This is a genomic window from Ruegeria sp. HKCCD6647-2, from assembly GCF_057221075.1.
Genome location: NZ_JBWVBD010000003.1, coordinates 345,695 through 457,749 on the forward strand (window position 1 = coordinate 345,695; position 112,055 = coordinate 457,749).

Annotated in this window: 108 protein-coding genes and 3 pseudogenes (2 of these 111 running past the window's edge); 72 read left to right on the forward strand and 39 right to left on the reverse strand. The window is 56.5% G+C overall.

Going from position 1 to position 112,055, the window contains the following annotated elements; all coding sequences use genetic code 11:
- The 3 genes in view from AC2TDJ_RS10655 to AC2TDJ_RS10665 are tightly spaced (at most 5 nt apart) and all read left to right on the forward strand, a layout consistent with a single transcriptional unit that may run on beyond the window.
- On the forward strand, positions 1-284 hold the 3' end of the coding sequence (locus AC2TDJ_RS10655; protein ID WP_480841971.1) for an ABC transporter ATP-binding protein. The gene continues 532 nt to the left of window position 1, outside the view; 284 of the gene's 816 nt are visible here — the last part of the coding sequence; the start codon falls outside the window, past its left edge; its stop codon occupies positions 282-284.
- A gap of 5 nt (positions 285-289) precedes the next feature.
- Entirely contained in the window at positions 290-1,606 is a 1,317-nt protein-coding gene (locus AC2TDJ_RS10660) for an MlaD family protein (RefSeq protein ID WP_480841973.1), read from the forward strand.
- The gene (locus AC2TDJ_RS10665) at positions 1,603-2,259 is read left to right on the forward strand and encodes an ABC-type transport auxiliary lipoprotein family protein (RefSeq protein ID WP_480841974.1); all 657 of its coding nucleotides are present in this window, start codon (positions 1,603-1,605) and stop codon (positions 2,257-2,259) included. The genes AC2TDJ_RS10660 and AC2TDJ_RS10665 overlap by 4 nt, the downstream gene beginning before the upstream one ends.
- A 50-nt stretch (positions 2,260-2,309) precedes the next feature.
- On the opposite strand, the gene AC2TDJ_RS10670 is transcribed toward AC2TDJ_RS10665, so the two are convergent.
- Entirely contained in the window at positions 2,310-3,890 is a 1,581-nt protein-coding gene (locus AC2TDJ_RS10670; protein WP_480841975.1) for an FMN-binding glutamate synthase family protein, read from the reverse strand.
- A 246-nt stretch (positions 3,891-4,136) separates the two neighbouring features.
- On the opposite strand from AC2TDJ_RS10670, the gene AC2TDJ_RS10675 reads away from it, so the two are divergent.
- Positions 4,137-4,520, forward strand: coding sequence for a fluoride efflux transporter FluC (locus AC2TDJ_RS10675; RefSeq protein ID WP_480841976.1), 384 nt, complete (start codon positions 4,137-4,139; stop codon positions 4,518-4,520).
- Complete coding sequence (gene crcB, locus AC2TDJ_RS10680; RefSeq protein ID WP_480841977.1) at positions 4,517-4,888, forward strand: fluoride efflux transporter CrcB; 372 nt, start codon at positions 4,517-4,519, stop codon at positions 4,886-4,888. Before AC2TDJ_RS10675 ends, crcB begins: the two co-directional genes overlap by 4 nt.
- Here the strand turns inward: crcB and AC2TDJ_RS10685 are convergent.
- The 4 genes from AC2TDJ_RS10685 to AC2TDJ_RS10700 are packed head-to-tail and all read right to left on the reverse strand — an operon-like array spanning position 4,881 to position 8,878.
- Positions 4,881-5,207, reverse strand: coding sequence for a cytochrome o ubiquinol oxidase subunit IV (locus tag AC2TDJ_RS10685; RefSeq protein WP_480841979.1), 327 nt, complete (start codon positions 5,205-5,207; stop codon positions 4,881-4,883). The two genes, crcB and AC2TDJ_RS10685, sit on opposite strands and share 8 nt — an antisense overlap.
- A complete protein-coding gene (locus tag AC2TDJ_RS10690) occupies positions 5,200-5,832 on the reverse strand; it encodes a cytochrome c oxidase subunit 3 (protein ID WP_480841980.1) in 633 nt (210 codons plus the stop codon). Before AC2TDJ_RS10690 ends, AC2TDJ_RS10685 begins: the two co-directional genes overlap by 8 nt.
- Complete coding sequence (locus AC2TDJ_RS10695) at positions 5,829-7,919, reverse strand: cbb3-type cytochrome c oxidase subunit I (protein WP_480841982.1); 2,091 nt, start codon at positions 7,917-7,919, stop codon at positions 5,829-5,831. Before AC2TDJ_RS10695 ends, AC2TDJ_RS10690 begins: the two co-directional genes overlap by 4 nt.
- The gene (locus AC2TDJ_RS10700) at positions 7,916-8,878 is read right to left on the reverse strand and encodes a cytochrome ubiquinol oxidase subunit II (protein WP_480841984.1); all 963 of its coding nucleotides are present in this window, start codon (positions 8,876-8,878) and stop codon (positions 7,916-7,918) included. Before AC2TDJ_RS10700 ends, AC2TDJ_RS10695 begins: the two co-directional genes overlap by 4 nt.
- A gap of 162 nt (positions 8,879-9,040) precedes the next feature.
- Between AC2TDJ_RS10700 and AC2TDJ_RS10705 the strand changes: the two genes are divergently transcribed.
- The 8 genes from AC2TDJ_RS10705 to AC2TDJ_RS10740 all read left to right on the forward strand — a co-directional run bounded on the left by AC2TDJ_RS10705 (position 9,041) and on the right by AC2TDJ_RS10740 (position 20,058).
- Positions 9,041-10,276 (forward strand): lytic murein transglycosylase, encoded by a 1,236-nt coding sequence (locus tag AC2TDJ_RS10705; RefSeq protein ID WP_480841986.1) that lies wholly within the window; start codon positions 9,041-9,043, stop codon positions 10,274-10,276.
- 394 nt (positions 10,277-10,670) lie between these two features.
- Positions 10,671-12,299: a peptide ABC transporter substrate-binding protein gene (locus AC2TDJ_RS10710; RefSeq protein WP_480841988.1), complete on the forward strand. Its 1,629-nt coding sequence runs from the start codon at positions 10,671-10,673 to the stop codon at positions 12,297-12,299.
- A 66-nt stretch (positions 12,300-12,365) separates the two neighbouring features.
- Positions 12,366-13,289, forward strand: coding sequence for an oligopeptide ABC transporter permease OppB (gene oppB, locus AC2TDJ_RS10715; RefSeq protein ID WP_480841990.1), 924 nt, complete (start codon positions 12,366-12,368; stop codon positions 13,287-13,289).
- Positions 13,290-13,299: 10 nt separating this feature from the next.
- The gene (locus AC2TDJ_RS10720; protein ID WP_480841992.1) at positions 13,300-14,229 is read left to right on the forward strand and encodes an ABC transporter permease subunit; all 930 of its coding nucleotides are present in this window, start codon (positions 13,300-13,302) and stop codon (positions 14,227-14,229) included.
- Between the two features lies 1 nt (position 14,230).
- A complete protein-coding gene (locus AC2TDJ_RS10725; protein ID WP_480841994.1) occupies positions 14,231-16,036 on the forward strand; it encodes an ABC transporter ATP-binding protein in 1,806 nt (601 codons plus the stop codon).
- Positions 16,037-16,340: 304 nt separating this feature from the next.
- On the forward strand, positions 16,341-17,234 hold the full coding sequence (galU, locus tag AC2TDJ_RS10730; protein ID WP_480841996.1) for a UTP--glucose-1-phosphate uridylyltransferase GalU: 894 nt from the start codon (positions 16,341-16,343) through the stop codon (positions 17,232-17,234).
- A 72-nt stretch (positions 17,235-17,306) separates the two neighbouring features.
- Positions 17,307-18,743, forward strand: a complete 1,437-nt coding sequence (locus tag AC2TDJ_RS10735) for a mannose-1-phosphate guanylyltransferase/mannose-6-phosphate isomerase (protein WP_480841998.1) — start codon at positions 17,307-17,309, stop codon at positions 18,741-18,743.
- A gap of 238 nt (positions 18,744-18,981) precedes the next feature.
- Positions 18,982-20,058, forward strand: a complete 1,077-nt coding sequence (locus AC2TDJ_RS10740) for a DUF2793 domain-containing protein (RefSeq protein WP_480842000.1) — start codon at positions 18,982-18,984, stop codon at positions 20,056-20,058.
- 33 nt (positions 20,059-20,091) lie between these two features.
- Here the strand turns inward: AC2TDJ_RS10740 and fcl are convergent, their stop codons facing one another.
- Positions 20,092-21,069: a GDP-L-fucose synthase gene (gene fcl / locus AC2TDJ_RS10745; protein WP_480842001.1), complete on the reverse strand. Its 978-nt coding sequence runs from the start codon at positions 21,067-21,069 to the stop codon at positions 20,092-20,094.
- Between the two features lie 9 nt (positions 21,070-21,078).
- The gene (gmd, locus tag AC2TDJ_RS10750) at positions 21,079-22,203 is read right to left on the reverse strand and encodes a GDP-mannose 4,6-dehydratase (RefSeq protein WP_480842003.1); all 1,125 of its coding nucleotides are present in this window, start codon (positions 22,201-22,203) and stop codon (positions 21,079-21,081) included.
- A 160-nt stretch (positions 22,204-22,363) separates the two neighbouring features.
- Here gmd and AC2TDJ_RS10755 point away from each other — a divergent pair, with 160 nt between their 5' ends.
- Positions 22,364-23,668: a UDP-glucose dehydrogenase family protein gene (locus tag AC2TDJ_RS10755; RefSeq protein WP_480842005.1), complete on the forward strand. Its 1,305-nt coding sequence runs from the start codon at positions 22,364-22,366 to the stop codon at positions 23,666-23,668.
- A gap of 47 nt (positions 23,669-23,715) precedes the next feature.
- Here the strand turns inward: AC2TDJ_RS10755 and AC2TDJ_RS10760 are convergent, their stop codons facing one another.
- The gene (locus tag AC2TDJ_RS10760) at positions 23,716-24,717 is read right to left on the reverse strand and encodes a sterol desaturase family protein (protein WP_480842007.1); all 1,002 of its coding nucleotides are present in this window, start codon (positions 24,715-24,717) and stop codon (positions 23,716-23,718) included.
- Between the two features lie 108 nt (positions 24,718-24,825).
- Between AC2TDJ_RS10760 and AC2TDJ_RS10765 the strand changes: the two genes are divergently transcribed.
- Positions 24,826-25,716: a LysR family transcriptional regulator gene (locus AC2TDJ_RS10765; RefSeq protein ID WP_480842009.1), complete on the forward strand. Its 891-nt coding sequence runs from the start codon at positions 24,826-24,828 to the stop codon at positions 25,714-25,716.
- Between the two features lie 50 nt (positions 25,717-25,766).
- Here AC2TDJ_RS10765 and AC2TDJ_RS10770 read toward each other — a convergent pair whose 3' ends face one another.
- Complete coding sequence (locus AC2TDJ_RS10770; protein ID WP_480842011.1) at positions 25,767-26,504, reverse strand: hypothetical protein; 738 nt, start codon at positions 26,502-26,504, stop codon at positions 25,767-25,769.
- Positions 26,501-27,103 carry an RNA polymerase sigma factor gene (locus AC2TDJ_RS10775; protein WP_480842013.1) on the reverse strand — a complete coding sequence of 201 codons (603 nt, stop codon included), beginning with the start codon at positions 27,101-27,103 and terminating at the stop codon, positions 26,501-26,503. Before AC2TDJ_RS10775 ends, AC2TDJ_RS10770 begins: the two co-directional genes overlap by 4 nt.
- An 18-nt stretch (positions 27,104-27,121) precedes the next feature.
- On the opposite strand from AC2TDJ_RS10775, the gene AC2TDJ_RS10780 reads away from it, so the two are divergent.
- Positions 27,122-27,703: a YceI family protein gene (locus tag AC2TDJ_RS10780; protein WP_480842015.1), complete on the forward strand. Its 582-nt coding sequence runs from the start codon at positions 27,122-27,124 to the stop codon at positions 27,701-27,703.
- On the opposite strand, the gene AC2TDJ_RS10785 is transcribed toward AC2TDJ_RS10780, so the two are convergent.
- The 7 genes from AC2TDJ_RS10785 to AC2TDJ_RS10815 form a co-directional block, all read right to left on the reverse strand.
- The gene (locus AC2TDJ_RS10785; RefSeq protein WP_480842017.1) at positions 27,691-28,374 is read right to left on the reverse strand and encodes a GntR family transcriptional regulator; all 684 of its coding nucleotides are present in this window, start codon (positions 28,372-28,374) and stop codon (positions 27,691-27,693) included. The two genes, AC2TDJ_RS10780 and AC2TDJ_RS10785, sit on opposite strands and share 13 nt — an antisense overlap.
- Before the next feature lie 4 nt (positions 28,375-28,378).
- Complete coding sequence (locus AC2TDJ_RS10790; RefSeq protein ID WP_480842254.1) at positions 28,379-29,425, reverse strand: trans-3-hydroxy-L-proline dehydratase; 1,047 nt, start codon at positions 29,423-29,425, stop codon at positions 28,379-28,381.
- 10 nt (positions 29,426-29,435) lie between these two features.
- The gene (locus AC2TDJ_RS10795) at positions 29,436-30,674 is read right to left on the reverse strand and encodes an NAD(P)/FAD-dependent oxidoreductase (RefSeq protein ID WP_480842256.1); all 1,239 of its coding nucleotides are present in this window, start codon (positions 30,672-30,674) and stop codon (positions 29,436-29,438) included.
- Entirely contained in the window at positions 30,671-31,603 is a 933-nt protein-coding gene (locus AC2TDJ_RS10800; protein WP_480842019.1) for a 4-hydroxyproline epimerase, read from the reverse strand. Before AC2TDJ_RS10800 ends, AC2TDJ_RS10795 begins: the two co-directional genes overlap by 4 nt.
- The gene (locus AC2TDJ_RS10805) at positions 31,594-32,553 is read right to left on the reverse strand and encodes a dihydrodipicolinate synthase family protein (protein ID WP_480842021.1); all 960 of its coding nucleotides are present in this window, start codon (positions 32,551-32,553) and stop codon (positions 31,594-31,596) included. The genes AC2TDJ_RS10800 and AC2TDJ_RS10805 overlap by 10 nt, the downstream gene beginning before the upstream one ends.
- Before the next feature lie 158 nt (positions 32,554-32,711).
- Complete coding sequence (locus AC2TDJ_RS10810; RefSeq protein ID WP_480842023.1) at positions 32,712-33,770, reverse strand: ABC transporter ATP-binding protein; 1,059 nt, start codon at positions 33,768-33,770, stop codon at positions 32,712-32,714.
- Positions 33,767-34,573 (reverse strand): IclR family transcriptional regulator, encoded by an 807-nt coding sequence (locus AC2TDJ_RS10815; RefSeq protein ID WP_480842025.1) that lies wholly within the window; start codon positions 34,571-34,573, stop codon positions 33,767-33,769. The genes AC2TDJ_RS10810 and AC2TDJ_RS10815 overlap by 4 nt, the downstream gene beginning before the upstream one ends.
- Positions 34,574-34,714: 141 nt before the next feature.
- Between AC2TDJ_RS10815 and AC2TDJ_RS10820 the strand changes: the two genes are divergently transcribed.
- The 13 genes from AC2TDJ_RS10820 (at position 34,715) to AC2TDJ_RS10880 (ending at position 48,794) form a co-directional block, all read left to right on the forward strand.
- Positions 34,715-35,974: an ABC transporter substrate-binding protein gene (locus AC2TDJ_RS10820; protein WP_480842027.1), complete on the forward strand. Its 1,260-nt coding sequence runs from the start codon at positions 34,715-34,717 to the stop codon at positions 35,972-35,974.
- Between the two features lie 93 nt (positions 35,975-36,067).
- Positions 36,068-36,994, forward strand: coding sequence for a carbohydrate ABC transporter permease (locus tag AC2TDJ_RS10825; protein ID WP_480842029.1), 927 nt, complete (start codon positions 36,068-36,070; stop codon positions 36,992-36,994).
- A 1-nt stretch (position 36,995) separates the two neighbouring features.
- Positions 36,996-37,844 (forward strand): carbohydrate ABC transporter permease, encoded by an 849-nt coding sequence (locus AC2TDJ_RS10830; RefSeq protein WP_299948950.1) that lies wholly within the window; start codon positions 36,996-36,998, stop codon positions 37,842-37,844.
- 22 nt (positions 37,845-37,866) lie between these two features.
- Positions 37,867-39,207, forward strand: a complete 1,341-nt coding sequence (gene melA, locus AC2TDJ_RS10835) for an alpha-galactosidase (protein WP_480842031.1) — start codon at positions 37,867-37,869, stop codon at positions 39,205-39,207.
- A 57-nt stretch (positions 39,208-39,264) separates the two neighbouring features.
- Positions 39,265-40,971: an IlvD/Edd family dehydratase gene (locus tag AC2TDJ_RS10840; protein WP_480842033.1), complete on the forward strand. Its 1,707-nt coding sequence runs from the start codon at positions 39,265-39,267 to the stop codon at positions 40,969-40,971.
- Positions 40,971-41,738: an SDR family NAD(P)-dependent oxidoreductase gene (locus AC2TDJ_RS10845; protein ID WP_480842035.1), complete on the forward strand. Its 768-nt coding sequence runs from the start codon at positions 40,971-40,973 to the stop codon at positions 41,736-41,738. Before AC2TDJ_RS10840 ends, AC2TDJ_RS10845 begins: the two co-directional genes overlap by 1 nt.
- A 4-nt stretch (positions 41,739-41,742) precedes the next feature.
- Positions 41,743-42,636, forward strand: coding sequence for a 2-dehydro-3-deoxygalactonokinase (locus tag AC2TDJ_RS10850; protein ID WP_480842037.1), 894 nt, complete (start codon positions 41,743-41,745; stop codon positions 42,634-42,636).
- Complete coding sequence (locus AC2TDJ_RS10855; RefSeq protein ID WP_480842039.1) at positions 42,633-43,238, forward strand: 2-dehydro-3-deoxy-6-phosphogalactonate aldolase; 606 nt, start codon at positions 42,633-42,635, stop codon at positions 43,236-43,238. The genes AC2TDJ_RS10850 and AC2TDJ_RS10855 overlap by 4 nt, the downstream gene beginning before the upstream one ends.
- Positions 43,235-44,095, forward strand: a complete 861-nt coding sequence (locus tag AC2TDJ_RS10860) for an SMP-30/gluconolactonase/LRE family protein (RefSeq protein ID WP_480842041.1) — start codon at positions 43,235-43,237, stop codon at positions 44,093-44,095. Before AC2TDJ_RS10855 ends, AC2TDJ_RS10860 begins: the two co-directional genes overlap by 4 nt.
- On the forward strand, positions 44,092-46,008 hold the full coding sequence (locus tag AC2TDJ_RS10865; RefSeq protein WP_480842043.1) for a beta-galactosidase: 1,917 nt from the start codon (positions 44,092-44,094) through the stop codon (positions 46,006-46,008). The genes AC2TDJ_RS10860 and AC2TDJ_RS10865 overlap by 4 nt, the downstream gene beginning before the upstream one ends.
- 131 nt (positions 46,009-46,139) lie before the next feature.
- Positions 46,140-47,144 (forward strand): glucokinase, encoded by a 1,005-nt coding sequence (locus AC2TDJ_RS10870; protein ID WP_480842045.1) that lies wholly within the window; start codon positions 46,140-46,142, stop codon positions 47,142-47,144.
- Between the two features lie 41 nt (positions 47,145-47,185).
- Positions 47,186-48,112 (forward strand): carbohydrate kinase family protein, encoded by a 927-nt coding sequence (locus tag AC2TDJ_RS10875; protein ID WP_480842047.1) that lies wholly within the window; start codon positions 47,186-47,188, stop codon positions 48,110-48,112.
- A 16-nt stretch (positions 48,113-48,128) separates the two neighbouring features.
- Positions 48,129-48,794: a D-lyxose/D-mannose family sugar isomerase gene (locus tag AC2TDJ_RS10880; protein WP_480842049.1), complete on the forward strand. Its 666-nt coding sequence runs from the start codon at positions 48,129-48,131 to the stop codon at positions 48,792-48,794.
- Positions 48,795-48,845: 51 nt separating this feature from the next.
- Here AC2TDJ_RS10880 and AC2TDJ_RS10885 read toward each other — a convergent pair whose 3' ends face one another.
- Positions 48,846-49,760, reverse strand: a complete 915-nt coding sequence (locus AC2TDJ_RS10885) for a GlxA family transcriptional regulator (RefSeq protein WP_480842051.1) — start codon at positions 49,758-49,760, stop codon at positions 48,846-48,848.
- Between the two features lie 100 nt (positions 49,761-49,860).
- Between AC2TDJ_RS10885 and AC2TDJ_RS10890 the strand changes: the two genes are divergently transcribed.
- The 3 genes from AC2TDJ_RS10890 (at position 49,861) to AC2TDJ_RS10900 (ending at position 53,926) form a co-directional block, all read left to right on the forward strand.
- Positions 49,861-51,021, forward strand: a complete 1,161-nt coding sequence (locus AC2TDJ_RS10890) for an acyl-CoA dehydrogenase family protein (protein WP_480842053.1) — start codon at positions 49,861-49,863, stop codon at positions 51,019-51,021.
- A gap of 106 nt (positions 51,022-51,127) precedes the next feature.
- Positions 51,128-53,143, forward strand: coding sequence for an acetate--CoA ligase family protein (locus AC2TDJ_RS10895; RefSeq protein ID WP_480842055.1), 2,016 nt, complete (start codon positions 51,128-51,130; stop codon positions 53,141-53,143).
- A 3-nt stretch (positions 53,144-53,146) separates the two neighbouring features.
- Positions 53,147-53,926, forward strand: a complete 780-nt coding sequence (locus AC2TDJ_RS10900) for a carnitinyl-CoA dehydratase (RefSeq protein WP_480842056.1) — start codon at positions 53,147-53,149, stop codon at positions 53,924-53,926.
- 112 nt (positions 53,927-54,038) lie between these two features.
- Here AC2TDJ_RS10900 and AC2TDJ_RS10905 read toward each other — a convergent pair whose 3' ends face one another.
- Positions 54,039-54,722 carry a DnaA N-terminal domain-containing protein gene (locus tag AC2TDJ_RS10905; RefSeq protein WP_480842058.1) on the reverse strand — a complete coding sequence of 228 codons (684 nt, stop codon included), beginning with the start codon at positions 54,720-54,722 and terminating at the stop codon, positions 54,039-54,041.
- Between the two features lie 464 nt (positions 54,723-55,186).
- Here AC2TDJ_RS10905 and AC2TDJ_RS10910 point away from each other — a divergent pair, with 464 nt between their 5' ends.
- Positions 55,187-56,494, forward strand: coding sequence for an AAA family ATPase (locus AC2TDJ_RS10910; protein ID WP_480842060.1), 1,308 nt, complete (start codon positions 55,187-55,189; stop codon positions 56,492-56,494).
- A complete protein-coding gene (locus AC2TDJ_RS10915) occupies positions 56,491-57,597 on the forward strand; it encodes a ParB/RepB/Spo0J family partition protein (protein ID WP_480842061.1) in 1,107 nt (368 codons plus the stop codon). Before AC2TDJ_RS10910 ends, AC2TDJ_RS10915 begins: the two co-directional genes overlap by 4 nt.
- Positions 57,598-57,651: 54 nt before the next feature.
- On the opposite strand, the gene AC2TDJ_RS10920 is transcribed toward AC2TDJ_RS10915, so the two are convergent.
- The gene (locus tag AC2TDJ_RS10920) at positions 57,652-58,707 is read right to left on the reverse strand and encodes a tyrosine-type recombinase/integrase (protein WP_480842063.1); all 1,056 of its coding nucleotides are present in this window, start codon (positions 58,705-58,707) and stop codon (positions 57,652-57,654) included.
- A gap of 126 nt (positions 58,708-58,833) precedes the next feature.
- On the opposite strand from AC2TDJ_RS10920, the gene AC2TDJ_RS10925 reads away from it, so the two are divergent.
- On the forward strand, positions 58,834-59,952 hold the full coding sequence (locus tag AC2TDJ_RS10925; RefSeq protein WP_480842065.1) for a hypothetical protein: 1,119 nt from the start codon (positions 58,834-58,836) through the stop codon (positions 59,950-59,952).
- Here the strand turns inward: AC2TDJ_RS10925 and AC2TDJ_RS10930 are convergent.
- Positions 59,855-60,757: a LysR family transcriptional regulator gene (locus tag AC2TDJ_RS10930; protein WP_480842067.1), complete on the reverse strand. Its 903-nt coding sequence runs from the start codon at positions 60,755-60,757 to the stop codon at positions 59,855-59,857. The two genes, AC2TDJ_RS10925 and AC2TDJ_RS10930, sit on opposite strands and share 98 nt — an antisense overlap.
- 169 nt (positions 60,758-60,926) lie before the next feature.
- Here AC2TDJ_RS10930 and AC2TDJ_RS10935 point away from each other — a divergent pair, with 169 nt between their 5' ends.
- From AC2TDJ_RS10935 to ygiD, 4 genes are all read left to right on the forward strand, one after another.
- Complete coding sequence (locus AC2TDJ_RS10935; protein WP_480842069.1) at positions 60,927-61,337, forward strand: DoxX family protein; 411 nt, start codon at positions 60,927-60,929, stop codon at positions 61,335-61,337.
- Positions 61,338-61,393: 56 nt separating this feature from the next.
- The gene (locus tag AC2TDJ_RS10940) at positions 61,394-62,371 is read left to right on the forward strand and encodes a glutathione S-transferase family protein (RefSeq protein WP_480842071.1); all 978 of its coding nucleotides are present in this window, start codon (positions 61,394-61,396) and stop codon (positions 62,369-62,371) included.
- A 90-nt stretch (positions 62,372-62,461) separates the two neighbouring features.
- Complete coding sequence (locus AC2TDJ_RS10945) at positions 62,462-62,872, forward strand: antibiotic biosynthesis monooxygenase family protein (RefSeq protein ID WP_480842073.1); 411 nt, start codon at positions 62,462-62,464, stop codon at positions 62,870-62,872.
- 78 nt (positions 62,873-62,950) lie between these two features.
- Positions 62,951-63,769, forward strand: a complete 819-nt coding sequence (gene ygiD, locus AC2TDJ_RS10950; RefSeq protein WP_480842075.1) for a 4,5-DOPA-extradiol-dioxygenase — start codon at positions 62,951-62,953, stop codon at positions 63,767-63,769.
- Positions 63,770-63,780: 11 nt separating this feature from the next.
- On the opposite strand, the gene AC2TDJ_RS10955 is transcribed toward ygiD, so the two are convergent.
- Entirely contained in the window at positions 63,781-64,146 is a 366-nt protein-coding gene (locus tag AC2TDJ_RS10955; protein ID WP_480842077.1) for a winged helix-turn-helix transcriptional regulator, read from the reverse strand.
- Positions 64,147-64,237: 91 nt separating this feature from the next.
- On the opposite strand from AC2TDJ_RS10955, the gene AC2TDJ_RS10960 reads away from it, so the two are divergent.
- The 6 genes from AC2TDJ_RS10960 (at position 64,238) to AC2TDJ_RS10985 (ending at position 69,906) form a co-directional block, all read left to right on the forward strand.
- Positions 64,238-65,008, forward strand: coding sequence for a nuclear transport factor 2 family protein (locus AC2TDJ_RS10960; RefSeq protein ID WP_480842079.1), 771 nt, complete (start codon positions 64,238-64,240; stop codon positions 65,006-65,008).
- A complete protein-coding gene (locus tag AC2TDJ_RS10965) occupies positions 64,926-65,963 on the forward strand; it encodes a protein-ADP-ribose hydrolase (protein WP_480842081.1) in 1,038 nt (345 codons plus the stop codon). The genes AC2TDJ_RS10960 and AC2TDJ_RS10965 overlap by 83 nt, the downstream gene beginning before the upstream one ends.
- On the forward strand, positions 65,948-66,790 hold the full coding sequence (locus AC2TDJ_RS10970; protein ID WP_480842083.1) for an SIR2 family NAD-dependent protein deacylase: 843 nt from the start codon (positions 65,948-65,950) through the stop codon (positions 66,788-66,790). The genes AC2TDJ_RS10965 and AC2TDJ_RS10970 overlap by 16 nt, the downstream gene beginning before the upstream one ends.
- Positions 66,791-67,017: 227 nt before the next feature.
- The gene (locus tag AC2TDJ_RS10975; protein WP_480842085.1) at positions 67,018-68,025 is read left to right on the forward strand and encodes a TRAP transporter substrate-binding protein; all 1,008 of its coding nucleotides are present in this window, start codon (positions 67,018-67,020) and stop codon (positions 68,023-68,025) included.
- A 39-nt stretch (positions 68,026-68,064) separates the two neighbouring features.
- On the forward strand, positions 68,065-68,547 hold the full coding sequence (locus AC2TDJ_RS10980) for a TRAP transporter small permease (RefSeq protein WP_480842087.1): 483 nt from the start codon (positions 68,065-68,067) through the stop codon (positions 68,545-68,547).
- Between the two features lie 3 nt (positions 68,548-68,550).
- Positions 68,551-69,906, forward strand: a complete 1,356-nt coding sequence (locus tag AC2TDJ_RS10985; protein ID WP_480842089.1) for a TRAP transporter large permease — start codon at positions 68,551-68,553, stop codon at positions 69,904-69,906.
- A 138-nt stretch (positions 69,907-70,044) separates the two neighbouring features.
- Here the strand turns inward: AC2TDJ_RS10985 and AC2TDJ_RS10990 are convergent, their stop codons facing one another.
- From AC2TDJ_RS10990 to pobA, 9 genes are all read right to left on the reverse strand, one after another.
- Positions 70,045-70,773 (reverse strand): gamma-glutamylcyclotransferase, encoded by a 729-nt coding sequence (locus AC2TDJ_RS10990; RefSeq protein WP_480842091.1) that lies wholly within the window; start codon positions 70,771-70,773, stop codon positions 70,045-70,047.
- Between the two features lie 168 nt (positions 70,774-70,941).
- The gene (locus AC2TDJ_RS10995) at positions 70,942-72,003 is read right to left on the reverse strand and encodes a 3-carboxy-cis,cis-muconate cycloisomerase (RefSeq protein WP_480842093.1); all 1,062 of its coding nucleotides are present in this window, start codon (positions 72,001-72,003) and stop codon (positions 70,942-70,944) included.
- 6 nt (positions 72,004-72,009) lie between these two features.
- Complete coding sequence (locus tag AC2TDJ_RS11000) at positions 72,010-72,828, reverse strand: universal stress protein (protein ID WP_480842095.1); 819 nt, start codon at positions 72,826-72,828, stop codon at positions 72,010-72,012.
- Between the two features lie 4 nt (positions 72,829-72,832).
- A complete protein-coding gene (locus tag AC2TDJ_RS11005; protein ID WP_480842097.1) occupies positions 72,833-73,669 on the reverse strand; it encodes a 3-oxoadipate:acetyl-CoA acetyltransferase in 837 nt (278 codons plus the stop codon).
- A gap of 64 nt (positions 73,670-73,733) precedes the next feature.
- Complete coding sequence (gene pcaG / locus AC2TDJ_RS11010; RefSeq protein WP_480842099.1) at positions 73,734-74,354, reverse strand: protocatechuate 3,4-dioxygenase subunit alpha; 621 nt, start codon at positions 74,352-74,354, stop codon at positions 73,734-73,736.
- 3 nt (positions 74,355-74,357) lie between these two features.
- Positions 74,358-75,086, reverse strand: coding sequence for a protocatechuate 3,4-dioxygenase subunit beta (pcaH, locus tag AC2TDJ_RS11015; protein WP_480842101.1), 729 nt, complete (start codon positions 75,084-75,086; stop codon positions 74,358-74,360).
- A 47-nt stretch (positions 75,087-75,133) separates the two neighbouring features.
- Positions 75,134-75,511, reverse strand: a complete 378-nt coding sequence (pcaC, locus tag AC2TDJ_RS11020; RefSeq protein ID WP_480842103.1) for a 4-carboxymuconolactone decarboxylase — start codon at positions 75,509-75,511, stop codon at positions 75,134-75,136.
- The gene (pcaD, locus tag AC2TDJ_RS11025; protein ID WP_480842105.1) at positions 75,504-76,292 is read right to left on the reverse strand and encodes a 3-oxoadipate enol-lactonase; all 789 of its coding nucleotides are present in this window, start codon (positions 76,290-76,292) and stop codon (positions 75,504-75,506) included. The genes pcaC and pcaD overlap by 8 nt, the downstream gene beginning before the upstream one ends.
- Entirely contained in the window at positions 76,292-77,461 is a 1,170-nt protein-coding gene (pobA, locus tag AC2TDJ_RS11030) for a 4-hydroxybenzoate 3-monooxygenase (RefSeq protein WP_480842107.1), read from the reverse strand. Before pobA ends, pcaD begins: the two co-directional genes overlap by 1 nt.
- Positions 77,462-77,559: 98 nt before the next feature.
- Here pobA and pcaQ point away from each other — a divergent pair, with 98 nt between their 5' ends.
- On the forward strand, positions 77,560-78,480 hold the full coding sequence (gene pcaQ, locus AC2TDJ_RS11035; protein WP_480842109.1) for a pca operon transcription factor PcaQ: 921 nt from the start codon (positions 77,560-77,562) through the stop codon (positions 78,478-78,480).
- 15 nt (positions 78,481-78,495) lie between these two features.
- Here the strand turns inward: pcaQ and AC2TDJ_RS11040 are convergent, their stop codons facing one another.
- On the reverse strand, positions 78,496-79,359 hold the full coding sequence (locus tag AC2TDJ_RS11040) for an AraC family transcriptional regulator (RefSeq protein ID WP_480842111.1): 864 nt from the start codon (positions 79,357-79,359) through the stop codon (positions 78,496-78,498).
- A 112-nt stretch (positions 79,360-79,471) separates the two neighbouring features.
- On the opposite strand from AC2TDJ_RS11040, the gene AC2TDJ_RS11045 reads away from it, so the two are divergent.
- The 9 genes from AC2TDJ_RS11045 to AC2TDJ_RS11085 are packed head-to-tail and all read left to right on the forward strand — an operon-like array spanning position 79,472 to position 88,207.
- Positions 79,472-80,893, forward strand: a complete 1,422-nt coding sequence (locus AC2TDJ_RS11045; protein WP_480842113.1) for an aldehyde dehydrogenase family protein — start codon at positions 79,472-79,474, stop codon at positions 80,891-80,893.
- 33 nt (positions 80,894-80,926) lie between these two features.
- Positions 80,927-82,213, forward strand: a complete 1,287-nt coding sequence (locus AC2TDJ_RS11050) for an ABC transporter substrate-binding protein (RefSeq protein WP_480842114.1) — start codon at positions 80,927-80,929, stop codon at positions 82,211-82,213.
- A gap of 8 nt (positions 82,214-82,221) precedes the next feature.
- Entirely contained in the window at positions 82,222-82,953 is a 732-nt protein-coding gene (locus AC2TDJ_RS11055; RefSeq protein ID WP_480842116.1) for an ABC transporter ATP-binding protein, read from the forward strand.
- Complete coding sequence (locus AC2TDJ_RS11060; RefSeq protein ID WP_480842118.1) at positions 82,950-83,666, forward strand: ABC transporter ATP-binding protein; 717 nt, start codon at positions 82,950-82,952, stop codon at positions 83,664-83,666. Before AC2TDJ_RS11055 ends, AC2TDJ_RS11060 begins: the two co-directional genes overlap by 4 nt.
- The gene (locus AC2TDJ_RS11065; protein ID WP_480842120.1) at positions 83,663-84,562 is read left to right on the forward strand and encodes a branched-chain amino acid ABC transporter permease; all 900 of its coding nucleotides are present in this window, start codon (positions 83,663-83,665) and stop codon (positions 84,560-84,562) included. The genes AC2TDJ_RS11060 and AC2TDJ_RS11065 overlap by 4 nt, the downstream gene beginning before the upstream one ends.
- A complete protein-coding gene (locus AC2TDJ_RS11070) occupies positions 84,559-85,554 on the forward strand; it encodes a branched-chain amino acid ABC transporter permease (protein WP_480842122.1) in 996 nt (331 codons plus the stop codon). Before AC2TDJ_RS11065 ends, AC2TDJ_RS11070 begins: the two co-directional genes overlap by 4 nt.
- 14 nt (positions 85,555-85,568) lie before the next feature.
- The gene (locus AC2TDJ_RS11075; RefSeq protein WP_480842124.1) at positions 85,569-86,348 is read left to right on the forward strand and encodes a coniferyl-alcohol dehydrogenase; all 780 of its coding nucleotides are present in this window, start codon (positions 85,569-85,571) and stop codon (positions 86,346-86,348) included.
- A gap of 19 nt (positions 86,349-86,367) precedes the next feature.
- Complete coding sequence (locus tag AC2TDJ_RS11080; RefSeq protein WP_480842126.1) at positions 86,368-87,813, forward strand: aldehyde dehydrogenase; 1,446 nt, start codon at positions 86,368-86,370, stop codon at positions 87,811-87,813.
- Positions 87,814-87,823: 10 nt separating this feature from the next.
- Positions 87,824-88,207 (forward strand): nuclear transport factor 2 family protein, encoded by a 384-nt coding sequence (locus tag AC2TDJ_RS11085; protein ID WP_480842128.1) that lies wholly within the window; start codon positions 87,824-87,826, stop codon positions 88,205-88,207.
- 113 nt (positions 88,208-88,320) lie between these two features.
- On the opposite strand, the gene AC2TDJ_RS11090 is transcribed toward AC2TDJ_RS11085, so the two are convergent.
- Together AC2TDJ_RS11090 and AC2TDJ_RS11095 are read right to left on the reverse strand one after the other, a co-directional pair.
- Positions 88,321-89,679 (reverse strand): flavin monoamine oxidase family protein, encoded by a 1,359-nt coding sequence (locus AC2TDJ_RS11090; RefSeq protein ID WP_480842130.1) that lies wholly within the window; start codon positions 89,677-89,679, stop codon positions 88,321-88,323.
- A gap of 122 nt (positions 89,680-89,801) precedes the next feature.
- A complete protein-coding gene (locus AC2TDJ_RS11095; protein ID WP_480842132.1) occupies positions 89,802-90,671 on the reverse strand; it encodes a LysR substrate-binding domain-containing protein in 870 nt (289 codons plus the stop codon).
- Positions 90,672-90,792: 121 nt separating this feature from the next.
- Between AC2TDJ_RS11095 and AC2TDJ_RS11100 the strand changes: the two genes are divergently transcribed.
- The 7 genes from AC2TDJ_RS11100 to AC2TDJ_RS11130 all read left to right on the forward strand — a co-directional run bounded on the left by AC2TDJ_RS11100 (position 90,793) and on the right by AC2TDJ_RS11130 (position 99,134).
- Positions 90,793-92,160 (forward strand): glutamine synthetase family protein, encoded by a 1,368-nt coding sequence (locus AC2TDJ_RS11100; protein WP_480842134.1) that lies wholly within the window; start codon positions 90,793-90,795, stop codon positions 92,158-92,160.
- Positions 92,161-92,168: 8 nt separating this feature from the next.
- Entirely contained in the window at positions 92,169-93,629 is a 1,461-nt protein-coding gene (locus AC2TDJ_RS11105; RefSeq protein ID WP_480842136.1) for an NAD(P)/FAD-dependent oxidoreductase, read from the forward strand.
- Entirely contained in the window at positions 93,626-94,720 is a 1,095-nt protein-coding gene (locus tag AC2TDJ_RS11110; protein ID WP_480842138.1) for a polyamine ABC transporter substrate-binding protein, read from the forward strand. Before AC2TDJ_RS11105 ends, AC2TDJ_RS11110 begins: the two co-directional genes overlap by 4 nt.
- An 86-nt stretch (positions 94,721-94,806) precedes the next feature.
- Positions 94,807-96,252 (forward strand): aldehyde dehydrogenase family protein, encoded by a 1,446-nt coding sequence (locus AC2TDJ_RS11115; protein ID WP_480842258.1) that lies wholly within the window; start codon positions 94,807-94,809, stop codon positions 96,250-96,252.
- Positions 96,246-97,406 carry an ABC transporter ATP-binding protein gene (locus tag AC2TDJ_RS11120; RefSeq protein ID WP_480842140.1) on the forward strand — a complete coding sequence of 387 codons (1,161 nt, stop codon included), beginning with the start codon at positions 96,246-96,248 and terminating at the stop codon, positions 97,404-97,406. The genes AC2TDJ_RS11115 and AC2TDJ_RS11120 overlap by 7 nt, the downstream gene beginning before the upstream one ends.
- Positions 97,403-98,323 (forward strand): ABC transporter permease subunit, encoded by a 921-nt coding sequence (locus tag AC2TDJ_RS11125; RefSeq protein WP_480842142.1) that lies wholly within the window; start codon positions 97,403-97,405, stop codon positions 98,321-98,323. Before AC2TDJ_RS11120 ends, AC2TDJ_RS11125 begins: the two co-directional genes overlap by 4 nt.
- Before the next feature lies 1 nt (position 98,324).
- A complete protein-coding gene (locus tag AC2TDJ_RS11130) occupies positions 98,325-99,134 on the forward strand; it encodes an ABC transporter permease subunit (protein ID WP_480842144.1) in 810 nt (269 codons plus the stop codon).
- Between the two features lie 643 nt (positions 99,135-99,777).
- Here AC2TDJ_RS11130 and AC2TDJ_RS11135 read toward each other — a convergent pair.
- Positions 99,778-100,995, reverse strand: coding sequence for a flavin monoamine oxidase family protein (locus AC2TDJ_RS11135; RefSeq protein ID WP_480842146.1), 1,218 nt, complete (start codon positions 100,993-100,995; stop codon positions 99,778-99,780).
- 248 nt (positions 100,996-101,243) lie between these two features.
- On the opposite strand from AC2TDJ_RS11135, the gene AC2TDJ_RS11140 reads away from it, so the two are divergent.
- On the forward strand, positions 101,244-101,735 hold the full coding sequence (locus tag AC2TDJ_RS11140; RefSeq protein WP_480842148.1) for a helix-turn-helix transcriptional regulator: 492 nt from the start codon (positions 101,244-101,246) through the stop codon (positions 101,733-101,735).
- Between the two features lie 141 nt (positions 101,736-101,876).
- Positions 101,877-102,110, forward strand: a pseudogene (locus AC2TDJ_RS11145) (IS6 family transposase); the annotation flags it as partial.
- Between the two features lie 146 nt (positions 102,111-102,256).
- Here the strand turns inward: AC2TDJ_RS11145 and AC2TDJ_RS11150 are convergent.
- From AC2TDJ_RS11150 to AC2TDJ_RS11160, 3 genes are all read right to left on the reverse strand, one after another.
- The gene (locus AC2TDJ_RS11150) at positions 102,257-103,693 is read right to left on the reverse strand and encodes a gamma-aminobutyraldehyde dehydrogenase (protein WP_480842150.1); all 1,437 of its coding nucleotides are present in this window, start codon (positions 103,691-103,693) and stop codon (positions 102,257-102,259) included.
- Between the two features lie 69 nt (positions 103,694-103,762).
- A complete protein-coding gene (locus AC2TDJ_RS11155) occupies positions 103,763-104,203 on the reverse strand; it encodes a nuclear transport factor 2 family protein (protein ID WP_480842152.1) in 441 nt (146 codons plus the stop codon).
- Between the two features lie 97 nt (positions 104,204-104,300).
- The gene (locus AC2TDJ_RS11160; protein ID WP_480842154.1) at positions 104,301-105,194 is read right to left on the reverse strand and encodes an alpha/beta hydrolase; all 894 of its coding nucleotides are present in this window, start codon (positions 105,192-105,194) and stop codon (positions 104,301-104,303) included.
- Between the two features lie 420 nt (positions 105,195-105,614).
- Between AC2TDJ_RS11160 and AC2TDJ_RS11165 the strand changes: the two genes are divergently transcribed.
- The 7 genes and pseudogenes from AC2TDJ_RS11165 to AC2TDJ_RS11195 form a co-directional block, all read left to right on the forward strand.
- On the forward strand, positions 105,615-106,238 hold the full coding sequence (locus tag AC2TDJ_RS11165; RefSeq protein ID WP_480842156.1) for a TetR/AcrR family transcriptional regulator: 624 nt from the start codon (positions 105,615-105,617) through the stop codon (positions 106,236-106,238).
- A gap of 90 nt (positions 106,239-106,328) precedes the next feature.
- A complete protein-coding gene (locus AC2TDJ_RS11170; RefSeq protein ID WP_480842158.1) occupies positions 106,329-107,504 on the forward strand; it encodes an ABC transporter substrate-binding protein in 1,176 nt (391 codons plus the stop codon).
- Between the two features lie 51 nt (positions 107,505-107,555).
- Positions 107,556-108,395, forward strand: a complete 840-nt coding sequence (locus AC2TDJ_RS11175; RefSeq protein ID WP_480842160.1) for an ABC transporter permease — start codon at positions 107,556-107,558, stop codon at positions 108,393-108,395.
- 8 nt (positions 108,396-108,403) lie between these two features.
- The gene (locus tag AC2TDJ_RS11180; RefSeq protein ID WP_480842162.1) at positions 108,404-109,234 is read left to right on the forward strand and encodes an ABC transporter permease; all 831 of its coding nucleotides are present in this window, start codon (positions 108,404-108,406) and stop codon (positions 109,232-109,234) included.
- A gap of 7 nt (positions 109,235-109,241) precedes the next feature.
- Positions 109,242-110,309, forward strand: coding sequence for an ABC transporter ATP-binding protein (locus tag AC2TDJ_RS11185; RefSeq protein ID WP_480842164.1), 1,068 nt, complete (start codon positions 109,242-109,244; stop codon positions 110,307-110,309).
- Positions 110,310-110,460: 151 nt separating this feature from the next.
- Positions 110,461-110,724, forward strand: a complete 264-nt coding sequence (locus AC2TDJ_RS11190; RefSeq protein ID WP_480842260.1) for an alpha-hydroxy-acid oxidizing protein — start codon at positions 110,461-110,463, stop codon at positions 110,722-110,724.
- 209 nt (positions 110,725-110,933) lie between these two features.
- A pseudogene (locus AC2TDJ_RS11195) lies at positions 110,934-111,062 on the forward strand (IS6-like element ISPmar1 family transposase); the annotation flags it as partial.
- 82 nt (positions 111,063-111,144) lie between these two features.
- Here the strand turns inward: AC2TDJ_RS11195 and AC2TDJ_RS11200 are convergent.
- Positions 111,145-111,618, reverse strand: a pseudogene (locus AC2TDJ_RS11200) (helix-turn-helix domain-containing protein); the annotation flags it as partial.
- Positions 111,619-112,034: 416 nt separating this feature from the next.
- Between AC2TDJ_RS11200 and AC2TDJ_RS11205 the strand changes: the two are divergent.
- Positions 112,035-112,055 carry the beginning of an ArsR/SmtB family transcription factor gene (locus AC2TDJ_RS11205; RefSeq protein ID WP_480842166.1) on the forward strand. Its footprint extends 303 nt past the window's final position, so the window shows 21 of its 324 coding nt (coding positions 1-21); the start codon lies at positions 112,035-112,037; its stop codon lies beyond the right edge, outside the window.

Here is a 112,055-nt window from a genome sequence, read left to right on the forward strand (position 1 = left end):
TGTTTCTGGACGAACCCACCGCTGGGTTGGACCCCATCGGCGCAGCCGCCTATGATGATCTGATCGGAGAGTTGCAGCAGGCGCTGGGTCTGACCGTTTTTATGGTAACCCATGATTTGGACAGTCTTTATGCCATCTGCGACCGCGTCGCAGTGCTTGCAGAAAAGCGCGTGCTGGTGGAAGGTCCGATTGAAGATATGACTAAGGTCGACCACCCTTGGGTTCAGGAATACTTCACAGGCCCCCGCGCCCGTGCGGCACAACAGAAGGGGCAAAGCAGGTAGAGGCGATGGAGACCCGAGCGAACTACATCCTGATTGGCGCGTTCACCCTTGCAGGTATCCTGGGGGTCTTTGGCTTTTTCCTGTGGCTGGCTAAATTCGAGGTGACCCGGCAATACGCCTATTACGAGATTCTGTTCGACAATGTCTCGGGCCTTTCTGCAGCAGGTGGCGTGAATTACAACGGCTTGCCCGTCGGTCAGGTCATTTCGCTGAACCTGGATGAAGACGACCCTTCCAAAGTCCGTGTCCGCATCGAAGTGGACGCCGACATTCCCGTGACCAAAGAAACCATCGCCCAACTGCAATCGTTGGGCGTAACTGGCGTTGCCTATATCGAATTATCGGGCGGTTCAGCCAATGCCGAACGCCTGCCGCAAAACAGCGTTATCCAAAGCAAGCGCAGCCCGATACAATCTCTGCTGGAAGGCGCCCCGCAGGTGTTGGAAAAGGCCTTAACCCTGCTGGAGGACCTGAACGCAGTCGTCGACGAGAAAAACCGCAAATCGGTGTCCGATATCCTCGAAAATCTGGCGTCGGCTTCCGGCAGGCTGGACAAAACCTTGTCAGACTTTGAGTCTCTGTCCGGTGATCTGGGCAGCGCCGCAAAGGAAATCGGGGCCTTCACCAAACGTTTGGACACTCTGGCGGACACGGCCGAGACAACTCTGAAGACTGGAACCGATACACTGAACAGCCTCAAGGAGGCCTCGGAATCCGCCAAAACCGCATTGGACACCGCAAACGGGACATTGCAAACCGCCGAACGGGTCATCACGCAGGACATCCGCCCCTTTATCGAGCGCGGCTCAAAGCTGGCGGACCATCTGATTGTTCTGTCTGAAGAAGGCAGCATTTCCCTTGGAGTCATTACCGAGACCTTTGCAAACGCAAACACAACGCTCGGGGCGATCAACTCGGCAATGGACACTGCCAAGGCAGCTCTGGCGTCTGCCGAACGCGCTTTTGACTCGGCCAATCGCGTGATGGACGAAGATATTGCGTCCGTCGCGGCAGATGTTCGTAACGCTGCGAACCAGGTGGCCGAGACCGTGTCGAACATCACGGGGAAAATCGACTCGATTTCCGATGACATTCTCAGCGCCTCGCAATCCGCATCAGAATTGCTGGGAACGATCGACGGTATTGTTCAGGACAACCGCCGGCAGGTTTCGGACTTCCTGCGCGTCGGCCTTCCGCAATTTGTCCGGTTTGTCGAAGAATCCCAGCGTCTGGTCATCAGCCTCGACCGGCTGGTCGACAAGGTGGAACGCGATCCGGCCCGCTTCCTACTCGGCACCCAAGCATCGGAGTTTCGTCAATGATCCGGCCCATTATTCTGACTCTGGTTCTTGCTTCGCTCGCCGGATGCGCTGGTCTTGGCACGTTGCGACAGGCATCCAAGCCCAACGATCTGTATCTGCTGACACCCAAAAGCACGTTTTCCTCGTCGTTGCCACGAATTCAGAAACAGATCGTCGTCGAAGAACCCACTGCGACAGCGGCGGTCAACACGGACCAGATCGCGGTTCAGCCTATGGCGTTGCAGGTGCAATATCTGCCGCGTGCCCGATGGGTGGATCGCGCGCCTTTGATTGTGCAGGCATTGATGGTCGAAAGCTACGAGAACTCGGGCAAGGTCGCGGCGGTTGGCCGGTCGACCGTTGGGCTGCGGGCTGACTATGTCATCGCACCGGACTTGCGCGAGTTTCAGGGAATGGTGGTCAGCGAAACAGAAGACACGAAAACTGTTCGTGTGGAAGTGCGCATCAACATCAAGATCATCGACGAGTACGAAGACAAGATTATCGCCTCAAGCTCATTCCGGGAAAACGTGGTGGCCGCAAGCGACCAAACACCCGATCTGGTCGAAGCCTTCGATGTCGCACTTGGCAAAACCATGCGGGACGCCGTCGAATGGAGCGTGCGCAGAATCCATACACATTCGACCAATAATCCGCGCGACTCGCGGTTTTGAACGCGAACATCGCGGTCAGTTGTCGGCTGCCATCACAGCGGCGAAATCAGTCAGAAATGGTCTGACGAAGCTCGGTTCCAATCAGCGGCATAGGTTTGCGGAACCTGATCCGAAAGCAAAACGCCATCATCGAGAAACTCATAGAGTTCGGCATAGGATCGTTCGTGCTCATCCGCTGTGCGCCGCCGTATATCCGATGGGCGCAACTCCGAAACCTTTTCTTTGCCCATCGCGCCCAGAATATCCCGGAAACTCTCCAGTGTACTGTCATGGAAGCGATGCACTCTTTTTCGTTTTTGCGGAACATTGATCGCGCGTCCTCGGATCGGGTCCTGCGTCGCCACCCCGGAGGGGCAGCGATTGGTGTTGCACTGCAGAGCCTGGATACATCCGACCGCAAACATCATCGCGCGGGCGGCGTTGCACATATCCGCGCCCAAGGCGAATTTCTCTACCATGTCAAAGCCGGTGGCAACTTTGCCCGAGCAGATGACCCGAACCTTGTCCCGCACACCAATACCGCGCAGGCAGTTGCTCACGAAAATCAGGGCTTCGTTCAACGGCATCCCTAGTCGGTTGGTAAACTCGACCGGCGCCGCACCTGTTCCCCCTTCGGCGCCGTCCACAGTGATGAAATCGGGCAGGATTCCCGTTTCCAGCATCGCCTTGCATATCGCCATGAACTCGGAGGGATTGCCGATGCACAGCTTGAACCCGACGGGCTTGCCGCCCGACATCTCGCGCAGGTGCTGCACAAATTCCATCAGCCCCGTCGGGCCGTCAAAGGCCGAATGGATCGGCGGCGAGATCACGTCCTGATGCTCTGGCACACCTCGGATCTCGGCAATTTCTTCATCTACCTTTGCGGCTGGCAGCACTCCGCCATGAGAGGGCTTGGCACCCTGAGACAGCTTGATTTCGATTGCCTTCACAACATCCTTCTGTGCGTTTTCGGCAAACTTGTCCTTGTCGAAACCGCCGTCAGACGTGCGACAGCCAAAATATCCGGTTCCGATTTGCCAGATGATGTCTCCGCCTTCGGCCAGATGATACGGTGACAGACCGCCCTCGCCGGTGTTGTGGGCAAATCCACCATCTTTTGCGCCCCCGTTCAACGCGCGGATGGCATTGGCGCTGAGGGCGCCGAAGCTCATTGCGGATACATTCAGACGCGACGCGCTGTATGGTTTTTCGCATTGCGGGCCGCCCAGCATTATGCGTTCTTCGCTGACATCTACATTCTTGGGTGCCAGCGAGTGGTTGGCGCGGTGATAACCAACGGTCATGATGTCATATTGGGTTCCAAATGGTTGCGTATCGACCTGGCCTTTGGCACGCGAATAGACAAGTGCGCGGGTGATCCGATTGAAGGGTCGCCCGCTTTCATTGGTTTCCACGAAATACTGACGGATTTCCGGGCTGACGAATTCCAGCATGTACCGGAAATGGCCCAGAACCGGATAGTTGTTCAGCACATTGTGCTTGTTTGTATTCAGGTCAAAATAACCGATCAGCACATACGGAACGACGAGGACCAGCAGCCAGAAGGCAGGGCTCCAGAACACCCCGAATAGAACCGTCAGGGGTAGAATGAAAAAAGTCACCGCGAAATAAATTCTGCGAACAATCATGAACGATCTCCTCTGGGCGCGATGTGCGAAATTGCAGGCCCCGGCCGGTTCCATGTTCAATCGTGAAACAGATAGGTCATAGATTGCAAGTAATTGAAGGCCTTGCTCTGACGTGCATCTGCTATTCAACCCTCGAATGCTTCGCCCCAACGCCGGACATTGATCCGGAGATGCGCAATCTGTATGCCGAAAAGAACACGTACCGGGGCAGGGTCTATCGTTGTGGCAAAGCCAGCATCCAATGTCATGGATCGCACGCTGATGTATTGTGCCGTCTTCATCGGCGGGGCAGCGGGGTCGCTGCTGCGCGAGGTGTTTGCGCTGGAAATCCCCGGCGCGCCTCTGCTGACGGCGACTTTCGGGATCAACGTTGTAGCCTGTTTCGTTCTGGGCTGGCTATATGCCTTGCGTCACCGTGTCCATGCCCATGTGCTGCATCTGGGCGCCGTCGGCTTCTGCGGCGGGCTATCTACCTTTTCCTCATTCGTGGCCGAGTTGGAGCGGATTGCAGAAACCAGTGGATGGTCCGTTATCGTTGCGATCATGGCCGAGATTGTGTTTGGCCTTGGGGCAGCCATGCTGGGTGAAACGCTGGGCCGCAGGTCCCGGATGGGGAGAGCCCGGGAATGACCGACCTCTATCTGCACGCCATGTTCGCGTTGGGCGGAGGTTCGGGCGCCGTGCTGCGTCACTGGCTTGCGCAGCGTGTGACCCATGATCTGCCCTTCTCGACACTGATCGTGAATGTCGTCGGCAGCCTGTTGTTGGGTCTCTGGATCGGGTATCTCGGCGGTCCTGTCGAGATGGGAGAAGAAGAAAAACGGCTGGTTTTTGGCTTCTGCGGCGGCTTCACGACGTTTTCCAGTTTTGCGTACCAATCGCTGGAACTGCACCGCAATCGCACAGTTGTATTTGCCGCAGGGAATATCCTGCTCAGCCTCGTCCTGTGCTGGCTGGCCTTGTGGGTTGGATTGGTTCTGACAGGTGATTTCACATAGCGTGCATATGCATGCGGACGGCAAGATTCCCCAAAATCCAGACTGTTCCACCGATTATGATCAGCAGGACCAGCGTTGAGAAAAGGATCAGGTCCAGATCCTCCCGGCTGCTGCGGCGTCGATCGATATGCAGGAAATAAACCAGCTGCACGACCAGCTGAGCCAACCCCAGCAAACCGATGGTCAGGTAGACGCCCTTTGTTTCGATACCGAACCAGTAGGCGATCAGGAATACCGCCAGTGTCAGCAGCAGGGACCCGCCATAGCCTATCACATAGCGCCGGCGCTCGCGGTGGTGCATTTCGGTCCGTCTATCCATAAGCCAGCCCTCCGAAGTACACGATTGTAATGATGCCGATCCAGATCAGGTCCAGAAAATGCCAAAAAAGCGCCAGCCGCACGACCCGTGACATCAGCAAGTCGGTCAGGCCCATCACCCGCAACTGGATCCCGAGCACAATCAACCAGAGACAACCTGCCGCGACGTGCAAACCATGCAGCGGGACCAACCCGTAGAATGCCGACAAGAAGCCGCTGCGTTGAGGAACACCTCCCTTTTCCGCCATGGCGATGAAATCACGGATTTCCAGAACCAGAAAGCTGAGGCCCAGAACTAGTGTCACTGCGAACCAAAGAACGATGCGCGCTCGTGGCAGATTGTATTTCAGTGCCAACATGGCCAGCCCTACCGTGAGACTGCTGGTCAGCAGGATCATGGTTTGGGCAAAGATGCTGTTGAGATCAAACAGCTCATGCGGCCCGGGCCCACCGGCCTGCGCATCGATCATCGTGATGTAGATGGCGAACATCAGTCCGAAGTAGACCAGATCGCTCATCAGAAAGACCCAGAAGCCAAAGGTGACAACCTCCGAGAACTTGTCGGCGCTGGCGTGGTCTTCGCCAAGGTTCAGGCCAGGATAGCTGTGCGATGGTGCACGTCTCATGTCACGGCCTCCATGTCGGGGCGGGCAAGGCCACGGTTTTCCGGGGCTGTTTCGTGGTCGCGGTCGACAGCTGTCGAGCTGTGCACCAGATCCAGCCAGGCCTCGTGGTCCTTTCGGACTTCTTCTGCCGGGATGACCAGTTCTGTGCTGGTATCAAAGGTCCAGACAATGATGGACAGGATGATCAGAACGGTCATCAGCGCCGCCAGCCACCAGATCCACCACACCAATGCAAACATCCATATGCCACTTAGAACGCATAGGATGAATCCGATTCCGGTGTTGCGCGGCATCTCGATATCTTCATAGGCGTCCGGCGAAGGATAGGCCTCGCCCCGCTCTTTGGCGGCTGCAAAATCGTCCCGATCGGTAACATGCGGGATGATTGCAAAATTGTAGGGCGGCGGCGGCGACGGGATCGACCACTCCAGCGTGCGCCCATCCCACGGGTCGCCCACCGGCACACGGGTCTTGTCCCGATCACGTATGCTGACCCACAGTTGGATCAACACCGAGAACAGCCCGCAGGTGATGATCAGCGCACCGATGATGGCAACGATCATGAAGGGCTGGAACGACGGGTCGGCGTAGCTGAATGACCGCCGGGGCATGCCCATGAGCCCGACAAAGTAGAGAGGCATGAACGTCAGAAGGAACCCAACAGTCCAGCAGAACACCGACACCCGCCCCCAGAACTCGTTCAGGCGAAACCCGAAGGCTTTGGGGAACCAGTAGTTATAGGCCGCCAAAAGACCGAAAAGCACACCGGGCAGCAGCGCGTTGTGGAAATGCGCCACCAGGAACAGTGTGTTGTGAACCTGATAATCCACCGTCGGGTTGGCCAGAACGACGCCGCTGAGACCACCGATCACGAACAGCATGAGAAACGCCAGCCCGTATAGCATTGGCACCGAAAACCGTATTCGCCCTCTCCAAAGCGTCGCCATCCAGTCATAGACCTTTACACCGGTCGGGATGGCGATCAGCATAGTAGCGATGCCGAACACCGCGTTTATCAGCGCGCTTTGACCCATGGTGAAAAAGTGGTGCAGCCAGACGGTGAAGGACAGCACTGCAATCGACATGGTGGCGATGACCAGCGAGTTGTAGCCGTAAAGGCGCTTGGCCGAGAATGTGGCGAAAACTTCGGAATAGATTCCGTAAGCCGGCAGGACCAGCAGGTAGACCTCGGGATGGCCAAACAGCCAGAACAGGTTGGCATAGTTCATCATGTTGCCGCCGAGGTCGTTGGTGAAGAAATGGAAGTCCAGATAGCGATCGGCCGCCAGCAACAGCGCGGCAACGCCCAGCGGTGGCATAGCGAAGATGATCAGGATCGAGCTGCAGATGATCGTCCAGCAATACATCGGCAGCCGCATGAACTTCATCCCCGGCGCGCGCAATTTGTAGATCGTGACAGCGAAGTTGATACCCGTCAGCGTTGTACCAACGCCCGATACGACAATGGCCCAGATCCAGTAGTCCGGGCCAACGCCCGGATTAAACGCAGCCCCTGTATAGGGTGGATAGGCTGTCCAGCCGCCGGTCGAAAACTCTCCGACAACCAGAGAAACCATCAGCATCATCCCGGCCGAGACCGTGACCCCAAGCCCGATCTGGTTCAGCCTCGGAAACGCGACGTCCCGTGCTCCGATCATCAGCGGGATCACATAGTTCGCAACGCCGAAAACAAAGGGAACGGCTACGAAGAAGACCATGATCGTGCCATGCGTGCTGAAGAGCTCGGCAAAGTGTTCCGGTTCCAGAAACCCGTCCCCTGGTCCCGCTGCCTGCTGCGCGCGCATCACGACGCCTTCCAGAACACCGCGCGCTAGCATCACGATGGCAAAGACGATATACATTATGCCGATCTTCTTGTGGTCCGCACTGGTCAGCCAGTCCCGCCACAAGGACCCCCAAAGCCGGAAATATGTCAGCAGCCCGAGCACCGCCACGACACCGATAACGACAATAGCCGCAGCTGCGTTGGCGATGATCTCATTGGTCGTGGGGTTCTGAATCAACCCGGCGACAGGAAACGCGTCCCAGGTGAGGCGGCCAAAGAACCCGGTATCGGTGGTTGTCATTGACTTGCCTCCTGCCCGAAGACTGCGGTTCCCGGTTGTTGGTCAAGCGGCAAGGATTTGCCGCTGTGGTAACGTTGCAGAATACTGTGGAACAGATCGCCACCCTCCACCGTAAAGTACAACGCGGTCTTGGGCATGTTTTCGGTTCCAAGAGCGGCCTGTACCTCCTCCCGATCCGTGCGCATGGCGAGCGTCTTGTAGGTCGGCGGATCAAGTGGAATGCCGTTCTGACGTACGGTTTCGACCCACGCATTGAAATCGTCCGCCTGCATCGCAAGTGTGTTGAACTTCTGCTTGGTGAAACCGCGCCCGTTATACTGCGTGTTTTCTCCTTGCATTGTCTCGGGCGCGTCTGCCACCAAATGTAGCTGTGTCGTCATCCCCGGCATGGCGTAGATCTGCCCCGCCAGCGCCGGGATCATGAAAGATTGCATGACCGTGTCGGTCGTCAGCGTCATCGCAATCTGCTGTTTCACAGGGATACCCAGCTCTCCGACACTGGCAATGCCAAGGTCTGGGTAGATGAAAAGCCATTTCCAGTCCAAGCCGACGACCTGCACCCGCAGCGCTGGTTCTTCGCCGAAGGGGGCGGAATAGGGATCCAATCGGTGCGTGGCCTTCCAGAGATAGAATGACAAAAGGGCCACGATCACCACCGGAACACCCCACATCAGAAATTCCAGCCCGGGCGAGAAATCCCAATTGGGCGTGTAGGCGGCGGCACTGTTCTTGCGACGGCGGTAGCGCAAGGCAATCAGCGGGACCAAAACGAGCACAGGAACCACGGCAATCAGGATCAACGCCGTTGCACGCAAGAGATGAGTCCTTTGCACGGCCGCAATCGGGCCCTGAGGATCCATGAAGCTATCGCTGGCCAAGGCGACCTGTGCGGATGCAAGCACCAACGCAGCACCCAAAAGTGCTGGAATGGCCACACCGAACATCCTGAAAATGGTCACGCCTGCTCGCCCTCAAAGAATAAGTCCAATACGGTCAACTATCGGCAGAGTCAGACAATTTCTCAAGGTATTTTCCAGATGGTGCCGATGCGGGACAGGCAGGCGCGTCCTGAAACGGTAGATTATTGACTTGCTGCGATCCGCGGGCGAGACCTGAAGGTGATGTTTCGGATCGCAATCACTTTAATGCTTTGCCTGTGCGCATCGGCTTCGCCGGCGCAGGATCGCGCGGCAATCGAGCGACAGTTTCAGAGCTGGATCTGGAAAACTGTCTGGCCGCAGGCGCGGGCCAAGGGCGTTTCACGCCAAACTGTCGAACAGGCCTTTTCCGGGGTGACATTGAACTGGGATTTGCCGGATCTGGTGCCACCCGGTTACAAGCCTTCGGAGCGGAAAAAACAACGGCAGGCCGAATTTGGTTCCCCTGCCCGGTATTTCAACGCAAACGCGGTGCAAGGTGCCACGTCCGCAGGCCGAAAGATGGCAAGGCGGCATGCGCAGGTACTTGCGCGTGTCGAGGCGGAGACCGGTGTCCCGCCACGCATTCTGCTGGCGGTCTGGGGCCGCGAAAGCGGGTATGGCCAGGTGCCGATCCGCCACGATGCAATTCAGGTTCTCGGCACAAAAGGGTTCATGAGCACACGGGCCGACTTCTTCACTGATGAGCTCATAGCCGCCCTACAGATTGCCGAAGCGGGCCATGTGTCGGGGCGGGGGATGAAAAGCAGTTGGGCTGGAGCTCTGGGGCAGCCGCAGTTTATGCCCTCCAGTTTTCTGAACTATGCCGCCGATGGTGATGGTGATGGGCGCGCCGATATCTGGGGGTCGCCAGAGGACACGCTTGCATCGATCGGAAACTACCTTGACCGGCACGGATGGGTCGAAGGTCGCGACTGGGGATTTGAGGTGGTCGTACCGGACACGGTGTCCTGCGCGTTGGAAGGCCCGGATCAGGGTCGACCCATTCAAGACTGGGTGGCTATGGGAATTGAAAGAGTTTCCGGACGGCCGTTCCCGGCGCATGAACTACCGGCCGAGGGGTTTCTGATGTTGCCAGCCGGTCGCCACGGCCCGGCCTTTATCGTCACGCCGAATTTCTATGTCCTCAAGGAATTCAACACCAGCGACCTGTATGCGTTGTTCGTGGGTCATGTTGGGGATCGAATTCAGTACGGTGTCGGGGATTTCAGCGGCGGTTGGGGCAAGGTTGGTGGCCTTTACCGTTCGGACATCACCCGGATGCAGCAGGCTCTGGAACAACAGGGGCATGACGTCGGAGGCGCCGACGGGTTGCCGGGCTACAAGACCCGAAGGTCCATCGGGCGCTGGCAGCAATCAACCGGTCGCGCGCCAACCTGCTTTCCCGAGGCCCGAATGAAAGCCCATCTGGTGCCCTGAACACCCAGGTGATTCGCGACGGATTGCCCTACCGCGCACACCCATCTCGACAGCTGAATATTTGACCTTCACAAAAATGTCATGGCTGCGAGGTGTTTCAGAATATTATTTCATCAGCCTACCCTGTTACGGTTTCATTCGGCCTTCCCCCGCTCATTTCCTCACATAACCTTTCACCTTTGTTAAAAAGGTGCCACGTTCTGCGGCAGTGAAAGATGGCTTTCGCAACTGGATTTCCGACATTTCAACTGGAGCCGACACGACCGGACTCTCGCGTTCCTGCACGATCTGGATCAAAGCAAAACCCTATTGGATACCGGAAATACAACGGATCAGGGCCGCCCCGCATCCCGAAGATGCGAGCACCCGACGCCAAAAAATGGGAGTAACACGAATGAACAGAATTATCCGAACCTCACTGGCGGGGCTATTGTCCACGACCATGATCACCGGTGCTGCGCTGGCGGCCGGCACCCATCCCGAAACCGGCGAGCCGCTGGCGGATGACCAGACCTTTACCTATCGCATTCTGGACGAGCACAGCTCGGTCGACCCGCAGGTGGTCGAGGATGTTTCGGGTGCGGAAATCGTCCGCGACCTGTTTGAAGGCCTGATGAACCAGGACGAAGACGGCAATCTGGTGCCGGGTGTGGCCACCGAGTTTTCCGTCAACGACACCAAGGACGTCTACACCTTTACCCTGCGCGACAATGCGAAGTGGTCGAATGGCGATCCGGTAACCGCAGGTGATTTCGTTTACGCCTGGAAACGCGCTGTCGATCCCGAACTGTCCTCGCCTTACGCGTGGTACATGGAGCTGATGTCGATCGAAAACGCCGCCGACATCATCGCGGGCGAAAAGCCGGTTGACGAATTGGGCGTCAAAGCCATCGACGACAAGACTCTCGAAGTTCGCCTGAGCGCGCCGTTGCCGTATTTCCCGCAGATGACCACGCATTCGACCACCTTCCCTGCCCCGCAGAAAGTGGTCGAAGAGTTTGGCGATACCTGGACCAAGCCTGAAAACATCGTCTCGAATGGCGCCTATGTCCTGACCGAACACCTGCCGCAGGAACGTTCCGTGCGTGAGCGTAACGAGATGTACTGGGACAACGACAACACCATCATCGACAAGGTCGTGGCACTGGTGATCAACGACGAAAACGTTGCCCTGACACGCTACCTGGCCGGTGAACTGGACCGCACCGAAATCCCTGCCGGTCAATACCCGCGCCTGAAGGAAGAGCACCCGGAAGAGGCCATCAGCTTCCCGCGCCTGTGTAACTATTATTACACGTTCAACCTTTCGGAAGGTGGCCCCGAAGCCTTCAAGGACCCCAATGTCCGTCAGGCCCTGTCGCTTGCCGTCGACCGCGAAATCATCACTGAAAAAGTAATGGCCGGCGGTGAACCCCAAGCCTATACATTTGCACCCGAAGCAACCGCGGGCTTCACCGTGCCGGCAGTTGAAATGGCGTCGATGACTCAGGCCGAGCGCGATGAGCTGGCCAAGGAGCTGCTGGCCGAGGCAGGCTATGGTCCTGACAATCCGCTGAGCTTCGAAATGGTCTACAACACCTCGGAAAACCACAAGAAGGTGGCCGTGGCGCTGAGCCAGATGTGGAAACAGAAACTGGGTGTTCAGGCCGAGCTGGCCAACATGGAATGGAAGGTGTTCCTGGAAGAGCGCGGCAACCAGAACTTCGATCTGGCCCGCGGTGCGTGGTGTGGAGACTACAACGAAGCATCCACCTTCCTGGACCTGTTGCAGTCGGATTCCGGCTATAACGACGGCAAGTACAACAACGCGCGCGTAGACGAGCTGCTGGCCGAGGCCAAAACCTCGGACGATCCGGCACCCCTTTACACTGAGGTTGAGCGTATCATTGCGCAGGAAACCCCAGTGATCCCGATCTATCACTATGCCGGTGTCTACATGATGGACAGCGACGTCGGGAACTGGCCGGTGAACAACGTCGAGCAGAACTGGTACTCGAAGAACCTCTACAAGATCGCCGAGTAATCGTCTTTGGACCGCGCCCTGTCCCGAAACAGTTCGGGGCAGGGCCAAAAAACATGGGGGCATGGAATGCTTGCCTATAGTTTGCGGCGACTGCTGGTTGCCATTCCGACGATCCTGTTGCTGATCGTCGCCTGTTTCTTTCTGATGCACTTTGCGCCCGGTGGGCCCTTCACCTCGGAACGGCCTTTGCCACCGCAGGTTCTGGCCAATATCGAGGCGCGGTACGGGCTGGACCAGCCGTTGTGGAAGCAGCTTTGGGATTACCTGTACAACATCGTCGTGCATTTCGATTTCGGCCCATCCTTCAAGTTCAAGGACCGGGACGTGAACGACATCATCGCGCAGGGCTTTCCGATCTCGCTGACCTACGGCTCGTTGTCGTTTCTGGTGGCGACGGCGGTTGGCGTCAGCCTCGGCATCGCTGCGGCAATCAAGCACAACAGCTGGATCGACTATTTCGCTGTTGGTTTGGGCATTGCGGCGCAGGCGCTGCCGAACTTCATCATGGGCCCGATCCTGATCCTGACATTCACCCTGTGGCTGGGATGGCTGCCGGGCGGCGGCTGGAACGGCGGTCAGTGGCAATACCTGATCATGCCGGTCATCGCGCTTGCAACTTCCTACATGGGGTCGATCGCACGGATCACCCGGTCGTCTATGCTGGAAGTTCTGAACTCGAACTTCATCCGCACCGCACGCGCCAAGGGACTGCCGACCAGAACCGTGATCTGGCGTCACGCACTGAAGCCCACGCTGCTGCCGGTCGTATCCTATCTGGGACCGGTCTTTGTCTACGTTCTGACCGGTTCGGTCTTTGTCGACATCTACTTTTCGACCGGCGGTCTGGGACAGGCCTATGTGGGATCTGCCCTGTCGCGCGACTATGCCGTGCTGCTGGGGGTCACGATCCTTTATGGCGCGCTGACCGTCATCGTGAACCTGCTGACCGACCTGGCCTATGCCTGGTTCGATCCGAAAATCCGCTACTGAGGGGCAGGCAATGCTAGGAAAATCACAAAAAGCCGCCCATCTGGCCGAAGAGATCACTGATTACACGGTCATTCAGGGGCGATCGCTGTGGCAGGACGCACGGATGCGTTTTGTCCGCAACAAGGCCGCAATGGCCAGCGTCTTCATTCTGGGTCTCATCGTGCTGTTCACGATCATCGGACCTTATTTCGCTGTCTGGAACAACGAAGAGATCGACTGGAACGTCATGGGTGACGTGCGCGGCATGGGCATGCCATCGGTCGAGACCGGCCACTACTTCGGTGTCGACGATCTGGGTCGCGACCTCTACAGCCGTGTCATTCAGGCCACGACCACGTCACTGCTGGTTGGTCTGATCGGTGCCGCGACGGCGCTGATTGTCGGCACCTGCTATGGCATCGCAGCGGGTTATATCGGTGGTCGCACCGACAGCGTCATGATGCGCTTTGTCGACATCCTTCTGGCGATCCCGGCAACATTGGTCATCATCCTGTTGCTGGTCGTGGCGGGTCGGTCCTTCTTCATGCTGTTCATCGCCCTCGGCGCAGTTGGCTGGCTGACCATGGCGCGGATCGTGAGGGGGCAAACCCTGACCCTGAAGAACCGCGAGTTCATCGAGGCCGCGCGCGCTGCGGGTGTCAGCGAGTTCACCATCATGTATCGCCACATCCTGCCCAACCTTCTGGGCGTGGTGATTGTCTACGCATCTCTGCTGGTGCCCGAAATGATCCTGACCGAAAGCTTCATCTCATTCCTGGGCCTGGGTATTTCGGAACCCTACACCTCGCTGGGCCGTCTGATTGCCGAAGGGGCTGGGACCATGAGCTATGGCACCCTGTGGCAGCTTATGTATCCCCTGACATTCTACGTCGCCATCATCATCACCATGTTCTTCATCGGCGATGGGTTGCGCGACGCTCTGGACCCGAAGGATCGCTGATATGAGTCTGTTTTCCGTAAAGGACCTGAGCGTCCGGTTCGATACTCCCGATGGCGTGGTCGAGGCCGTCAAAGGCATCAGTTTCGACATCAATCCGGGCGAATGTCTGGGCATTGTCGGTGAAAGCGGTTCGGGCAAAAGCCAGACCTTCATGGCGGCGATGGGGCTGTTGCCACCGGCCGGGCGCGCCACCGGATCGGCCATGTTGAACGGACAGGAAATCCTGAACCTGCCCGTGAACAAGTTGAACCAGATCCGCGGCGATGACGTGGGCATGATCTTTCAGGATCCGCTGACCGCCCTGACACCGCATCTGCGGATCGGTCAGCAGATGCGTGAAGTGTTGCAGGTGCATGAGGGTCTGACGGGCTCTGCCGCCCGCGCACGCTGTCTGGAATGGCTGGACCGGGTGCGCATCCCCGAGGCCAAACGCCGTCTGGATCAGTACCCGCATGAGCTGTCCGGCGGTATGCGCCAACGGGTCATGATTGCCATGTCGATGCTGTGCAACCCCAAGCTGCTGATCGCGGACGAACCGACAACGGCGTTGGATGTGACCGTACAGGCCGACATTCTGGACCTGATGGTGCGTCTGCAAAAGGACGAAGGTACGGCGATTGCCCTGATCACGCACGACATGGGTGTTGTCGCGCGGATGTGCGACCGCATTCAGGTCATGCGCCTTGGGCAGTTCGTGGAGGCGGGGGATACCCGCGAAATCTTCCGTGCACCGCAGCACGAATACACCCGCACCTTGCTGGAAGCGATGCCACGTATCGATGCCGGCGACGCACCCAAGGCACTGGGTAAGGTGGATGAACCGCTGCTGACCGTCGATGACGTCAAGGTTCATTTTCCGATCCACGTTCCGGGCGGCCTGTTCGGTCACAAGGTGCCACTGAAGGCCGTGGACGGTGTCAGCTTCGACATCCGCAAGGGCGAGACGCTGGGTGTGGTCGGTGAATCCGGCTGTGGCAAGTCCACGCTGGCGCGGGCCGTTCTGCAATTGATCGAACCCAGCGCGGGCAATGTCAGCTGGCTGGGCCATCCGATTGTCGGTCTCAGGCGAGCGGAATTGAACAAGTACCGCAAGGACCTGCAGATCGTGTTCCAGGACCCGCTGGCCAGTCTCGATCCGCGCATGACGATCTCGGCCTCGATTGCGGAACCGTTGAAAACATACCGCCCCGACCTGACCGAACGCGAACGCAAGGACATGGTCGCGGAAATGATGGAGAGGGTCGGGCTCAAGGCCAACATGATCAACCGCTACCCGCACGAGCTGTCGGGCGGGCAAAACCAGCGAGTGGGAATCGCGCGCGCAATGATCAACAAGCCCAAACTGATCATTTGTGACGAAGCGGTTTCCGCTCTGGACGTGTCCATTCAGGCTCAGATCGTGGAATTGTTGCGAGAATTGCAACAAGAATTCGGCTTGTCGATGATCTTCATCAGCCACGACCTGTCGGTCGTACGGGCAGTGTCGAACCGGATCATGGTTCTGTATCTGGGCCGCATTGTCGAGCTGGGAGATGGTGAGGTGATCTGTTCCGAACCCATTCATCCCTACACCAAATCGCTGATCTCGGCCGTGCCGATTCCGGACCCGGACGTAGAGCGCAGCCGCACCCGCCTGAAACTGCCTGGTGAATTGCCCTCTCCGATGGATCCCAAGGCGGCACTTCGGTTTTTGCCCAGTCGTTTAGCGGCTGGTCAGACGAGTTACGTTCCGAAGTTGAGCGAGGTTGCTCCGGACCATTTCGTAGCCGAACACGATCCGCTTGAAGCCATCATGGGCACCGCCTGACCGTGTCCCCCAAAGCCGGCCAAACGGCTTTGGGGGCTTGCCCAATCCAAGTGTCCAACATTTTCGTGAACAGCAGGTTTATGTCTTACCTAGGCCGCGTGACCTCGCCAATATGCGGCTGGTACGGTGCCCGACCGGCGATATCCCGCCCGCAAAGTTTTGACTCTACCCAGTCCTCAATGGCACATTTTAACTTGCGAGCGTCGGTCATGCCGCACCACATTGATAATCCCGGCTTCGCAGCCTAAGAGCATTTCTGAATGCGCTACGGATTGAAAACAGTAGATTGAGTTTGAGAGGTCACATGACACGCAAGGTTACCAAGGCGATTTTCCCCGTAGCGGGGCTGGGTACGCGTTTCTTGCCGGCAACGAAGTCTGTTCCCAAGGAAATAATGACGTTGGTTGACCGCCCGCTGGTTCAATACGCCATTGACGAGGCACGTGCCGCCGGCATCAAGGAGTTCATCTTTGTCACGTCCCGCGGCAAGTCCGCGCTCGAGGATTACTTCGACCACAATCTGGTGTTGGAACAGGAACTGAAAGCCAAGGGCAAGGACAAGCTGCTGGAGACGCTGAGTGCCACCAACATGGAAAGTGGCGCCATCGCTTACATTCGTCAGCACAAAGCCCTGGGTCTGGGACACGCCGTCTGGTGCGCGCGCAGATTGATCGGTGACGAACCCTTTGCCGTGATGCTGCCCGATGACGTAATCGCAGGTGACAAGCCCTGCCTTCAGCAAATGATCGAAGCCTATGAGGAAACCGGCGGCAATATGGTCGCCGCCATGGAAGTTCCGAACGAGAAGACAAGCTCATATGGTATTCTGGACGTGAATGGCGGGGTTGGCACCGTGACCCGCGCAAAGGGCATGGTGGAAAAACCGAATCCCGAAGAGGCCCCGTCCAATCTTGCGGTGATTGGCCGCTACATTCTTGGCCCGTCGGTTCTGTACAATCTGAACCAGAAAAAGAAAGGCAGCGGCGGCGAAATCCAACTGACAGACGCAATTGCCGAAGACATCGGGAACGGTGTCCCGGTATTCGGCTATAAGTTTGACGGTCAGCGATTTGACTGTGGATCAAAGTCAGGGTTCCTGCAGGCCACGGTTGCCTTCGCACTGGCCCGAGATGATCTGCGCGATGATCTGAACCGATACCTGCACGACCTCATTGTTGCGAACCGGGCTGCACAGTAACGAAATGCCGTGCACGGAACCGGAAACGCTTGCGAAGCCTGAGTGTCAATGCTGTCGGAAGGCGGGCACACCATGAAAAATATCCATCCCGTCATTTTGTGCGGTGGCTCCGGCACGCGTCTCTGGCCGCTTTCGCGCAAAAGCTATCCCAAACAATTCGTTCCGCTGATCGGCGACACCAGTCTGCTTCAGGATTGCGCTGAAAGGCTGCGCGGACCGGCAGAGGCACGATATGCAAAGCCGCTGATCCTCACAAATGAAGCCTTTCGTTTTGTGGTGCCGGAACAATTGGCAGCCGTTGGAATCGATCCCGGCCCGGTGCTCATCGAACCCGAGGGACGCAACACGGCTCCTGCAGTGCTTGCGGCCGCTCTATATTTGGCAAAGTCTGATCCTGACGCGGTAATGCTGGTGGCCCCGTCCGATCATGTCGTTCCGGACAAGGCCGCATTTCACGCGGCCGTCGTTCAAGGCACCAAGGCCATCGAAGAACGCGGCGATCTGGTGACTTTCGGCATCACGCCTGACCGACCGGAAACGGGATATGGCTACCTGAAGCTCCGCCACGCGCCGGATGCGACCAATGGCACGGTGCCTCTGGACCGGTTTGTTGAGAAGCCGGATCTGAATTGCGCCCAGGCCATGGTGGACGAAGGCACATATTTGTGGAACTCAGGCATATTCCTGTTTGGCGTCAAAGACATCATTGCTGCCTATCAACAGCACGCACCGGACCTGATGGAACCGGTTCAGTCGGCTGTTCAAAAAGCCAAGGTGGACCTTGGATTCCTGCGACTTGATGCCGAAGCATGGGCTGAAGTTCAGGATATCTCGATCGACTATGCTGTAATGGAAAAGTCCAGCAATCTCAGCGTGGTGCCTTATGCCGCGGGTTGGTCGGATGTCGGCAGCTGGTCCGCTGTACAGGAGCTGAGTAACCCTGACGCTAACGGGGTTGCCACCACTGGCGAAGTCACGGCAATTGATTGCCGCAATGTGCTGGTGCGTTCAGAAGCGTCATCGCAAGAGGTAGTTGCGATGGGGCTGGAGAACGTGATCACCGTGGCCATGCCTGACGCTGTTCTGGTTGCCAGCATGGACAAAGCGCAGGACGTCAAACAGGCGGTTGCGGCGCTCAAGGCGAAAGGCGCGAAACAGGCCGAAGAATTGCCCGTCGATCACCGCCCGTGGGGCTGGTTCGAAAGCCTTGTGGTCGGAGAGCGGTTTCAGGTCAAACGCATTCACGTCCATCCGGGCGCGGCGCTGAGCCTGCAATCGCATCATCACCGGTCCGAGCATTGGATTGTGGTCGAGGGCACAGCGAAGGTCACGATCGGCGAAGATGAGCGCCTCGTTTCGGAAAATGAGTCGGTTTATATTCCCTTGGGCGAAGTTCACCGGATGGAGAATCCCGGCAAAGTTCCGATGGTGCTGATCGAAGTGCAGACCGGAACCTATCTGGGTGAGGATGACATCGTCCGATACGAAGACATCTACGCCCGGGATTAGGGCGCGCGGTACGGGCCACTGGTGACACCTGCACCGTCGAGTGATTGACGGTTCAGCCATCCTTCTTGCGGCAAACAAGGAAACAATTTTGGTGCCTTCGCTGGCATTGTTTCCGTTTTTGCACCTATCGATTAACAATACCTTTCCGGGGCGTTCGTCCTGGTCACAGGAGATTCAGTCCTGCCACGGCAGTTTGGCGCGCAATCATTGTCGGACCGACGGTCTCAGGAGGACGCCCATGTCGCAAAGCTCACCCCGATTGAACCTGCCCTATCTGCAACCGGCGCAGGCTCAGAAACACGTCACCCATAACGAAGCGCTGCGCCACCTGGATTTGGTGGTGCAACTGACTGTTGCAACGACGAACGCAACAACCCCGCCCGCTGTCCCCGCTCAGGGAGAGGTACATGCGCTGGGGTCCAATCCAGCGGGTGACTGGAGCGGGCAACCGGGAAAACTGGCCGCATGGCTGGACAACGCATGGCATTTCGTTTCGCCCGAACCCGGCTGGCGTGCGTGGGATCAGGCGAACGGTCAACTCAAAGTCTGGGATGGCACAGGCTGGATCGACCCACCGATGGCAACCCAGAATCTGGACGGTCTGGGCATCGCTACCGGTTCCGACGGCACCAATCGCCTGTCCGTGCGGTCACCGGCTACGTTACTGAGTCATGACGGCGCCGGTCATCAACTGAAGATCAATAAGGCTGGCGACAGCGATACAGCCTCACTTCTGTTTCAATCGAACTGGACCGGCCACGCGGAAATGGGTCTGGCCGGGAACACCGGTTTTTCCATCAAGGTCTCGGCGGACGGAGGCACCTGGACCGAAGCGTTGAGCTTTGATCCCACAACTGGCGCTGCCGGCGGAGCGGCCGTTCAGGCCAGCGCGGATGACACCACAGCAGGCCGCCTCATGCGTGCAGATTACGGGTATGGGCCGGGCAACCTGTTGGGAGCGGTCTCGGAAAGCAGCGGAACACCCACTGGCGCAGTGATCGAACGGGGCAGCACTGCTGACGGAGATTATGTTCGATTTGCCGATGGCACGCAGATTTGTTCGGCCTCGCTGAACGCGGTCGGATGCACTTCTGTCACGGGCGCTCTGTTTGCGAGCAGCTCGGTGGTGTGGAACTTCCCGGCCAACTTCGCTGCAGGCAGCACGCCTGTCCTGTGCGGCAGTGGCGGAAAAATCGCACGTTTCCTAAGCTTTGAAACCCCATCAACCACGGACGTGACCTGTCAGGTTCTGTCGGCAACCTCGGATACCACGACTGTGGCCCCGACGGTTGTTGCAATTGGTCGCTGGTTCTGACGTCATGCGCCGCCTGGGCAAGTGTTCGGGCGGCTATTTGCTGCGCAGATCCGCCTCAGCCTGTTTCAAGAACCAGCCATAGGTTTCACGTAGCCCATCCTCAAGCCGGATACGGGCCTGCCAGCCCATATCGCGCAGCCGCGAAACGTCCATGAGCTTTCGTGGTGTTCCATCTGGCCTGCTGGCATCCTGCGTAATACGCCCCTTGAAACCGGTTATCCTGGCAATCAAGGCAGCCAGTTCAGCGATCGAGATATCCTCACCACATCCGATATTGATGTGGCTCAGCATCGGTTCGGTATTGGCCTCGTAAACATCCCTTGGCAGATCCAGAACAAACAGCGCTGCGTCGGCCATGTCGTTCACATGCAGAAACTCGCGGCGCGGCGTGCCGGAGCCCCAGATCACCACCTCGTCCAGCCCGTCGCGCCGCGCCTCGTGAAAGCGGCGGATCAGGGCGGGCAGGACATGGCTGTTTTCCGGGTGAAAATTATCTCCGGGACCGTACAGATTGGTCGGCATGACCGAGCGATAATCTACCCCGTATTGCCGGTTGTAGCTTTCGCAAAGTTTGATCCCTGCGATCTTGGCCACCGCGTAGGGTTCATTCGTGGGTTCCAGCGCTCCGGTCAGCAGCGCATCTTCACGCATGGGTTGGGCCGCATCGCGCGGATAGATACACGAGCTTCCCAGTTGCAACAAAGACTGAACCCCAGTTTCAAAAGCCTGATGGATCACGTTGCATTCCATCATCAGGTTTTCATAGATGAAGGCCGCCGGATAACTGTTGTTGGCATGAATGCCTCCGACCTTGGCCGCTGCCAGGATCACGACATCGGGGCGTTCGGCCTGCATGAAGGCACGCACAGCGGATTGATCGGTCAGATCCAGCTCGTCGTGAGTGCGCGTGATCAGGTCAATGGCCTCACCCCCGGCCTGCCGGTCCCGAAGCAGGCGCAGAATGGCGCTGCCCACCATTCCCCGATGTCCTGCGACGTAGATCCTGCGCATCACGCCCCCTCAGCCGTTTTCCAAAGTGACGGGCAATTCGTAGCCATGCCGTTTCAACAATGCGTGCCTCTTGGCGGTGGTCAGATCTTCGGCAACCATCTCGGCGCACATCTCCTGAACGGAAAGCTCGGGCTCCCAGCCGAGTTTTTGATTCGCCTTGGAGGCATCGCCCTGCAAGCTGTCGACTTCGGCCGGGCGGAAGTATTGGGGATCGATGCGCATGATCACATCGCCCGGTTTCAGGGCGGGCGCGTTTTCGCCCTCAATCGCTGAAACGGTCGCGATCTCGTCCACCCCTTCGCCGGAAAACTGCAAAACAATACCCAGCTCGGTGGCAGACCACTCGATAAACTGACGTACCGAATACTGCTTGCCGGTTGCGATCACAAAGTCTTCGGGCGTGTCCTGCTGCAGCATCAGCCACTGCATCTGCACATAGTCCCTGGCATGGCCCCAATCACGCAGGCTGTCGATATTGCCCATGTAAAGGCAATCTTCGAGGCCTTGCGCGATATTGGCCAAACCCCGGGTGATCTTTCGGGTCACAAAGGTCTCGCCACGGCGCGGGCTTTCGTGATTGAACAGAATGCCGTTGCAGGCATACATCCCATATGCCTCTCGGTAGTTCACGGTTATCCAATAAGAATAAAGCTTGGCCACGGCATAAGGTGAACGCGGGTGAAACGGCGTCGTCTCGCGCTGCGGTTTCTCCTGCACAAGACCGTACAATTCAGACGTCGAAGCCTGATAGAACCGCGTCTTCTCCTCCAGCCCAAGAAACCGGATCGCTTCAAGCAAGCGAAGCGTGCCCAACGCATCGACGTCTGCCGTATATTCCGGCGCTTCGAAACTGACTGCGACATGAGACTGGGCGCCCAGATTATATACTTCGTCCGGTTGAACCTGCTGAATGATGCGGGTCAGGTTCGACGTGTCGCTCAGATCGCCGTAGTGCAGACGCAGTTTGGGATCGGGTTCGTGCGGGTCCTGATAGATATGGTCTATCCGCTGCGTGTTGAACGAAGACGCGCGTCGCTTGATACCATGGACATCGTAGCCTTTGCTCAGCAGCAGCTCGGCCAGGTATGACCCGTCCTGACCTGTAATGCCTGTAATCAACGCAGTCTTGGCCATGAGTACGCCCCGCCCTGTTCCATAACGCTTTTCTTCTGTTCCAAAGACAGTAAGAAGCCGAGGAAAGCAACCCAAGGCCAGATCAGGGATTGAATCCGTTCACGGTTTCTTGGACTGTGCAGTGCTTAAAGGCGGTTTCGACGAAAAGGGAATTTGAGTGATGCGCATTGCGATGATTGGCACCGGGTATGTGGGGCTCGTGTCGGGTGTGTGTTTTTCGGATTTCGGCCATGATGTGGTCTGCGTCGACAAGGCCGCCAACAAGATCGAGATGCTACAGGCCGGCAAGGTTCCGATTTACGAACCCGGTCTGGATGTCCTGATGGCCAAAAACGTGACCGCTGGCCGGCTGAGTTTCACGACCGATCTGGCCGCCGCTGTGGGCAGCGCTGATGCCGTATTCATCGCCGTCGGTACACCGACCCGCCGCGGTGACGGCCATGCGGATCTGACCTATGTCACCGCCGCGGCCAAGGAAATCGCGCAGGCCATCAAGGGCTATACAGTGATTGTCACCAAATCGACCGTACCGGTCGGGACAAATCGCATGGTCCATCAGGTGGTCTCGCAAACAAACCCGCAGGCCGAGTTTGACGTTGCTTCGAACCCCGAATTCCTGCGTGAAGGCGCAGCCATCGACGATTTCATGCGTCCCGACCGGGTGGTCGTGGGCGTTGAATCCGATCATGCCGCCGAAGTTATGAACGAAATTTATCGGCCCCTCTATCTGCGCGACTTTCCGATCCTGACCACGGACCTGGAAAGCGCCGAGATGATCAAATACGCCGCCAATGCCTTTTTGGCGACCAAGATCACCTTCATCAACGAAATTGCCGGCCTGTGCGAACGGGTCGGCGCGGATGTCAAGGAAGTGTCGCGTGGCATCGGTCTGGACGGCCGCATCGGCAACAAGTTCCTGCATGCAGGCCCCGGATATGGCGGGTCGTGCTTTCCCAAGGATACCGCCGCGTTGGCCCGGATCGGGCAGGAGCACGCCTATCCGATGCAGATCACCGAGACAGTCATTCGGGTGAATGACGAGGTTAAAAAGCGGATGATCGAGAAAATCCGCGAAGCTTGCGACGACAGTTTCAATGGCAAGACCATCGCGGTTCTGGGGGTCACGTTCAAACCCAATACCGACGATATGCGCGATGCACCGTCACTGACCATCGTTCCCGCCCTGATCGGCGGTGGCGCCAAGGTTCGGGTCGTCGACCCGCAGGGCCGGGCCGAAGGCGAGGCGCTGCTGCCCGGTGTGGACTGGGTCGAAGATCCTTATGCGGCAGCAAGGGATGCAGATGCCGTCGTACTGCTGACCGAGTGGAACGAATTCCGAGCGCTGAACCTGACCGAACTGGCCGAAACTATGCAAACCGCCCGCATGGTCGATCTGCGCAACATCTATTCTGAAACCCAGGTGTTGAAATCCGGCTTTGCCGCCTATGTCGCTGTCGGGCGCTGACCACGCCGGACCACGCAAGGCACGGCGCCTGAGGCTTTTTTGTTGGATTACTCGGCTGTCCAGATCTTGCGCCGACGTTCCTTGACCATTTCATTCCCTTCGTCAGTCCCGTCGTGGAACGTGTTGAACCACTCATCCCAGGGCGTTTCCCAGGTGCCATAATTGCAATCGAAGAATTTGTGATGCAGCTGGTGAAAGAAGTCTCCGACCTGGAACTTGGCCTTGTTCCCGAACTTCACATGCTCGAACCCGGCATGCGAGGTCGGAGCGCCGATCCCGTGGTGGAACAGCAGGAAGATGGCGTGGACCGGATGCGATGGCAGCAGGAAGAAAATCATCGTGTCGAACATCAGAAAGAAGCTCTCGACCGGATGCATCGCCAGCCCGGACCACGGGCCGGTGTTGATGTTGCGGTGATGCCAGGCGTGAACCCTGGTGTAAAAAGGCCCGACATGCAGCAGCCGATGCAGCCAGTAGAAATGGAAGCCCGCCCAGATCGGGATGAAAATTACCATCGTTACAAACCAGACCGGGTTGCTGTCGAATGTGATCATCGTGACCCAGCCATTGGCATAAGAATACAGGATGAAACACTCCCAGAACGTCCAGAAGGTCAGCGCCGGACCGAGGGTCCACAACATGTTGTCCCAGACCTGGTTCTTGAAGGTGAAAACCTTGGCGCCTTTCATCATCGGGCGCATATCGTACCGGTATTCGTCTGCCTGTGTGCGGAACTTCCACAAGGCCAGGTGCAGACCGCCTGCAACGACCATCAGAATGCAGAAATTGCGAAACCAGATCTCGGCCACCCAATCCCAGCTGAACGTCTCGATCCGCGCCAGAGATGGCGTCAGGTAAGTCCATGTAATGATGGCAAACACCAAAAGAAACGCACGCAGCGCCAGCGGGTTCCAGCTTTGCAGCAGGTATTTCAACGCGGCCAGAGGCTTCATCGGCCAATCCCAGTATGGAGAGGTCTGGATCGGCAACTGTGGCGTGTAGTTCCAAACCTTACGTTTGGGGCGCGGGGGCAAGGCCGGTTCAGTCATGGCTTAACTCATCAGTTCTGTTCGCTGTCGGAAACTGTACTTGCATTCGCGCACACCCCAGAACGCTATGTCTTGCAGGTCAGGCCAAGTTTTGCTTAGCCTCGCTTCATGACAACCCGTATCCCCTCTCTCAACTGGTTGCGCGTGTTCGAGGCAGCGGCCCGCACCGAAAGTTTCGCACGGGCAGCGGTGCAGCTGAACATGTCCGCCGCAGCCGTCAGCCAACAGGTCAAGGCGCTGGAAACGCGTCTGGGCACGCCGCTGTTTCACCGACATGCCCATGCGGTGACACTGACGGAAGCCGGTCGTGCCTATCTTCCATCCGTGCAGCAATCGCTGCTGATGCTGGAAACCGCCACCACCGGATTGTTCGGGGAAACGCGGGAACAGCGGTTGTTTGTGCAATCTGTTCTGCTGTTTGCGCACGGCGTTCTGGCGCGGGGGCTGCCCCAGTTTCAGGCCGCCCAACCTCAGATCAATCTGTCGTTATCGACCGGCAATCTGATTTCGGATTTTGCCAACCGATTCACCGATTTGCAGATCGTCTTTGGAAATCCGGCATTGTTCGGTACAGAACACGACGAGTTACTGCGCGAGCATTTGTATCCTGTCGCGCCACCAGACGTCGCGGCTCAGATCACCGGGCCGCAAGACCTGCTGCGGTTCACTCTGATTGAGGTTTCGACCCACCGTGCAAGTTGGCTGCACCTGTTCGAGACGCTTCGGTTGCCGACCGCTCAGGCCCACTATTTCTTTGCCGACAATTCCCTGATGGCGGCCGAGCTGTCAGCGAATGGCGGCGGCATCGCTCTGGCCCGTGCACCGGCGTCGGATCGGATCATGCGCATGTCCGGGCTTGTCCCCTGTCTTCCCGACATCGCCTGCCCGGGACAAGAGGCCTATCATCTGGTCTATCCGTCCCGAACCGCGTTGCGTCCTGTCGCCCGCATATTTCGCGACTGGCTGCTGGATTACAGCGCCGAAATCCAAAGGCGATAGAGGCTCACCGCTTCGGTCCGTCCGCAGAAATCTTTATGAACGTGCTCCGATCACCCGGCGAAGCTGGTGGTCAGAATATCCAGCTGTCCTGTCAGGTCGGTTTGCGCATCATGGCCCAGCACCATGTACCCATAACCATCTTGCGCCCAGGTCGCCGTAGCAAGACCGCTGAGCACCGCATGTTTGACCGGTTTGTTCTCGGCTGCGGGACCCTGACGGATGACACAGAACGCAAACGGCTGCCCCTGTTCATCGGCATAGACAACCTGGATCAAAGGTTTGCCCTTGAACGACAGAACCTGCGCCCGCTTCAGATCCAGCCCCGGCAGGTTTTCCAACACTTCACGGTTCAAGGACCGGCCTAACTGAGCTTCGGCCTGCGCAATTTGCGCATCGAGTGCAGCGGGCGAATTGTCCAGCTCGGCAATCGTGTCCGGAACATAGAGCGACTGATAAATTGCAGCCTGCGCAGCCCAGCCCAGTTCGGGCGGGCGCGTGGCCCAGAATGTTGCGGACACGGCAATGACAGCGACCGAAGCCGCCACCGCGAAAAGACGAAGAGGGCCCGAGGAATATGAGACAGGCGACGGCGCGGGCATGTCCATTGCGAGCGTTTTTGCTGGGATGTCCCGGAATACGTCCTGAACAACGCCTGCTATCGGATCAAGCGCCATCAGACGCGCCTCAAGCTCGGGGTCGCCTTCGACGGCAGCTTCAATCACACGGCTCTGGCCTTCGTCCAGTGAGCCGTCCAGATATGCCCGCAAAGTCTCGTCGGAAAACGTCATTTGCCACTCCGCCGAATTGCGCCTGTCGCGTCGTGCTGCATCGCGGATTTCAGTTTCTGCCGCGCGTTGGACAGGCGGCTCATGATCGTACCGATGGGAACCTCCAGCAGCGCGGCAGCTTCGCGGTAACTATAGCCTTCGACAAACACAAGCATCACCGTTTCCCTCTGCGCTTCCGGCAGGTGCATCACTTGGGTAAACACTTCAGCGGCGAAAATATTCGTTTCTGCGTCGGGGCCGGTCGCGACCAGTTCGGCCTCGGGTGTCACCGACAGGGCCTGTGCCTTGCGCACGGATCGCGCGCGCAGTTCGTTCAGCCAAATCGAGCGACAGATGGTCATCAGCCAACTGTCCAGCCGCTCATGCGATGTCACCTGATGGTGCCGCTCCAGCGCGCGCAGGCACGTGGCTTGCAACAGATCGTCGGCGATGTCCGAGACGCCGGACAGCGCAAGCCCGAACCGCCAGACGCGTTTCGAATGCGTCTGGATCGCGCCGCGCACGGCCTGTTCGGAACTCATCTCACCGCTCATCGAATAAATCGTGACCTGTGTGTGTTTGTCTTTCACGAGCCGGGCCCGTGGGTTCAGGACTGACATAGACTCTGGAGGAATGAAATGAAACTTCTGTTCAAGGCGATCACGATTGCGTCGACGATTATTGCAGCTCCGGCCTTTGCGGCCAACTGGACGCTGGACTCGGATACCTCGCACCTGGCTTACGGCACGGTCAAGATCGACGATATCGGAGAGGTCAATTCCTTTACCAATCTGTCCGGTCACGTGGGTGATGACGGCAGGGTCGAGATTCAGATCGACTTGTCTTCGGTCGAAACCAATATCGACATCCGCAATGAACGCATGATCGAACACGTGTTCCGCAAGGCTGCCACGGCCACGTTGTCAGCAACGATCGACATGGACGCCGTATCGAAACTCGATGTCGGGAAAAGCGAGACTTTCGAAGTAGATGCAAAACTCACGCTGGCGGGCACAGATGCGGATTTCACGACTGGGATGTTCGTGCTGCGCCTGTCGGACACATCCGTGATGGTTTCGACCAACGACATGGTCTTTATCAGCGCCGAGGATGCCGGCGTCACGGCGGGCGTGGACAAGCTGATGGAACTGGCCCAATTGCCGGGCATCACGCGGACCGTTCCGGTCACCGCACGCCTGATGTTCAGTCAGGACGGCTGATCGGTGCCGCGTCGGGCGGCCATGAGCGTCAGCAACTGTTCTTTCGCCTGCCCGATATGCGTCGCCAACAGCGCGCAGGCCGCCTCGACCTGACCGGCCTGCGCCAGACGCAGCAGTTCGCGATGGTCCTGGCGGGCCGACTCGCGCTGCTCCATGACACTCAGGTGCATGCGGATATAGCGGTCGGATTGCAGTGCCACCCGATGAAGCAGGTCGTTTGTCAGCCCGCGCTCGGCCGCCGCATACAACGCCGCGTGAAACTGATGGTTGAGCGCGCCCCACTGGCCCACATCATTGGCATCGTAAGAGGCTTCCATCTGCTGCAGAATCCGAGCGCAGCGGTCGATGTCCCCGTCCGTCATCACCGGAATTGCCCGGCGGAACAGATCGACCTCAAGCAAGATACGCAAATCGAAGATTTCGGCAATTTCGGCCAGGGAATGCTCGGTCACCGAGGCACCGCGATTATTGGTCAGCACCACCAGCCCTTCGGCGTCCAACTGCTTCAACGCCTCTCGCACCGGCATGCGCGAGACAGCGTATTCCTCGGCCAATGCCTCCTGCCGAATGGTCTCGCCTTCGGACAATTCACCGCTCAGGATCCGGTCGCGCAGGTCATTGGCTATGACGTCGGGAAGACTCTGACGTGTTATTGCGCGTTTCATTGCCATCGGATTACCCGCTTTCCGGGGGCGAACCGGCCCCCCAAGTGTCGCTCAGGCGGTAACCGCCAGGCCAGGGGTCGTCCGGGTCCAGCATGTGCTGATGCAGTCCGGTGATCCAGCCCCGGCCGGAGATTTCAGGGACGATCGCGTTGCGATCGCCGATGCGCGTGGCCTGCATAATTCGGCCCGTGAACCGCGAGCCGATGATCGAAACCGCCTCGAAACTCTGTCCGATCTGCATCTCTCCTTTTGCCGCCATCAGCGCCATGCGCGCCGACACCGCGGTTCCGGTCGGGGATCTGTCAACCTTTCCCGGCTGGATCGCCACCGCAGATTTTCCGCGCAGGCCGGTTGCCGTCTTTTCCAAAGGTCCGCAAAACGCACAGAACGAGATATGATCCCAATCCGGAGTGTCAGGGTGAGAAAACCCCAGCTGGTCATTCGCGGCATCAGTGATCGCGACGCCCAGACGGGCAATATCGTGGGCCTCGGCTTCGACGATGTCAAAGCCCAACGCAGATGCATCGACAACAACAAAACTGTCCCCGCCATAAGCCGTGTCGACCGTCAGCGTCCCCACACCCGGCACCTCGAGCGGAACAGCGATCTTGTCGGCAAAACTGGGCAGGTTCTGCACAAAAATGCGCTCGGCCTTGCCATTGCGGCATTCGGCCCGAACCCGGACCAGACCGCCCGGCGCCTCAAGCGTCATTCGGGTTTCCGGCTCCTGCATCGGGATAATGCCACCATCCAGCAGTACGGTCGACACACAGATCGAGTTTGACCCGGACATCGGTGGCGTGTCTTCGGGCTCCATGATGATAAAGGCGGCGTCCGCTTCGGGGTTCTTGGGCGGCACCAGCAGGTTTACATGCCGAAACACGCCCCCGCGCGGTTCGTTCAGCACAAAGTTGCGCAGGGTCTGATCGCGGGCGATAAAGGCGCGCTGATCCCACAGCGTGTCGCCCGGTGGCGGCACCACACCGCCGACGATTACATCCCCAACCTCGCCCTCGGCATGGGCAGAAATGACGTGAATGGTCTTGCTGCTGCGCATCATTACCCTTTCAGAACCGTGTTGCAGAGAAGGGGTCAGATGAAATTGGTGGCTCTTGCCCGCCAATCATCGCCCCCACCATCTCGGCCGTTCCGGTCGATTGCGTCAGACCCAGATGGCCATGCCCGAACGCGTATATGACGTTCGGCGAATTTGGGGACGCGCCGATTACCGGAATACTGTCCGGCAGCGACGGGCGAAAACCCATCCACTGGGTACCGCCTTCGGTCTTCAAACCCGGCAGGAACCGCTGCGCCTTTCTCAGAAGCGTATCAGCCCGTTCATAATTCGGCGGCAGCTTCAGCCCACCCAGCTCGACCGCACCCCCAACCCTGACACCACCATTGATACGGCTGGCTACAAAGCCATGCCTTGAAAAGGTCAGATGCATCCGCAGATCGAACGCCCCCTCGGGCAGGGTTGTATTATATCCGCGTTCTGTCTCGAGCGGAATGTGATCGCCGAGGGTTCGCGCCAGATGATGCGACCAAGCGCCTGCCGACAACACAACCTTGCCCGCATCGACCGTGCCATTCGCACAAGCCAACCGAACACCTTTGGAGGTCGGCGCGAGGCCCAGCACCTCCTGCAGCTCAATCTGACCTCCGCGGTCGCGAAATGCCCGTGCCAGATGCTCAACCCATGTTTTTGGATCGACGGTATTCATCCAATTGGGCGTGAACCCCGCATGCGTAAAGCGCGGGCTCAGGCCCGGTTGCTTTTCGGCAATGGCCTCGCGGCTTTCCAACAGCTCGAAGTCGATCCCATGACGGCGGCGCAGCTCCCATGTGGGCAGGCTGGCGCGAAATTCCGCCTCGCTTTCATAAAGCTGCATCTGGCCGTCGCGCTGCATCAGGGCCTCGCCATCGACCGAAGCGATCTGACGGGTCAGTGCGGCGCTGGACAGTTCCATCAGGCTGGCCTGTGCGCCCAACAGGCTTTGGTAGCGATCCGGGCGGCTGGCGCGCCAGAACCGGTACATCCACGGGGCGATCTGAAATGCGTAAGCCGGCGGGATCGACAACGGCCCCAGCGGGTCCAGCAACCATTTCGGAGCCTTGCGCATTATGCCCGGTGTCGCCAGCGGCTCGACCTCGGAAAAGGCAAATGCCCCGGCATTGCCCGCCGAGGTCTCCGCCGCCACGCCCGCGCGATCAAACACACGGACTGAATGGCCCAGCCGTTGCAGCTCAAGCGCTGCGCTGATCCCGATGACACCGGCCCCAATGACAATGACCTGCTGCATCAGGGTTCAATGCCCCCTTTGAACGGATCATCAGGGGCAAAAATCAACCGCGCCTCAGCCATCACGAAGGCTTGCCCGGTAATCGAAGGGATGACGCCCCCGCCCGGCCCCGGCTGATAGGACAGGCGGTAGGAACTGCCGATCACGCTTTCCTGCACAATCTCTTCTCCGGGCGCCAATTTGCCTTCGGCCGCCAAACAGGCCAGACGCGCGGAACTGCCCGTCCCGCATGGGGACCGGTCATAGGCATCATCCGGGCAAAGCACAAAGTTTCGGCCGTGCACGCCTTCATTTTGTGATGCGCCCTGAAAGATGACGTGATCGATCGGCTCGCCTTTCTCACCGCCAAGCCCCTGCGCGATCGAGGCCTTACGAATTGCAATCGCTGTGTCGGTCAGCTGACGAATATTTGCGGGCTCGACCGGGATGGGGCTGGGATCGACGATGAAAAACCAATTGCCGCCATAGGCGACGTCTCCGGTCACCGCGCCGATCCCGGGCACATCGAGCGTGGCCGCGCCGTGAACCCGGCGACTTTCGATATTCGTGACTGTCACCGTGTTGGCATCGTGCAATTCGATTGTGACCACCCCTGCCGGCGTTTCGATCCGATGGCTACCAACATCGATCCGTCCCAGATGCGCCAGCGTTACTGCCAGTCCGATGGTCCCGTGACCGCACATGCCCAGCACCGCATCCACGTCAAAATAAATCACGCCGGTCGCACATGTCAGGTCCACCGGCTCGACCAGCAATGCTGCCACCATTGCCGGCTGACCGCGCGGCTCCAGCATGATCGAGCGATAAAACTCCTTGTGCTCTGTCGCCAACCGGCGGGCGCGCTCGGTCAGCGGACCAGATCCCAGATCGGGCGCGCCGTCCAGGATCACCCGCGTGGGTTCTCCTCCGGTATGGCTGTCGATCACATGCATTCAGCGATCACTCCACCCTGCTTCGACCAGTCGTCGAACCATTTGCGGAACAGATCATATTGTTGCTCGCAATAGTTGCGCTGCGCATCGGTCAGCTCGTCAGTTTCATTGAAATGCAGACGGTATTCGGGTTCGCCGTTTAAGACCAGCAGGTGTTTGTAATAGAGAACCAGATCCGGCCCTTCGTCAAAACTGGACAGAACGTGAAAGGCTTCGGTCAGTTCCTGTGCGCGCTGGCGCGCTTCGGCATGACCTTCGGCAGCCTTTTGCGACAGGGCAGCCAGCAACAATGCTTCGCGCGGCAGAGCGGTTCCGATTCCGGTGATCGAACCTGTTGCGCCGCAATTGACGAAACCGTGGTAGACTTCGGTATCGACGCCGACCATCAGCGTGACCTGATCGTCCTGACTGGTGATGTTTTCCGCCGCGTAGCGCAGATCGTCCTTGCCACCGAACTCCTTGAAGCCCACCAGATTCGGATGCTCGGCCCGCAAGGCAAAAAACAAATCAGCCTTCGTGGCAAACCCGTAATACGGGCTGTTATAGATGATTGCGGGTACATCCGGCGCTGCGGACAGAATGGCCTTGAAGTGGTTTTTCTGCGCAATCGGCGACGTCCCCCGCGACAAGACACGTGGGATCACCATCAGTCCCGCCGCTCCGATCTTCTGCGCATGCGCGGCATGGGCCACTGCGGATTTCGAGTTTATTGCACCGGTGCCGACCACCACCGGCAAGCCCGCATCGATCAGGCGCTCGACCCCTTCCATGCGTTGCTGGTCCGTCAGCAAGGGCCAATCGCCCATCGAGCCGCAATAGACTACGGCAGACATGCCGGCCTCGATCATCTCCTTACCCTTGCGCACCAGCGCATCGAAATCCGGTGTCCGGGCTGGCGTGCACGGGGTCATGAGTGCGGGCATGGTGCCGGTAAATACATCTGATTGCATGAAATTCATCCTTTGAGGGGCAGTTGCGCATACGCAGTTCACGTATTTCGACTCGCCATATCGGATATTGGATACAAAATCCACAAGATTCACCTGGCAAAGAAAAAAGCGGCGCCCTTTGTCGGACGCCGCGTCTAACTCCGCTCAGGTCTTTGCGCTTATCGCAGCCTTAGCCCGGTATCCGGATCGAACAGCATCGCGCGTTCCGGGCGGACCGAGATTCCGATCTTCTCGCCCTGCTTGCTGCGCTGATCATCCCGCTCTTCCACGATCAGCTTGTCGCCGTTTGGTGTCAGCAGATAGGAATAAGACACACCACCCAGCGCCTCGGTCAGATCGACAGTACACGTATCCGCAGCGCGATCGATCTGGATGTGTTCCGGGCGGATGCCCAATGTCACCTTGGTCGCGTCGGATGGCACCGTATTGGTAACCGGAACAAAGTCCGTCAGTGCAGGGTGCCGGACAAAACCGTCCACGACGTCGCATTCGAGGAAGTTCATCGCCGGAGACCCGATAAAACCTGCCACAAAGCGGTTGTCCGGATCGCGATACAGGTCCATCGGCGCGCCGACCTGCTCGATGCGCCCATCACGCAGCACTACGATCTTGTCCGCCATGGTCATCGCCTCGACCTGGTCATGGGTCACGTAAATCATCGTCGCGCCGATTTCGTTGTGCAACCGCGCGATCTCGACCCGCATTTCCACGCGCAGTTCGGCGTCAAGGTTGGAAAGAGGTTCGTCAAACAGGAACACTTCGGGGCCGCGCACGATGGCACGGCCTATCGCAACGCGCTGACGTTGCCCGCCCGACAGGGCCTTTGGTTTGCGCTTGAGATACTGGTCCAGCTTCAGGATGTTCGACGCTTCCTGAACTTTCTTGTCAATCTCGCCTTTGGCCACACCGTTCATGCGCAGACCAAAGCCCATGTTCTCGGCTACTGTCATATGCGGGTATAAGGCGTAGGTTTGGAAAACCATTGCCACGCCGCGTTTGGCCGGGTCCATATGGGTGACGTCGCGCGGGCCTATGTGGATCTCGCCCTCGGACGTCTCCTCAAGCCCGGCTATCATCCGCAGCAGTGTTGACTTACCGCATCCCGATGGACCGACAAATACGCAGAATTCGCCGTCTTCGATCTGCAGATCAATGCCATGAATGACCTGCGTCTGGCCATACCGTTTGATCGCCCGGTTCAGATTTACTCCCGTCATGTCGCTTGCATCCTGTCGTTACTGGCCATTTGCCGGCTCTCGGGGAACCGCCATGCCTGTGCTTCGGCCCCGATTTGATCCGCCACGTGCCGTACACGAGGAATCCAGGCCTCCAATTGGTCAAAATCCATACGCCCGGTGGAACCGGTCACTGAAATTGCCCCCAGCATCCGTCCGCCCGAAGTCAGTATCGGACAGGCGATGCAGATGATGCCGGGTTCGTGTTCTTCGTCATCGATGGCGTATCCCCGGCTGCGGATCAGGTCGAGATCGGCCCGCAGGGCCGCCTCGGTCGTGAGTGTCTTGTCAGTAAAGCGATGAAAGCTCTGCTGTGACATCGCCTTGTTCAGAGCATTCTCATCGAGAAACGCCAGCATCGCCTTGCCAACGCCGGTGCAATAGGCCGGGCCCACCTTGCCAGCCTGCGAATACATCTCGATCGGCTGCGCCGCGTTCCGCTTGTCGACATAGAGAACCTGACTGGAATCAAGCTGCGCGAGATGCACGGTCTCTCCGGTCTCGCGGCTCAGCGCATCCAGAAATGGCCGCGCAATGGGCGCCAGCGAACTTTGCGTCCAGGCCGCGTGAGCCAGACGGACCAGCCGCAGCCCCGGAGCATAAGTCTGCCTGTCAGGGTCATAAGACAACATTCCCTGATTGGTCAGGGATTGCAGAAACCGATACAGCGACGCTTTGGGAAAATCGCTGCTGTCCAGCAATTCCGCAAAGCGCACCGGGCGTTGAAACGCAGCGACCTGTTCAAGCACGTTGCATGCTTTGCCTATTGTTCCGTCACCAGCCACGGGTGCCTGACCTCCTCCACTTTCCCCACAGCACCGCTGCGAGGGTCTTGACAACGCTAACCGATTCGATGTGTAGTTTTCAATATATAAAACTTGGTTTCACTATTTGGAACCTCTAAATGGAAGCTAAGGGAGGAAACCATGCATTCCATGTTCAAGCGCACGGCGGCGGCGTTGGCTGCCAGTGTGGCAATTGCTGCTCCGGCATCAGCCGAACTCACCGGTGAGTTGCGGATCTTTCTCGACACTTCGAACCCCGCACCGCGAGCGACGATGGAAGCGATGATCGCGCGGTTCGCGGAACAGCATCCGGGTCTGGAAATTGAAACCACGGTGATCGACCGCGAGGCGTATAAAACGCAGATCCGAAACTTCCTGACCGCGGACACGCCAGACGTTGCAACATGGTACGCCGCGAACCGGATGAAACCCTATGTCGAGGCGGGCCTGTTCGAAGATGTGTCGGACCTGTGGGCCGAGCCTGAAATTGCCGACAATCTGGCCTCGACCAAAGGCGCGATGACCATCGACGGCAAACAGTGGGGGGTGCCCTACACCTATTACCAGTGGGGTGTTTACTATCGCAAAGACATCTTTGACGAACTGGGCCTGAGCGAGCCGACCACCTGGGAAGAAGAGCTGGCAAACTGCCAGAAGATCATCGATTCCGGTCGCGCCTGCTATACCATCGGCACCAAGTTCCTGTGGACCGCGGGTGGCTGGTTCGACTACCTGAACATGCGCACCAACGGCTTCGACTTCCATCAGCAACTCGCAAATGGCGAGGTTAGCTGGGAAGACGACCGGGTCAAGCAGACCTTCGCCAACTGGAAGCAGCTGATCGACATGGGCGCGTTCATCGACAACCACCAGACCTATAGCTGGCAAGAGGCCCTGCCCTTCATGGTCAATGGCGAGGCAGCGGCCTACCTGATGGGCAATTTCGCTGTGGCACCGCTGCGTGAGGCAGGACTGACCGACGACCAACTGGATTTCTATCAGTTCGTTGCCATCAACCCCGATGTCGAACTGGCCGAAGACGCGCCAACCGACACCTTCCATATCCCGGCCAACGCGTCGAACAAGGAAGCGGCACGCGAGTTCCTGCGCTTTGTAGCCTCACCCGATGAACAGACCGAGATCAACAATGGTGCGAACCTTGGTCAGTTGCCGGTGAATGCACAATCGTCGGTCGATGACGACAAATTCCTACAGCAAGGCTTTGAGATGTTGTCGTCCAACAGCCCCGGTGGCGTTGCCCAATTCTGGGACCGTGATGCGCCTGCGGAAATGGCCAAGGTCTCGATGGAGGGCTTCCAGGAATTCATGGTCAAGCCGGACAATGCCGACCGGATTCTGGCCAAGCTGGAACGCGCTCGTCAGCGCATTTACGACAACTGATCGCAGTTCGGGCCGGGGTAGCGACCGGCCTGAACGCAACCCAAACGCAGGGTGGGTGTCAGCCCGCCCTGCCCCACAAACCAGAGATTTGTCATGACCGTTGCCGTCGACATCCCCGAACAGGAAAGCTGGTTCCACAGAAACCAACAGCGCATTGCGCCCTGGCTGTTTCTGGCGCCGGGCTTGCTGTTCTTCATGGTCTATGTGATCCTCCCGGTGTTCGAATCCTTCAACCTGTCGCTTTATGAATGGGACGGGCTGGGGGCGGCCGAATATGTCGGCTTTCGCAACTACGAAGACCTTTATTGGGAATGGGTCGACCGGGACGCTTTCTACGTCTCGCTCAAGAACAACCTGATCTGGCTGATCCTGTACCTACTGGCGATCCCTGCGGGTTTGTTTATCGCCCTGTTCCTGAACCAGACCGTTTGGGGCATCCGGCTGTACAAGTCGCTGTTTTTCTTCCCGTTTGTGATCTCGCAGGTGGTCGTTGGCCTTGTTTTCACATGGTTCTACGATCCAACCTTCGGCCTGCTGAATGAATTCCTGAGCCTGTTCGGCCTCGGCCCGCTGAATGTCCTGGGTGACGAGCGGTTCGTCACCTATGGCATCATCTTTGCCGGCCTCTGGCCGCAAACGGCCTATTGCATGATCCTGTACCTGACCGGCCTGAATGCCGTGGACCCGGAACAGATCGAGGCCGGACGTCTGGACGGCGCAAAAGGCTGGCGCATGCTGTGGCATATCATCCTGCCGCAACTGCGCCCGGCGACCTTCATCGCCTTTGTCGTGACCATTATCGGCGCGCTTCGGTCTTTCGACCTGATCTCGATCATGACCCAGGGCGGCCCGTTCGGTTCATCCCGCGTGCTGGCCTATTACATGTTCGAGGTCGCGCTCTCTGAATATGGCTTCCGCATGGGATATGGTGCCGCCATCGCGGTCGTCCTGTTCCTGATCATGCTCTGCTTCATCGCCTATTTCCTGTGGTCGATGTATCGCGAAGAGAAGGGGCACTGAGATGTTTCCCAAACCCATCGAAAAACAGCCCCGCGCGGCGCAGATCACCTATCAGGCCATGCTGCCGCTGGCCTTGCTGCTGTGGCTCGGGCCGCTTCTGGCCGTCGCGCTCTTCTCGGTCAAACCGGCTGCGGACTTCACCAACGCAAACTATTGGGGCATGCCGTCCAGCTTCGAAGGCGCGTTCAACTACGGGCAGGTGTTCTTCAACTCGGACATGCCGCGTTACCTGCTGAACTCGTTCCTGATCACTGTCCCCACGGTGATCGGTGCCGTCGCGCTCAGCTGCATGACCGGGTTCGCACTGGGAATCTACAAGTTCAAATCGAACCTCTGGATCTTCTTCATGTTTGTCGCGGGCAATTTCGTGCCCTTCCAGATCCTGATGGTTCCGGTCCGCGACCTGACCCTGCAACTGGGCCTCTACAACACCAAAACCGGTCTGGTCCTGTTCCACATCGCCTTCCAGACCGGGTTCTGCACGCTGTTCATGCGCAACTTCATCCGCGCCCTGCCGTTTGAACTGATCGAGGCCGCGCGGGTCGAGGGTATCAGCGAATGGCGCATCTTCTGGTACGTGGTGCTGCCGCTGATGAAACCCGCCATCGCCGCGCTCAGCGTGCTGATCTTCACCTTCATCTGGAACGATTATTTCTGGGCCGTCGTGCTGACCCAGGGCGCGGAAAGCCAGCCTGTCACCGCAGGGATCACAAGTTTCAATGCCCAATTCCGGGCCGCCTATCAGTTGATGAGTGCCGGCTCCATCGTCGCGGCCTTGCCGCCGGTGGCCATGTTCTTCCTCATGCAGAAACACTTCATCGCGGGTCTGACCCTCGGTGCCGTAAAATAACGTCAAACCAGAGGTTTGCCTCATGACAAAGATCACCTTTATTGGTGCGGGTTCCACGATCTTCATGCAGAACATCGTGGGCGATGCGCTGCTGACCCCTGCCCTCGCAGACAGCCACTTTGCGCTGATGGATATCGATCCGCTGCGTCTGGCCGAAAGCGAAGCCGTCGCCAAGGCGATGATCCGATCCGTCGGAGCAGGTGCGACCGTCTCCACCCACACGGATCGCCGTGCAGCGCTGGACGGGGCCGATTTCGTGATCACCGCGTTCCAGATCGGCGGATTCAAACCCTGCACGGTGACGGATTTCGAAATCCCCAAACAATACGGATTACGCCAGACGATTGCCGACACGCTGGGCGTGGGTGGCATCATGCGCGGCCTGCGCACGGTTCCTGTTCTGTGGGACGTCGCAAGGGACATGATGCAGCTCTGCCCCGACGCGACGCTGCTGCAATACGTCAACCCGATGGCGATCAACACCTGGGCGCTGGCCGAGCGTTTTCCGGCGCTGAAACACGTAGGTCTCTGCCACTCGGTCCAGAACACGGTCGAAGAACTGGCCCATGATCTGGACCTGCCTAAAGACGAGCTCCGGCACAAAGTTGCAGGCGTGAACCACGTCGCCTTCTTCCTCAGATTGGAACATCAGGGCCGCGACCTCTATCCGGCTCTGCGTCAGGGATACGCCAGCGGTCGTCTCCCCAAACCGCCGCTGCTTCACGCCCGCTGTCCCAACAAGGTACGCTACGAGGTGATGGACCATCTGGGTTATTTCTGCACCGAAAGTTCCGAGCATTTGGCGGAGTATGTCCCGTGGTTCATCAAAGACGGTCGGCAGGACCTGATCGAGCAGTTCAGCATCCCACTGGACGAGTATCCGACCCGTTGCCAGGAACAGGTCGCAAACTGGAAGGAACAGGCCAAGACCCTGACGGACGGGCGCGACATCGCGGTGATCCGCAGCCATGAATTTGCCGCGGACCTGATGAATGCGATCGTTACCGACGCGCCATATGCAGCCTATGGCAATCTGCCCAACACCGGTCAGATTCCGCAATTACCCCTCGGCGCTGCGGTTGAAACCCCATGCCTTGTGGATTCGAACGGCGTGCAGCCATCAGTTGTTACCGATATCCCGCCTCAACTGATTGCACTGATGCGCACCCAGATCAACGTGCACGAACTGACCGTTCGGGCATTGGTTGAGCAGAACCCCGAACACATCTATCACGCCGCCATGATGGACCCGCACACAGCCGCCGAGCTCGACCTTCGGCAGATCCGAAGCCTTGTCAACGACCTGCTGACCGCGCATTCCGACTGGCTGCCTGATTGGTGCCGACCTGCACGCGCCGCCTGATCTTCATCTTTTCAAAAATACTCAATTCTCGACCCAACCGGAAAAGCAACGACAGAAATGACCAAACGCCGCTCTCATAACTGGTATGGCAAACTGGACAAAGACGGCTTCATCCACCGCTCGTGGATGAAGAACCAGGGCTTCCCCGACCACGCCTTTGACGGGCGTCCCATTATCGGCATCTGCAACACCTGGTCCGAACTGACCCCCTGCAACTCGGGCCTGCGCGATTTGGCCGAGGGTGTCAAACGCGGCGTCTGGGAGGCCGGAGGCTTCCCGGTCGAATTCCCGGTCATGTCGCTGGGCGAGACGCAAATGAAGCCAACCGCCATGCTGTTCCGCAACCTGCTCGCGATGGATGTCGAGGAATCGATCCGCGCCTACGGGATCGATGGCGTTGTACTTCTGGGCGGGTGTGACAAGACCACACCCGGTCAGCTGATGGGCGCCGCCTCGGTCGACCTTCCGTCTATTGTCGTCAGTTCCGGCCCGATGCTGAACGGAAAATATCGAGGTCAGGATATCGGCTCGGGCACAGATGTCTGGAAGTTTTCCGAGGCGGTCCGTGCCGGAGAAATGACCCTGCAGGACTTCATGAACGCCGAATCCGGCATGTCCCGCAGCGCCGGGGTGTGCATGACCATGGGCACGGCTTCGACAATGGCCTCGCTGGTCGAGGCGATGGGCATGAGCCTGCCCACGAACGCCGCCCTGCCCGCTGTCGACGCCCGCCGCATGGCGCTGGCGCATCTGACCGGCAAACGGATTGTCGAGATGGTGGATGAAGATCTGAAACCTTCCGACATTCTATCCAGAGAAGCGTTTGAAAACGCCATTCTCGCCAACGCCGCCGTTGGCGGTTCGACCAATGCGGTCGTCCACCTTCTCGCGCTTGCGGGGCGTGTGGGGGTCGACCTGACACTCAAGGACTTTGAGATCGGCTCGGACATCCCGCTGCTGGTGAATTGCATGCCGTCCGGCAAGTACCTGATGGAAGATTTCTGCTACGCAGGCGGCATGCCGGTCGTGCTTTCAGAATTGAAGCCCTTCCTCCGCCCTGCCAAAACCGTTCTCAACAAGGATATCTCGGCCCATTACGAAGGTGCGGAATGCTTCAACCGTGATGTGATCCACGGGTTCGACGATCCGGTGAAACCCGCCGCCGGTCTGCGCGTGCTGCGCGGCAACCTCGCGCCGAACGGGGCCATCGTGAAACCCTCGGCCGCGACGGATACGCTGCTGGAAACCGAAGCCGAGGCCTATGTTTTCGAAAACATCGAAGACCTGAAAGCCAATATTGATCGTGACGATCTGCCGGTGACACCCGAGACCATGCTCGTGCTCAAGGGCTGCGGCCCCAGGGGCTATCCCGGCATGCCCGAGGTCGGCAACATGCCGATCCCGGCCAAGCTGGTGAAAGAAGGCGTGCGCGACATGATCCGCATATCCGATGCCCGCATGTCCGGCACCGCTTATGGCACCGTCATCCTGCATGTCAGCCCCGAGGCACAGGCGGGCGGCCCTCTCGCGTTAGTGAAAACCGGCGACCGTATTCGCGTTTCAGCCAGCAAGGGCGAGCTTGAGCTGCTCGTCGACGAAAACGAACTGGATGCCCGCCGTGCCGCCTGGCAGCCGGATGATCCGCCCTACACGCGCGGCTACGCGAAACTCTACATCGACCACGTCCTGCAGGCGGATCAGGGGGCGGACCTCGATTTCCTCGTCGGCAAAGACACCCGCCTTGTGACCAGAGAGAGCCACTGATGGATCAACCCGCCACATTTCACGACTTGAACGGCGCCTCGGTCTATATCACCGGCGGCGGCTCGGGCGTCGGCGCTGCACTGACGGATGGCTTTCTGGCCCAAGGCGCCAATGTCGCCTTTATCGGTCGCTCAGACGCCAGCGGATTTGTCGAAGAGATGCGGGACAAGCACGGCCGCGCGCCCTTGTTCCTGCAGGGCGACATGACCGATACCGAATTGTTGCACGCCACAATGGCAAAGGCCGCCGAGGCGCACGGCCCTCTGAACGTGCTGATCAACAACGCCGCCAACGACAAGCGCCACTCGCTTGAGGAAACCACAACCGAGTTCTGGGACTGGATGATCGAGGTGAACCTCAAAGCCTATTATTTTGCCTGCCAGGAAGCCGCCCGTCAGATGCAGGGAAAAGGTGGGGCGATCGTCAATTTCAGTTCGATTAGCTACATCATGGGCAACGCAGGCTATCCGATTTACACCACATCGAATGCCGGGATCACCGGCATGACGCGATCGCTGGCGCGTGAACTGGGGCCGCAGAAAATTCGCGTCAACGCGCTCGCCCCCGGTTGGGTGCTAACTCAGAAACAACTGGATATGTGGGCCACGCCCGAAGATTTGGCCGCGCATCTGGACCGCCAATGCCTCAAGGACCATCTGACGCCCGAAGACATGGTTGCGCCAACCTTGTTTCTGGCGTCCGAGGCCAGCCGGGCCATGACCGGGCAGTGCATGGCCGTCGATGGCGGCGTCGTGGTATCGGGGTGAGGCTATGAAGACGGAATGGATCGCTGTTGATTGGGGAACGTCTCACTTGCGGGCCTGGGCCATGCAGGGCGATGCGGTTCTGGATACGGCGCAATCAGATCAGGGCATGTCCCGCGTGGCCAAGGATGAGTTTCAGGATACGCTACTTGCTCTCATCGAACATTGGCTGGGCGACGCCCCGGTCGACGTCATCGCCTGCGGCATGGTCGGTGCACGGCAGGGTTGGGTCGAAGCGCCCTATTCGGCGGTGCCTTCGGCCCCGTTGCCCGGCGCTCCGATCCGGGTACCAAATACCGATCCCCGAATCCGCGCCTTCGTGGTGCCCGGTTTGAAACAGAACACGCCACCGGACGTCATGCGCGGCGAAGAAACCCAGATCGCCGGATTCCTGTCAACGCGCGCAAACTGGGACGGTGTGATCTGCCTGCCCGGCACGCATACGAAATGGGTGCAGGTCAGCGCCGCCGAGGTGGTCAGCTTCCGCACCTTCATGACGGGCGAAATGTTCGACTTGCTTCGCTGCCAATCGGTGCTGCGCCATTCGGTCGGCGACGGCTGGGATGACACCGCCTTCGCCGAGTCCGTCGAGGATGCCTTGTCGAAACCGGAACAGTTGGCCGCGCGCCTGTTCGGGTTGCGCGCCGCAGATTTGCTGCATGCGCAGGACGGCGGTGTCGCGCGGGCGCGTCTGTCCGGACTGCTGATCGGCGCAGAGCTTGCAGCCTCGCGCCCATATTGGCTGGGGCAGCAGATCGCTGTTGTCGGCACGGAAGGTCTGTCCGAAATCTATGTCAAAGCCCTGCAAAATCAGGGCGCATTTGTCGAAACAGCAAATGCCACACAATCCACTTTGGCCGGCCTGACAATGGCCCGCAACCTGACAAGGCAAACTGCATGAGCCGCCCCATCATCGCCATTCTGCGCGGCCTGACCCCGACCGAGGCTGCACCCGTTGCGCAGGCCCTGATCAAAGCCGGGATAATCCGGATCGAAGTACCGCTGAATTCGCCCGAACCATTTGAGAGCATCGGCATCATGGCCGGGGAATTCGGGGATAGCGCCCTGATCGGGGCCGGCACCGTTTTGACTGCGGATCAGGTCGATACAGTGGCGGACGTGGGCGGTAAACTCATCGTTTCACCGAATTGCGACGCCGAGGTGATCGGGCGTTCGGTCGCGCGGGGCCTGGAAAGCTGGCCCGGTATCTTCACGCCAACGGAAGCTTTCGCCGCATTGCAGGCCGGCGCCACCGGTCTCAAGCTGTTTCCCGGCTCGATGGCCGGACCTCAGGGGCTGTCCGCGCTTCGGGCGGTTCTGCCTTCCGGCACGCAAGTCTTCGCCGTGGGCGGTGCGGGCACTGACAACTTCGGCACTTGGATCAAGGCCAGTGCGGATGGGTTCGGTATCGGTTCGGCACTTTACAAACCCGGCATGGCAGTGAAGGACATCGCCGAACGCGCCCGTCAGATCGTTTCAGCCTATGACAAGGCAATCGCATGACCCAGATTCACGATGACCGCCCCTGCGAACTGGGCGAAGGCCCGCTGTGGCACCCCGCCAGACGGCAATTGTTCTGGTTCGACATCATCGGCAAGCGCCTGATGACACGCGAAAACGGAGAACCGCAGAGCTGGACCTTCGATGAACACGTCTCAGCCGCCGGCTGGGTAGATCGCGCGACGCTGCTGATTGCCTCGGAAACAGGGTTGTGGCGGTTTCGCCTGCAAGACGGTCAGAAAGAACTGGTCGCGCCGCTCGAAGCCGACAACCCTGTCACACGCTCGAATGACGGGCGCGCCGATCCCTGGGGCGGTTTCTGGATCGGAACCATGGGCAAAAACGCCGAGCCGGGTGCCGGGGCGATCTATCGGTATTCGCGTGGCGATTTACGCCGTCTTGTACCGGATGTGACGATCTCGAACGCGATCTGTTTCGCGCCGGACAAATCCTGCGCCTATTATGCCGATACCGTGACGCAGCAGGTCATGCGATGGTCCTTGAACCCCGACACCGGCTGGCCCGAGGGCGATCCGACGGTGTTTCTGGACTTGCGCGCAGACGGGTTGAATCCGGATGGAGCCGTCGTGGACAGCGTCGGCAACATCTGGATCGCGCAATGGGGCGCCTCACGCGTGGCGGCATATGACTCCGCGGGCCGGTTCCTGCAAGCCGTGGCCTTTCCCGCAAGACATACCTCGTGCCCTGCCTTTGGCGGGGACGATCTGACGACGCTCTTTTGCACAACGGCACGCGAAGGACTGGATGCAGATACGGTCGAAACGGAACCCACCAACGGAATGACCTTTGCCGCACCGGACGCGGGTCGCGGTCAGCCCGAACCACGGGTCCTTCTATGACCCCAGAACTTGGCGTCTGCTACTATCCCGAACACTGGCCCGAGGCGATGTGGGCCAAGGATGCCGCCCGCATGGTCGAAACCGGGCTGACATGGGTCCGCATCGGTGAATTCGCATGGAGCCGGATGGAACCCTCATCCGGTGATCTGCGTTTGGACTGGCTCGACCGGGCAGTAGAGACCCTGGGCAACGCGGGTCTCAAGGTGGTTCTGGGCACGCCCACGGCGACGCCACCGCGCTGGATGGTGGACAAATACCCCGACATGCTGGCCGTTGACGCGCAGGGCAACCTGCGGAAGTTCGGCTCGCGGCGCCATTATTGCTCTAGCCATCAGGGGTATATCGGCGAATGCACCCGCATCGCCCGGATCTTGGGCGAGCGGTACGGGCGTAACCCGCATGTCGCAGCCTGGCAGATCGACAACGAATATGGTTGTCACGATACGGTGCTCAGCTACAGCCCGCCTGCCCGGCAGGCTTTTCGGGCCTGGCTGGAAGCGCAGTACACCTCAATCGCGGCACTCAACGAAGCATGGGGCAACGTGTTCTGGTCGATGGAATATGACAGTTTCGACCAGATCGACCTGCCCAACCTGACCGTGACCGAGCCCAACCCTGCGCACGTGCTCGCCTTCCGCCGGTTCAGCTCGGATCAGATGGTGGCGTTCAACAGGGCGCAGGTTGACGTGCTGCGGCCCCTGACCGACGCACCGCTCTTGCACAACTACATGGGACGGGTGCTGGATTTCGATCACTTCAAACTCGGTCAGGATCTGGATATCGCCACATGGGACAGCTATCCCATCGGGTTCCTGTCTGACCGGCTCGAGGCCGACGCCGACCACAAGGCCGCCTTTCTGCAACAGGGCGACCCGGACATGCAGGCCTTTCACCATGACCTCTATCGCGCGGTTGGTCGCGGTCGCTGGTGGGTGATGGAGCAGCAGCCCGGCCCGGTGAACTGGGCTCCCTACAACCCGGCGCCACTGCCCGGCATGGTCCGGCTGTGGTCGTTGGAGGCGGTGGCCCATGGGGCCGAAGTGGTCAGCTATTTCCGATGGCGGCAAGCCCCGTTCGGGCAAGAGCAGATGCACGCGGGTCTGCAAACCCCATCAGGACACGATGCCCCCGGTCTGGCCGAAGCGCGCCAGACGGCCGAAGAACTTGCCGGTTTGGGTGACATCGAACCTTGTCAGGCACAGGCGGCGATCCTGTTCGACTATCCCTCGGACTGGGCTTGGGCAACGCAACCTCAGGGCGCGGGGTTCGATTACTTCCGGCTGGTGTTCTCGGCGTACCGAGCCCTGCGGCGCGCGGGCTTGTCGGTGGATTTTGTTTCGGCGTCGGATATTCCGAGCGGGCGCTACAAGGTGATCGTTGCACCGGGTCTGGCCACATTTGACGACACTGCGGTCAAAAACCTGACCGAGGGCTGCGCCCTTGCCGTTCTCGGCCCACGCACAGGCGCAATTTCGCGTGACTTCCAGATCCCCCCGCAGGGCCGCCCGGGCCTGCCCTCGCTGGATTGCTCCATAGATCTGATCGAGACATTGCCGCCCGGTTCCGAACGTCCCGTTGCAGGCGGCGGCGCGGCTGCACATTGGGTGGAACGGCTGTCCGGCTCCGCCGCTGATCTGCTGAGCTTTGATGATGGCACTCCGGCGCTAAAGGGGGGCGACGGGCAATGGTATCTCGCCGGTTTCCCGGATGATGTGCTGTGGGATCGGTTGGTGGCCATGGCTGCAGCACAAACTGGTCTGACCCTGCACCCGATGCCGCCGGGTCTCCGAAGACGCGAAACCGCGCGCCATGAGGTGCTGGTGAACTATAACGCTGAACCCGTTGAGTGGAACAGTACACTGGTGCCGGGCTGCGGCGTTGTGTTCAACACCTCGGGCCCGGACACTCCCTGACTCGGGGGCTGCTCAAAAAGTTTGATACCGCTAACATAACCTGCTAGGGGCCTCTGGCAGGTCTCGGTCCGATTTTGCAGAATGATGGCGGACCAAGTATCGAAACCAGAAGCAAACCGGGATCACCGACATTGCCCAATACCAGCCAACCCAGCGCTCATACACATTGGAACCTTGTCGCCGATATCGGCGGGACCAACACGCGGCTCGGCGTTGTCACGAACGGTGTCCTCACCGATTTGCGCAAACACCCGACCGGGACACTGGCCGAACTGCTCGAAGCGCTGCACGCCCTGCGCGATGAAATAGGTACTGCACCTCTGGCCGTGGTGGCCGCCGGCGCCGGGCCGGTCAAGGACGGCCGCATCCGTCTGACCAACGCGCACCTCGACCTGTCCGAGGACGAGCTTGCCCGCGCCACCGGGTCCAAGCACACTTACGTAATCAACGACTTCACCGCCGCCGCCTGGTCCGTGGCCGAGATTACGGGCGCGGATGTCGAAGTTCTGCAAGGCGCCGCGACCCCTCCGACGGGAACACGGCTGGTGGTGGGCCCCGGAACAGGACTGGGGGTCGGCGCACTGCTCTATTCCGAGGGGCACTTCCACACAGTGTCAGGCGAAGGCGGCCATATGGGCATCTCGCCCCGCCACCGTGATGAAGTCGATGTATTCGATGCCGCCCGCCGGATCGCACCGGACTGTTTCTTTGGCGACAGCCTGACGCTTGAAGCCGAGATGTTTCTGAGCGGAACAGGTTTGCCGGTTCTGTATCAGGCAGTGGGCATGGCGGAAGGGCAAGGCAATACTCCGGCCCGGGCCGCCAAGGACATACTGCAGGATGCGTGTGACGGATCAGATCCTTGCGCCGTCAAAACCGCACGAATCTTCACCGAGCATCTGGGCGCCATCATGGGTGATCTTTCTGTGGCGCTGGTGCCCACAGGCGGTGTCTTCCTCGTGGGTGGCGTGGCAGAGAAAAACCGCTGGCTGTTTGGGCAGGATTTTCTGCGCGCATTCAACGCGGGCGGTCGCTTTGACGCCTTGCGTCAATCCATGAACCTGTATGTTTCCGAACAGGACGAATTCGGCATTGTTGGCGCTAACAATTTCTGCAAAAATGCGCTCGCGCACTGAACAAATGGTTTAGAACCCAGCCGTCAAAGAAGGAAACGTGAATGATCCTGTGCTGCGGAGAAGCCCTGATCGACATGATTGCCGAGCCTACGGTTTCCGGCACCGAAGGATTTGTGCCCCATTCCGGCGGTGCGGTTTTCAATACTGCCATCGCCTTGGGTCGTCTGGGCGCACCCGCCGGTATGCTGACGGGCCTTTCGACGGACATGTTCGGAAAACAACTGGCTGATGCGTTGCAGGCCAGCCATGTGGACACGACCCATCTGATCCGGTCGGATCGTCCCACGACATTGGCGTTTGTACAACTGGAAGACGGCCACGCCTCCTACAGTTTTGTCGACGAAAACTCGGCCGGCCGGATGTTGCGCCCCGAGGATATGCCAAAGCAACTACCAACCGCCAGCGCGCTCTATTTCGGGGGCATCAGCCTCGCCTGCGAACCCTGCGCCGATGCCTACGCAGCTCTGCTGGAACGCCATGGCGCAGATCGCGCCGTGATGATGGATCCGAATATCCGCCCAGGTTTCATCAAGGACCAGACCCGCTATCGCACCCGGCTGAACCGAATGATCGCGCAATGTGACATCGTTAAGGTATCGGATGAGGATCTGGACTGGATCATACCGGGACCTGAGAGCCTTGCCGAAAAGGTCCCTCTGTTGTTGCAGGCTGGCCCCGCGGTGGTGATCATCACACGTGGCGGCGATGGTGCGACCGGCTATCTGGCCGACGGCACCCAGGTCTCGGTTCCCGTCAAACCGGTTCAGGTTGTCGACACTGTCGGGGCAGGCGATACTTTCAACGCGGGTGTTTTGGCCGAACTCGACCGGGCGGGTCACCTGAACAATTCCGCCCTGCGCGCTCTGCCGCCGGAAAGCCTGCGATCGGCGTTGGCCAAAGGCGCCGAAGTGGCTGCAATTACCGTGTCCCGCGCCGGAGCGAACCCGCCCTGGGCACATGAACTTTGATATCGACGAGACACCCATGAAACGTTCCGACATCAACCGCATTAAGACCGAGGCGCAGGCCTTCATCCGCTCGTTCGGCGCCGTTCTGCCGCCCTTTGCCGACTGGTCTCCCGAACAGATGCGCGGTGCGCAGGCTGCGGGTATCCGCGAACGCGGGTTGGGTTGGGATATTACCGATTACGGTCAGGGCCGGTTTGATGAGCTTGGCCTGTTCCTCTTCACCCTGCGCAATGGCGACGTGAACGACCTGACCCAGGGCCGCGGGATGCTGTATGCCGAAAAGCTGCTGATCTCGCGCGAAAAGCAGCTGTCTCCGATGCATCGCCACATCCTCAAGGCAGAGGACATCATCAACCGGGGTGGTGGTGATCTGGTGATGGAGATCTATGCCTCGGACGCCGAAGGCGGCATTGATCGCGAAACGCCGGTCGTTGTGCCCAGCGACGGGTGCCCGATCACGATCCAGCCGGGCGAGCATCTGCGCCTGAAACCGGGGCAAAGCGTAACCCTGATGCCCGGTATCTGGCACGCTTTCTGGGCCGAACAGGGGGATTGCCTGATCGGCGAGGTCTCGACCGTCAACGACGACCGCACCGACAACGTGTTCGAAGATCCGATCCCCCGCTTTGCAACCATCGAGGAAGATGCCGAACCCGATTTCCTGCTGGTTGCGGACTATTAGACAAGCCGCTCTGTCCGACGCCCAGTCTGCCCCTCGGTCGCACTGATCGTTTCAAACGTTGTTTCTAAATGCAGTGGGGGTCTGTCCGAACTCGGCCCGAAATGCCCGTGTCATCGCACTGGGGTTCTCATAGCCGCAGCGGCTGGCGATTTCGGCCACCGACTGATCGGTTTCGGCAGCAAGCTTGCGGGCGAGGTTCAACCGCAGTCGCCGATATAGCGCACGCGGGGTCGTTCCAAGGTCCGATCGAATGCAGGTTTCAATCTTCTTTTGAGAACATCCCAGCTTGCTGGCGATCTCCGATATCTGAATTGGCGTTTCCAGCGCGTTCTGCATGATCGCCAACACGCGGTTCACCAATGAGCTTTCGGACTTCATCGGCAGGGAATAGGCCTGTGGGGTTCCCCGGTGCATCAGCAGATACGCAATTTCCATCGACAACAGCGGCCCGTGATCGGCACGGATCAGCTTGTCGGTCAGATCAAAGGTGGCCATCGCCCCCGAACAGGTCATCCGGTTTCCGTCGATTACGAAACGTTCGTGTACCACGTCGACATTGGGAAACGTCTCTTCAAATCGGGACAGTTCTTCCCAATGGATCGTGGCACGGCACTCATCCAGCAGACCGGCACGGGCCAGCAGCCAGCTACCGGTGTCCAACCCGGCCAGTTTTACGTGCCGCTTGGCAGCCGCCCTGAGCGCGCGGGCAACCTGTGCTGATTCCAATTTCAGAAACCCGTAGGAGGGCATGACGACCAGAACATCGCCCTTCTCCTGCCCCAACGCATCATGGGGTGAAACCTGCAAACCACTGGAGCTTTGGACGGGCAGTCCGTCCATCGAATAGAATCGCCAGGCATAAAGCGGTTTACGCGACAACGTGTTCGCCGCGCGTAAAGGCTCGACCATGTTTGCAAGGCAAAGGTTCGAGAACCCGTCAAACAGAACAAAGTTGAATCTCTGCATCAATTTTTCCAGTTCTGCACGACAACAAGCCAATTCAGCATGCCATTGCATAATGCGCTGCGGTTTCATCCGTCAATCACCTATCAAAGGAAGCCGCCTTATGAATTTTGGTTTGTCCGACGAACAGGAAATGATCGTTTCCACCGTTCGCAGCTTTGTGGAAAACGAAATCTACCCGCATGAAGAGGCCGTGGAGCGTTCGGGCCAGGTGCCGCATGAGCTTGGTGAGGACATCAAGCGGAAGTGCATCGACCTGGGGTTCTATGCCTGCAACTTCCCCGAAGAGGTTGGCGGTGCGGGCCTGTCGCATCTCGATTTCACATTGGTCGAGCGTGAACTGGGCCGCGGGTCCATGGCGCTGACGCATTTCTTTGGCCGCCCGCAGAACATCCTGATGGCCTGCAACGACGACCAGCGCGAGCGTTACCTGCTGCCCGCAGTACGCGGCGAAAAGATGGACGCGCTGGCAATGACCGAACCGGATGCGGGATCGGACGTACGTGGCATGAAGTGCCAGGCTGTAAGGGATGGCGGAGACTGGGTCGTCAACGGTTCGAAACACTTTATTTCGGGCGCGGAACACGCCGATTTTTTCATCGTCTTCATCGCGACCGGCGTGGATGAAACCCCAAAGGGCCCGAAAAAGCGGATCACCACCTTCCTTGTGGACCGTGGCACGCCGGGTTTCGAAGTGCGCGAGGGGTATAACTCGGTCAGCCACAGGGGTTACAAGAACTACATCCTCTATTTCGACAATTGCCGCCTGCCGGACGCACAGGTTCTGGGCGAGGTCGATGGCGGCTTTGCGGTGATGAACGAATGGCTCTATGCCACCCGCCTGACGGTCGCGGCCTTTTCGGTCGGTCGCGCGCGCCGCTGCTTTGACTACGCGCTGAACTATGCCGCCGAGCGGAAGCAGTTCGGTCAGCCCATCGGCAAGTTCCAGGGTGTCGGGTTCCAGATCGCCGACATGATCACCGAAATTGATGCCGCCGACTGGCTGACCCTGTCTGCGGCCTGGCGTCTGGATCAGAACCTGCCCTCGAACCGCGAGATCGCCTCGGCCAAGCTCTACGCGTCCGAAACTCTGGCACGGGTCACGGATACGACACTGCAGATCTTTGGCGGCATGGGTCTGATGGATGACTTCCCGATCGAACGCTTCTGGCGTGACGCCCGGGTCGAGCGCATCTGGGACGGCACCAGCGAAATTCAGCGCCACATCATAAGCCGCGATCTTCTGCGCCCCTTGGGGGCATGAGACCGCGTCCCGGCGGTGGATAGGTAACGGCGGGTCACGCTCTCAACCTGCCCTGACCCGGTCACCGCCGGGGGAAAACAAAAAAACGACACGATCAGGATCGTCGATGACTAAAAATCTTACCCGGCTGCTGCGCCCGAAATCCATTGCCGTCATTGGCGGCGGCGCCTGGTGCCAACAGGTTATTCTGCAATCGGCACGCATGGGCTATGCAGGTCACATCTGGCCGGTGCATCCCAAAGCCAAGGAAATCGCGGGCCATTCGGTTTTCGGGCACCTCGAAGACCTGCCCGAGGCGCCGGACGCCGCATTTGTAGGCGTCAACCGGCATGCAACAATCGAAGCGGTTCAGGTCTTGTCCCGCATGGGCGCGGGCGGAGCGGTCTGTTTCGCCTCAGGCTTCTCAGAAGCGGCAGCCGAGGACGACACCAGCGGAGGCTTGCAGGATCAACTGATCGCAGCGGCAAGCGACATGCCCATTCTGGGGCCGAACTGCTATGGTTTCATCAATGCGTTGGACGGGGCACTGCTTTGGCCGGACCAACACGGCGCAACGCCGATCGACAGGGGCGTGGCGATCCTCACGCAAAGCTCGAACATATCGATCAATCTGACGATGCAGAAGCGCGGACTGCCGATTGCCTATATGGTGACCTGCGGAAACATGGCCCAGACCAGCCAGGCCGAGATTGCTGCGTCGCTGATCGACGATCCGCGCGTTACCGCGGTGGGTCTGCATATCGAAGGGTTCAAGGATATCCGCGAGTGGGAGGAACTGGCGGCCAAGGCGCATCAAAAGGGTATCCCGCTTGTCGCCCTCAAAGTTGGCGCGTCCGAACAGGCGCAGGCGGCGACCGTATCTCACACTGCCTCGCTGGCGGGCAGCGACGCAGGAGCGCAGGCACTGCTGGAACGCCTCGGCATTCCGCGCCTGCCCGCCCTGCCCGACTTTCTCGAAACGCTGAAACTGTTGCATTGCTATGGTCCGTTGCCGGGCGGCAACATCGCTTCGATCAGTTGTTCGGGGGGTGAGGCCAGTCTGATCGCGGATATGGCGGTTGGCACCGGATTGACCTTCCCCCGCCTGACCGACGACAAGAAGATCAGATTGCGCGATGCACTTGGGCCAATGGTGGCTTTGAGCAACCCATTGGATTATCACACTTATGTCTGGCGCGACGAGGGTGCGATGGCACGAGCATGGTCCGGGATGACCGGGGATGACATCGACCTGACTTTCTCGATTGTCGACTACCCGACCACCGATGCCACGGATTGGGCCTGTGCCTCGCGCGCCGCGTTGAAAGTTCGGGCCGAGACCGGTGCGCGTTTCGCCATCACTGCAACGCTGCCGGAACTCCTACCCGAAGACGTCGCTCAAGAGCTGATGGACGGCGGCGTTGTCCCCCTGATGGGTCTGCGAGAAGCCCTGTCCGCCGTACGCGCAGCCAGTCAGATCACGGCACCCAATATTGATCCCGTTTGCCTGCCGGGCGAGGCCAAAGCGACCCGGACCCTGACCGAAGGTGAGTCCAAACAGGCGTTGGCCAATCACGGCCTGCGCATACCGCAGAACCGGACAGTGCGCGGCGCAGCTGAGGCCTGGTCCGCCGCGCTAGAGCTGGAGGCGCCCTTTGCCGTCAAAGGTGTCGGTCTGGCGCACAAGTCCGAACATAGCGCCGTTCGCCTGGGGGTTCAGGCTGCGGACGTGGCGAACGTGGCCACAGAGATCGGCACCGACGAGATCCTGATCGAAGAAATGATTACCGGAACCGTAGCCGAGCTGCTGGTCGGCGTCGTGCGCGATCCGGCCCATGGATTCGTTCTGACACTCGGCGCGGGCGGCGTGCTGACCGAAGTGCTGCGCGATACCACATCGCTGCTGGTGCCCAGCACCCCCGATGACATCCGCGCCGCCCTTGGGAAACTGAAGATCGCGCCGTTGCTGTCGGGCTATCGCGGTCAGCCGCCGGCTGATATGGATGCGATCGTCACCGCAGTTCAGGCCGTCCAGGCCTATGTCATGCAAAATGCCGACACGCTTGGCGAGGTCGAGATTAACCCACTTCTCTGCACGCCTGACAAGGCGGTTGCAGTGGATGCCCTCATCAGAAAGGCCTGAGACATGGACCCGATCAAAACCCGTCGCGACGGCGCAATTCTCGAAGTGACGCTCGACCGGCCAAAAGCCAACGCCATCGATCTGGCCACCAGCCGTGTCATGGGCGAGGTCTTTGCCGAGTTCCGCGATGACCCCGACCTGCGCGTCGCCATCCTGACGGGCGCGGGTGACAAGTTCTTTTGCCCGGGCTGGGATTTGAAGGCTGCGGCCGACGGCGACGCCGTTGACGGAGATTACGGCGTTGGCGGATTTGGCGGCCTGCAAGAGCTGCGCGACATGAACAAGCCGGTCATCGCTGCGGTGAACGGAATTGCCTGCGGAGGCGGGCTCGAGCTGGCCATCTCGGCTGACATGATCCTGGCGGCCGAACATGCGACCTTTGCCCTGCCCGAAATTCGCTCGGGCACCGTTGCGGATGCTGCCAGCGTCAAACTTCCCAAGCGCATCCCCTACCACATCGCCATGGAGCTTCTGTTGACCGGGCGCTGGTTCGACGCCGAAGAAGCCAACCGGTGGGGTCTGGTGAACGAAGTTGTTCCCACCGACCAACTGATGGATCGCGCATGGGAACTGGCACGCCTGCTGGCCTCGGGTCCGCCGCTGGTTTACGCCGCAATCAAAGAAGTCGTGCGGGATGCGGAAGACAGCAAGTTTCAGGACGCCATGAACCGCATCACCAAACGCCAGCTGCGCACTGTCGACGTGCTCTATTCCAGCGAGGATCAGTTGGAAGGCGCGCGCGCCTTTGCCGAAAAGCGCGATCCGGTCTGGAAAGGCAAGTAAAGTACCCCTCTATCGAAACGTGGTCGCGGCGGGAAAACCCGCCGCATCTCATATTGCGGCGCCAAACGCGTCAGGATGTCGTGACTGACGCCGTCAGGCCGCGATGCAGGCCCTATTCAGCCGTTTCAAGGCGTACCGACCTTACAGACGGGTCAACCCGCCCGTATGCGGCCAGCAATCGCCCGGTCCATTTCTGCGCGATGTAATCCGCCATGAAGCGCGACGGGGCCACAAGAGTTGCCACGCCCCCTGCCCTTTCGGCCTCACTGAGATGCTGAAACCAGCTTGACCACAGTTCGGGGTCGCGGGCGTGCAACGCGGCCTGAACAAGGCTCCAGACATCATCGCCTGCCGGCGCCTCAGGTGGTGGCTTGACCTTGAAGGGAACAATGTTGGTTTCAGGCTCGGCCCCCTGCCCCATCCTCTCCTGAAAATCCGTTCCGATGACCGGCCAGATTTCGGACGTGTCGATCATGATCTGCTTGAGGTCCAGTTCATACACGGCCACTCGGCCACGCGCCGCCGGCCGCTTGACCGCAATCCACCCCATACCGCGAAACCTGGCCATCTCCCGTTTGACGGTCCGTTGATCGACGGACCACAGGCGCGCGATCTCCTCGCGACCGATCGACAATTCGTTGGTGCGCCAGTTGTACCGTGTGGTTATCAATGTCAGAATGCGCAGAATACTGCGTTGCCGGTGCTTGTCCCCGGACAATGCATGAACGCCCAATGCAGAGAGAATATCATATTTCAAGGCTGGCGCATTCCGGCCAACCGGTTTCGTAACCTGCATTCGCGTCCTCACCGCTCTGTCTGCCTCATGCGGGATGTCCCGCAGCTCTGCGTCGTTTCCCAACGCTTTTCGTGATGTTGCACTGATTAGCGTCCAAAGCATCGATTCTGTCAAGAGAAGACTGTCCGGCACCGGAACTCGGCGCATGATCCTCAAAAAATAATTAAAGAAATTGGTGAAGTATTGGTGAAGGGGGACGGTCAGAGTGACCCCCTATTTGAGGCTTTTGTCCCCCTAAATCCGGGTATAGCGCCTCTAGCGTCCCCCTAAATGATGTGGTCATCGCTAATGTGACCCCATGACTGCCGCGCATGACTTCCGAATCGGTCGCTGCCCTGGAACCCTTTGTTTTCTTACCCGTGGGTAAGATCGCTATCACATGATAATTTCTTTTGCCAAATATGCAAATCGCGCGTAAAAAGCGAACAGGTCAAAATTAACGTCCAATATAATGAGGCAGAGGCATGTACACGCACGAAGACCTGAATGCATTGCGCAATCAGTCTCTCAAATTGCAAGGCTGGATCCGGCAGCAGACATTCAGCCCCGAGATGGAGAAAACTCTGAGACGATTTTCCAGCTGGGAAGTCTCCGAGCTGATCTTCCGGGTCAACCAATCGACTTTCCGCGGCAAGCTGGCCGCGGACCCTTCGCTGCCGGGGGGCGAGGTCGAGCCCGAAGGACGCCAACGATGGTTCAGTCTGGATGAGGTCAACGAGCTGCGGCGGCGCCTCAAGGTCAATCGAAAATCGCTGATGCCGCCCCGCCCGGTGGGTAAGCGGGCAATCCGCGCCGCTGTGGCGAACTTCAAGGGTGGCGCGGGAAAATCAACCGTTGCACTCCACCTGGCCCATGCCGCAGCGCTGGACGGCTATCGTGTCCTCGTCGTCGACTTTGACCCACAGGCGACGCTGAGCCATTCCATGGGGCTGACGGACGTGGCCGAAGACTTCACGGTCTGGGGCATCATGGCGCGGGACCTGATCCGGGAAACCGAGCGTATGAACAACAGGCCCGCAGCGGCCCAGTCCGGAACCACCCTGCCCCGCCGTGAACTGCCGCCTTCGATCTCGGACATGGGCCTCGGCGATCTGCGCATCTCGGACTTTATCAAGCAGACGTCCTGGTCGACCATCGATGCGATCCCCTCCTGTGCCAATGCCGCCTTCGTCGAATTCGCTTCGGCACAATACCGTCACCTCAATCCTGAGTGGTCGTTTTTTGCGGCCGTTTCCCGCTATCTGGATCAAATCCCCGACGACGCTTATGACCTGATCCTTTTCGATTGCCCCCCGGCGATCGGGTATCAATCGATGAACGCGGTGTTTGCAGCGGACATGCTCTACATCCCTTCCGGCCCCGGCTATTGGGAGTATGATTCGACGACGTCGTTCATCGGACAATTGGCCGAGGCGTTGGAGGATCTGGCCTATGGTTTCGACAAAACCTTACCCACGGGTAAGATCGGCCTACCCAAAACGTTCTGCGAACTGCGTTTTTTGCTGACGCGGTATGAGCCGGGCAATGCACTGCACCTGGCCATGTTCGACGCCTTTCGCAAGGTCTTTGGCGACCATGTCGCGGAATACCCTGTCGAAATGACCCGCGCGGTCGAACAGTCCGGTCGCTTTCTGAGTTCGGTCTACGAGATGGACTATCGCGAGATGACTCGCGAGACCTGGCGCCGCGCGCGCTCGACCTTTGACAACGTGTATGAGGAATTCCGGGGCGTGATGCTGTCGGCCTGGGACAAGCTGGAGGATGACTCATGAGCCGCAAACGCAGAATGTTCGATATCGACATGCCGGCGATGGAAGATATTCCGGTTGGCAAAGTTCCCGACAAAGTACTCGAGAAACGGCGCGGGCCAATGGCTGCGGCCATTTCCGAAAATGCAGATGCCTTGCGGGATCAACAAACCACCGAGGATGCCATTCGGGCCGAAAACGACAAACTGGCCCATGAACTTGTTCGGCTGCGGTCCGAAGGTCTGGTGATTGAGCGGATTGCGCTTACAGACGTCATGACAGACAAGTTGAAGCGCGACCGAAAGCCGGGCCCTGATCCCGAATTGGATGAATTGAAGGCGTCCATCAAGGAAATCGGCCTGTCCAATCCGATCCGGGTCGAACGCCGTCCGGACGGTCGATTTGACCTGATCCAGGGGATGCGGCGCCTGTCGGCCTACCGCGCGCTCCTCGAAGAAACGAGTGATGACATCTACACGACGATTCCCGCTGGCATCGCCGAAGTCGCAGCGCTGGACGACAGCTATCGCCGTATGGTGGACGAGAATCTGATCCGAAAAGATATCTCATTCGCCGAGATGGGAGCCCTTGCGCGGGCCTATACCGAAGATCCGGCCAATGACTGCGCGGAGGTCGACAAGGCCGTGGCCATTTTGTTCAAATCGGCAAGTTACACCAAGCGGAGCTATATTCGTGCGTTTGCGAGCCTGTTGGCGATGCTGGACAAGGTGTTGATGCATCCCAACGATATTCCGCGCAACGTAGGTGTAGAGCTTAAGCGGAAGCTGGACGGTGATCCCGGACTTGTGCGTCAAGTCAGCACTGCTTTGATGGCGGAACCTGACCGGGATAGCGCCAGAGAAATTGCGATCTTGCGCGGGTTTCTGGGTGTGAACTCGGTTCCGGTTGCAAAAAGTCAGGCCAAAACTGCAAGTAAACCGCGTCGTGCCAAGACGACATTTCAGGTTTCGGGCAGGGCGGGTATCGCAAAATGTTCTGCGTCCAGTGGGCGAATTGAACTCAGATACGATCTGGATTTCACCAGGATTGATCGCGCCAAGTTGGAAGGCGCTATTGCGGCGCTGATCGATAATCTACAAGAAGAAGATGATCTTACCCACGGGTAAGAAATATCGCGAGAAGATGCGGGAGAGCGATGGACTTCTTTGCCTTCCGCGCATTCACCCCAACAAATCGGTTGCCGGATTCTCTGCGACATCCACGTCATCGTAATATTTCTGCGCCTGGGCAAGGGACCGATGCAGGGACAGGCGCATCGCGGCCTGAATGGGCGCGCCGTCCAGCGCGGCCTGGGTCAGGAAGCCGGAGCGCAGCCCGTGCGGCGAGGCGAAGCCCGCAGGCAATCCGGCCAGTGTCAGACGGTGTTTCACGATCTGGTAGATCGCATCCGGGCTGAGGCGACGTTTCAGCACCCGGTCGGCCTTGGAGATGGGGCGGAAGAGGGGGCCGTCGCTGATCCCGCCCACGTCGATCCAATGCACCAGCGCCTGTGCCGCGCGGCCCTTCAGCACCAGCCGAGGGGTCTCGCCCTTGACCGTGGTCTTGGTCTCCAGCAGGGATAGCCAGACGAGACCTTTCTCATCGAACTCTTTCAGCGCAACGTCTTGACGCATCAGCCCGGTGATCTCCGACCGGCGGCGGCCGCCCGAGGCCCAGCCCAGCATCAGCAAAGCCCGGTCGCGGCAGTCCCGGCGAGAACCCCGGCAGGTCGCCAGCAGCTGCTCGAGCACATCGCGGGTGATCGGGTGTTGCGATTTCGGGGCCGGGGGGCGGGCGGCGGCGCGGCGGGCCTTGGACCGGGCCTGCTTCACCTGTGGCGCCTCGAACGGGGAGGCGAGGCTTTTCATCCGGTGAAACGCCAGCCAGGAGGCAATGCGCCGGTCCAGGGTTGAAGGCGCCGGACAGGTCAGGGACTTGCGCAGCCCTTGGGCGATCAGTGTTTCCGCTGTCTGGCGCGCGATATCATCCTTTGGCGCGTCGCCAAGATCGCGGGCGTGATCGAGGATAAAGGCCAGCGCGGTGGCCTCGCTTTCGGGCCAGCTGAGGGCCGTCCCGAAGCGCGCCTGGTTCCAGGCCGTGATGTAGAGCAGGTCGCGTTCGTAGGCACGGAGAGTGTTTTCCGGTGTGCCACGCACATAGAGATCGGTGAGAGCCTCCTGATCGGCCATGGAGAGGGCCGGGAAGGCGGCAGGCTGATAGGGGGCAGGTGGCTTCATGGCCCGCATTCTGCGCCCTTTCCCCGGTAAAATCAATCAAGCATGATAAGGGATACTTATCGGATATAATACTGTCCTCACAAAATACGCTTGGTAAAACACAAAAAACCTATATTTTGGTCGCCAATGGTACCAAACCCTGACGATACCGACCCGTTCGACGATCCAACCCGGTCGATCTACGATCCTGATCCGGTGCCCGAGGAGGATTTGTGGTTTCTGCCGCAAGCGCCCGAGCCGGGGGCGGCGCCCACCGATCTGCCCTGGCCGGTGGCGGCGCGGGAAGGATCGCTGCAGCCCGAGATCTGGCTGCGGGCCGAACAGGCCTGTTATCGCGATCTGCTGGCCGCGGTCACCGCGGTGGCCCGGTTTGGCGAACGGTTGCGCCGGATGCCGGCCGGGGTGGGGGAGCGGCTTGCGCTGCAGTCGGTCTCTGCCACCTTAAGGGCCGAGGGGATCTGGCTCGGGCCCGAAAAGATCGCGCTCTACCGCGCCCTGCGCCTGGCCGGGGAAGACGAGGCGCGGTCGCTGGCGCGGGCCAGCTGGGCGGTACGGCGGCTGCTGGGGCAGGGTCCTTCCGCATCCGATGATCTGCGCGCCTTCCTGGGGCGGGCTGAGGTTGCGGATGCACAGGATCCCGACCCGGAGGCCGGCCGGCCGGTGGGCGCGGAGCTGGACGCGCTTGGCGCGGGGTTTCGGGCGCATCATGAGCGGCTGGACGCGGGTCACGCGATGACACGCGCCGCCTGCGATCTGGCCTTCTGGCGCCGGGAAGGGCTCACTCCCTGGGGCGAAATATTGGAACCGGTGGTGGCGGCGATGAAGGCCGGGGCAGGGGGCCCTGGCGGCGCTGATGGAACTGGACCGGCTGTCAACCTGGCTGGATCGCGCGCAAGCGCAGACCCGGGATTTGTCCGGACGCACACCGCCGCTGCTGATCGACATCCTGACCCGCTACCCGATCGTGTCTGCCGAACTTGTGACCCGGCAGGCGCGCTGTTCGTCGATGTCCGCTCGCCGCAACCTCAACCTGTTCACCCAACGCGGCCCGGCCCGCGAAATCACCGGACAGGGCAGATACCGCTTCTGGGCCGCAGCAGTGTGAGGGGTGCGGTTGAGTGCCAGACGTCAGCAATTGCGCTTTCAATCAACTATTGTCGTATTGTCCATCTCGAAATTTCTGAACCAGAAAATCAACAAAAACACGCGTTTTTCTTTGAATTTGCTGGGCGCTGGCAAAGATAATTCTGATTTCGCTTGTCTGAAGCTTGTAGTCAGGCAAAAGACGTATCAACCGCCCCTTTTCTACGTCGCAGGCAACAAAGATATCCGGACAACATGCGAGACCCCGGCCAGATAATGCCAAGTCTCGGATCGACTGGGCGCTGTTGACCTGGATATTGGGATTAGGCGCAATTTTCGTAATATTATTGCCTTTGCGAAATCGCCACAAGCCTCCGGATCGAAAGTTCAAATCCTGCAAAGTAGCGAACTGACTTAGGTCCGTGGGGGCAACTGGAACCGGCTTGTCTTCAAACAAGGATGGCGCACCGACCAACCAGATGTCCATCTTTCCCAACAGTCGGGACACCTGCGAGGAATCTTGGTGAATTCCTGCCCGAATAGCGAGATCGTAGCCCTCGTTAACGATGTCGACAAAGCGATCACTCATGTTGATCTCGACGACGACGTTGGGATTTTGGTCGCTGAATTCATTTACGATCGGAACTATGACAGCGCGTCCAAAATCCAAAGGTACAGCGATGCGCAATGTTCCCGTCAGTGCGTCACTTTCGGTTTTGAGATCATTCTCCAAGCTCTCCAAAGACGTGAGTAGATTGATGCATCCCGAATAGTACTGCTGCCCCAGATCCGTTAGCGACAAACTTCGGGTGGTTCTGTTCAGCAGTCTTACACCAATGTGTTCTTCCAACTCAGCCACGTATTTGCTTGCCAGTTTCTTGGAGATTCCAACCCGATTTGCGCCCGCTGTAAACGACCCGCATTCCACAGTCGCAACAAAAGTTCTCATGCCATCAATCAAGTCCATGATTGTGAATACTACGACGACAGTTTTTCGCCAATAGTAACCTTTATCGGCGAATAACGCCGGGCTAGTTCTAAGCCGACTAAATTTGGCGCCGGTTGATCCAGCCGCTTCATGCCAGTGAACCGCCAACCAAGAACCGGCGAAGTGATCGATTGAATAGGAGACGAAAATGAAACTCGAAAACGGAACCGATCTCGCGGCACTTCTATTGCGCTTGAGCACTGGTGTTCTTTTTTTGGCGCATGGACTGCTGAAGGTATTGGTGTTCACACCAGCGGGTACGGCAGGCTATTTTACTTCTCTTGGACTGCCCGGGGGTCTTGGGTATGTGGTGATTATGGTTGAACTGGGTGCAGCGGCCGCTCTGATACTGGGCGTTTATTCAAGGATCGCTGCGCTGGTTACGATACCTGTGTTGTTAGGTGCTGCTGTTACTGCACATGGCACAAACGGTTGGATGTTTGCAAATGATGGCGGCGGTTGGGAGTTTCCCGTTTTCTGGGCGGTGGTCATGCTGGCAGTAGCCCTGCTTGATGAAGGGAAGTACGTGCTAACACCTCGACTCGTAAGAAACTCCTAGATGCACTGATTAGGTTAACAGCTTGCATCGGCTTTCCTCACCTACGGAGTGCAGTCATGATGATCAGCGGAAAATGGGTAAAAACTTGGGATCCCGTCCAAAACGCGGACGAGGTCGGGCGCTTTGTTCGTCAGACTTCGTCATTTAGGAACTGGATTACTCCGGATGGTAGCGCCGGTCCAACAGGCGACGCCGGCTTCAAAGCAGAAACAGGAAGATATCATCTGTACGTTGGCTATATCTGCCCTTGGGCATCACGCGCATTAATCGCGCGAAGACTGAAAATGTTGGAGCCCTTGGTATCAGTTTCCGTCGTTTCGCCCCAAATGACTGACGAAGGCTGGGCGTTCAGTGCGTTCCCTGGTGCAACTGACGATCACTTGTTTGGCTCAAAGTACCTGCACGAAACATATACGCGCGCTGATGCCGGATTCACCGGACGCGCGACCGTTCCACTGTTGTGGGACACAAAAACCGGACAAGCTGTGAACAATGAAAGCGCAGATATCGTGCGGATGTTCAACAGTGCATTCGCGGAATTTGTCCCTGGTACTCCTGACCTGTACCCTTCAGATCTGGCAGTAGACATTGATGCCCTAAATTCTCGGGTCTACAGGCACTACAATAATGGAGTCTATCAATGTGGCTTCGCCTCGTCCCAGAAGGCCTATCAAGAAGCCTATGACCAGCTCTTCAGCGAAATGGACAAGCTCGATGAACTGTTGTCGGACGGTCGCAGATTTCTTTTTGGCGATCGCCTGACAGAAACAGACATTTGGGTTTTTGTCACGTCGATCCGGTTCGACGCTGCATATCATGGGCTATTCAAATGCAACAAGAAGCGATTGGTGGATTATCAGAACCTGCACGGGCACATGCAACGGGTTTTGAACGTACAAGGCGTGGCCGAGACAGTTCACCTTGATCATATCAAAAGCGGTTACTATTCGCTCACCGCCCTCAACCCAAACGGAATTGTTCCCAAAGGACCCGAAGATCTGGAGCGATCCGTCATGTCTGCGAAACAGAGTTAGCTGGTGCCAGGTAAGCTAGAGAGGGCCAGTTGAGCACACCCAATAATTCGGCAACTCGAAAACAATTGGTCAGAATGAAAGGAAACGGCCATGATCATCAATAAGCCAGCAATCGGGAAAAAATTTTGGCAAATATTTTTTTTAGCCGCGCTTTCAGCCTTGCCCCTGCTAACCGTGACACGGGCCGACGCGCAGAATCTGGAGGACGCCAAAGTAATTGAGATTGTGAACTTCAATCTCAAGGAAGGTGTTACTTACGAGGAGTTTTCCGAACTTGACCGTGCTGTGCAGGAACAGCACGTTTCGAAACAGCCCGGCTTTGTGGCCCGCCAGTCCGCAAAAGGCGAGAACGGTGCGTGGCTAGTCGTCGTCTATTGGGAAAGCCCCGATGCGGCCGACGCGTCCATGGCAACCTTCATGGATGCAGCTGCGGCAGCAAAATTTGTCTCTAAGCTGGATGCAGATTCAATGACCATGACTCGTTATAGAGTAGCAGAATAAACCCATCGGCGTGCCGTCCCAATTGATGGCTCGCCGATTTTTTTCGGCTACGCCTACTGTATTTGGGAGTATTCCAGCATGAGCGTCGATCAGAACGTGAGGAAGCTAAAAGATGCTCTGACGGCGACAGACCGAATGCCGGTTGTATTTCTGGGGCACGGAAGTCCAATGAATGCTATCGTAGAAACTTCTCATTCACGCGAATGGGCCGCCCTTGGTCAATCCCTGCCACAGCCGCAAGCGATCCTGGTGGTCTCGGCGCACTGGATGACACGGGGCTCAACCCTGGTAGACGTGTCAACGACGCCACGCACGATCCATGACTTTTATGGGTTCCCAAAAGAATTGTACGAGCAGGACTACCCGGCATGTGGTAACCCGAAGATGGCGGCCGAAGTAATCTCCTTGCTGGCCAGCCACCATGCAAAGGCCGACGCAACTTGGGGTCTGGATCACGGAGCCTGGTCGGTTCTGAACTGGATGTACCCTAGTGCAGACGTGCCTGTTTTTCAGTTGTCGATCGACATGACGCAAGACTTGGATTGGCATTTGTCGGTTGGGCAGGCGCTTGCGGAGTTGCGTCACCGGGGGGTGCTAATCTTAGGCAGCGGAAATATCGTGCACAACCTACGCAACTTACGTCTGGGGGCCACTCCTTATGAGTGGGCGACTGAGTTCGACACGCGTATCGCCACGTTTCTGAAAAACAGAAACTTCCGGGCCATGACAGACCGAAATGCGCTGGGTGCCCAATTGTTCCGCGCGCATCCAACCTTGGACCATTACATCCCGGCCCTGACAATCGCCGGGGCCGCGGATGTTAAAGATCAACTGATGTTCACCAACGAGACAATCGATATCGGAAGCATATCTATGCGTAGTTTCGTCTTCTACTAACGACGTGAGTATCAACCATCATATCTGGCGCGAGCTTCCTCAACCTTGTCGAAATGATTCTGCGCCCATATCACGAGGGGTTTGATGACCTCCACAAGATCTTTGCCCATTTCCGTCAGCTCGTATGTGACTGCCAGTGGTGGTCCGGAATGTACCGTGCGTGTAACATATCCGTCGCGCTCCATTGAACGCAGGTTTTCGGTTAGCACTCTCTGGGTGATGTCCCCGATTATCCGTTTTAGCGCGCCAAACCGCATCGGGCCATCTTCAAGCGCCAGAAGCAACAACGTTTGCCATTTTTTTGTTACATTGGCGAGCACGTTACGGACCGGGCACAGTTTGCTTTCTTCATTGGTTGTCGCGGTTACTTGGAGCATACCTGGTTCCTATAAAGTGCGTAATTGATACTAGGTATAGTTATGATACCAGTTGCGCACAGCAACACAACCAAAATCAAAGGAAACGAAAATGACTCCCAAAGAAATTGTCCTGAACGCCGTCACTGCCATTTTCACCAATTTCGACCCAGAAGCTGCCGAACAGCTGCTGGCTCCTGGGTATATTCAGCACAATCCAGCTGTTCCGACCGGTGCTGCACCTATTGTTGGCTTTATCCCCAGTTTAAAGGAAAGCGGTTTAGAGGTAACCACGCATCGCGTTTTGGAAGAGGGTAATTTGGTCGTCCTGCACAACACCTATACCAATGCGCAAGCTTTTGGTGCCGATGCTTTGGTCGGATTTGACGTGTTTCGTGTTGAGGACGGGAAAGTGGCCGAGCATTGGGACAATCTAACAGCGGTTGCCGAGCCGAACCCGTCGGGGCGCACGCAAACCGATGGTGAAGTCGAGATCGTCGATCTGGATAAGACAAAAGTAAACAAAGAGTTAGTAACCAGGTTTGTCGATACGATCCTGCGTGACGGAAAAGGTGATCAAATCACAGAGTTCATCTCGACCGAAACCTACATCCAGCACAACAGCCAGATTGCCGATGGGTTGGACGGTCTGGGTGCAGCTCTGACGGCTTGGGCCGAGAAGGGCGTCACTATGAAATACAATGAAACACATCTGGTCGTAGCCGAAGGCAACTTTGTCTTTACCGCCTCCGAAGGCACCCTAGCCGGAAATCCCACGGCTTTTTTTGATCTTTTCCGCGTTGAAGACGGCAAAATCGTCGAACACTGGGATGTCATTTCCGACATTCCGTCTGAGATGGCACACGAAAACGGCAAGTTCTGAGCGCCTGACTCAGTCTCAGCAGGCAGATTGGCCTGCTGAGATCACCTTAATAATCACTCGGGGTTTTGTAGTGCAACTGTCAGCTTATGAGCAAGAGATACGCCTGTACGAAGCGTTTGTTCCTGCAACCGGGAATCCTCTTGATGCGTTAGACGATGTCGTGCATGCCCTTAATCACGATAGCCAATCCGCGCGATTTATTGAGCGATATGCCGTTCCTCAGTCCGCTGAGGAACGGCGAAGGTGGGTGCAGGCAGCGTTGACTGTTCGCAGCCCTGGAAACTTGCCGTCAAACTTGCTCGATGCGACCGACCGGTTGCTTCAACACGAACTGTCAAAAAAAGCAATAACAGACTCAAAAGCGTTGCGGCGATTGAACGGAGGTTCCAATGTCAGCGGGCGGATCAGCATTTGGGACGGTGACACAACGACGCTTCGTGTCGATGCCATCACCAATGCTGCCAATTCAGAATTGCTTGGATGCTTTCAGCCGTTCCATGCCTGTATCGACAATGTGATCAATTGTGCGGCTGGCCCGCAGCTGAGGGAAGATTGCCATCAGATATTGCAATTGCAGGGGCATGGTGAGGTGACCGGTGCCGCCAAAATAACGCGCGCGTACAATCTGCCGTCCCGATACGTCCTGCATACAGTGGGTCCCATTGTCCAATCCGGGTCGCGACCAACGACGAGACAAGAAACTCAATTGGCGGATTGTTATCAGTCCAGTCTTTCCTTGGCCTACGAGGCCGGGGCCCGTTCGGTGGCCCTGTGCGGAATTTCGACTGGTGTATTCGGATACCCTGCGCAAGCCGCTGCGAAGATTGCACTTGCAACAGTGATTGATTGGCTCGGCAGGAACCCCAAAGGTCTAAGTCACGTGATTTTCAATACTTTTGGCGACGCTGCCACAAGAATTTATGAGCAGGAAGCGAGGCAATGGGAACTGCTTTGAATACCGTAGAAATGGTCGCGCAAACGATAAGAGACTCCGATGCAGTACTGATCGGAGCCGGCGCGGGGATGTCTGTTGCGGCCGGGCTGGACTACGCCGACGAAGTTGCGTTTGCTAACAGGTTCCCCGGAATGCTGCAGTACGGTGCCCGCAATCAGTATCAAATGATGGGTTTCCCCTTCAAAGACGAGGCACTCAAATGGGGTTACCTGTCGGTTGCTCTGGACCACGTTTACAGGGCGCGCCAGACAAAAGTGTATCAGGATTTACTTAAGCTGGTTGGCGACAAGGACTATTTTGTCGTGACTTCAAATGTCGACCGGTATTTCTATAAAAATGGATTTGATCCTACGCGCATCTATACACCCCAGGGCGATTATGAATTGTTCCAATGTCTGACGCCGTGCACAGACCAAACCTGGGATGGGATCCCTCTGGTCGACGCGATGCTGCCATCCGTCAACCGACAAAATCAAAAGGTTGAGGACAAATCGTCACTCGCGGTGTGTCCCAATTGCGGCGGGCCAGTGTTCATGAATGTGCGAGGGGGTGGATGGTTTATAGAGACCCCTTACGTTTCGCAATCAAAGGCCTTTGCGACTTGGCTCCAGTGTGTCAATGGCCAGAGGCTGGCGGTGCTTGAAATCGGTGCAGGTTTCAATACACCCAGCGTTATTCGGTGGCCAATGGAGAGGATAGGAACTCATTTTCAAAACGCCCGGTTCATTCGCATCAATCTCGATTATCCCGAGGTACCGGCAGGCGCGCTATCGCTGCCAACTGATGCAGATGTCGCCTTGTCTGACATATTGGCTGCTACTTCTTAGAATCCACTGCCACTTGTCCAAATATCCCTGTCGACGGACCAGATTGACTGCAGGGAAACTGCTCAAACATGCTAACTACGGAAACTAAAAAGCCGTAGATTTCATTTTAAATGTAAACAATCAGTAACTAAACTCTCCGGCAAGTTCCAGGCTAATCCATTTCATGGAGTTTTGACGGAGGAGGTCCAATGAGATTCGCAGGGTTTGTTAAAGGCGCCGCAACTGGAATGTTTGTTGCATTCGCCGGAGCACAAGTGAGCTTTGCCGAAGAGTTTGAGTTCAAATTGCATCATTTTCTGAGCCCAAAAGCTCCAGCGCATTCGCAAATGCTGGAACCGTGGGCCAAACGCATCATGGAGGCGTCCGACGGGCGCATAAAAATCGAGATTTTCCCTTCAATGACCCTTGGTGGCAAGCCACCGCAGCTTCCTCGTCAAGCGCGTGATGGGGTTGTGGATATGGTTTGGATGGTCAACGCCTACGCAGCCGGTTCGTTTCCGCGCACCGAGGTCTTTGAACTGCCGGGTGTCCACCAGGGGGACAGCGCTGCGGTTAACAGGGCAATGCAAGTGATGTACACAGACGAACTCAGCAAGGATTTCAAAGGCCTTCACGCCTTGTTCCAGCATGTACACGGCGGCAACGCTTTGCACATGGCAACGGATCCAGTGCGAACGCCTGCGGATGTGGCCGGCAAGAAAATCCGCATTCCTTCCAGAACCGGTGCATGGGTTCTTGAATCATTGGGGGCGAGCCCGGTCAAGACATCGGTTGGGGAAATTCCTGTGGCATTGTCGAAAAAGGTGATTGATGGCGCTCTCATCCCGTTTGAAATTATCCCGCCCTTGAAAGTACAGGAACAAACTCAGTACCAGATTGAAGGACCGGACGGGAAACGTCTGGGCACGACGTCCTTTTCTGTTGTGATGAACAAGGATCGCTGGGAGAGCTTGCCCGACGATATCCAGCAGATTTTCACAGATGCCTCAGGCCCGGAATGGCATGCCGAAGTGGGTCGCATCTGGGACGGGGCCGAAGAATTCGGGATTGGAATTGCCACCAAATCCGGCAACGAACATATCCAGCTAAGCGACGCCGAATGGGCCGAGTTCGAAACCGCTATGGAACCTGTGGTCGAACGCTGGATCACTGAAATGAATGAAAAAGGCATCGACGGGCAGGCGCTTTACGACCGCGCGGTTGCGCTTGTGTCCGAAAACATGGCCTCGAACTGAACAGTGTCGGGGACGCAAGCATCTTGTGTCGCAAGATCTGTGGATCTTGCGCGCCACCTGATCACTGGCTGGGCGCTGATTGGAGGCGGGGTTTTGGTTGGGGTGGTTCTGGTCAACGCATGGTCAATCCTTGCCGGGATGATAATCAACAAGCCCTTCCCTGGGGATTTCGAACTGACCGAAATGGGAGCAGCAATAGCGGCCTTTTGTTTCTTGCCTTATTGCCAATTGGTTGGTGCCAACGTGTCGGCGGACATTTTTACGATGCGCGCAGGTCCCCGGTCGGTTGCACTGATGTCGGCGGCGGCAGCAATCGTAGCGTTGTTGTTTGCTGCATTTTTGATCTGGCGAATGAGCGCAGGGCTTTCGGACTATCGTGAGTATGAGGAATTCACCGGCATCCTGGAAATTCCAATTTGGTGGGCGTTCCTTCCTGCATTGGTATCTTTGGCACTTTTGTTTCTGGCGGCGTTGATCACGCTGGGAGAAGCTCTGAGAACGCTTACTCGCAGCGAGGTCTGACCGATGGACAGCATTACTATTGGCCTGATGGGCCTCGGAACGCTTGTGTTTCTAATAGCCATTCGTATGCCAATCGCCTATGCAATGATCATTGTTGGTGGCGTTGGAATTGCCCTTTTGAATGGTCCCATGATCGTTCTTAGTCAGCTTAAAGACCTCGCTTACGGACAATTCTCGATCTATGACCTGTCAGTTGTACCTCTGTTTGTGCTGATGGGCGCAATCGCGTCGCGGTCGGGCTTGAGTGCCGATTTGTTTCGTGCCGCAAATGCCTGGCTTGGATGGATGCGCGGGGGAGTGGCCATGTCCGCTATTGCCGCCTGCGCCGGATTCGGGGCGGTTTGCGGCTCGTCATTGGCCACTGCGTCAACCATGGGTCGCGTCGCACTGCCCGAACTGAAGAAGTACAACTATTCCTCGACGCTGGGCACCGGGACCATCGCAGCCGGCGGGGTTTTGGGCATCCTGATTCCACCTTCGGTCGTGTTGATCATCTATGCGATCATTGTCGAGGCCAACGTGGTCACGATGTTCATGGCAGCGTTAATACCGGGATTGATTGCGGTTGCGTTCTTCATTCTGACAATTCTGATTTATGTTTTGGTCAAACCCCAAGCAGGTCCGAAAGGTGATGCCGCCTCACGCGAGGAATTGATCTCGGCAACGTTGAATGTGTTGCCGGTGGGTCTGGTGTTCAGTGTCGTAATTGGCGGAATTTATCTGGGATTGTTCAATCCGACCCCCGCCGCGGCCGTTGGTGTGGTTATGGTCACGCTGTTTGGATTGGTGCGTGCTCAGTTTACACTCAACGACGGGCGGGAGGCGCTGTTGGAAACCGCCCGCACTGCTGGAATGATCTATCTCATCCTGCTGGGGGCCGAGCTGCTCAAGATTTTCATGTCGCGCGGGGGCGTGCCGCAGGCCATGGCCGAAATGATGGCCAATTCCACCCTGACGCCGATGCTGACCCTTCTGCTGCTGTTGCTGGTTCTTATCCTGTTGGGGTGCTTGATGGACAGCTTGTCGATGATCCTGCTGGCCATTCCGTTTTTCTGGCCGGTGCTGGTTGAGATCAACGGCGGCGACTATGCCACAGCCGAAACATCGCCTTTTGGAATGGACACCGAGGATTTGAAGATTTGGTTCGGAATCCTCGCCCTGATCGTGGTTGAGTTGGGATTGATTACACCACCTGTTGGAATGAATGTCTTTATTATTTCTGCTCAATCCCCGGATGTTCCGATGCGTGATACTTTTGTTGGTGTACTTCCTTTCTTCGGTGCAGAAATTCTTCGAGTAGGTGTTTTAATCCTGTTTCCAGCACTGACCCTTTGGCTACCGGGTGTACTTTCGGGTTGATTTGACATGACCTTTGCGCCAGTGGTTATAGAGTGCTGAACGCTCAGGGGCGAACTTGGGTGGGAGTAACTTCTAGGAACCTATGTGGAGAAGGATGTGGTTTCGGGTGATGGCCCTGCCTCAATTCGACAAGCCGTCTTAGTCGAAAGACAAATGAGTTTCTGCATCGCGAAGCAGGGATTCGACTTCTTCGTCGCAAATACCAAGAAGCGCGAATTTCTTCTGAATTCCCCTTAGGTATTCGATACTCGATCCGGCAAACCCCACTCCTGTAGCCATAAAGCGAACCTGATCTTCGCGGGAAATATTTGGTTCTATCACTTCTGCATCGTGATCTGCCAAAAACGTGAGCGCCTCGATCGCCATGTCATCGACTTGAGCGGTGACAAATGTTGGAATATACGCAGGTCCGACTTGTTCGCGACGCCATATTACTGCGGTTTCTTCATCAAGATTGTCTCGGGTAATTCGGAACAAAAGGCCGTTGCATCCCGAGCCTTTATCCAGAGCGGCCATCAAACCGGGCGCCTCGACTGTGCCTCGCGCTCCGTAAATGTCCTTGAGAATAAATTTCCGTTCGTGGTTCGGTAAATATGCTCTTCGCACTTCTGCGAATTCGAACGCCGGGTCCCACATGAGCGATCCATATGCAAAGACCCAAAGGTCGTCGTCCCTTCGGCCAGCCAAGGATTCCAGGCGTTTTGCTTCTCGTACTTCGTCAGAGAACCACCATTGTGTCAGTCCGAGCTCTTGAGATTTTTTGGCCAGAACCTCAGTAGTAAAGGATCGGAAAAACGATTGCTTAGGGTCAGTTATTGCTGACCTCAATTCAGGATGAAAGTGAAATGGATTCCTGCTAGTTGTCATAGTACCTCTTCTTCAATTCCCTCAACTCGGTCGCCGAATGTTGACCTCTCAATTCCGGTTGCTTTGCCCGATAATTGGGCAAAGACACGATGCGTGTTGCCGGCCGGGTAGTCCGGGCAGTGTAGGTGATGTGAGCGCGAAAGGTGAAACACACGTGCACTCATTTTCTCAGCCTTGGCTGCCAAGCCGCGATATCTGGGAAGCCAATGCAGCTCCAGCCGTTAGAGACCGACCAGTGGAAATGATCATTTGCGGCAGGATCATCCACTCGAGAGACCAGGCCGCACCTGACCGTTCCTGCTCGTGGACAAGTGCCTGGTGGATACCCGAAAGCTGAACCGCATTGAAGCGTGCAAGAGAAACCAATAGCTCTGCTGTTACGGGATTCTGCTTGTGCGGCATTGCCGATGAACCGCCGCCGCCTTCCAATGTCACTTCGTCCAAGCCCTGTTGCGCCATCAGCGCAACGTCCTGACCGATCTTGCCAAAGCTTCCCGTAACCAGCGACAACCATCCTGCGAACTCGGCGATACTGTCACGACGGTTGTGCCAGCATGCCCCAGAATTCTGCAAACCGAGCGATGCAGCCATATGGGCGGAAATCGGCTCTGCCTCGTCTCCCAACGCTGTGCGATCTCCTGCGGCCCCACCCAGTTGCAACTTCAGAACCCTCGGCTCCATTTGGTTCAGCCGCTCCAGGTGGTCATCAAAAGGTTTTCGCCAACTGCGCAGGCGATCAGCCACCGATATCGGCAAGGCGGCTTGCATCCTAGTGCGGCCCATTAGTCTGTTTGCGCCTTGTGTTTCTTCCAGTGATTTCAGGCCCTCAATCAGATCTGAAATACGCCGGGCGAACAGGGGAAAGATGTCTTTGAACGTCAGGACCAACGCGGTGTCGATCACATCCTGCGAAGTCATGCCGTGATGAAGGGCGTCCTGGCATTCCTTCGGCAGTTGTGCCCGAAGCATGCGAACTAGGGACGGTACAACAACACCGTCCTGTGCGGTTTCATCGCGTAGCACCGAGTAATCCGGCTGCTGCACCCTGATAAGTTTGGCCGTTTGCTCCGCCACGTCTGGGGATACCCACCCGACATGCCCGAGCGCACTGGTATATGCCGCTTCGGTTTCCAGCATGTGCCCGAACTGCACTTCAGCAGACAGCAGTTTCCGGGTTTGCGGGTCATCAAACAAACCGCCGAGCCAGGGGTGCGAAAACACATCACTCATGGTTGTTTAGTGCGACATGAAAACTGGCACGTGCGTGCTGGCCAACACATCCGTGGTCGCACCACCGAACAGTTCATGAGAGAATTTACTGTGTTCATAAGCACCCATCACGATCAACTGTGCGCCGACTTCCCGTGTTGTGTCCAGCACGGTTTGCCCAACTGAATGAGTTTTGGGTCTGGTCAGTAACTCCGAATGGATACCGTGGCGACTGAGGTTCCGCAAAAGTTGTTCGGTGTTTGCAGGTGCTGATTTGCCCACACACAGAATGCTGACCTTGGCCTTTTCTTCGAGAATTGGCATTGCATCCCCAATCGCCCGAGCGGCCGAGCGTTTGCCGTCCCAGGCGACCAATGCATGATCTGCCAGGCCTTCTCGAGCATAAGCGTCCGGAACTACCAGGACCGGTCTGCCACTTCTCAAGGCAATCATGTCGGGATGAGCAGCAAGGTGGTCCACATTCATTTCGCGTTCCGGGACGCCTGTAACGATCAGGTCAAAGGTGCGTGAGACTTCTCCGAGAGCCAGATCCATTTCATCTTCAATTTCGATAAATTCTGAACGATCTGAAATACCGCAGTCCGATGTTTCCCGTTCAAAACTTTTTGCGACCTGTCGGATCCGTTTGGCGTCATTTTCATGCATGATATCGACGACTTCTTTCGGGAATTGGCCTCCAAAACGGGCTTCCAACACAGGTCGTCCGTGTCGCACTATTCCAGTCAGCCAGCCATTGTGATGTTTGGCAATCCTGATCGCATAGTGCAGGCTACTGACCGCAGTGTCCGAGCCGTTATAGGCGCAAAGGATGTTTTTGGTACTCATCGGATCAAACTCCGGGTGTAGACAGTCGCAAAATCTCCCTCGCCTGCTGCCATGTGGCGACAGGTCGCTCGTATTTATCACATAATTGGGTGACACACTTTACTAGGTCAGCGTTGGAGCGTGCCAGCGTATTGCGGTCGATGCGGACGTTATCTTCGAGGCCGGTGCGCGTATGACCTCCGGCGGCGATGGCCCACTCGTTCAGGACTATCTGGTTGGGTCCAATTCCGGCGGCACACCAGTCGGCTTCGGGTGCGCGATCCTTCAGGGTTTGTACGTAAAAGTCGAATACCGCCTTGTCTGCCGGCATTGCGTTTTTCACGCCCATTACGAACTGCACGTATAGTTTGCCGAATAGCTTTCCGCCCTGATGCATTTTAATGGCCTGGAGGATGTGAGAAAGGTCAAACGCTTCGACCTCCGGCGTAATCCTGTATGTACACATCTCATCCGCCAGCCAGTCGATCAGATCCGGTGGGTTCTCATAGACGCGGGTGGGGAAATTATTGGACCCTACTGAGAGCGAAGCCATGTCAGGGCGCAACGGCAGCATTCCACCGCGTGTCCGGCCTGCGCCTGAACGCCCGCCGGTTGAGAACTGGATGATCATACCCGGGCAATGAATATCCAGCCCTTCTTTGAGCCGGGCAAATTTGTCTGGGTCGCTGCAGGGCGTCTGGTCATCGTTGCGGACATGCGCGTGCACAATGCTTGCACCAGCTTCGAATGCCTCCTGCGTGCTTTCGATCTGCTCGGAGATCGAAATCGGAACGGCTGGGTTGTTTTCCTTGGTGGGCAATGAGCCGGTGATTGCGACGCAAATAATACAGGGCTTAGCCATAGATCTGACCTATTCTTTTTGGGCGGCCTGCCCCGGGAGGAGAAGGGTGGGGCAGGCCGGGTGCTTAGATGTCAAAAAAGACCGTCTCATTTTCACCCTGCAGGCGAATATCAAAACGATAGACGACATGACCGTCCTTTTCGCGACGCTGAGCAACAAGGGTTTGTCGGCGATTCTCCCATTCGATCAGGTTGATGACTGGATCTTTGGCGTTCGCATCTTCTTCATCACTGAAATAGAGGCGTGTATTGAGGCCGATATTGATGCCGCGTGCCACGATCCACAAATTGATATGCGGAGCCATGGCTGTGCCCGAACGGCCGGGAACCGAACCGGGCTTGACCGTATCGAAACCCCATTCACCGGTTTCGAAATCGGTAATGATACGCCCCCAACCACGAAATCCTTCCTCCACTTCGCCCAAATGCTCGGGGTGGGCATATACGCCTTCACTATTGGCTTGCCACGCTTCGATCAGAACGTCTTTGATCGGCGAGCCTGTGCCGTCGATCACGACGCCTTCGACGCGGATGCGTTCGCCTTTGGCGTTGGGCCCGGCGATATCCCAGCCGAGTTCCTGGCCGTATATACTAAATCCGGCAGCACCAGGGGCGAGGCCGATATGCACATAGGGACCTGCTGTCTGCGATGGAGTTTCTTTCAGATAATCGAGTTTCTGTACCATCGATCAGTTCCCCTCTAGACGGTTTTCAAAAAGTGTTGAGCGGCGTCCTCGCAAGACAATGTCGAACTTGTAGGCGATCGTGTCTAGCGGAATGGTCGCGTTCAGATCCAGGGCAGCGATCAACTGGTTCCGAGCCGCATGGTCCGGAATGACCTTGACGATTGGGCATTTATCGATCAGCGGATCGCCTTCAAAATAACATTGTGTAATCAGTCGCTGTGCAAATCCGGTGCCGAAGATGGACATGTGGATATGTGCGGGCCGCCAGTTGTTGACCCAATTGCGCCACGGATAGGCTCCGGGTTTGACTGTTCTGAAAAAGTAGTACCCGTCTTCGTCAGTCAGGGTTCGTCCGCAGCCCCCGAAATTCGGGTCTATCGGAGCAAGGTAGGTATCTTTCTTGTGACGATACCTCCCGCCGGCATTTGCTTGCCATGCCTCGACGAGCGTGTTCGGGACGGGGCGGCCGTTCTCATCAAGCACACGGCCATGCACGATGATCCGCTCGCCGATTGGGCTTTCACCGGGCTTGGCGTAATTCAGGATAAGATCATTGTCGATCGGATCGACATCATTGTGGCCAAACACCGGGCCGGTAATCTCGCTTGCTGAATTCTGCAGGCTGATCAACGAATATTGCGGCGAACGCGCAACGGAAGTTTTGTAATCTGGCGTCAGAGCGGGCGGCTGCCACTCGCGGTCGCGTTGGTAGAATTCACCAGGGTTCAACATAGTCGGATCACTCCTTTTAAATCGTTGGGATGCTGCGCGCTTCCTCGTTAATCATGTTCCATTTCATCGTAAGTTTTCTTGGCCAGTTTCAGCGCTTGGTTGGCGCGTGGAACGCCCGCGTAGATGGCCACATGCTGAAAGGCTTCCAGAACGTCCTGTTTGCTTGCACCGGTGTTTGCCGTGGCTCGGATGTGCATGGGGATTTCCTCGAAGTTTCCCAAAGCCGCCAGCAAGGCCAGCGTCAGCATGGAACGTTCTCGATCTGTTAGACCATCCGAGGCCCACACAGTTCCCCAAGCGCTTTCAGTGATCAGCGTTTGAAAGGGTTCATCAAATGCGGTCTTGGCAGTTTCGGTCTGGTCCACATGAGCGTCCCCCAGAACCGACCGCCGCACTTTCATTCCTTGTTGAAAGCGATCAACCATTCAGTATCTCCTCAATGAACTTGCCGATCAGAGCGGCGAATTGTACCGGCGCCTCGACGCAAGGCAGGTGTCCCGCGCCGACAATCTCTTCGTATCGTGCTCCTGGGATGAGCGAGGCAGTCTCACTGACAAGAGCGGGGGGGCTGGCAAGATCCTCTGAACCGCCAATCACTAAAACTGGCATCGAAAGAACAGCCGATGTTTTGCTCAGGTCGGTGCCCGCAATCGCCGAGCAACATCCGACATAGCCCTCAAGAGGAGTTCGGATCAGCATGTTCCGCCAGGCCTCTAACTCCTCAGTTTCCCGGAACGCTCCACTAAACCAGCGTTCCAAGATGGATTCGGCCGTCGACGCGACTCCACCAGATATTACAGCCGCAATTCGGTCCTTCCACACCTCAGCCTCACCCATCCGGACCGCTGTGTTTGACAGAACCATTGCGCGGACAAGGTCGGGTCGACGTGCGGCAAGAGATTGCCCAATCATGCCACCGATAGAAACACCGACAAAGATGCAGGATGTGATGCCAAGGCTGTCCAGCAGTTCTTCTAGATCCTGGGTCAGGTTGTCTATCGCATAAGGGGCTTGCGGACATGACGAGAGCCCGTGTCCGCGCTTGTCAAACCTTATGAGCCGATGACCAGCAGGCAACATCGGGATCACTTTGTCCCAAAGGCGAAGATCCGTGCCGAGCGAGTTGGCGAACACGACAGGAAATCCGTCTGGATCACCATCTTCACGCCAGTGCAGACGCACCTTTTCCAGCGTCGCAACCTGCATCAGTAGGGCAGCCCGACATAGTTCTGGGCAAATACCGATTGGGCCTCGCGGTTTTCTCGCAGGAAGTCGATGTCAGCCTGTTGCATTTTTAGGTCAAAATCGTTCTGCTTCGGGAAGCGGTGCAGCAGGTTGGTGGTCGACCAACTGAAACGCTCGGCTTTCCAGATGCGCGCCAATGCCTTTTCCGAGTAGCGATTAATGCCTTCGCTGTCGCCTTCCTCGTAATGCTGAAGAAGCCCATTGTATAGATAATGGATGTCACTTGCCGCGGTATTCAACCCTTTGGCCCCGGTCGGCGGAACGATATGGGCAGCGTCGCCACAAAGGAACAGGCGTCCCCACCGCATCGGCTCGGTCACGAATGAGCGCAGTGGCGCGATGGATTTTTCGATCGACGGACCTGTAACGAGCTGTTCCGCATACTCATTTGGTATTCGCCGTTTGAGCTCCTCCCAAAAGGCGGCGTCGGTCCAATCCTCGGGCGCATCGGACAGCGAGCACTGGATGTAATACCTGCTGAGGTTGTCGTTGCGCATTGAGCACAGTGCGAAGCCACGGTTCGAACCGGCATAAATCAGTTCATGATTAACCGGAGGTGTTTCCGACAGAACGCCCAGCCAGCCGAACGGGTAGAGTTTTTCGTACTCCTTTCGGACGGTCAGAGGAATGGCTTGACGGCTCACACCGTGGAAGCCGTCGCACCCGGCAACAAAGTCACAGTCGACGCGGTGTTCGGTTCCGTCCACCACATAGGTTACATAGGGTGCATCACTGTCGGCTTGGTGAATCTGGACGTCCTCAGTGTCGAAAACAATCTTTCCATCCATCGCCTCTCGCGCTTCGTACAGATCACGCGTGACTTCGGTTTGGCCGTAAACAACGACATGGCTGCCGGTCAATTCCTTGAAGTTAATGCTGAACTGAGACTCGCCATAAGAAATAACAGTGCCGTCGTGAACAAAGCACTCTTTGTCCATACGCTCCGCCACACCGGCCTCGCGCATCAAATCAACAAAGCCGACTTCCAAAATACCGGCACGGATACGACCCAGAACGTAGTCCTTGGTTTTTCGCTCCAATACGACCGTATCGATACCCTTGCGATGTAGCAGCTGACTAAGAAGAAGCCCGGACGGGCCACCGCCGATAATGGCGACCTGAGTACGCATTGTTTCCTCCGAGAAATTCCTTAGCAACATATTGAATGCTTGAATTTGCAAAGTAAAATGAAGAAAAATCGAATTTAATTACCAAAAAAGGAAAGTAAATGATCGACCGCCGTATCAAGTTCCGTCACATTCAGTGTTTCATCGAAATCTGCCGGGAGAGAAGCTTCAAGATTGCGGCTGAGAAGCTATTTCTGACTCAACCAGCCATATCCAAGACGTTAAAGGAGCTTGAAGACATCATGGGAACGACTCTGTTAACGCGTAATCGTGCAGGCGTCGGACTGACGCGTCAGGGTGAGGTGTTTCTGCATTTTGCAGAAATGTCGCTTGCGGCGCTACAACAGGGTTTGACCGGAGTTGAGCAGGTAGGAGTGCAGGGCAAGACCCGGCTTTCGGTGGGTGCCTTACCCTCCGTCGCCGCTCGTCTGATGCCGGTAGTGGCCGCCGATTTCGCGGAGTTGGCGTCCAATACGACCCTGCGTATTATGGATGGCCCGCACGGGTATTTGATGGAGCGTCTTCGTATTGGAGACTTGGATTTGGTGATTGGGCGATTGGGGCGTCCGGAAACAATGCAAGGCATATCGTTTACACAACTCTATGAAGAACGCGTGCAATTTGTAGTGCGCGCGGGACATCCCCTGCTTGACGTTCCGGACATAAAACGAATTGGCGAATGGCAGGTGATTTTCCCCTCTGAAGGATCGGCCATTCGACCTTTAGTAGAGAGGTATCTGATCGCGCACGGTGTTGGAAAAATCGACAATCGCATCGAAACGGTGTCGGGCGCTTTTGGCCGGGTTTATACCCGTCGCTCTGACGCTATCTGGATCATATCGGCTGGGGTTGTTGCCAATGAAATCGCCGATGGCAAACTTGTAGCATTGCCCTTTAACACGTCCATCACCCGTGGTCCGGTGGGTTTAATGCACCGGCCTGACGAGTTGCTTTCGCCTCAGGCACAGGTTTTTAGTATCGCGGTCAATAACGCCCTGGACAAAATGGGGCTGGAGTGTTGAACCTATGAGGGGCTTTCAGGGCCAGTCCGCAAAGCCTCGGCGTAGCTCGCCTAGATCTTCCCCATCAGGGCGAGAAACGATTGCGCGGTAGGCGCCAGGGGACATGTCCGTGCGCCGCTTGAAAAAGTGGCTAAAGCGACTGGCATCCGGGAAGCCCAGATCCTCTGCGATTTTTTTTAAAGGAAAACCAGAGTTTTCCAGCCGGGCTTTTGCTTCGGCGGTCAGGCGTTCATGCACCAGTTCCGCCGGGCTGCGGCCCGTCTCGCGTTTACAAATACGGTGCAACCGATCGTATGCGATGCCGAGATCATCGGCATAAGTCGCGACCTGCCAATGGTCGCGATAGTGCAGTTCGACTAGGTGTCGAAATCGACGCAAGAGATCGGTTTGCTCAGCCTTGTTGGTCTGTGACTTTGGGCTGTGGACCCTTAATGCTCCGATGAGCATCAACCTCAGAAAAGCGGCCATGGACATCGGGGACTGATTATTGGTGTTGTTGATTTCGCTCACCAACCAATCGCAAAGCGCCACAATCTGTCCCAATATCCGCGTATCGGACAGTTGCGCCTGGAATGGTTTTTCAATCAGCATCCGGAGGTGAACAGATTCTGACCTTGCCCCGATTGCATCCAGAACGATGGTGTCACTAAGCCCAAACATCCACGCCTGAGAACCGGCGCCAAGATTGATCGTCGTATGATAGTTTTGCGGCCAGAAACAAAGAGCAGGTGCTGAGAGCTCAGTGCCAGTTTCATCAAATTTCAGCTGTCCGCGCTCGAGAAACAACAAGGCACTAAAGCTATCCGGGAATCGGTGGCGAATCGTGCGGTCATGAAGGGCTTCAGGCTCTTCCTGTACGGAAGCGTATCGTTCATTCATCAGTTTTGCGCCAGATAGTCACAATAAATGCCCAGAAATTTACATTTAATGAGATTATACTTCGCGCATAATGATTGGCAAGGGAGACCGGGATAGACCCGGTAACACTTAAATGACCTCAGTATCGACAATAACCAACCTCGAAGACGGGCCGGTAATTGAGCACATCAATCCGGCAACCGGGCAGAAGTTGAGCGCGGAGCAGGCCGTCACCGCAAACGATTGCCGCAGATTTGCTGGGCAGGCTGCTTCCGCCTTTCCGGCGTGGTCGGCACAGCCAATCCAGGCGCGCGCGCAGTTTCTGAAAGCTGTTGCTGGCGCAATCGAAGAAAAGGCTGAACTCTTTCGTATCGCGATGGCTGAGGAGTTGGGAATGCCGGCGGAATGGGCTCGCCATAACGTGGTTTTTGCCGCTGAAATCTTGCGCGAAGTTGCATCGTATCAAGATAGGTTCAACCAGCATGAACCCATTCCTGATCACAGGGGTTATTCCAGCCGCGCGGAAAGAGTGCCCTGCGGCGTTTGCCTGGGGATCGCGCCATGGAATGCACCCTTGATCCTTGGTGTCAGAGCCATCGCGGCACCTTTGCTGTGCGGAAACACAGTTCTGCTGAAAGGCAGCGAGTTTGCACCAAGAACGTTTCGACTGCTCGGTGACACGTTGCAGGAAGGGGGTATTCAGGAGGAGGTTGCACGCGTGCTGCTGACACGCCCTGAAGACAGCGAGGAGATTGTTGAGGCACTGATTGCTTCACCAGTTGTCCGGCGTGTGAACTTCACAGGTTCAACACGGGTTGGACGGCGGGTTGCCGAGCTTTGCGCAACACATCTCAAGCGCTCCCTTCTCGAACTGGGGGGACAGGCGGTGATGATCGTTTTAGACGATGCCGATCTGGATGCTGCGGCAGATGCAGCGCTATGGGGCGCATATGTCAATCAGGGGCAGGTCTGCATGTCCACTGAACGCCTAGTCGTCAACGAGACTGTGGCGGACGAGTTGGTTCAAAAAATTGAGCAGGGGCGCCGGGCGCTCAAACTGGGAAATCCGATAGATGAGACCACTCAGGTTGGTCCTGTGATCAGCACTGCAGCGGCCGAGCGGCATTCGGGGCTGATTGGCGACGCAATCGGAAAAGGCGCGACATTGATCGGCGGCGGGCAAGCACGAGGCGCCTTCTTTGAGCCTGCGCTTATAGATTGTGTCGAACCTGAGATGCGGCTTTATCAGGAGGAGGTTTTCGGCCCGATCCTTTCGGTAACCCGCGTCCGTAACGATCTGGAGGCGGTTACCGTCGCCAATGACAGTGAATATGGCCTGTCTTCCGCAGTATTTGGTCGCGATATCAAACGTGCGGAAAGCATCGCCAGGCGTCTTCATACTGGTATTTGCCACATCAACAGCCCCACGATCGATGACAACCCCCACGCTCCATTCGGTGGCGTAAAGTCCAGCGGCTATGGCCGCTTTGGTGGTCGCTGGGCGCTGGATGAATTCACCGAACTCCGCTGGATCACGAGTAAGAGTTCACCTTGAAACAAAATCTCTATGGAAACGGGAGATAACACAATGACCTTTGACCTATCACGTCGCAACCTGTTTATGGGAGCAGGAGCCGCCTTGGGCAGTTTTGCATTGGGCAGGGGCCAGGCACTGGCCCAATCATCGACACCTCTGAAGGTCGGCTTTATCAGCCCGATTTCCGGACCTCTTGCAGGCTTTGGCCAGACCGACGGATACGTTTTGCAACAGGCGCGCGAGGCTCTGACCAGCGGCGTAACGATCAATGGTCAAGGCTACGCTGTCGAAATCCTCGATCGCGACACTCAGTCAGACCCTGCCCGCGCCGGTCAGCTGGCGCGTGACCTGATCAATAACGATGGCGTCGACATCATGATCGCCGTGTCGACACCAGAGACAATCAACCCTGTCTCTGATGCCTGCGAAGCAGCCGGCGTGCCTTGCATCTCGACCGTGATGCCCTGGGAGGCCTGGTATTTTGGTCGCGGCGCGAAGCCGGGAGAGCCTTCGCCATTCAAGTATTCCTACCATTTCGGCTTCGGCGTGGATGAGTTTTATCAGGCCTATATTTCCCAATGGGATCTGGTGGAAACTAATAAAAAAGTCGGTGTGATGTATCCCAACGATGCCGACGGTAACGCCATTCGCGCGGTTCTAGCCCCGAAACTGGCCGAAGCGGGCTACACCATCATTGATCCGGGTGCATATGAAACGGGTACAACGGACTATTCGCAGCAAATCCGTTTGTTCCGTGAAGAAGGCGTAGAAATCTTTAACACCTTCCCGATCCCACCGGACTTTGCCGCATTCTGGAGGCAGGCTGCCCAGCAGGGCCTTCACCGTCAGGTCAAGATTGTGCAACTCGCCAAGACGGGTCTGTTTCCCTCGGACATCGAAGCACTTGGCGGATTGGGCAACAACATGTCTTCGGCGTGTTACTGGCACCGAGATTTCCCCTACACCTCGCCGACGACTGGCCTGACTGGTGCGGATTTGTGCGATGGCTATGAAGCTGCCACTGGAAAGCAATGGACCCAGCAACTGGGTGCCTCGCTGTCGGCAATCGACGTGGCTATGGCAGCCCTGACAGCCGCAGGTAATCCTAAAGACAAAGAGGCGGTCGCAGAAGCGCTGCCGACACTCAAAGCCGACAGCATTGGTGGCGTGGTCGATTTCAACTCTGGCCCGGTGAAGAACGTCGCCAATGGTCCGATCATCGGAACACAATGGCAGGCCTCTGACATTGGGAAGCACAGCTTTGACTATGTGATCACCGAAAATGCCACCGACACCAATGTTCCGGTAACGGGCGAACTGCGTCCCTATAACGCATGAGGCCCAGTATGACGTCCTCTTCCTCGATACTGCGCTCGGAGGGCATCGCTATGTCCTTTGGCGAATACAAAGTGCTCCAGGACATTTCACTCGATCTGGCGGGAGGTGAAATCGTTGGAATTCTCGGTCCGAACGGTGCGGGCAAGACAACGTACATGAACCTGCTCACGGGCGCTCTACTGCCGACGGGTGGTTGTGTGCACTTGATGGGAGAGGACGTCACCCAACTTGACACCGCCGAACGCTGTCGTCGCGGACTGGCGCGAACCCATCAGGTTCCAAAGCCCTTCAGTCATATGACGGTGTTTGAAAACGTGCTGGTGGCAGTGAACCACGGCCGCACAACCCATGCCGAAGATCCGATTGACGAAGCCTGGGCTGTTCTTGAGGAAACTGGGCTGGCTCACGTCGCCAATCGGCCCGCTGAAACGCTTGGTTTACTGGATCGCAAAAGGTTGGAGCTGAGCCGAGCTCTGGCGACGGATCCCAAAGTGTTGTTGCTGGATGAGATCGGTGGGGGTTTGACCGACACTGAAGGAGACGCATTGGTCGCTTTGGTCAAATCCATTCATGCGCGCGGCGTTACCATCGTGTGGATCGAACACATCATGCGTCTCCTTCTGGAAACCTGCACGCGGCTGGTCTGCATGGCCGAAGGCCGGGTGCTGGCCGACGGCAATCCGCAGGATGTGGTCAACGCACCGGAAGTTCAGATTGCTTATTTCGGAGCCGCTGCATGAGTACCCTTGAAATACAAGATATTCACGCACATCATGGACAGTTGAAAGCGGTGCATGGCGTGTCGCTTTCAGTGCGCCCCAGCGAAATGATGTTCCTGCTTGGCGCCAATGGCGCTGGAAAGACCACGTTTCTGCGTTCGGTCGCGGGTGATCACAAGGCAACGTCGGGCCGTGTGGTTCTGTCCGGAGTGGATGTGTCGAATCTGTCCGCCCATCATCGCGCCCGTTCGGGCCTTTCGCTAGTGCCCGAGGGACGTAGACTGTTCCCGAAAATGAGTGTCCGTGAAAACCTGATGCTGGGAACCTCCACATCGCGGGAAGGGCCGTGGAATATCGAGGCGATATACGAAGCGTTCCCCAACCTTGCCAAGCTCGACCGATCCCCGGCCGGTAAACTGTCGGGTGGTGAGCAACAAGCGGTGGCCATAGGGCGCGCCCTCTTGGGAGACCCGGTTGCAATCATGCTGGACGAAGTGTCGTTGGGCCTTTCGCCAGCAGCCGTTGAATTCGCCTATGAAACATTGCTGAGGCTGCGCGAGATGGGGCTGGCCCTGCTGATTGTCGAGCAGGACCTGAACAGGGCACTGTCTTTGGCCGACGAACTGGTCGTGGTGTGCGAAGGCCATGTCACCCTAAAAACAAAACCCAAGGACACCAATCTGGAACAGCTCGCGTCTGCCAGCTTTGGCCATGAAGAAGGTGAGCGCCAATGACTTCGCAATTGATCACGGCCATCCTGCTGGGTGGTTACTATGCCGTTCTGGCCACCGGGTTGGCCTTTATGTACTCGGTTATGAATATAATCAACCTTGCCCATGGCGCGCTGATCGTACTCGCGGCTTACGGTTTATGGCTTCTTGGCGATAGCTTTGGGCTGCCGTTGCCTGTCGGAATCGTCGTCATGGCGGCAGTCATGTTCGGTGTCGGAATCATCATGCACCGTGGTGTGCTGTCGCGCGCTTCGGGAGGTGGCGAACTTCTACCGATCCTCGCAACGTTTGGATTGTCTATCATTCTCGAAAACCTGATGTTTCAGACGTTCGGTGCAGACAGCCTTTCGCTGGCACCGCTGGTCGGAGACCTGAGCTGGGCGTCTTTTGAACTTCCCGGTTCTATCTTCATCGGCAAACTCAGCGTCTACATCCTGATTACTGCCTTTGTGGTCGTTGCCGGGCTGGAATGGATGCTGCGCCACACCACGCTTGGCCATCGCATACAGGCCGTCAGTCAGGATCGGGCGACCGCATCCTTGCTGGGCATCGATACTTCTCGAACTGCTGCCATCGCGACTGGCATCGCTCTCGCCACAGGTGTGATAGCTGCCGCCGCAATGGGATTGCGCAGTGCCTGGGGCCCCTATGGAGGGTCAGCTCAATTGCTGTTTGCCTTTGAAGCCGTTGTAATCGGTGGCCTGGGGTCGCTGTGGCGCGTCATGGCGGGTGCCATGATACTGGCCTTTGCGCAATCTCTGGCGGCCATGATCCACCCGCAGGGTTTCCTGATCGGCGGACACCTCGCGTTTCTTGCGGCCGTGTTTATCCGACTTCGTGGAGGATCATTCAACCTCAAAACCCTGTTGGGCCTGAACCGAAAAGGAGCAATGGTATGACTTCTGCGCGTCTGACTGTTTCGCGCGGCGGCCCAACGGCGCGCATGACTATGGCACTGCTCGTTATCGTGGCAATTGTGATAGCTGTCGTCCCCTTCGTACTAGGCGTCGGAGGCGCAGGTCGTGCCGTGGCACTTTTGGTCTACATTCTACTTGCTGTCATGTGGAATGCGCTCGCTGGTTTTGCCGGGTTGGTGTCTATCGGGCAGACCTTGTTTTTTGGCCTTGCCGCTTATACGACCATTCGCCTGTCGGACGCAGGCTTGGACCCGTATCTGGCGATTCTGGCATCAATTGCGATTGGCGCTGGGTTGGGCTGGGTAACATCGCTGTTCATGCTCACTCTAAAAGATGGCGAGTTCGCAATCGGTATGTGGGTTCTATCATCGCTGGCGCATCTTTGCGTGAACCTCGATCCGCTTATTCAGGGCGAAACCGGGATCTCACTGATCCAGATGAATGTCTATGATATCCAGACCCGATCAGCGATCACGCTATGGCTGGCGTTGGCCGTGACGATTGCCATATTTGTCGCGCTGATAGTGCTGCTGAGATCACGCATGGGGGCTGCAATCACCGCCATTCGGGATGACGAGCTTGGCGCACGTTCCATTGGCGTGAACGTGATGCGCACCAAAAGGATCGTGTTTGTTCTGGCAGCCACTGGCACGGCAGCAGCTGGGGCGCTGTGGCTGGCATCTGCCTCAAATTTTCAACCGCGCGCGTTCTTTGGCGTGCACTGGACTGCTTACATGCTCTTCATGGTGCTCGTCGGTGGTCTGGGTCGGATCGAAGGCGCCCTTATTGGCGCGGTGTTGTTCTTCGTGATCGAGACTTGGTTCGGAGCCTATGGTGCCTGGTACCTTGTCGGATTGGGTGCCATTGCGGTGTTGTTCGCTCTATTCTTGCCCAAAGGACTTTGGGGCTGGATTGGCCCTCGTCTGCCGGGGGAGGCCATCCCCACCGGCTATATTGTCAATCGCAAATTCTAACGGGAGAAACCCTGATGTTGGCAGGAAAAAAGATCATCGTAACAGGCGTATCGTCCGGCATTGGTGAAGAAACCGCCCGCGTTCTAAAAGCCCAGGGGGCAATGGTCATCGGTGTAGACCGCAACACTCCACGTGTTGAGGTGGACGCGTTTCAACAGGTAGATTTAACTGATGAGGCAGCACTCGATGCACTGATCGAAGAGCTGAAGGGTGTGAAGGCGGACGGGTTGGCAAACATTGCAGGTGTTCCACCGACTGCGCCGGTTGAGGTGGTGATTGCCGTCAATCTGGTGGCTCTGAAACGGTTGACGCTTGGTCTGGTTGACAGCCTTGCTGACAACGCCTCGATCGTGAATCTTGCCTCGCTGGCGGGAATTGGCTGGGAAGGCGAGATCGCAAAAATTCAGGCGGTGGCCAATCTGGATCATGCAGGCGTTGCCGATTTCTGCGCTAACAATGGCATCACTGCCGAGAATAGCTATTTTTTCAGCAAACAGGCTCTGGTGGCCTGGACACATGAAAATCGTTGGACGTGGCGTGACCGTGGTATCCGCATGAACTCGGTCAGCCCAGGGCCTGTCGAGACTCCAATTCTTGGCGACTTTCTCGAAACTCTGGGTGAACGGGCCGAGGAAGATATGAAGATCATGGATCGCCCGGGGACACCTCAGGACATCGCTCCCGTCGTCGCATTCTTGCTGTCTGACGGATCGGTGTGGCTGCGGGGTATCGATATTGCATCTGACGGTGGCATGCGAGCCCATATCGACGCGACATCAAACGGAATTTCGTAAGACTTCAGGAGTATTCAAAATGGCAATTTCAATGTTGATCGGCGGCGTTGACGCCGCCGCGCAGGATGGGCGTGTCTTCGAGCGTCTTGATCCAGTAACAGGTGACATCGCAACTACTGCTCCGGCAGCGTCAGTTGCGGATGCGAAGGCTGCAGCTAAGGCCGCGGGCGAAGCCTTTCCCACCTGGTCAAAAACCAGTCCGGCAGAGCGTCGCGGATTATTGCTGAAGGCTGCGGATGTTCTTGAAGGATTGACATCTGAAATAATCGCCACAGCGACAAAGGAAACCGGCGCAACCGCGCCCTGGACCGGGTTCAACTGCATGCTGGCGGCGAGCATTTTGCGCGAGGCGGCTTCGATGACGACACAGATCACCGGAGAGATCATTCCGGCCAATAAACCCGGGACCCTTTCGATGGCCCAACGCAAACCCTTGGGTGTGTGCCTTGGTATTGCGCCCTGGAATGCGCCAATTATTCTGGGGACCCGTTCGGTCGCGATGGCAATTGCCTGTGGCAACACGGCGATTTTGAAAGCATCCGAAATGTGCCCGGCAACACATCTCGCAATCGGTGAAGTGTTTCGGCAGGCGGGTTTCCCGGATGGTGTGCTTAATGTCATCACCAACGCTCCAGAAGATGCTGCGGACGTCGTAGCGGCGTTGATCGCCACACCAGAAGTTCGCCACATCAACTTCACCGGATCGACAGGTGTCGGCCGCATCATCGCTAAGAAGGCCGCCGAGAATCTGAAACCGGTTTTGCTGGAACTGGGTGGAAAGGCCCCTATGGTTGTGTTGGACGACGCGAATATCGAAGGTGCGGTTAACGGCGCAGCCTTCGGAGCCTTCATGAACCAGGGCCAGATCTGCATGTCGACCGAGCGCGTTATCGTGCACGAGGGTATCGCGGACAAGTTCATTGAGGCGTTCGCGGCAAAGGCAAATTCACTGCCTGCCGGCGATCCGCGCGAAAAGGTTGTCTTGGGATCTCTTGTCACCCCTGAGTCTGCCAAAAAAATGGAAGAGATCATTGCAGATGCAACCGCCAAGGGCGGGAAAGTCATCGCCGGTGGCGGTCGGAATGGTTCGATTGTCGAGGCGACGCTGATCGATGGTGTGTCGCCCGAGATGACCATCTATGCAGAAGAGAGCTTTGGTCCGGTAAAGCCGATAATTCGCGTGAAAGATGACGAGGAAGCAATCCGGGTGGCAAATGATACCGCCTATGGTTTGTCGGCTTCAGTATATAGCTCGAACATCCAGCGCGCGATGTCTGTGGCGGATCGGATCGAAAGTGGTATCTGCCACATTAATGGTCCCACCGTGGGCGATGAGGCCCAGATGCCATTTGGGGGCGTCAAGGACTCCGGCTATGGTCGGTTTGGCGGCAAAGCTGCCATCGACGCATTTACCTCAATTCGCTGGGTGACCATTGAGGATCCGCACCAGCAATACCCATTCTGAGGAAGTTACCATGGCAAATCTCGAAGAAAACAAGCGTAACGTCTCCGCGTTCTACGAAATGATGTTCAATGACTGCAAGCCACGTGAAGCAATCGAAACTTATGTGGGTGATGACTACATCCAGCACAATCCAGAAGTCGTGTCGGGGAAAGAGGGGTTCATTTCCTATTTCGAGGAAATGGCGCGTGATTATCCTGGCAAGCGCGTTGAAATCAAATGCGCGCTGGCCGAGGGTGACAAGGTAGTACTACACTGTCACCAAGTCTGGCCTGATTCCCTTGAATATGCCGGGATCGATATTTTCCGGTTGGATGACAATGGCAAGATTGTCGAGCACTGGGATGTGCTGCAAGTCATTCCCAAGATCAGTAAACATGACAATGGCATGTTCTGAGTGCCGGTAGGTTTCAAAAACTTCCTGAAGTGGCCGTTTCATGACCGATAGACCCGCGGAAACGCCGAAAAACCCGAGACACCGATGGCTAAGGATCGGACATCCCGTTATCTTTAAGTCTTCTTAAGAGCGTGAATGACGTTCTTAGCCTCTTTCTGGCCGCTTTTGTGGGCTCCTGCGACCGTTGCCCATTCGCTTGGACTGCAGGCCTCACCAGCAAACCAAATACGGCCTCCGACTGGTTGCCTTAGAACACGCCGAAGATGCTGCGCGCCCGGCTTGGCAGAGGCGTAGGACCCACGGGTCAATGGGTCTCTACCCCAATTGGTCGCCTTGGCCTTTTGTAGCGCATTTCCGACCTTTGAGCCATACATTGCGCGCAAACGAGAAACGGCAAAGTCAATGGCTGCTTGGTCCCCTTGTTTTTCAATTTCCCAAGCAAAGTCCCCGCCGAAATCAGCTAGCGTCAGCGTTGACCCTGAAACGTTGGTCAAAAAACCGACCCCGCCAGGGTCGTCCGCTCCGATCTGATATGTCAAAAAGGTATCCGGTTGGGCGCCAAAGATGTTTGACTTAAACTCAAGTGCTACATGGTTGTAGAGACCCATTGAGATTCCGTCGAATGCTTCTTGTTTGATCACAGGGAGCGCGGGCAAGAAACGGATTCCATTGGCTGCCAATACGCCGGTGGATACTGTTACAATACATGCCTTCGCACGAATACTACCCCTGTTCGTATCGATTGTGACGCCCTTCCCTCCCCATCGAATGGTCTTTGCCATCGTTTGCAACTGAACAGGGACTCCTCGCGCGCTGTGCTGCCAGAGCCTGCCGAAGCCTTCTTTGCAAAACCAGTCGACGCCGCCCTCACCGGTGTACCAGTCCGAGCACGAGAAGTCTCTCAGGTCCTTTCCCATCTCATAAGGACCGGCCTGAAACTGCGCCGTGCGATCCCATTCGCCCGTCTTTGGCGCAACGGATGCTGCGCTGACATCTTTGCCTGCCTCGCCCGCTGCTTCGATTGCGGAGACAAGAGCGGTTGACGCTGTTTCGTATGCTGACTGTTCCTCAGGTTTGGCCGGCCTGTTTCCAACAAACAGGACCTCATTGTCTGGAGCCTTGTAGAGCGAGAAGCCATTTTTCTTCCCGTAGCGCACAAATGGGTTGTTTGCCCCATTATGAAGCCAATGTGCGCCGGTATCGTAAGGTGTGTTGAATGACGACGTATCGGTGTAAATCCTGCCTCCGATGCGACGGTTGGCTTCCAAAACAACGACGTCGACCCCGCCTGCGATCAGTTTTCGTGCTGCTGCGATACCAGCTGCACCCGCACCAATGACCACAACCTCAGGATTGTTTGATGCCGCATTTGCAGTCGCACCTGTCGCCGCGAAAGCTGATGCAGCCGCAAGAAATTGTCTTCGGTCTAGCTGAACCACGATGCTCTCCCAATAAGCTTTATCTCTGAGCATTACTGCCACTTCGGCCAAAGAACGATGTCAAATACGTCTCCACACCGGGAGCTTTTTGGCACCTATACGTTCTGTGCGCTTTGTTGAATGATATCGTCGAAGGCTTTGGGAATTTGGATGTCTTACGACAGGTTAGTTTTCTTTGCTTGGTCCACAATCCGCTCGATACAGGTTTCGGCGATATGGCTAGTGACCTTACCTTTTGGGCGAATAATCCAATAGGTTCCGCCATCAAATTCCAGGTCCGTCACGCGCAAAAGAGCAGAGGACTTCAAATAAGGTTCAACCAGGAACGGGTTCACCAAAGCTATCCCCTGATCGGCAAGGGCAGCATCCACGACCTGAGACGCTGACGAAAAAACGAGCTGTGTCGCGCGCTGACTGACTAACCCGTGATCTTCAAAGAACATATCCCACCAGCCACCAAAATCTTCATCCAAGCAGTCCGCGCCATAGAGGTCTTCGATACCATCAAACGGCCCGTGTTCTTGAAGGTACTTTGGTGACGCGACCGGAAAGACCTTTGGATGAGCGAGAGGCTCAAGCCTGCCTGCGAACTCGGCCCGCGAGCCATATCCTATTCCAAAATCTGCCTCCCCCGACAACACGGCGTCAAAACTGTCATCGGCAGTAATCACGATCCGCGCATTGGGCAGATCACTTGTGAGCTCTCGCAGCCGAGGTCCTAGCCATTTCGAAGCAAGGCCGGGTACCGCAACAATTCGGACGAATCGTGCCTGCCCTTCCGCCTCAAGCTCGGCAGTAGCACGGCTAATCATCCGGAGAGCTTTGGAAATCGTAGCGTGGTAGTAGCGACCCTCTTCGGTCAACTCCACACCCCTACTCTTGGTTGCGAATAGCTCCACGCCGATACGCTGCTCAAGTAGCCGTACATGCCGTCCAACAACGCCATGAGAGACGTTCATCGCCTCTCCTGCTGCACGAAAACCACCATGGCGCGCTGCTGCATCAAAGGCCTTGATGGCGTTCAAAGGGGGAAGTTTCGGTTCTCTCATTGGAGTCAAAAAGTATCCAAAGCGGAAGAATAACTCAAGTTGTTGAATTCACGTTGGCACGTAACGTGAAAAAAACCGGCCAACCTAGGGGGCGCAATTGTTAACGAAACCTGAGAACAACAGCGAGTTAGACAGCTTCCGGAACGCGCATCCAGATGTGCAGTTCGTGGACGCTATTCTGTTCGATCTTGCCGGAAAACCTATTGGCAAGCGCTATCCGATCAAAGACCTTCAAAGCCTCTATAAAAGCGGCACACAGTTCTGCGCGGGCGCAACAATGCTGGATGTAGTAGGTGAATGCCATGATGTCTTCGGCATAGGGTTTTCCGATGGTGATCCAGATGCGGTTTGTATGCCGATCGTTGGGTCGCTCAAGCCAGTACCATGGTCTGACAACGCCCTGGCCCAGTGCCTCATCGAAATGAAGAACGATGCGGATCCTTTGGGATGGTGGTTCGATCCAAGGTCCATTCTCAAGCGGGTCTTGGCGCGGTTTGCCGAGCTTGATCTGACGCCAGTGATCGCCTGTGAATTGGAGTTTTATCTCATTGCTCCTTCACGTGACGACGCTGGATTAATTCAGTCTCCCTGTTCTCCATTAACAGGGCGAGTTAACGAAGCACCCAGGGTCCTGAGCTTTGAAAAACTTGATGAATTTGGCAGTTTTTTGCGGGACGTCGACGCAGTTTGCGAGGCTCAGGGCATTCCCGCTGGCGCCGCCAGTAGCGAGTATGGACGCGGGCAATATGAAGTCAACTTAGCCCATACAAACGACGTAGTATCTGCCTGTGATCAGGCTCTACTGCTGCGGCGAGCAGTCCGCGGCGTTGCACAGCAACATGGATACGATGCGACATTCATGTCTTACCCATTTATCGGCCAATCCGGCAATGGAATGCATATCCATCTCAGCGTGCTGGACGGGTCTGGTCGAAACATTTTTGGCGGTGTTGAGGAAGTAGGGCAAAACAGCCTTGGTCACGCGATCGCCGGCCTCCAACAGACGATGTACGAGTGCTTCGCGTTTTTTGCTCCGAATGTGAATGCCTATCGGCGCTTTACGCCCGACAATTTCGTACCCGTCAATAATTCTTGGGACCACAATAACAGATCTGTTGCCTTCCGCGTACCCCACTCAATGGATACAGCGCGTCGGATCGAACACCGCGTCGCTGGTGCTGATGCCAACCCCTACCTCGTTGTTGCGGCGATCCTAGCAGGCATTCACCAAGGACTCACTCAGAAGCTGTCCGTGACCGACAAACAAACAGGAAATGCTGGTGCCGAGGTCGACCCGCAGATGCCCACACGACTGTGGACAGCACTCGAAAAGATGCGCGGCTCAGAATTCTTGAAAGAGTATTTTGGCGGGAACTATCCGGCTGCTTATGCCGATATCAAATCAGCGGAACTCGACTCCTATTTCTCAGAAATTACGGAACGCGAATACGACTGGTATCTTTGAGGTTTGAAATGAATAAGCTCAAAGACGTCTATCACAGAGATACCTACCAGTTTGGGGAGCTACCAGACAGCTATTGGGGGTCAACGTCGCATATCCCAGATTTCCCCAACCTCCAGGAAGATTTGGAGGCCGACGTAGCCATTATTGGCGGCGGAATAACCGGCTTGGTTTCTGCGCTCAAACTCGCAAAGCAATATGGCAAGAAAGTTGCCGTACTTGAGGCAGGCCGCGTTGGATGGGGCGCATCGGGGCGCGCCGGAGGCTTCAATTCCGGCATGGCAAGTAAGCTGTCGCTTGAGGGAATGTGCACAAAATATGGGATTGATGCCGCTAGAAATTTTGCTGATCAACAATATCGTGCGACTGAACTGATCTACGAACTCGCCCGCGACGAAGGCATCGATATTGAAGCCACTGGTGATGGCGTTGTCGTTGCTGCGACCTCCAAACGCGCCGCTTTGGATCTTCAGATGCAACCTAAGGTCCATGAGGCAATTGCAGGAAAAGAGGTCGAGTATCTCAGCGAAGCTGAATTCAAATCTCGGATTCACAGCGGCGATTTCGTTTGTGGGGGGCTCCATATTCACGGTGGTGGTGGCATTCACCCGCTAAAGTACACCGTAGGTTTGGCCAGAGCTGCAGCCCGCAATGGCGCACAGCTGTATTGCAACTCGCGCGTGCTGGATTGGTGCAAGGTTGGGAAACAGCATGTCCTAAGAACCGCTGAAGGTTCGATCAGTGCGAACCGCGTAATTGTCGCGACAAACGCGTATACTTCGGATCACCTAAACTCAGAGTTTAACCGCCGAGTCTTGCCATTGATATCAAGCATTCTTGTTACCAGACCACTGGAACACTCGGAGCTTGAGCGCGCAGGTTTCAAATCTACAACGCCGGTCTATACGTCCAACAACAAATTGTTTTACTACCGACTGTTGCCAGACAATCGTTTTCTGATCGGTGGGCGTGGCGATACAATCGGTAGCCGGGCAGCAAGGGCGCGCAAGGCGGATTGGCTGAACACGCAGTTTCGAAGGATGTTCCCCTGCTGGAAACATGTCGATGTGTCATATCAATGGGATGGATTGGTTTGTGTGACGCGGCGCGGCGTTCCGGCGCTGGGTTGCCTTCCGAGTGATCCAAGCATCGGTTACGCGCTAGGTTGCCATGGAAGCGGGCTTAACAACGCTACTTGGATGGGCATCGAACAAGCCCGTATCATGGCATCGGACGATCCCGAAAAAGATGCACTACGCCTGCCAGAAATCGTTCGAAAACTGCCCCCTCGTATCTATGGACCAAGACGTTCCACCATCAACGCGGCTTTGCTGGCCTATTCGGCAATAGATGCTTGGAGCAACCGTCCGCTTTGGGCGGGCGGCAAGGATTCAAGGCAACGACAGCGACCGAATGCTTGCGTTGCGACCAATACAAACAGGTCAACAAACCAAGCAGGGAGTAAAAAATGAAACGAACCGTCTACCACCTGAGCGCCATCGCATTTTGCCTGAGCACTGCATCGGCAAGCGCGGAAGGCCAAGTGCTACATGTTTATAATTGGTCGGATTACATTGGCGAAACTACTGTTCAAGAATTCACTGATCAAACCGGAATCGACGTAGTCTACGATTTCTATGAAAGCAACGAGGTCTTGGAAGCCAAGTTGTTGGCGGGAAGTTCCGGATATGACGTCGTTGTTCCATCAGGTGATTTCTTGCAGCGGCAGGCAGCTATCGGCATCTTTCAACCACTGGACAAAAGCAAAATCCCAAATTGGGAAAACCTAGATCAAACCATTATGAACTCTGCAGCTGTCTATGACCCAGGCAACACTCATGCGATTGTTTGGGCTTGGGGTACAACTGGCATTGGCTACAATGTTGATATGGTGCGCGAGCGGCTGGGCGATGACTATGTCGTGAACTCGTGGGATCTCGTTTTCAAGCCGGAGATCATCGCAAAGTTGGCCGATTGCGGCGTCATGTTCTTGGATTCTCCGACCAATGTGATGCCAACTGCACTCAATTACCTGGGATTAAATCCCAACTCCACAAGCAAAGAGGACTTGGAAGCCGCCGCCGATCTTTTGAGTTCTGTGCGACCTCACGTAAGAGCGTTCGACTCCGCGCAGTACTTGAACGATCTGGCATCTGGTGAGATTTGCGCGGCAATCGGGTGGAACGGCGACGTATTCATTGCCCAAGCGCGCGCCGAAGAGGCCGGGAGTGACGTGAACATCTCCTATGTAATTCCGAATGAGGGTGCCTATCAGTGGATGGATATGATGGCCATTCCGGCTGACGCCCCCAATCCCGAAGCGGCACATGCCTTCATCAACTTTGTTCTAGAGCCGAAAGTTGGAGCCGATTTCACGAACACTATCTGGTATGCGAACGCCAACGAGGCCGCGATCCCACTTATTGACAAGGATATCCTCTCAAACACCGGGATTTTCCCAAGCGTAGAAGCCAAATCCAAGCTTTGGGCGAACCAAGTGAAAGACAAGAAGACCGATCGATTGCTGACACGTCTTTGGACTGAAATCAAAACCAATAAGTAGTCTGAAGCTGGCTGGCGCTCACGTGAAAAAAGGGCGCCAGTCGATCGGTCCACAACCAGAAATCTTGTCTTCGGAGATATGGCGTGATGCGTACAAATAGAGATCTCAAGTTTTTCATTGGCGGCGAATGGGTAGACCCCCATGGAAAAAAATGTCTCGTCGTCGAAAACCCTGCTACCGAAGACGCTATTACCTCTATCTCGCTTGGAACAGAGGAAGACGTTGATAATGCAGTGGAATCTGCAAACACCGCTTTCGAAGAATTTTCGAACTGGACCGTGCAGGAACGGATTTCGCTTCTAAGGAAGATCAGAGTTGTATTCGAAAAACGTGCTCCAGACATGGCGCGTGTGATTACCGCAGAACTCGGAGCGCCCATCGATCTTTCTAAGAGTGCACAAGTTCCTGTCGGGTTAGGTCATTTGGACGGAATTCTGGCAGCTTTGGAACATCTCAAATTCAAAGAGGACCTTCCTAACGGAGACCAGATACTGCGTGAGCCGATTGGTCCGTGCGGACTTATCACGCCTTGGAACTGGCCGGTCAACCAGATCGCATTAAAGGTTCTCGCAGCGCTAGCTGCGGGATGTACAATGGTTCTTAAGCCCAGTGAAATCACACCGCTTAGCGCAATGCTTTATGCCGACATTCTTGACGAGGCCGGTGTGCCACCTGGTGTGTTTAATCTGGTCAATGGCGAAGGGCCTCAAGTAGGGGAAGCTCTGTCTCGTCATCGTGATATCGCGATGATATCATTTACTGGTTCGACACGCGCTGGTGTTGCAGTAACCAAAAGCGCATCTACAACCGTCAAACGCGTCACTTTAGAGTTAGGTGGCAAATCGCCAAACATAGTCTTCGAAGATTCAGACGTCCCCAAAGCGGTCAAAGAGTGCGTAGACCTGTGTTTTATGAATTCTGGTCAATCCTGCAACGCCCCGACGCGCTTGTTGGTGCAAAGCAGCGTCTACGATCAAGCCATTGCCGTCGCCAAGGAAGCCGCTTCAGCGCATTCAGTGGGAAATCCAGAGGAACCAGGAGATCACCTTGGGCCGTTGGTCTCTAGAACTCAATTTGAGCACGTTCAAAGGTTAATCGACACGGGTATCAACGAAGGCGCAAGGCTTTTGGTAGGAGGCGTTGGCAGACCAAAACACATGAATGCTGGGCATTTCGTTCGTCCGACGGTTTTTGCGGACGTCGACAACAAAATGGCAATTTCACGTGAAGAGGTTTTTGGACCCGTTCTTTGCATACTGCCCTTTGACGCCGAGCAAGACGCTATCGATATTGCGAATGATACTCCGTATGGACTGGCGGCCTATGTTCAAACAGGCAGCCCGAACCGCGCAGCCCGTGTAACCCAAAAACTTAAATCGGGCATGGTGCATATAAACGGTACTGATTTGGATTACGGAAGTCCGTTCGGCGGATACAAAACTTCAGGCAATGGCCGAGAAGGCGGACTTTTTGGCATCGAGGATTTCTTGGAAACCAAGACCATTTCTGCGCCGAAAGGTTGGTCATGTTGAACACAAATAAGCATGATGAAAACCTCATCCTATCTGCCGCACCGACCAATCTCCAAAACGTAGTATCCGAACCGTACGTGCGCATCCGCGATGTACGAAAGCAATTCGGTTCAGTGGTCGCTGTGAACGGAGTCTCTTTGGATATTTATAAAGGCGAGCTCTTCAGCCTTCTGGGCGCGTCCGGCAGCGGAAAGAGCACCCTTTTGAGGATGCTGGCGGGTTTAGAAACTCCAACATCCGGTACAGTCGAAATTGATGGCGTCGATATGACGGATGTTCCGACATTTGCCCGTCCTACCAATATGATGTTCCAATCCTACGCGCTTTTCCCACATATGAATGTCGCCAAGAACATCGCCTATGGACTTCACCGCGAAGGAGTAATGCGATCAGAAATCCGTTCGCGGGTCGACGAAATGCTTGACCTTGTCCAGCTGGCGGGTTTGGGACACCGCAAACCACATCAATTGTCCGGAGGACAAAGACAGCGCGTCGCGCTGGCACGCTCACTGATCAAGCGCCCTAAACTTCTTCTCTTGGATGAGCCACTCGCAGCGTTAGACAAGAAACTGCGCGAAGAAACACAATTTGAGCTCATCAAAGTTCAGGAAACACTGGGTATCACGTTCGTAGTGGTGACCCATGATCAAGACGAAGCGATGACACTGTCGGATCGCATCGGGATTATGCGCGAAGGAGACATAGTGCAGCTCGGCGATCCCCAGGAAGTTTATGAGTTTCCAAATAGCCGTTTCAGCGCAGAATTCGTTGGCTCAGTGAATTTGTTCGAAGGCTTCGTAGTCGAAGACCGGCCGGATCATATCACCCTGAATGTACCTGAAATCAACGAAGCGATTCACATTCACCATGGCGTCAGTTGCACGCCCAATCAGCGGCTTTGGTTTGCCATTAGACCAGAAAAACTTCGATTGACGCAAACTAGGCCAGATCAACCAAACAACTCGTTCGCAGGAACCGTCCAAGAGATTGGATATGTAGGCGGACAATCGAAGATCATTGTCAGCCTTTCGCAAGGCAAAACAGTGCAGGTCATGCAGGTCAATACAGTGCGCAGCGTGAACCAAGGGCTTTCAAGCGGCGACAAAGTCTTCGTGAGTTGGGACGATAACGCTGGCGTGGTGCTTCAACAATGAGCATTGTTGGACATCACATGCAGTACGCACCACGCCGTTCGTTTTTGGGCCGGTGGTTGGCGGGGGCTATCCCTATTTTTTGGCTGCTTCTGTTTTTCTTAGTGCCATTCTTAGTTGTTTTCAAAATTTCTTTCTCGGAAGCCGTGATCGCGCAGCCACCATATCTACCGATTTTCAGTTTTGGAGATGGCTCTTTGTTGGCCAAATTGAACTTCGCAAACTACCTGTGGATATTGGAAGACCGTCTGTACTTCGATTCCTTTGTGTCTTCCCTGAAGATAGCAACCATCTCAACATGTCTGGCACTGCTTCTGGGCTACCCGATGGCCTATGTAATTGCGCGGGCACATCCTTCCCGCAGAAACGTTCTGCTTCTCTTGATAATCCTGCCTTTCTGGACTTCGTTTCTATTGCGTGTGTACGCATGGATCGGTTTTTTGAATACCAATGGTGTAATCAACAACGTGCTTTTGTCACTCGGGATTATCACCGAGCCACTGGAGATTTTTCGAACTGATGCCGCTGTCTATGTGGGTATCGTCTATTCCTACCTTCCTTTCATGATTCTCCCCATTTATGCGACGCTGACGAAACTTGAAAATGATCTGCTGGAAGCATCCGCAGATTTGGGTGCTAAGCCCTTTCATACCTTCGTGAACGTCACCCTTCCGCTGTCTGTGCCTGGCGTTGTGGCGGGCTCTATGCTGGTCTTTATCCCGGCTGTTGGCGAGTATGTTATCCCAACTCTTCTCGGCGGATCAGATACTCTGATGATTGGGCGGGTGATCTGGAACGAATTCTTCAGCAACAGAGATTGGCCTGTCGCGTCAGCCGTCGCAGTTGTCATGCTTGTCTTTGTTGTCGCGCCGATCATGTGGCTGCGCAGTCAACAAGTTGTTCAAAAGGAAAGCGTGTAGCATGGTCCGAACAGTATTCATCTGCATCACGGTTTTCGGCTTCGTTTTCCTGTACTCGCCGATCGTGTCACTCGTAATCTACAGCTTCAATGAATCTCGTCTGGTCACTGTGTGGGGCGGGTGGTCCACCAAATGGTACGGTGTCCTATTGTCCGACAAACAAGTGTTGGGTGCCGCGTGGATCAGCCTAAAGATTGCCCTTTACTCGGCGTTGATTGGTACGACGTTGGGTACGCTGGCCGCCTATGTCATGGTGCGCTTTGGAAGGTTCCGGCTTCGGTCCTTGTTAAGTGGCATGATGTTGGCTCCGCTCGTTATGCCCGAAGTCATCACCGGTTTGTCCCTACTTTTACTGTTTATCAGTATGGAAGCTTCAATGGGCTGGCCCGGTGAACGCGGCGTAACAACTATTGTGATTGCGCACTCCACCTTCTGTCTTGCTTTTGTCGCCGTCGTCGTTGAATCGCGACTGGTTGACATGGACCAATCCATTGAGGAGGCAGCGCGCGACCTTGGTGCACGTCCTGTCCGCGTCTTTTTTGATGTAACGCTCCCCTCGCTAGCGCCAGCAATTCTATCCGGTTGGCTTCTGGCATTCACACTATCGTTGGACGATTTGGTAATTGCGAGCTTTGTCTCAGGTCCGGGTAGTTCCACGCTCCCCATGATCATCTTTTCGAAAGTTCGCCTGGGCGTCAGCCCCGACGTGAACGCGCTGGCCACTATAATGATCTTGATCGTAGGTTTGGGCGTGGCGATCGCTGGCGCGATAATGATGCGCACTCAAAAAAACAAAGCCAACGTTCATTGATGCGCAAACAATGCACGATCAGTTTCAACTTCGAACAGGCATTTCTGAGGGCATTAAGGTTATTAATTGGATGGCAAAGAACTCTATGGCTGTTCAAATAAATGAGCTGTCCAAAGCACAAGAGCTACTGGGCTCGGCTGCGGACGAACACGTTACTTAAGAACTCTTGATCAAACAGAATCAAACCCGGCTTGAGTCAAGATCGACAGATTTGGTCGGCGAGGTTTGGCAATCAACTTCGACTGTTGATGCTGACCGGGATTGAACTCGCCCAAACAGCGTACTTGCCAGCCCACTTTACCATTTCGGAGCCCTTGCTAACGCGGCTTACAGGGGACATGCAGATGTTGCAGTTACCGCCGGAGGATCTTGCAACAGAACCCAGGAGCAGAGGCTTTTCGTTGAGGGTGTTGCGCCGCTGAATAAGTTGAGAGCGTCCTCTACTCTTAAAAGGCTCCACGCGCGAATCTCCATCATGCAGCGGCCGATGTCGTCCGCAAAGACAACGATGCAATCGGCAACCGTTCTTCAAAGTGCAAATTAACTGGATCTAGGCCGAGCGATCAGACAACTCATTCCGAGCTTCCTGCCCTTCATTAGTTCGATTGCGCATGCATCCCACGTTGGGTCTACTCTCTTTGTATCAAGGATAGGCTTGATCAAGTGTGGAAACCGCGCGTTCAATGATAACGCGGTCAGAGAGTCCGGCCAGGTCGCGCGCGGGTTGACCGCCGTTGAATGCCATGATGACCGGTTGCCTAGTGTAGGGATAGAGGTTCAGCCATTGGTTGAACTGTCCTTGCGGTAGTCCGTTTTCGGGTGTCGCGATCCAGGTCGCTTCTGAGTCCCAAAAAACTTCTCGGTATTTTAGGTAGACTTTGTCCAGAACGCCCATTCCCAGCCGGTCGATGGCGGATTGCTTCTTTTCTGGTAGCGGAGGATCAAAGATCAGGCGTCCGCTTTTGAGGACTCCAAGGGGAACCGTGATCAAGACGGCATCAAAATTCAGGCTTTCACCCGCTGCGCTTTGGATAACCACGCCTTGATCTCCAGTTTCGGCACGAGTTGCCTGCCATCCCAGGCGCAGATCAATTCCGTTGGTCTTATCCTCCAAGAGTTCAACATAACCGGCAGGAAAAAGAAAATCGCCGCCATCGTAATCATTGTCGCGCCAATAGGCAGTCATGTTGATCTCGTCGGATCCGGCGCCCGCGCTGTGCTGGATGTTGAGAACCTCGTCCAACCACTTAGGGGCTTCGTGTTCTGCCAGAACGCGGCCGTCACCTCCCCGGGCTACGTACGTGTCGATAGTCAGCTTTGTTTCAACACCGAGACGAGAGGCTTCTTCAATGAGAGGATTGCCCTCGTTCCCATGGATCCAGCTTGCGCCGATATCGAGTGGCAGCCCAAGCTGATCATCCGTCCAAATGCGCCCACCGATCCGGTGGCGAGCCTCCAGAACAACGACATCGTGACCGTCGCCAGCCAGCGTGTGGGCCGCAGTCAAGCCACTCATCCCAGCGCCGATCACCGCAATGCTCCGGGCATCAGTGTTAGAGATGTCTTCCGCTGCAAGTAGGCCGGATTCATATGCCGCGTGCACGGTGCTGTTGTACAACGGGTGTGTTGCTTCTCCCGCGAAGTAGACACGTTTGTCGATGGGTTGCGCGAGTGCATGGACGTCTCGTCGCGCAGAACCCTTTGCAAAGAATGAATAGGACCCGTAGCTGAACGGATCACGGCTCCAATTGGACCGGATGTAGCCCACGGGCGCCCGGGAGCTTTTGGCGTTCAACGGTGACACGTTGAACCCGCAACCAAGCGCAGCGACGGAGGTGGACAGAAACTGACGGCGATTCATATTAGGCCTCTTTGATATGATGAGACCTGAAGAACATAAGTGGTGAGCGCCTGTCAAAATCGAGATGCCTGTGTGACTAAATCCGCCCAAATCTAATTAACAATTGAAAACATTGTATTTTAATTGCCTTCACGTTGCTTTTTTATCCCCGCTAGTGAAAGTGATTCGACTAAAGTGTACGCCACCTATGACCATGGTTTATGCTTGTCGCTAGTAAGCTGACAGCAAAATGAACGGGATTGGCATCGATGCAAACCAGCAAACGCTTTGTGTATTCGGCGAGCTATCTCGCACTGTATGTATTGGCAGAGCTTTCGGCGGAGATCATGGTCGAAATTGGCGGAATCTGGGAAGGTTTTGCCTGGGATTTCTGGTATCTTCCCTGGGGCTATCTGAATGCTTTAGTAGCGGTTATCCTGGGATGCGAAATCTGGAGGATGCGTCATTCCATTTCCACAATGGGTGCGCAGTTAGAGTCCTCGCAAGCAGCCTTCAAGTCTACTGTGGCCTCCTTCGCCACGAACTGGAAACTGTCCGCCGCGGAACAAGATGTGCTGATGCTGATCCTCAAGGGGTGCACGCACGCGCAGATCGCCGGTATGAGAGAAACAGCGGAGGGAACCGTTAAGGCTCAAGCAGCACGCATCTATCAAAAGTCTGGATTTGCGAACAAAAACGAACTTCTGAGTGCTTTAATTGAAGACCTTTCCGGAGGGCACACGATCTCGAACAGGTTGTGACTTGCACTGGCAAAATGTACTTGCTTTGCTCGATGTGGCGACGAGGTCTTTAGGGACGCGTCGCAAACTCAGGAGCCCGATTGACTGGCGAGTGGAGTTTGGCGTTTGTTCCCGTCGAATAGTTTTCGAATAGGTTCCAACATGATCTCATTGAAAGGCTGCCATTTCCCCAAGGATACAATTTCGTACGCTGTGTACTTCTACCTGCGGTGCACAGTGTCGTATCGGGACTTGGAAGAGATCACGGCCGAACACGGTGTGCGGGTCGACCACGCCATTCTCAACAGGTGGGTCGTGAAGAATTCACCGATGATCGCTGCGAGAGCGCAATCGAAGAAACGCCCGACGCTGAGTTCCTGGCGCATGGACGAGACGTGTCCGTCATCGAGTGATTTGGAACACGAGCTTTTGATTGGTTTTGGAGGATCAGGTTCGCTGTAGATTCAACCTATGCCGCTGTTGGTCCAGACAGCAGTCTTGGAAGTCGTCGAACGGCGCCGCGGCGCTGTGAATAGTCTCTGTTAGTGCGCAAGCATTATGTGCCGTACGGCTGTGTAGTCTTCGAGTGCATACATAGACATGTCTTTGCCATAGCCGGACTGCTTCAGTCCTCCATGAGGCATTTCATTAACCAACATGAAGTGCGTATTGACCCAAGTGCAACCATAGCGCAGCTGCGCAGCAGCGCTCATCGCTTTCCCGACGTCGTTTGTCCAAACCGACGAAGCGAGGCCGTATCGGCTGTCATTTGCCCAGCTGATAACATCGTCGTCGTTTGTGAACCTCGTTACGGAAACAACCGGACCAAAAACTTCGCTTTGCACGATCTCGTCTTGCTGCATCGCCCCAGCGATCACGGTAGGCTGGTAGTAGAACCCGGTTCCCTCGTGCATTGCGCCGCCCGCAGTGATTTCCATGTGACTGTGCTCAGCCGCACGTTGAACAAAGCCGGCAACGCGATCGCGCTGACGCTGACTGATCAGCGGTGGGATTTCGTTAAGCGTGTCGTCGGCTTTGTCGAAAACGATCGACGCCGCCGCCGAGGACAGTTCGGCGACGAGCCGTTCATAAATTTGTGAACCGGCATAAATCCGGCATGCCGCGGTGCAGTCCTGACCTGCATTATAGTAACCAAACGATTTCAGGCCCTCGACAACGCGGTCCAGATCGGCATCGTCATAGACAATGACTGGCGCCTTACCTCCCAATTCGAGATGCGTGCGCTTGACTGTGCCGGCTGCCGCCTTGAGAACCTTTTTGCCAGTTGCGATGTCCCCTGTGATGGAAACCATTTCTACATCTGGGTGGTTGATCAGCGTGTTACCGGCGCTAGCGCCCTGACCGACGATCACGTTCAATACCCCATTAGGAATGATATCGGAAATGATCTTGGCCAGCTTGAGCGCGGTGAGCGGTGTCTGCTCCGACGGTTTCATTACCACCGTATTGCCGCCGGCGAGAGCTGGGGCCAGTTTCCAAGCCATCATCATTAAAGGATAGTTCCAAGGTGCGATCGAAGCCACGACACCGATTGGGTCGCGACGAATAAACGAAGTGTGACCATCCATGTAATCGCCGCCGATAGGGCCATGCATGTTGCGGACGGCTCCGGCGAAATAGCGGAAACAGTCAGCAACTGCGGGCACTTCTTCGTTGCGGGTCTCGTTGATCGGTTTGCCGCAGTTCAGCGACTCAAGCTCCGCAAGTTCTTCAAGGTTTGCTTCAACCGCATCGGCGATTGCCAACAGGAGAGCAGAGCGTTCGGCCGGAGAAGTGCGCGACCACCTAGAGAACGACGCCTTTGCTGCGGACACAGCCCGATTGATTTGCTCTGAGTTCGCTTCAGGCATCTCCAGAAGCACTTCGCCGGTTCGTGGATTTAGGACCCGTTCGGCGGCTTCGCTACCGCCCTCGAAGGTACCATCGATTAGCATTTTGCTTTCCATATTGTTCTCCATTTTTTTGAAGAATGGTGACCGGACAGGGTGTGGCGATCATGTGACCTTGTGGCGAAGACAGACCATTATTTAGTTCTCAACATCCCGGGTCTCACCGATAACCGAAACGATCCACCAACGGCCATCTTTCTTAACAAGATGAAAACTATCGAAACATCTTACGGGTTTTTGGTCACCGAACGTCATATCGAACAGAACTTTACAAAGCGCAAAATCGCCTTGAATAAACCATTCCTCAGATACAATTGTTTCGGAATATCCGTCCTCTTTCATGCCTGGTCGCATCTGAATAATGGTGTATTCGTCTAGGTTCATCACTGTCACACACTCGTCCTCCGGGAAGACCCGCAGACTAAGCACCGCCTGCTCCTGAAACAGTGATTTAAACTCCTCCCAATTGGGCTGCGAACCTGGGGGAAACCCAATCAAGCGATAGCATTCCTCGACGACTGCTTCGGGCGTTAATGTGATTGACGCGTCGAGCCGTGCCGGTGGCCAAACGTTTTCCATATCAGTCAGAACTCTCGTTTCTTGTTGGAAGCAACAGCATTGGTCCCGGCGATCGGAGAGCCGGACGAGTGTAAGGCCAAAGCGGTCATACTGCTCATTATCGACCTCGAACTTCTACGACATCAATATCGAGAGTGGCGAGTAGAGCGGGAACATCGTCTTCCAGCATGTTCTTCGCTTTGGCGTTTTTTCGTAGGATGGCATCCATGTGCGCAACGCATAGGCCGCGCCAGCAGAGCTTGGCTTTTTCGCCATCTGTTAGTTCGCTTGCCGGGAGCATACCCCTCGCGATTCCGGCCCAGTCGACGCCGCCAACTATCTCAACTTCGGCAAGGCTTGCCGTGAACTCACGAAGCCACTCGTGGCCACTTGTGACGTCGTCAACAAAGTGATTGTGGTCGGCGCGTTCGAGCACGAACATTCGTTTCTTGCCCGGTGCACGGTGTAACAGTTCGATTTGGCCGTATAGCGGAAGCCAGGAATCCCGATCCGCTACCATGAACATTGTAGCCACACCGTCGTGCCAATCAAAATCGAGCGCTTCTGCGGCATAGTTTTTGTCACGAGGATAGATCGGCGCACTGCCGCCAGAAGGGCACATAGGCGCGCTAGCCACAATTTTGGGGTGCAGTGTAGGTGCCATCAGGGATGTCCATCCACCAAAGCTGGCGCCGGTGATGCCTAAGCCATCTTGGGCAACATCTAATCTCTCAACTATGTTTTGGACCAAGAAGGGGACATCGCCCTTGCGGTCCGCGATCAACGTTGGCTGAAACTCGGTGCGGCTGAAGCGACGTCCGTTTTGTCTGGCTTCTTCAACAATTTGGTTGATGTCGACAAATGTGCTGCCGGTGTGATCTGCAGAAACAACAATGAACCCATGGCTAGCGAGATGAGTAGCTATGAACGTGGCCTCTCTACGATGTCCAGCATAACCGTGGACCAGTAGGACCGCACTGTGCGGTCCAGCTAATGGATCGGCATCACGCACTGCTTGTTGGTGTACTTGAGAGCCAGGCTCTGCGCTGAGACCAGGCGCGAAAAAGGTGTCTTGAGTGCCCGGGTCCATATCCTGGCCAAGGAAATCTCTGTTCGCTGGATACCAGATTTCAACGTCAAGTGATCGACCACGTTCTTGGTCGGGCCATGCCTGACTCGTCACTCCGACGGGATGGGGGCCACGCTCGAATGGGTCATAAGTCATTATACTAGCCTCGCGTAATGAAGTGGACTTGGCCGACAGTTTAACTTGCACCCAGAAGCGGGGTGACGGTCCAGTTGGTATCGGAAGATGGTCAAATAAAAAATAAAAGTCAACTAACAAAAATTAGTTAACATTGGATTTCCCGCTGCTTTGGCATTAAATTGGTGACTGAAGGTTGGAATTAAAGAACAGAAAGAGTGGGATGACATGAAAAGTTTGAGGGAGCGGCAAAAGGAACGCCGGCGGGATGCCATCCTGCAAGCGGCTCAAAAAAAGTTCCTTGAAAAGGGATTCAACAACTCATCGATTGACGAGATTGCTGCGGAGGCGGAAGTCGCAGTTCCAACGCTCTATAGGTACTTTAAATCGAAGAGTGAGCTCCTGCTGGGGTTGCAAGGGCTCGACTTGGATCGAATTTCTGCTCTTGGTCAGCGGGTGTTGGCCAATCCCCCTGATGATCCGGTCGAAGCCATTTTTTCTCTAATAGTCGAGCAAAATACCGATCTTTTCGAAAGCACTCCGGGATCCAGTGAACTTGCACTTTGGCGAGTGGTCGCTTCAGAGGCGATTCGTAACCCTGAGTCTCTTGGGCGCGCATACTTGGTGGGTGACGGTGTGCTCACTCGCCAGCTTGAGATCCTATTGAGCTTGCTCCAACAGCGCGGTCAAATTTGCGAAGGGGAGGATCTCCGCAAGCTTGCGGAACTCATCGACATAATTTCCCGCGGCTATTTCCGGATTCGAATGATGGGCGCTGAGATCAGCAACGACGTCATAAGGGCATCCATTAGGCAGCATATCAAGACGATTTACAGTGGCATTTCGAGCTAGCCTCCAACTAGAGCTTGACAAGGAAGGGTTCAAGAACTTTTATGAAAGTCGACTTACAAAAGTATTTTAACTTTTATAAAGGAGAAGGCCATGAAGAACGATGTTGGTGAGCTTCGTCGCTTAGCGGACGACTTAGCAGCTGGGAAAGTTTCTCGACGCGCTTTCCTAAGGAGGAGCGGGCAACTGGGCCTGTCATCAGCAATGATGAGTGCGATGCTCTCTATAACGGGAAGCAGTCTGATCCTTTCGGCTTCGCCGCGCCGTGCCGAAGCTAGTGAGAATACACTTGTAGTATCCAGCTGGGGTGGCAGTTTTGGCGAAGCGCAGCGCCGCGCGCAATTCGACCCATTTACGGAAGAAACCGGGATTGAGATTGTTCTTGCGCCACAGCAACCGGACCCGGCGTTACTTCAGGCACAAGTCGACGCAGGGGATGTTACATGGGATCTCGCTGAGGTTTCGCTTGTTGGTGCTGGGTTGTTGTCGAACAAAGGGTATCTTGAGCCCATTAACTACGAGGCGATGAATCAAGACGTATTGGGCTTAGTTGAGCCTTCCGTCCGTCAGCGCGACAGCGTCGGCATCTTCTATTGGCCCTGGGTGTTGGGTTTCAATACGTCAAGCATAGCTAAGCGTCCAACAAGTTGGCGTGACCTTTGGAATGTCGAGGGGTTCCAGGCGCTTCGCGGCATGACGGAAATGAGCTATGAGCCGCCTCCTTTCGAGATTCCTTTCCTCGCCAACGGTGTGGCGCCAGAAGATCTCTACCCAATGAATATCGATAAGGGCTTTGAGTACTTGTCTGATATCCGTGAGCATATCACCGCATGGACTGGTTACGGCAAGAATGCTGCCACCATGACGGCACAGGGCGAATTGGACATGGCGCCTGCCGCAGCACCAACTTTTTTCCGCAACCGTCTCGAAGGTGGTCCTGTCGACTGGATTTGGAACCAAGGTCTACTTTACTATGATGCTTGGGTCATCCCCAAGGGCGCGCCGCATCAGGAAAACGCGACACGGTTCATTGAGTTTACACTACGGCCTGAGGTTCAAGCCCAGTTTGCCGAAGCCTATCCCGGCGGTCCGGTGTCTTCCGGGGCAACAGATAAACTCCCCGCCGAGATTCTCGATGTTTCGGTCGCAAAGTCGGACATCCAGGCGCAAACAGTTGCCGTTGATCTTGATTGGTGGACCAAGCCAGACAGCGAGGGAAAAGCGAATATCGAACACGTTTATGAGCGGTGGGCCAAATGGATACTATGAATTGCCAAGAGCCTAAGTCTTTAACCTCCGCATCAATGCCTGAGTGAATTGATGCTGAGGCCGGATTCAAAGAGAAAAGGCGCCGGATGGATCTTGGTAATCTTGCCCGGCGCCCTTTTCCTTTCTTTGATTGTTGTAATTCCACTATTCGTGGTACTTTCACGCAGCATTTTTGACCCCGGATTCACTACTGTTCACCTCAAGGCCGTCCTAGATACGCCGGCATACACTTTGGTTCTGCTGAATACATTCAGAATCGCCGCTCTTGTTACGATTGGTGCAGTGTTAATCGGGTATCCCTATGCATATGCTCTGGTCAGGGCGAAAGGCTGGGTCGCGACGCTTATGATCATAGCGTTGCTTCTCCCTTTGTGGACCAGCGATCTCGTCCGAGCGTTTTCCTGGGTGGTACTGTTGGGCCGGCAGGGTCCGATCAACGATGCGCTAGTCAGCCTCGGCATCGTAGACCGTCCGGTTCCGCTCTTGTTCGGCGATCTCGCAGTATTAATCGGTTCGATCCACATCATGCTACCCTTTATGATCTTGCCTCTTTACAGCGTTATGCGCGGCATCGACCTTCGCCTATTAACTGCAGCGCAAGCGTTGGGGGCCTCCCCTATCCGAGCATTCGTTCATGTCTTTGTGCCCTTGAGCCTTTCCGGAGTGGCAGCGGGGGCGCTTCTGGTCTTCGTCTTAGCGCTCGGGTTTTATATCACACCGTCTACACTTGGTGGCCCGAAACAAACTATGATCGCTCAGTTGATCGAGTCCGTTGGCAGGTCAACACTCAATTGGGGATTGGCTTCGGCACTTGCGCTGCTGCTTCTTGTTTCGACTGCCTTTTTGCTTTGGCTATACACCCGGCTGAGCCGCTTAGGAAACCAAAGGTAGGTCAACCCATGAAAAACATTCGCATGTTGCGAACCGGGAGAATCTTGTTTGGCGCCTTGGTTGCGGTTATCGGTTTGTTTATGGTCGCGCCAGCCTTCTTCGTGGTGCCGATCTCCTTCTCAGCCTCAAGCCTTATCATCTTTCCACCAGCCGACTACTCGCTGCGCTGGTATGAGGCATACTTCACGGTGCCAGAATGGACAAAAGCAACTTTGGCAAGCCTGGCTGTTGCATCTCTAACAACCGTTGTTTCCTTGTTCCTTGGAGTGCCAGCTGCATTGGCCTTGGTGCGCGGAAATCTGCGGGGCAGTTTAATTCTGACAGGCTTGTTTCTGCTTCCTCTAGTTGTGCCTGTAATCCTGATTGCAATTGCCCAGTTCGGTCTCATGTCGTCGTTGGGACTTATTGGAACGCTTCCCGGCCTTGTAATTGCGCACACAACCATCGCGATGCCCTTTGTTGTGGTTGTCGTCTCTTCAACGCTGCGGCGAATGGACTCGACCTATGAAATGGCCGCGATGAGCTTGGGGGCCAATCCGGGAATGGCCTTTTGGCACGTCACATTTCCGTTGTTGCGCACCGGAATCGTCGTCGCAGCGCTGCTATCCTTTCTCGCATCTTTCAACGAATTCTTGATCACGCTGTTTGTTATTGGTGCGTCCGAGGCCACTTTACCGATCCAGCTCTGGAAGGGGGTGCGATTTGAAACAAATCCGACCATTGCAGCCGCCTCAACCATTTTTCTTTCTGTCTCTTCCCTGACGCTTCTAGGGATCGAGACCGTCAAATGGCGGCAAAGAAAAGCCACCGGCCAAACCGGCGACCTTTTGGGAGGTTAGAGGATAGATGAAACAAAGCGATACTGGCGAAATCAGATTGAACAGCATCAGTTGTAAGTTTGGCAACGTAGTGGCCGTTGACGATGTTGACTTGGAAATCTCGGCTGGGGAGTTCATTTCGCTTCTCGGGCCAAGTGGCTCCGGCAAGACAACAACGCTCAACGTAATTGCAGGTTTCCAGCAACCCGATCGCGGTGAAGTCTTGCTGGACGGCAAACCGATAACCAATCTGGCTAGTCACCAACGGGGGTTTGGCATGGTTTTCCAGCACTATGCGCTGTTCCCTCACATGACCGTGGGCGACAATGTTGGTTTTCCATTGCGTATGCGGGGCGTTTCTACTCGTGATCGCGCTGGTGCAGTCGGCCAAGCGCTGGAAATGGTACGTCTCCCAGGTTTTCAAGACCGTTTCCCACACCAGTTGTCCGGTGGTCAGCAACAACGGGTTGCATTGGCTCGTGCGTTGGTGTTCCGGCCTTCGGTTTTGCTCATGGACGAACCGTTAGGTGCTCTTGACAAAAAACTACGCGAAGAAATGCAGCTCGAGATCATGCACATCCAGAAAGAGTTGGGCATTACGACAATCTCGGTGACGCATGATCAATCTGAATCCCTTGTCATGTCTGACAGGGTCGCAGTAATGCGCGATGGAAAGATCGAGCAAATCGACGCGCCGCTTGAACTTTATGAACGCCCCCGGTCACTTTTTGTGGCCGACTTCATTGGCGAAGCAAATATTATTCCTGTTAAGGCGAACAAGGACGGTAATTTCGAAATGAGAGATGGCTGTCGTTTTCCAGGCGAGGTCGAAGCAAAATCGGCCACCGACGGGTGTATCGTGTTGCGCCCAGAGAAAATCAAACTCAACTCGGAGGCGCGAAAAGATGCTGCTGTGGAGGCCATTGTTGAAGAGGTTGTCTATGGAGGCGACGTGGATCGTTACAGGCTTCGCATTGGCAACGAAACGACAGTTATGGTTAAACAACAGCGGCGCGCCGAATGCGATAACTATCCTGCAGGAACTGAAGTTTCGCTTGCCTGGGACGAGCGCGACTGCGTGTTCTTGCGTGACTGAAAAATTGCAAGCGTTTCACCGGATGTGTCGCAAACTTTGGGGGCCAATTGACGAGTATACAAAATCTGACGTTTGTTCCCTCCGAATAGTTTTCCAACAGGCTTAAGCATGATCTCTTTGAAAGGCTGTCACTTCCCCAACCTCTCTGCCGATCATTTGCGACAGCGGGGTTGAAGGCGGCCTCGATATCCTCCGGATGATGGCGCTAGGGGCGAATTTCGTCATGCTTGGACGGGCATTCCACTACGCAATCGCAGCGCTTGGAGATAAAGGCCCAGCTCACCTGATCGATATGCTGGCCAAAGACCTGAAATCCAATATGGGCCAGATCGGCGCGCGTGACCTTTCGGACCTCGCCAATAAACTGGTGGTGCCACCTAAAACCGCAACGCCATCAAAGGAGACTACCGCGTGATAGGCCCCATAGCAGTTCTCGACGTATTTTCGCCGAACACGCGAGAAAAGATCCGGAAGGCCGCAGGCACGGACTTAGATTCGAGGTTTCTCGAAAACAGATCGGACGCCGGAATGTGGGAGGATGTGTCGCAAACTATGAGGCCCAATTGACGAGCACTCGTGATCTGACGATTGTTCCCGTCGATTAGTTTTCGAACAGGTTTCAGAATGATCTCTTTGAAAGGCTGCCATTTCCCCAAGGATGCGGTTTTGTACGCTGTGTACTTCTATCTGCGGTACAGAGTGTCGTATCGGGGTCTGGAAGAGATTATGGCCGAACTCCGCGCGCTCGTTGATGCGCTTGGGTCTGTGCGCCACGCTCTGGCTGTCAAGGATATGCGTGCGTTGACCGCGACGGCAACCACGCGGCCTTCGACGCCGGGGCGCGATCTTCGAACCAGCGGTGGTCAGATCCGTCGATCTGGATGAGCTCGCCGAAGCATTCCCGGCGCAAGCGCGGCTGGTGGAACGTCCTGCGTTGTTTGCGAGATAACCAGATTCCATCTGCCTGCATCCATTTGCGCAGCGTCTCGCGCGAAACTTTCAGATCATGATGTTCCAACAACATCTCAGCTGCCAGTGTCGGGCCAAAATCAGCGTATCGCTCTTTGACGACTGCCAGGGCAAATTCTCGAACGGCCGGATCAATATGATTGTTGGATCTACGGTCGCGCGCCTTGTGACGCAGCGCAGCTGGACCATCAGTCTGGAAAACCCTGAGCAAACGGTGAACTTGTCTGCGGCTCAAGTTCAGAACATTTGCGGCGGAAACCACCGTCATGCGGCCTTGGTAAACCTGGCTCAGCACTTCTATACGATTAAGCTCGGGCTCGCTCATGACAACCAATCCCAACGTCACACTCCAATCCTGCCTGCTCGACAGGGAAGTGTGACACTTCTACTTTGCTAATGTGGGACATTTTAACTTTGCTGCTTCATCAAACTGTTGCATAAGCTAAATTATGTTAAAAATGCTCTCGGCTGGACGCACAGATTGCTTCTGTGATTTGGTCACGGAATCTTTTGGGTTAGATTTCGGCCCATTGCCGACATCCAGGGCACCGCTCGGATGCCGCATCGGCAGCCCGCGTTGCCGCCATTCGCTGCAGCCGCAAAATCTGGTCTGGTTCGAACTCACAGATCACAGGACTTTGCCGCCGTTGTAGGTAGCGGTCCCAATGTCTGGTTTGAGTTCCGTTCTGACGCCTCTTGACTTCCGTTCAAATATGTTTAGTTTTCTCTAAACTATTTAGAGGTATTTAAATTAATATGAGAACCGACGCGACTTTT

What these genes read in the sequence shown, in the direction of transcription:
- AC2TDJ_RS10660 (WP_480841973.1), top strand. Translation starts at nt 290, where the DNA reads ATGGAGACCCGAGCGAACTACATCCTGATTGGCGCGTTCACCCTTGCA.
- AC2TDJ_RS10665 (WP_480841974.1), top strand. Translation starts at nt 1,603, where the DNA reads ATGATCCGGCCCATTATTCTGACTCTGGTTCTTGCTTCGCTCGCCGGA.
- AC2TDJ_RS10670 (WP_480841975.1), bottom strand. Translation starts at nt 3,890, where the DNA reads ATGATTGTTCGCAGAATTTATTTCGCGGTGACTTTTTTCATTCTACCC.
- AC2TDJ_RS10675 (WP_480841976.1), top strand. Translation starts at nt 4,137, where the DNA reads ATGGATCGCACGCTGATGTATTGTGCCGTCTTCATCGGCGGGGCAGCG.
- crcB (WP_480841977.1), top strand. Translation starts at nt 4,517, where the DNA reads ATGACCGACCTCTATCTGCACGCCATGTTCGCGTTGGGCGGAGGTTCG.
- AC2TDJ_RS10685 (WP_480841979.1), bottom strand. Translation starts at nt 5,207, where the DNA reads ATGGATAGACGGACCGAAATGCACCACCGCGAGCGCCGGCGCTATGTG.
- AC2TDJ_RS10690 (WP_480841980.1), bottom strand. Translation starts at nt 5,832, where the DNA reads ATGAGACGTGCACCATCGCACAGCTATCCTGGCCTGAACCTTGGCGAA.
- AC2TDJ_RS10695 (WP_480841982.1), bottom strand. Translation starts at nt 7,919, where the DNA reads ATGACAACCACCGATACCGGGTTCTTTGGCCGCCTCACCTGGGACGCG.
- AC2TDJ_RS10705 (WP_480841986.1), top strand. Translation starts at nt 9,041, where the DNA reads ATGTTTCGGATCGCAATCACTTTAATGCTTTGCCTGTGCGCATCGGCT.
- AC2TDJ_RS10710 (WP_480841988.1), top strand. Translation starts at nt 10,671, where the DNA reads ATGAACAGAATTATCCGAACCTCACTGGCGGGGCTATTGTCCACGACC.
- oppB (WP_480841990.1), top strand. Translation starts at nt 12,366, where the DNA reads ATGCTTGCCTATAGTTTGCGGCGACTGCTGGTTGCCATTCCGACGATC.
- AC2TDJ_RS10720 (WP_480841992.1), top strand. Translation starts at nt 13,300, where the DNA reads ATGCTAGGAAAATCACAAAAAGCCGCCCATCTGGCCGAAGAGATCACT.
- AC2TDJ_RS10725 (WP_480841994.1), top strand. Translation starts at nt 14,231, where the DNA reads ATGAGTCTGTTTTCCGTAAAGGACCTGAGCGTCCGGTTCGATACTCCC.
- galU (WP_480841996.1), top strand. Translation starts at nt 16,341, where the DNA reads ATGACACGCAAGGTTACCAAGGCGATTTTCCCCGTAGCGGGGCTGGGT.
- AC2TDJ_RS10735 (WP_480841998.1), top strand. Translation starts at nt 17,307, where the DNA reads ATGAAAAATATCCATCCCGTCATTTTGTGCGGTGGCTCCGGCACGCGT.
- AC2TDJ_RS10740 (WP_480842000.1), top strand. Translation starts at nt 18,982, where the DNA reads ATGTCGCAAAGCTCACCCCGATTGAACCTGCCCTATCTGCAACCGGCG.
- fcl (WP_480842001.1), bottom strand. Translation starts at nt 21,069, where the DNA reads ATGCGCAGGATCTACGTCGCAGGACATCGGGGAATGGTGGGCAGCGCC.
- gmd (WP_480842003.1), bottom strand. Translation starts at nt 22,203, where the DNA reads ATGGCCAAGACTGCGTTGATTACAGGCATTACAGGTCAGGACGGGTCA.
- AC2TDJ_RS10755 (WP_480842005.1), top strand. Translation starts at nt 22,364, where the DNA reads ATGCGCATTGCGATGATTGGCACCGGGTATGTGGGGCTCGTGTCGGGT.
- AC2TDJ_RS10760 (WP_480842007.1), bottom strand. Translation starts at nt 24,717, where the DNA reads ATGACTGAACCGGCCTTGCCCCCGCGCCCCAAACGTAAGGTTTGGAAC.
- AC2TDJ_RS10765 (WP_480842009.1), top strand. Translation starts at nt 24,826, where the DNA reads ATGACAACCCGTATCCCCTCTCTCAACTGGTTGCGCGTGTTCGAGGCA.
- AC2TDJ_RS10770 (WP_480842011.1), bottom strand. Translation starts at nt 26,504, where the DNA reads ATGACGTTTTCCGACGAGACTTTGCGGGCATATCTGGACGGCTCACTG.
- AC2TDJ_RS10775 (WP_480842013.1), bottom strand. Translation starts at nt 27,103, where the DNA reads ATGTCAGTCCTGAACCCACGGGCCCGGCTCGTGAAAGACAAACACACA.
- AC2TDJ_RS10780 (WP_480842015.1), top strand. Translation starts at nt 27,122, where the DNA reads ATGAAACTTCTGTTCAAGGCGATCACGATTGCGTCGACGATTATTGCA.
- AC2TDJ_RS10785 (WP_480842017.1), bottom strand. Translation starts at nt 28,374, where the DNA reads ATGGCAATGAAACGCGCAATAACACGTCAGAGTCTTCCCGACGTCATA.
- AC2TDJ_RS10790 (WP_480842254.1), bottom strand. Translation starts at nt 29,425, where the DNA reads ATGCGCAGCAGCAAGACCATTCACGTCATTTCTGCCCATGCCGAGGGC.
- AC2TDJ_RS10800 (WP_480842019.1), bottom strand. Translation starts at nt 31,603, where the DNA reads ATGCATGTGATCGACAGCCATACCGGAGGAGAACCCACGCGGGTGATC.
- AC2TDJ_RS10805 (WP_480842021.1), bottom strand. Translation starts at nt 32,553, where the DNA reads ATGCAATCAGATGTATTTACCGGCACCATGCCCGCACTCATGACCCCG.
- AC2TDJ_RS10810 (WP_480842023.1), bottom strand. Translation starts at nt 33,770, where the DNA reads ATGACGGGAGTAAATCTGAACCGGGCGATCAAACGGTATGGCCAGACG.
- AC2TDJ_RS10820 (WP_480842027.1), top strand. Translation starts at nt 34,715, where the DNA reads ATGCATTCCATGTTCAAGCGCACGGCGGCGGCGTTGGCTGCCAGTGTG.
- AC2TDJ_RS10825 (WP_480842029.1), top strand. Translation starts at nt 36,068, where the DNA reads ATGACCGTTGCCGTCGACATCCCCGAACAGGAAAGCTGGTTCCACAGA.
- AC2TDJ_RS10830 (WP_299948950.1), top strand. Translation starts at nt 36,996, where the DNA reads ATGTTTCCCAAACCCATCGAAAAACAGCCCCGCGCGGCGCAGATCACC.
- melA (WP_480842031.1), top strand. Translation starts at nt 37,867, where the DNA reads ATGACAAAGATCACCTTTATTGGTGCGGGTTCCACGATCTTCATGCAG.
- AC2TDJ_RS10840 (WP_480842033.1), top strand. Translation starts at nt 39,265, where the DNA reads ATGACCAAACGCCGCTCTCATAACTGGTATGGCAAACTGGACAAAGAC.
- AC2TDJ_RS10845 (WP_480842035.1), top strand. Translation starts at nt 40,971, where the DNA reads ATGGATCAACCCGCCACATTTCACGACTTGAACGGCGCCTCGGTCTAT.
- AC2TDJ_RS10850 (WP_480842037.1), top strand. Translation starts at nt 41,743, where the DNA reads ATGAAGACGGAATGGATCGCTGTTGATTGGGGAACGTCTCACTTGCGG.
- AC2TDJ_RS10855 (WP_480842039.1), top strand. Translation starts at nt 42,633, where the DNA reads ATGAGCCGCCCCATCATCGCCATTCTGCGCGGCCTGACCCCGACCGAG.
- AC2TDJ_RS10860 (WP_480842041.1), top strand. Translation starts at nt 43,235, where the DNA reads ATGACCCAGATTCACGATGACCGCCCCTGCGAACTGGGCGAAGGCCCG.
- AC2TDJ_RS10865 (WP_480842043.1), top strand. Translation starts at nt 44,092, where the DNA reads ATGACCCCAGAACTTGGCGTCTGCTACTATCCCGAACACTGGCCCGAG.
- AC2TDJ_RS10875 (WP_480842047.1), top strand. Translation starts at nt 47,186, where the DNA reads ATGATCCTGTGCTGCGGAGAAGCCCTGATCGACATGATTGCCGAGCCT.
- AC2TDJ_RS10880 (WP_480842049.1), top strand. Translation starts at nt 48,129, where the DNA reads ATGAAACGTTCCGACATCAACCGCATTAAGACCGAGGCGCAGGCCTTC.
- AC2TDJ_RS10885 (WP_480842051.1), bottom strand. Translation starts at nt 49,760, where the DNA reads ATGCAGAGATTCAACTTTGTTCTGTTTGACGGGTTCTCGAACCTTTGC.
- AC2TDJ_RS10890 (WP_480842053.1), top strand. Translation starts at nt 49,861, where the DNA reads ATGAATTTTGGTTTGTCCGACGAACAGGAAATGATCGTTTCCACCGTT.
- AC2TDJ_RS10895 (WP_480842055.1), top strand. Translation starts at nt 51,128, where the DNA reads ATGACTAAAAATCTTACCCGGCTGCTGCGCCCGAAATCCATTGCCGTC.
- AC2TDJ_RS10900 (WP_480842056.1), top strand. Translation starts at nt 53,147, where the DNA reads ATGGACCCGATCAAAACCCGTCGCGACGGCGCAATTCTCGAAGTGACG.
- AC2TDJ_RS10905 (WP_480842058.1), bottom strand. Translation starts at nt 54,722, where the DNA reads ATGCAGGTTACGAAACCGGTTGGCCGGAATGCGCCAGCCTTGAAATAT.
- AC2TDJ_RS10910 (WP_480842060.1), top strand. Translation starts at nt 55,187, where the DNA reads ATGTACACGCACGAAGACCTGAATGCATTGCGCAATCAGTCTCTCAAA.
- AC2TDJ_RS10915 (WP_480842061.1), top strand. Translation starts at nt 56,491, where the DNA reads ATGAGCCGCAAACGCAGAATGTTCGATATCGACATGCCGGCGATGGAA.
- AC2TDJ_RS10920 (WP_480842063.1), bottom strand. Translation starts at nt 58,707, where the DNA reads ATGAAGCCACCTGCCCCCTATCAGCCTGCCGCCTTCCCGGCCCTCTCC.
- AC2TDJ_RS10925 (WP_480842065.1), top strand. Translation starts at nt 58,834, where the DNA reads ATGGTACCAAACCCTGACGATACCGACCCGTTCGACGATCCAACCCGG.
- AC2TDJ_RS10930 (WP_480842067.1), bottom strand. Translation starts at nt 60,757, where the DNA reads ATGGACTTGATTGATGGCATGAGAACTTTTGTTGCGACTGTGGAATGC.
- AC2TDJ_RS10935 (WP_480842069.1), top strand. Translation starts at nt 60,927, where the DNA reads ATGAAACTCGAAAACGGAACCGATCTCGCGGCACTTCTATTGCGCTTG.
- AC2TDJ_RS10940 (WP_480842071.1), top strand. Translation starts at nt 61,394, where the DNA reads ATGATGATCAGCGGAAAATGGGTAAAAACTTGGGATCCCGTCCAAAAC.
- AC2TDJ_RS10945 (WP_480842073.1), top strand. Translation starts at nt 62,462, where the DNA reads ATGATCATCAATAAGCCAGCAATCGGGAAAAAATTTTGGCAAATATTT.
- ygiD (WP_480842075.1), top strand. Translation starts at nt 62,951, where the DNA reads ATGAGCGTCGATCAGAACGTGAGGAAGCTAAAAGATGCTCTGACGGCG.
- AC2TDJ_RS10955 (WP_480842077.1), bottom strand. Translation starts at nt 64,146, where the DNA reads ATGCTCCAAGTAACCGCGACAACCAATGAAGAAAGCAAACTGTGCCCG.
- AC2TDJ_RS10960 (WP_480842079.1), top strand. Translation starts at nt 64,238, where the DNA reads ATGACTCCCAAAGAAATTGTCCTGAACGCCGTCACTGCCATTTTCACC.
- AC2TDJ_RS10970 (WP_480842083.1), top strand. Translation starts at nt 65,948, where the DNA reads ATGGGAACTGCTTTGAATACCGTAGAAATGGTCGCGCAAACGATAAGA.
- AC2TDJ_RS10975 (WP_480842085.1), top strand. Translation starts at nt 67,018, where the DNA reads ATGTTTGTTGCATTCGCCGGAGCACAAGTGAGCTTTGCCGAAGAGTTT.
- AC2TDJ_RS10985 (WP_480842089.1), top strand. Translation starts at nt 68,551, where the DNA reads ATGGACAGCATTACTATTGGCCTGATGGGCCTCGGAACGCTTGTGTTT.
- AC2TDJ_RS10990 (WP_480842091.1), bottom strand. Translation starts at nt 70,773, where the DNA reads ATGACAACTAGCAGGAATCCATTTCACTTTCATCCTGAATTGAGGTCA.
- AC2TDJ_RS10995 (WP_480842093.1), bottom strand. Translation starts at nt 72,003, where the DNA reads ATGAGTGATGTGTTTTCGCACCCCTGGCTCGGCGGTTTGTTTGATGAC.
- AC2TDJ_RS11000 (WP_480842095.1), bottom strand. Translation starts at nt 72,828, where the DNA reads ATGAGTACCAAAAACATCCTTTGCGCCTATAACGGCTCGGACACTGCG.
- AC2TDJ_RS11005 (WP_480842097.1), bottom strand. Translation starts at nt 73,669, where the DNA reads ATGGCTAAGCCCTGTATTATTTGCGTCGCAATCACCGGCTCATTGCCC.
- pcaG (WP_480842099.1), bottom strand. Translation starts at nt 74,354, where the DNA reads ATGGTACAGAAACTCGATTATCTGAAAGAAACTCCATCGCAGACAGCA.
- pcaH (WP_480842101.1), bottom strand. Translation starts at nt 75,086, where the DNA reads ATGTTGAACCCTGGTGAATTCTACCAACGCGACCGCGAGTGGCAGCCG.
- pcaC (WP_480842103.1), bottom strand. Translation starts at nt 75,511, where the DNA reads ATGGTTGATCGCTTTCAACAAGGAATGAAAGTGCGGCGGTCGGTTCTG.
- pcaD (WP_480842105.1), bottom strand. Translation starts at nt 76,292, where the DNA reads ATGCAGGTTGCGACGCTGGAAAAGGTGCGTCTGCACTGGCGTGAAGAT.
- pobA (WP_480842107.1), bottom strand. Translation starts at nt 77,461, where the DNA reads ATGCGTACTCAGGTCGCCATTATCGGCGGTGGCCCGTCCGGGCTTCTT.
- pcaQ (WP_480842109.1), top strand. Translation starts at nt 77,560, where the DNA reads ATGATCGACCGCCGTATCAAGTTCCGTCACATTCAGTGTTTCATCGAA.
- AC2TDJ_RS11040 (WP_480842111.1), bottom strand. Translation starts at nt 79,359, where the DNA reads ATGAATGAACGATACGCTTCCGTACAGGAAGAGCCTGAAGCCCTTCAT.
- AC2TDJ_RS11045 (WP_480842113.1), top strand. Translation starts at nt 79,472, where the DNA reads ATGACCTCAGTATCGACAATAACCAACCTCGAAGACGGGCCGGTAATT.
- AC2TDJ_RS11050 (WP_480842114.1), top strand. Translation starts at nt 80,927, where the DNA reads ATGACCTTTGACCTATCACGTCGCAACCTGTTTATGGGAGCAGGAGCC.
- AC2TDJ_RS11055 (WP_480842116.1), top strand. Translation starts at nt 82,222, where the DNA reads ATGACGTCCTCTTCCTCGATACTGCGCTCGGAGGGCATCGCTATGTCC.
- AC2TDJ_RS11060 (WP_480842118.1), top strand. Translation starts at nt 82,950, where the DNA reads ATGAGTACCCTTGAAATACAAGATATTCACGCACATCATGGACAGTTG.
- AC2TDJ_RS11065 (WP_480842120.1), top strand. Translation starts at nt 83,663, where the DNA reads ATGACTTCGCAATTGATCACGGCCATCCTGCTGGGTGGTTACTATGCC.
- AC2TDJ_RS11070 (WP_480842122.1), top strand. Translation starts at nt 84,559, where the DNA reads ATGACTTCTGCGCGTCTGACTGTTTCGCGCGGCGGCCCAACGGCGCGC.
- AC2TDJ_RS11075 (WP_480842124.1), top strand. Translation starts at nt 85,569, where the DNA reads ATGTTGGCAGGAAAAAAGATCATCGTAACAGGCGTATCGTCCGGCATT.
- AC2TDJ_RS11080 (WP_480842126.1), top strand. Translation starts at nt 86,368, where the DNA reads ATGGCAATTTCAATGTTGATCGGCGGCGTTGACGCCGCCGCGCAGGAT.
- AC2TDJ_RS11085 (WP_480842128.1), top strand. Translation starts at nt 87,824, where the DNA reads ATGGCAAATCTCGAAGAAAACAAGCGTAACGTCTCCGCGTTCTACGAA.
- AC2TDJ_RS11090 (WP_480842130.1), bottom strand. Translation starts at nt 89,679, where the DNA reads ATGCTCAGAGATAAAGCTTATTGGGAGAGCATCGTGGTTCAGCTAGAC.
- AC2TDJ_RS11105 (WP_480842136.1), top strand. Translation starts at nt 92,169, where the DNA reads ATGAATAAGCTCAAAGACGTCTATCACAGAGATACCTACCAGTTTGGG.
- AC2TDJ_RS11110 (WP_480842138.1), top strand. Translation starts at nt 93,626, where the DNA reads ATGAAACGAACCGTCTACCACCTGAGCGCCATCGCATTTTGCCTGAGC.
- AC2TDJ_RS11115 (WP_480842258.1), top strand. Translation starts at nt 94,807, where the DNA reads ATGCGTACAAATAGAGATCTCAAGTTTTTCATTGGCGGCGAATGGGTA.
- AC2TDJ_RS11120 (WP_480842140.1), top strand. Translation starts at nt 96,246, where the DNA reads ATGTTGAACACAAATAAGCATGATGAAAACCTCATCCTATCTGCCGCA.
- AC2TDJ_RS11125 (WP_480842142.1), top strand. Translation starts at nt 97,403, where the DNA reads ATGAGCATTGTTGGACATCACATGCAGTACGCACCACGCCGTTCGTTT.
- AC2TDJ_RS11130 (WP_480842144.1), top strand. Translation starts at nt 98,325, where the DNA reads ATGGTCCGAACAGTATTCATCTGCATCACGGTTTTCGGCTTCGTTTTC.
- AC2TDJ_RS11135 (WP_480842146.1), bottom strand. Translation starts at nt 100,995, where the DNA reads ATGAATCGCCGTCAGTTTCTGTCCACCTCCGTCGCTGCGCTTGGTTGC.
- AC2TDJ_RS11140 (WP_480842148.1), top strand. Translation starts at nt 101,244, where the DNA reads ATGCAAACCAGCAAACGCTTTGTGTATTCGGCGAGCTATCTCGCACTG.
- AC2TDJ_RS11150 (WP_480842150.1), bottom strand. Translation starts at nt 103,693, where the DNA reads ATGGAGAACAATATGGAAAGCAAAATGCTAATCGATGGTACCTTCGAG.
- AC2TDJ_RS11155 (WP_480842152.1), bottom strand. Translation starts at nt 104,203, where the DNA reads ATGGAAAACGTTTGGCCACCGGCACGGCTCGACGCGTCAATCACATTA.
- AC2TDJ_RS11165 (WP_480842156.1), top strand. Translation starts at nt 105,615, where the DNA reads ATGAAAAGTTTGAGGGAGCGGCAAAAGGAACGCCGGCGGGATGCCATC.
- AC2TDJ_RS11170 (WP_480842158.1), top strand. Translation starts at nt 106,329, where the DNA reads ATGAAGAACGATGTTGGTGAGCTTCGTCGCTTAGCGGACGACTTAGCA.
- AC2TDJ_RS11175 (WP_480842160.1), top strand. Translation starts at nt 107,556, where the DNA reads ATGCTGAGGCCGGATTCAAAGAGAAAAGGCGCCGGATGGATCTTGGTA.
- AC2TDJ_RS11180 (WP_480842162.1), top strand. Translation starts at nt 108,404, where the DNA reads ATGAAAAACATTCGCATGTTGCGAACCGGGAGAATCTTGTTTGGCGCC.
- AC2TDJ_RS11185 (WP_480842164.1), top strand. Translation starts at nt 109,242, where the DNA reads ATGAAACAAAGCGATACTGGCGAAATCAGATTGAACAGCATCAGTTGT.